The 115343-nt window shown below is 34.7% G+C and carries 96 protein-coding genes, 2 tRNA genes and 1 pseudogene (1 of these 99 only partly in view); 47 read left to right on the top strand and 52 right to left on the bottom strand.

Translation table 11 applies throughout. From position 1 onward, the window contains the following. The 3 genes in view from ACNC7R_RS20495 to ACNC7R_RS20485 are tightly spaced (at most 34 nt apart) and all read left to right on the top strand, a layout consistent with a single transcriptional unit that may run on beyond the window. A protein-coding gene (locus tag ACNC7R_RS20495; protein ID WP_417942870.1) for an FAD-dependent oxidoreductase crosses the window boundary here: on the top strand, positions 1–511 show its 3' end. The gene continues 1118 nt to the left of window position 1, outside the view; the window shows 511 of its 1629 coding nt (coding positions 1119–1629); its start codon lies off the left edge, out of view; the stop codon is at positions 509–511. Then, entirely contained in the window at positions 489–1514 is a 1026-nt protein-coding gene (locus ACNC7R_RS20490; RefSeq protein WP_417942869.1) for a hypothetical protein, read from the top strand. The genes ACNC7R_RS20495 and ACNC7R_RS20490 overlap by 23 nt, the downstream gene beginning before the upstream one ends. Before the next feature lie 34 nt (positions 1515–1548). Further along, complete coding sequence (locus ACNC7R_RS20485; protein WP_417942868.1) at positions 1549–1971, top strand: hypothetical protein; 423 nt, start codon at positions 1549–1551, stop codon at positions 1969–1971. A 187-nt stretch (positions 1972–2158) separates the two neighbouring features. Here the strand turns inward: ACNC7R_RS20485 and ACNC7R_RS20480 are convergent, their stop codons facing one another. The 7 genes from ACNC7R_RS20480 to ACNC7R_RS20450 all read right to left on the bottom strand — a co-directional run bounded on the left by ACNC7R_RS20480 (position 2159) and on the right by ACNC7R_RS20450 (position 7689). Further along, positions 2159–2935 carry an SGNH/GDSL hydrolase family protein gene (locus ACNC7R_RS20480; protein ID WP_417942867.1) on the bottom strand — a complete coding sequence of 259 codons (777 nt, stop codon included), beginning with the start codon at positions 2933–2935 and terminating at the stop codon, positions 2159–2161. A 67-nt stretch (positions 2936–3002) separates the two neighbouring features. Continuing rightward, positions 3003–3785: a DUF3050 domain-containing protein gene (locus tag ACNC7R_RS20475; RefSeq protein ID WP_417942866.1), complete on the bottom strand. Its 783-nt coding sequence runs from the start codon at positions 3783–3785 to the stop codon at positions 3003–3005. Positions 3786–3875: 90 nt separating this feature from the next. After that, a complete protein-coding gene (locus tag ACNC7R_RS20470) occupies positions 3876–5054 on the bottom strand; it encodes an acyl-CoA dehydrogenase family protein (RefSeq protein ID WP_417942865.1) in 1179 nt (392 codons plus the stop codon). Between the two features lie 156 nt (positions 5055–5210). Continuing rightward, positions 5211–5918, bottom strand: a complete 708-nt coding sequence (locus ACNC7R_RS20465) for a tRNA1(Val) (adenine(37)-N6)-methyltransferase (RefSeq protein WP_417942864.1) — start codon at positions 5916–5918, stop codon at positions 5211–5213. A gap of 282 nt (positions 5919–6200) precedes the next feature. After that, a complete protein-coding gene (locus tag ACNC7R_RS20460) occupies positions 6201–6398 on the bottom strand; it encodes a four helix bundle protein (protein ID WP_417942863.1) in 198 nt (65 codons plus the stop codon). A 183-nt stretch (positions 6399–6581) separates the two neighbouring features. Next, complete coding sequence (gene rimM / locus ACNC7R_RS20455) at positions 6582–7106, bottom strand: ribosome maturation factor RimM (RefSeq protein WP_417942862.1); 525 nt, start codon at positions 7104–7106, stop codon at positions 6582–6584. A gap of 16 nt (positions 7107–7122) precedes the next feature. Continuing rightward, positions 7123–7689, bottom strand: coding sequence for a 30S ribosomal protein S16 (locus ACNC7R_RS20450; protein ID WP_417942861.1), 567 nt, complete (start codon positions 7687–7689; stop codon positions 7123–7125). Between the two features lie 242 nt (positions 7690–7931). Between ACNC7R_RS20450 and ACNC7R_RS20445 the strand changes: the two genes are divergently transcribed. Then, a complete protein-coding gene (locus tag ACNC7R_RS20445; protein WP_417942860.1) occupies positions 7932–8282 on the top strand; it encodes an RNA recognition motif domain-containing protein in 351 nt (116 codons plus the stop codon). Between the two features lie 125 nt (positions 8283–8407). On the opposite strand, the gene leuB is transcribed toward ACNC7R_RS20445, so the two are convergent. The 5 genes from leuB to ACNC7R_RS20420 all read right to left on the bottom strand — a co-directional run bounded on the left by leuB (position 8408) and on the right by ACNC7R_RS20420 (position 14852). After that, positions 8408–9463 carry a 3-isopropylmalate dehydrogenase gene (leuB, locus tag ACNC7R_RS20440; protein ID WP_417942859.1) on the bottom strand — a complete coding sequence of 352 codons (1056 nt, stop codon included), beginning with the start codon at positions 9461–9463 and terminating at the stop codon, positions 8408–8410. 47 nt (positions 9464–9510) lie between these two features. Continuing rightward, positions 9511–11034, bottom strand: a complete 1524-nt coding sequence (locus tag ACNC7R_RS20435) for an alpha-isopropylmalate synthase regulatory domain-containing protein (RefSeq protein ID WP_417942858.1) — start codon at positions 11032–11034, stop codon at positions 9511–9513. Between the two features lie 124 nt (positions 11035–11158). Further along, complete coding sequence (gene leuD, locus ACNC7R_RS20430) at positions 11159–11755, bottom strand: 3-isopropylmalate dehydratase small subunit (protein ID WP_417942857.1); 597 nt, start codon at positions 11753–11755, stop codon at positions 11159–11161. 198 nt (positions 11756–11953) lie between these two features. Next, positions 11954–13348 carry a 3-isopropylmalate dehydratase large subunit gene (gene leuC / locus ACNC7R_RS20425; RefSeq protein ID WP_111376050.1) on the bottom strand — a complete coding sequence of 465 codons (1395 nt, stop codon included), beginning with the start codon at positions 13346–13348 and terminating at the stop codon, positions 11954–11956. Between the two features lie 583 nt (positions 13349–13931). After that, positions 13932–14852 (bottom strand): LysR family transcriptional regulator, encoded by a 921-nt coding sequence (locus tag ACNC7R_RS20420; protein WP_417942856.1) that lies wholly within the window; start codon positions 14850–14852, stop codon positions 13932–13934. A 102-nt stretch (positions 14853–14954) separates the two neighbouring features. Here ACNC7R_RS20420 and ACNC7R_RS20415 point away from each other — a divergent pair, with 102 nt between their 5' ends. The 5 genes from ACNC7R_RS20415 (at position 14955) to ACNC7R_RS20395 (ending at position 24973) form a co-directional block, all read left to right on the top strand. Then, positions 14955–15260 carry a hypothetical protein gene (locus tag ACNC7R_RS20415; RefSeq protein WP_417942855.1) on the top strand — a complete coding sequence of 102 codons (306 nt, stop codon included), beginning with the start codon at positions 14955–14957 and terminating at the stop codon, positions 15258–15260. A gap of 22 nt (positions 15261–15282) precedes the next feature. Further along, positions 15283–16722 carry a proton-conducting transporter membrane subunit gene (locus ACNC7R_RS20410; RefSeq protein ID WP_417942854.1) on the top strand — a complete coding sequence of 480 codons (1440 nt, stop codon included), beginning with the start codon at positions 15283–15285 and terminating at the stop codon, positions 16720–16722. After that, the gene (locus ACNC7R_RS20405) at positions 16722–19088 is read left to right on the top strand and encodes a DUF2309 domain-containing protein (protein WP_417942853.1); all 2367 of its coding nucleotides are present in this window, start codon (positions 16722–16724) and stop codon (positions 19086–19088) included. The genes ACNC7R_RS20410 and ACNC7R_RS20405 overlap by 1 nt, the downstream gene beginning before the upstream one ends. A 215-nt stretch (positions 19089–19303) precedes the next feature. Further along, positions 19304–23845: a DNA polymerase III subunit alpha gene (dnaE, locus tag ACNC7R_RS20400; protein WP_417942852.1), complete on the top strand. Its 4542-nt coding sequence runs from the start codon at positions 19304–19306 to the stop codon at positions 23843–23845. Between the two features lie 177 nt (positions 23846–24022). Continuing rightward, entirely contained in the window at positions 24023–24973 is a 951-nt protein-coding gene (locus tag ACNC7R_RS20395; RefSeq protein ID WP_417942851.1) for an outer membrane beta-barrel protein, read from the top strand. Between the two features lie 175 nt (positions 24974–25148). Here ACNC7R_RS20395 and ACNC7R_RS20390 read toward each other — a convergent pair whose 3' ends face one another. From ACNC7R_RS20390 to ACNC7R_RS20375, 4 genes are all read right to left on the bottom strand, one after another. Continuing rightward, positions 25149–26138 (bottom strand): Gfo/Idh/MocA family protein, encoded by a 990-nt coding sequence (locus ACNC7R_RS20390; protein ID WP_417942850.1) that lies wholly within the window; start codon positions 26136–26138, stop codon positions 25149–25151. A gap of 268 nt (positions 26139–26406) precedes the next feature. Next, a complete protein-coding gene (locus ACNC7R_RS20385) occupies positions 26407–28515 on the bottom strand; it encodes a prolyl oligopeptidase family serine peptidase (protein ID WP_417942849.1) in 2109 nt (702 codons plus the stop codon). A gap of 134 nt (positions 28516–28649) precedes the next feature. Then, positions 28650–30857: a TonB-dependent receptor gene (locus tag ACNC7R_RS20380; protein WP_417942848.1), complete on the bottom strand. Its 2208-nt coding sequence runs from the start codon at positions 30855–30857 to the stop codon at positions 28650–28652. 152 nt (positions 30858–31009) lie between these two features. Continuing rightward, positions 31010–31363: a hypothetical protein gene (locus ACNC7R_RS20375; RefSeq protein WP_417942847.1), complete on the bottom strand. Its 354-nt coding sequence runs from the start codon at positions 31361–31363 to the stop codon at positions 31010–31012. A gap of 205 nt (positions 31364–31568) precedes the next feature. On the opposite strand from ACNC7R_RS20375, the gene ACNC7R_RS20370 reads away from it, so the two are divergent. Further along, positions 31569–32264: a porin family protein gene (locus ACNC7R_RS20370; protein WP_417942846.1), complete on the top strand. Its 696-nt coding sequence runs from the start codon at positions 31569–31571 to the stop codon at positions 32262–32264. On the opposite strand, the gene ACNC7R_RS20365 is transcribed toward ACNC7R_RS20370, so the two are convergent. After that, complete coding sequence (locus tag ACNC7R_RS20365) at positions 32259–32864, bottom strand: hypothetical protein (RefSeq protein ID WP_417942845.1); 606 nt, start codon at positions 32862–32864, stop codon at positions 32259–32261. The two genes, ACNC7R_RS20370 and ACNC7R_RS20365, sit on opposite strands and share 6 nt — an antisense overlap. Positions 32865–32995: 131 nt before the next feature. On the opposite strand from ACNC7R_RS20365, the gene ACNC7R_RS20360 reads away from it, so the two are divergent. The 3 genes from ACNC7R_RS20360 to ACNC7R_RS20350 all read left to right on the top strand — a co-directional run bounded on the left by ACNC7R_RS20360 (position 32996) and on the right by ACNC7R_RS20350 (position 37077). Next, complete coding sequence (locus tag ACNC7R_RS20360; protein WP_417942844.1) at positions 32996–35464, top strand: bifunctional UDP-N-acetylmuramoyl-tripeptide:D-alanyl-D-alanine ligase/alanine racemase; 2469 nt, start codon at positions 32996–32998, stop codon at positions 35462–35464. 69 nt (positions 35465–35533) lie between these two features. Further along, positions 35534–35923, top strand: coding sequence for a large-conductance mechanosensitive channel protein MscL (gene mscL, locus ACNC7R_RS20355; RefSeq protein WP_417942843.1), 390 nt, complete (start codon positions 35534–35536; stop codon positions 35921–35923). Positions 35924–36087: 164 nt separating this feature from the next. Continuing rightward, a complete protein-coding gene (locus ACNC7R_RS20350) occupies positions 36088–37077 on the top strand; it encodes an aspartate-semialdehyde dehydrogenase (RefSeq protein WP_417942842.1) in 990 nt (329 codons plus the stop codon). Between the two features lie 119 nt (positions 37078–37196). Here the strand turns inward: ACNC7R_RS20350 and ACNC7R_RS20345 are convergent, their stop codons facing one another. The 7 genes from ACNC7R_RS20345 to ACNC7R_RS20315 all read right to left on the bottom strand — a co-directional run bounded on the left by ACNC7R_RS20345 (position 37197) and on the right by ACNC7R_RS20315 (position 44710). Next, complete coding sequence (locus ACNC7R_RS20345) at positions 37197–37514, bottom strand: 2Fe-2S iron-sulfur cluster-binding protein (RefSeq protein WP_223681411.1); 318 nt, start codon at positions 37512–37514, stop codon at positions 37197–37199. A gap of 68 nt (positions 37515–37582) precedes the next feature. After that, positions 37583–38065, bottom strand: a complete 483-nt coding sequence (locus tag ACNC7R_RS20340; RefSeq protein WP_417942841.1) for a hypothetical protein — start codon at positions 38063–38065, stop codon at positions 37583–37585. Between the two features lie 214 nt (positions 38066–38279). Then, entirely contained in the window at positions 38280–38519 is a 240-nt protein-coding gene (locus tag ACNC7R_RS20335) for a NifU family protein (protein ID WP_417942840.1), read from the bottom strand. A 143-nt stretch (positions 38520–38662) separates the two neighbouring features. Beyond that, a complete protein-coding gene (locus ACNC7R_RS20330; protein WP_417942839.1) occupies positions 38663–39793 on the bottom strand; it encodes a P-loop NTPase in 1131 nt (376 codons plus the stop codon). Between the two features lie 273 nt (positions 39794–40066). Continuing rightward, entirely contained in the window at positions 40067–42499 is a 2433-nt protein-coding gene (locus ACNC7R_RS20325; RefSeq protein ID WP_417942837.1) for an ABC transporter permease, read from the bottom strand. 122 nt (positions 42500–42621) lie between these two features. Next, complete coding sequence (locus ACNC7R_RS20320; protein WP_417942836.1) at positions 42622–43329, bottom strand: ABC transporter ATP-binding protein; 708 nt, start codon at positions 43327–43329, stop codon at positions 42622–42624. A gap of 136 nt (positions 43330–43465) precedes the next feature. Further along, a complete protein-coding gene (locus tag ACNC7R_RS20315) occupies positions 43466–44710 on the bottom strand; it encodes an efflux RND transporter periplasmic adaptor subunit (RefSeq protein WP_417942835.1) in 1245 nt (414 codons plus the stop codon). Between the two features lie 156 nt (positions 44711–44866). Here ACNC7R_RS20315 and ACNC7R_RS20310 point away from each other — a divergent pair, with 156 nt between their 5' ends. From ACNC7R_RS20310 to ACNC7R_RS20300, 3 genes are all read left to right on the top strand, one after another. Then, positions 44867–46216, top strand: coding sequence for a sigma-54-dependent transcriptional regulator (locus ACNC7R_RS20310; RefSeq protein ID WP_417942834.1), 1350 nt, complete (start codon positions 44867–44869; stop codon positions 46214–46216). 114 nt (positions 46217–46330) lie between these two features. After that, positions 46331–47656, top strand: a complete 1326-nt coding sequence (locus ACNC7R_RS20305) for a sensor histidine kinase (RefSeq protein WP_417942833.1) — start codon at positions 46331–46333, stop codon at positions 47654–47656. Positions 47657–47904: 248 nt separating this feature from the next. After that, on the top strand, positions 47905–49110 hold the full coding sequence (locus ACNC7R_RS20300) for a L,D-transpeptidase family protein (protein ID WP_417942832.1): 1206 nt from the start codon (positions 47905–47907) through the stop codon (positions 49108–49110). Here ACNC7R_RS20300 and ACNC7R_RS20295 read toward each other — a convergent pair whose 3' ends face one another. From ACNC7R_RS20295 to ACNC7R_RS20275, 5 genes are all read right to left on the bottom strand, one after another. Further along, positions 49111–49437 carry an MGMT family protein gene (locus tag ACNC7R_RS20295; protein ID WP_417942831.1) on the bottom strand — a complete coding sequence of 109 codons (327 nt, stop codon included), beginning with the start codon at positions 49435–49437 and terminating at the stop codon, positions 49111–49113. It lies immediately after the preceding gene. A 117-nt stretch (positions 49438–49554) separates the two neighbouring features. Further along, positions 49555–50193, bottom strand: coding sequence for a LysE family transporter (locus ACNC7R_RS20290; RefSeq protein WP_417942830.1), 639 nt, complete (start codon positions 50191–50193; stop codon positions 49555–49557). A 44-nt stretch (positions 50194–50237) separates the two neighbouring features. Continuing rightward, a complete protein-coding gene (gene trmB / locus ACNC7R_RS20285; protein ID WP_417942829.1) occupies positions 50238–50915 on the bottom strand; it encodes a tRNA (guanosine(46)-N7)-methyltransferase TrmB in 678 nt (225 codons plus the stop codon). A 181-nt stretch (positions 50916–51096) separates the two neighbouring features. Continuing rightward, positions 51097–52482, bottom strand: a complete 1386-nt coding sequence (locus tag ACNC7R_RS20280; protein ID WP_417942828.1) for an ammonium transporter — start codon at positions 52480–52482, stop codon at positions 51097–51099. Positions 52483–52744: 262 nt separating this feature from the next. Continuing rightward, on the bottom strand, positions 52745–53236 hold the full coding sequence (locus ACNC7R_RS20275) for a nuclear transport factor 2 family protein (protein WP_417942827.1): 492 nt from the start codon (positions 53234–53236) through the stop codon (positions 52745–52747). A 418-nt stretch (positions 53237–53654) separates the two neighbouring features. Here ACNC7R_RS20275 and ACNC7R_RS20270 point away from each other — a divergent pair, with 418 nt between their 5' ends. Next, positions 53655–54344 (top strand): hypothetical protein, encoded by a 690-nt coding sequence (locus tag ACNC7R_RS20270; RefSeq protein WP_417942826.1) that lies wholly within the window; start codon positions 53655–53657, stop codon positions 54342–54344. A 104-nt stretch (positions 54345–54448) separates the two neighbouring features. On the opposite strand, the gene ACNC7R_RS20265 is transcribed toward ACNC7R_RS20270, so the two are convergent. The 6 genes from ACNC7R_RS20265 to ACNC7R_RS20240 form a co-directional block, all read right to left on the bottom strand. Next, entirely contained in the window at positions 54449–54763 is a 315-nt protein-coding gene (locus ACNC7R_RS20265) for an HPF/RaiA family ribosome-associated protein (RefSeq protein WP_110346717.1), read from the bottom strand. Between the two features lie 150 nt (positions 54764–54913). After that, positions 54914–55333: a very short patch repair endonuclease gene (locus ACNC7R_RS20260; RefSeq protein WP_417942825.1), complete on the bottom strand. Its 420-nt coding sequence runs from the start codon at positions 55331–55333 to the stop codon at positions 54914–54916. A 29-nt stretch (positions 55334–55362) separates the two neighbouring features. Beyond that, positions 55363–56643, bottom strand: a complete 1281-nt coding sequence (locus ACNC7R_RS20255) for a hypothetical protein (protein WP_417942824.1) — start codon at positions 56641–56643, stop codon at positions 55363–55365. 6 nt (positions 56644–56649) lie between these two features. Further along, positions 56650–58863, bottom strand: a complete 2214-nt coding sequence (locus tag ACNC7R_RS20250) for a sensor histidine kinase (RefSeq protein WP_417942823.1) — start codon at positions 58861–58863, stop codon at positions 56650–56652. Beyond that, a complete protein-coding gene (locus ACNC7R_RS20245; RefSeq protein WP_417942822.1) occupies positions 58848–60080 on the bottom strand; it encodes a DNA cytosine methyltransferase in 1233 nt (410 codons plus the stop codon). Before ACNC7R_RS20245 ends, ACNC7R_RS20250 begins: the two co-directional genes overlap by 16 nt. Continuing rightward, positions 60070–60291: a helix-turn-helix domain-containing protein gene (locus ACNC7R_RS20240; protein ID WP_025572824.1), complete on the bottom strand. Its 222-nt coding sequence runs from the start codon at positions 60289–60291 to the stop codon at positions 60070–60072. Before ACNC7R_RS20240 ends, ACNC7R_RS20245 begins: the two co-directional genes overlap by 11 nt. 466 nt (positions 60292–60757) lie before the next feature. Here ACNC7R_RS20240 and trxA point away from each other — a divergent pair, with 466 nt between their 5' ends. Next, a complete protein-coding gene (gene trxA, locus ACNC7R_RS20235; protein ID WP_110305890.1) occupies positions 60758–61075 on the top strand; it encodes a thioredoxin in 318 nt (105 codons plus the stop codon). 303 nt (positions 61076–61378) lie between these two features. Here trxA and ACNC7R_RS20230 read toward each other — a convergent pair whose 3' ends face one another. Continuing rightward, on the bottom strand, positions 61379–63460 hold the full coding sequence (locus ACNC7R_RS20230) for an ATP-binding protein (RefSeq protein WP_417942821.1): 2082 nt from the start codon (positions 63458–63460) through the stop codon (positions 61379–61381). Then, a complete protein-coding gene (locus ACNC7R_RS20225) occupies positions 63461–64165 on the bottom strand; it encodes a LytR/AlgR family response regulator transcription factor (protein WP_417942820.1) in 705 nt (234 codons plus the stop codon). It lies immediately after the preceding gene. A gap of 202 nt (positions 64166–64367) precedes the next feature. On the opposite strand from ACNC7R_RS20225, the gene ACNC7R_RS20220 reads away from it, so the two are divergent. From ACNC7R_RS20220 to ACNC7R_RS20210, 3 genes and pseudogenes are all read left to right on the top strand, one after another. Next, positions 64368–64946 (top strand): hypothetical protein, encoded by a 579-nt coding sequence (locus tag ACNC7R_RS20220; protein WP_417942819.1) that lies wholly within the window; start codon positions 64368–64370, stop codon positions 64944–64946. A 169-nt stretch (positions 64947–65115) separates the two neighbouring features. After that, positions 65116–67689, top strand: a complete 2574-nt coding sequence (locus ACNC7R_RS20215; protein WP_417942818.1) for a M1 family aminopeptidase — start codon at positions 65116–65118, stop codon at positions 67687–67689. Beyond that, positions 67686–67832 (top strand): annotated as a pseudogene (locus ACNC7R_RS20210) (DUF58 domain-containing protein); the annotation flags it as partial. The gene ACNC7R_RS20215 and the pseudogene ACNC7R_RS20210, both read left to right, overlap by 4 nt. Before the next feature lie 72 nt (positions 67833–67904). Here ACNC7R_RS20210 and ACNC7R_RS20205 read toward each other — a convergent pair. The 8 genes from ACNC7R_RS20205 to ACNC7R_RS20170 form a co-directional block, all read right to left on the bottom strand. Beyond that, positions 67905–68381, bottom strand: coding sequence for a hypothetical protein (locus tag ACNC7R_RS20205; RefSeq protein WP_417942817.1), 477 nt, complete (start codon positions 68379–68381; stop codon positions 67905–67907). Positions 68382–68692: 311 nt separating this feature from the next. After that, entirely contained in the window at positions 68693–69292 is a 600-nt protein-coding gene (locus ACNC7R_RS20200) for a hypothetical protein (protein ID WP_417942816.1), read from the bottom strand. Positions 69293–69473: 181 nt separating this feature from the next. Continuing rightward, the gene (locus ACNC7R_RS20195) at positions 69474–70073 is read right to left on the bottom strand and encodes a hypothetical protein (RefSeq protein ID WP_417942815.1); all 600 of its coding nucleotides are present in this window, start codon (positions 70071–70073) and stop codon (positions 69474–69476) included. Between the two features lie 6 nt (positions 70074–70079). After that, on the bottom strand, positions 70080–70277 hold the full coding sequence (locus ACNC7R_RS20190) for a hypothetical protein (protein WP_417942814.1): 198 nt from the start codon (positions 70275–70277) through the stop codon (positions 70080–70082). 108 nt (positions 70278–70385) lie between these two features. Then, positions 70386–71000 carry a hypothetical protein gene (locus tag ACNC7R_RS20185; protein ID WP_417942813.1) on the bottom strand — a complete coding sequence of 205 codons (615 nt, stop codon included), beginning with the start codon at positions 70998–71000 and terminating at the stop codon, positions 70386–70388. Positions 71001–71156: 156 nt separating this feature from the next. After that, positions 71157–71801, bottom strand: coding sequence for a hypothetical protein (locus ACNC7R_RS20180; protein ID WP_417942812.1), 645 nt, complete (start codon positions 71799–71801; stop codon positions 71157–71159). A gap of 6 nt (positions 71802–71807) precedes the next feature. After that, positions 71808–72737, bottom strand: coding sequence for a hypothetical protein (locus ACNC7R_RS20175; RefSeq protein WP_417942811.1), 930 nt, complete (start codon positions 72735–72737; stop codon positions 71808–71810). After that, positions 72719–73270 carry a hypothetical protein gene (locus ACNC7R_RS20170; RefSeq protein ID WP_417942810.1) on the bottom strand — a complete coding sequence of 184 codons (552 nt, stop codon included), beginning with the start codon at positions 73268–73270 and terminating at the stop codon, positions 72719–72721. The genes ACNC7R_RS20175 and ACNC7R_RS20170 overlap by 19 nt, the downstream gene beginning before the upstream one ends. A gap of 210 nt (positions 73271–73480) precedes the next feature. Here ACNC7R_RS20170 and ACNC7R_RS20165 point away from each other — a divergent pair, with 210 nt between their 5' ends. The 9 genes from ACNC7R_RS20165 (at position 73481) to ACNC7R_RS20125 (ending at position 80822) form a co-directional block, all read left to right on the top strand. After that, a complete protein-coding gene (locus tag ACNC7R_RS20165) occupies positions 73481–74407 on the top strand; it encodes a DUF58 domain-containing protein (protein ID WP_417942809.1) in 927 nt (308 codons plus the stop codon). 86 nt (positions 74408–74493) lie between these two features. Further along, positions 74494–74567 (top strand) — tRNA-Asp (locus ACNC7R_RS20160). A 359-nt stretch (positions 74568–74926) separates the two neighbouring features. Beyond that, a tRNA-Asp gene (locus ACNC7R_RS20155) sits at positions 74927–75000 on the top strand. Between the two features lie 398 nt (positions 75001–75398). After that, positions 75399–76160, top strand: coding sequence for an HAD family hydrolase (locus ACNC7R_RS20150; protein ID WP_417942808.1), 762 nt, complete (start codon positions 75399–75401; stop codon positions 76158–76160). Between the two features lie 723 nt (positions 76161–76883). Next, a complete protein-coding gene (locus ACNC7R_RS20145) occupies positions 76884–77720 on the top strand; it encodes an alpha/beta fold hydrolase (RefSeq protein WP_417942807.1) in 837 nt (278 codons plus the stop codon). 1 nt (position 77721) lies between these two features. Beyond that, the gene (locus tag ACNC7R_RS20140) at positions 77722–78216 is read left to right on the top strand and encodes an RNA polymerase sigma factor (protein ID WP_417942806.1); all 495 of its coding nucleotides are present in this window, start codon (positions 77722–77724) and stop codon (positions 78214–78216) included. Next, positions 78203–78772: a hypothetical protein gene (locus ACNC7R_RS20135; protein ID WP_417942805.1), complete on the top strand. Its 570-nt coding sequence runs from the start codon at positions 78203–78205 to the stop codon at positions 78770–78772. Before ACNC7R_RS20140 ends, ACNC7R_RS20135 begins: the two co-directional genes overlap by 14 nt. A gap of 317 nt (positions 78773–79089) precedes the next feature. Next, positions 79090–80586 (top strand): MFS transporter, encoded by a 1497-nt coding sequence (locus ACNC7R_RS20130; RefSeq protein WP_417942804.1) that lies wholly within the window; start codon positions 79090–79092, stop codon positions 80584–80586. Positions 80587–80597: 11 nt separating this feature from the next. Then, positions 80598–80822: a DUF6814 family protein gene (locus ACNC7R_RS20125; protein WP_031454172.1), complete on the top strand. Its 225-nt coding sequence runs from the start codon at positions 80598–80600 to the stop codon at positions 80820–80822. Between the two features lie 76 nt (positions 80823–80898). Here ACNC7R_RS20125 and ACNC7R_RS20120 read toward each other — a convergent pair whose 3' ends face one another. The 4 genes from ACNC7R_RS20120 to ACNC7R_RS20105 form a co-directional block, all read right to left on the bottom strand. Continuing rightward, on the bottom strand, positions 80899–83772 hold the full coding sequence (locus tag ACNC7R_RS20120; RefSeq protein WP_417942803.1) for an alpha-amylase family glycosyl hydrolase: 2874 nt from the start codon (positions 83770–83772) through the stop codon (positions 80899–80901). 75 nt (positions 83773–83847) lie between these two features. Continuing rightward, positions 83848–84663, bottom strand: coding sequence for a SusE domain-containing protein (locus ACNC7R_RS20115; RefSeq protein WP_417942802.1), 816 nt, complete (start codon positions 84661–84663; stop codon positions 83848–83850). Positions 84664–84690: 27 nt separating this feature from the next. Then, a complete protein-coding gene (locus ACNC7R_RS20110) occupies positions 84691–86319 on the bottom strand; it encodes a RagB/SusD family nutrient uptake outer membrane protein (RefSeq protein ID WP_417942801.1) in 1629 nt (542 codons plus the stop codon). Between the two features lie 34 nt (positions 86320–86353). After that, the gene (locus ACNC7R_RS20105; protein WP_417942800.1) at positions 86354–89329 is read right to left on the bottom strand and encodes a SusC/RagA family TonB-linked outer membrane protein; all 2976 of its coding nucleotides are present in this window, start codon (positions 89327–89329) and stop codon (positions 86354–86356) included. Between the two features lie 237 nt (positions 89330–89566). Here ACNC7R_RS20105 and ACNC7R_RS20100 point away from each other — a divergent pair, with 237 nt between their 5' ends. From ACNC7R_RS20100 to ACNC7R_RS20055, 10 genes are all read left to right on the top strand, one after another. Then, positions 89567–90598: a LacI family DNA-binding transcriptional regulator gene (locus ACNC7R_RS20100; protein ID WP_417942799.1), complete on the top strand. Its 1032-nt coding sequence runs from the start codon at positions 89567–89569 to the stop codon at positions 90596–90598. 274 nt (positions 90599–90872) lie between these two features. Next, the gene (locus ACNC7R_RS20095) at positions 90873–92228 is read left to right on the top strand and encodes an MFS transporter (protein WP_417942798.1); all 1356 of its coding nucleotides are present in this window, start codon (positions 90873–90875) and stop codon (positions 92226–92228) included. An 18-nt stretch (positions 92229–92246) separates the two neighbouring features. After that, complete coding sequence (gene pgmB / locus ACNC7R_RS20090; RefSeq protein WP_417942797.1) at positions 92247–92897, top strand: beta-phosphoglucomutase; 651 nt, start codon at positions 92247–92249, stop codon at positions 92895–92897. 148 nt (positions 92898–93045) lie between these two features. Next, a complete protein-coding gene (locus ACNC7R_RS20085; protein ID WP_417942796.1) occupies positions 93046–95352 on the top strand; it encodes a glycoside hydrolase family 65 protein in 2307 nt (768 codons plus the stop codon). 228 nt (positions 95353–95580) lie between these two features. Beyond that, positions 95581–97689 carry a glycoside hydrolase family 97 protein gene (locus tag ACNC7R_RS20080; RefSeq protein ID WP_417942795.1) on the top strand — a complete coding sequence of 703 codons (2109 nt, stop codon included), beginning with the start codon at positions 95581–95583 and terminating at the stop codon, positions 97687–97689. A 218-nt stretch (positions 97690–97907) separates the two neighbouring features. Next, entirely contained in the window at positions 97908–99785 is a 1878-nt protein-coding gene (locus ACNC7R_RS20075) for a glycoside hydrolase family 13 protein (RefSeq protein ID WP_417942794.1), read from the top strand. 257 nt (positions 99786–100042) lie between these two features. After that, a complete protein-coding gene (locus ACNC7R_RS20070) occupies positions 100043–100720 on the top strand; it encodes a glycerophosphodiester phosphodiesterase (RefSeq protein WP_417942793.1) in 678 nt (225 codons plus the stop codon). 82 nt (positions 100721–100802) lie between these two features. Continuing rightward, positions 100803–102011 carry an NAD(P)/FAD-dependent oxidoreductase gene (locus ACNC7R_RS20065; RefSeq protein WP_417942792.1) on the top strand — a complete coding sequence of 403 codons (1209 nt, stop codon included), beginning with the start codon at positions 100803–100805 and terminating at the stop codon, positions 102009–102011. Between the two features lie 5 nt (positions 102012–102016). Next, positions 102017–102664, top strand: a complete 648-nt coding sequence (locus ACNC7R_RS20060; protein WP_417942791.1) for an HAD family hydrolase — start codon at positions 102017–102019, stop codon at positions 102662–102664. A gap of 100 nt (positions 102665–102764) precedes the next feature. Further along, a complete protein-coding gene (locus ACNC7R_RS20055) occupies positions 102765–103496 on the top strand; it encodes a hypothetical protein (protein WP_417942790.1) in 732 nt (243 codons plus the stop codon). Here ACNC7R_RS20055 and ACNC7R_RS20050 read toward each other — a convergent pair. Then, a complete protein-coding gene (locus ACNC7R_RS20050) occupies positions 103480–104415 on the bottom strand; it encodes a tetratricopeptide repeat protein (RefSeq protein WP_417942789.1) in 936 nt (311 codons plus the stop codon). The genes ACNC7R_RS20055 and ACNC7R_RS20050 overlap by 17 nt on opposite strands. A gap of 115 nt (positions 104416–104530) precedes the next feature. Further along, positions 104531–105007, bottom strand: a complete 477-nt coding sequence (locus ACNC7R_RS20045; protein ID WP_417942788.1) for a TspO/MBR family protein — start codon at positions 105005–105007, stop codon at positions 104531–104533. Positions 105008–105152: 145 nt separating this feature from the next. On the opposite strand from ACNC7R_RS20045, the gene ACNC7R_RS20040 reads away from it, so the two are divergent. The 5 genes from ACNC7R_RS20040 (at position 105153) to ACNC7R_RS20020 (ending at position 109710) form a co-directional block, all read left to right on the top strand. Then, positions 105153–106244 carry a diphosphomevalonate/mevalonate 3,5-bisphosphate decarboxylase family protein gene (locus tag ACNC7R_RS20040; RefSeq protein ID WP_417942787.1) on the top strand — a complete coding sequence of 364 codons (1092 nt, stop codon included), beginning with the start codon at positions 105153–105155 and terminating at the stop codon, positions 106242–106244. Between the two features lie 25 nt (positions 106245–106269). Continuing rightward, positions 106270–106620, top strand: a complete 351-nt coding sequence (locus ACNC7R_RS20035; protein WP_278011947.1) for a four helix bundle protein — start codon at positions 106270–106272, stop codon at positions 106618–106620. A 34-nt stretch (positions 106621–106654) separates the two neighbouring features. Further along, positions 106655–107593, top strand: a complete 939-nt coding sequence (locus ACNC7R_RS20030) for a mevalonate kinase (protein WP_417942786.1) — start codon at positions 106655–106657, stop codon at positions 107591–107593. Between the two features lie 32 nt (positions 107594–107625). Next, entirely contained in the window at positions 107626–108585 is a 960-nt protein-coding gene (locus tag ACNC7R_RS20025) for a geranylgeranylglycerol-phosphate geranylgeranyltransferase (RefSeq protein ID WP_417943203.1), read from the top strand. 216 nt (positions 108586–108801) lie between these two features. Next, positions 108802–109710, top strand: coding sequence for a pseudouridine synthase (locus ACNC7R_RS20020; protein ID WP_417942785.1), 909 nt, complete (start codon positions 108802–108804; stop codon positions 109708–109710). Between the two features lie 63 nt (positions 109711–109773). Here ACNC7R_RS20020 and ACNC7R_RS20015 read toward each other — a convergent pair whose 3' ends face one another. Beyond that, positions 109774–110874, bottom strand: a complete 1101-nt coding sequence (locus ACNC7R_RS20015; RefSeq protein ID WP_417942784.1) for a DUF4407 domain-containing protein — start codon at positions 110872–110874, stop codon at positions 109774–109776. A 416-nt stretch (positions 110875–111290) separates the two neighbouring features. On the opposite strand from ACNC7R_RS20015, the gene ACNC7R_RS20010 reads away from it, so the two are divergent. After that, entirely contained in the window at positions 111291–114101 is a 2811-nt protein-coding gene (locus tag ACNC7R_RS20010; protein WP_417942783.1) for a TonB-dependent receptor, read from the top strand. Between the two features lie 75 nt (positions 114102–114176). Then, positions 114177–115235: a phytase gene (locus ACNC7R_RS20005; protein WP_417942782.1), complete on the top strand. Its 1059-nt coding sequence runs from the start codon at positions 114177–114179 to the stop codon at positions 115233–115235. The last annotated feature ends 108 nt before the right edge of the window (positions 115236–115343 follow it).

The following is a 115343-nucleotide window of genomic DNA, read 5'->3' as shown; positions in this document are numbered from 1 at the left end:
TTATGCACCCTGGCTTCTGGCGACTTTAACAGTAAATGATTTGTCAGACAATTTCAGTTTTCCGCTTTCGTGGGATAATGTAATTTATGGAGCCAAAGGTTTGGGCTACGTGTATGCGCAACATCAGACGCTAAATCAGGTTCAGGAGAAAAAAGTTATTACCTATTATTATAGTTTTTCATCAGGTGATTTGAAGAAAACCCGAAAAGAAATCTATAAAAAAGACAAAGAATATTGGAAACAGGTTGTTTTTGATGATCTGAAAATTGCACATCAGGATATCGAAGAATATACCGAAGAAATGGAAGTTTTTATTTTAGGTCATGGAATGATTTCGCCCGTACCTGATTTTATTTTTGGCAAAGCCAAAGAGAATGCGGCAAAAAATATCGAAAACCGAATTTATTTTGCCCACACAGATTTATCCGGAATCTCCATTTTTGAAGAAGCTTTTCACCAGGGAATTAATGCTGTAAACCAAATTTTAAATGATGCAACCCTGGATTCATAGAGCCAAAACAGATTTACTGTTTATCATCGGTCCGTCATTTTTTGTGCTGGCAATAATTTTTGTTTTTCAGGATTACATAACTGAAATCGAAAATGATTATTCTTTTTATACCTGGCTTTTTCTAATTGTTTTTATCGATGTAGCTCATGTTTATGCGACTTTGTTTAAAACGTATTTTGTTGCAGATGAATTTCAGAAAAAGAAGAAACTGCTAATTCTCCTGCCGATTGTTTGTTTTGTGATAAGCATGATTTTGTTTTCTTTTGGAAGTCTGGTTTTTTGGTCTTTTCTGGCGTATGTTGCCGTCTTTCATTTTATAAGACAGCAATATGGTTTTATGCGTTTGTATGCCCGTAACGAAGAAAAAATAAGGGGTTCAGCTATAATTGATAATCTGACAATTTATGTAGCAACCGTTTACCCGATGTTGTTTTGGTTTCTATCTTCCAATAGAAAATTTAACTGGTTTGTTGAAGATGAGTTTTTTCATTTTGAGAATCAGGCTTTATTAGAAATACTGTTTTGGATTTACATTAGTATTTTATTGTTGTATATGGTGCGAACTGCGATTATTTCAGTTAAAAACAACTTTTTTAATGTTCCGAAAAACAGTATTATCTTGGGAACAGCATTGTCCTGGTATTTCGGAATTGTCTATTTTAATGATGATCTTGTTTTTACTTTGCTTAATGTAGTCTCACACGGAATTCCGTATATGGCGTTGGTTTATTTTAGAGAAGTTGAAAGCAAAGTTGATAACGGTTCAGTAGTTTTTGGCTTTTTGAAAAATTACAATGCCGTATTTATTTATGGACTGATTTTATTGATAATTGCTTTTTCAGAAGAATTTCTTTGGGAGTTTTTTGTGTGGAATGAAAATATTTCCGTCAGTAATTTTGACTTCTCGGGCTGGCACTTTATACTGGTTCCGCTTTTGAGTGTGCCACAGTTTACGCATTATTTGCTTGATGGTTTTATTTGGAAGTCTAAGAAATTGAGATGAACTATTTTGAATTAATAATATAATAAATATAAAGATGATTGGACACTGGAAGGGTTATTATAAGTTTGATAATGAAAGAACTCAAAAGGCTATAGGTTTCGAAAAAACAAATTTCACAATAGAAATTGATGCTTTCAATGGAGTAGATTTTCAGGGAAAAGTACAGGATGACGTTTCGACCGGTGGAATGGCAGAAATAGGTAATGTTGTTGGGAAAGTTTTCAAAAATAAGATTCATTTTAAAAAACGGATGCCAAAACGTGATCTGATCTATGAAAATGGCGACAGGAAGACGCTGGATGAAAAACATCCAACGCTTTATTGTGAAGGAATATTGTCGAATGACAAAACAGAAATAAGTGGAAAATGGTTTTTTAAAAGAAAAATTATTTTTTTGTATGGTATCTTTCCGATAGTTTTTCGTCCGGGAAAAGGAACATGGAGTATGAAGTTGTAATGAATTTTGTTTTTTCTATTTACGATATTAATTCTTCAAAGGATGTTTTAAAAACCAAAACCTCTAATCCAGCCCCGATAGAAATGATATCCTTTTGTGGCGGGGTTCGCCACAAAAGATAAAATGGATAGCGGGACTAAAGGTGTTTTGAAAACCAAATTTTTGCTGCCTGAAAATAATTAAATGTCTAATCCTGCAATATTGCTTTGGCTTTGGGTAAAAGGCGTTCAACAAATAAAGAATAGGCTAATTCTGAAGGATGCAGCCCATCTGAAGCGACCAGATTTGGATTGCTTAGGCCTTGTCTGGTAATATCAGTAATGTTTATAAAAATTATTGCATTTGTTTGGCAGTAATTCTCTGCAAAGGTGTTGTACTGATTGATTTCTGTTGAGATTTTTGCTTTTTGGCTATCGCTCAAATTTTTCGCATACGGAGTGTAAGCATAGTCGGGAATCGAAACTACCATTACGTTTTTTTTGTCGCCTTTTGCCAGTGAAATGGCTTTGGTTACCAACTCCGGAAATTCTTTTTCATAAACAGAAAAATCTTTGCTTTGATATTGGTTATTTACTCCAATTAATAATGTCACCAAATCATAATTGGATTCGGGTTTTTGCTGGATTATGGCTGAGATTAAATGGGTTGTTGTCCATCCGGTTGTGGCAATAACTTGTAGCGAAAAGTTGGTTTCTGTATAAAATGCTTTTAATTTCGTTTTGAGCTGTTCCGGAAATCGGCAGGTTTCGCAGACGCTTTGTCCAATGGTGTAACTATCGCCTAGCGCTAAATAATGTATTGATTTAGAAATGGGACCGTTTGGAATATCCGGATTAGGGACTGTTGTTGGCGGTGCAACAGGTTCTGGAATAACAGCCGTTTCTGAAGGATTTTCTTCAGTGCTGCAACTCAAAAGAAATATAGAAACTAAAACAATAACTATTTGTTTGAACTGTGGTTTCATAATTTGAATAAATTAGATTTGGCATCATTTCGAAACAAATAGTTACGTTAAAAAAGGAATTATGGTTTTATACCATTTCAGTTTTCATCGAAATTTCTTCTTCGATGGCGTTCCAGAGTCCGATTCTTTTTTCCAGGGCAAGAATAGAAATTTCTTCAACTTCTTTCCATTTTTGGGCATCCTCTCCACATAAATCTGTAATCATTTGCATGGCCATTGGTCCGTGTTCATCTGCATCGAGTTCGATGTGTCTTTCGAAATAATACAATAGTTTGCTTAAATCAGTATCCGGAAGGTTTTTTTGAAAGTTTTTCAGGATTTCGGTAAACATTCCCGGAATCAGATCTTCTCTTCCAAAAGTAAAAGCAGCAGCGATTTCATGTGGTTTTCCCTGTTCAATCACTCTAAACGTAAAATCTAAAAATGATTTAACATCCGGATGTAAAGAACTTTGCTTGATAGCCACAAAAATATTATGAAGCGAATTTACTTCGGATAAAAATTTATTGATTGCTGTTGTGTCGGCACCACATGCTTCCATAGCTTCAAAGTACATTTCATAATGACTTTGTCTTCTTCCGTCAATAGTGAGGTCAGTTTCTTCAGCAAGAACAATTTCGTTAATTAGATATCGGGTTTCAGGGTTTTTTGTTGGAAACCAAGGTGTAGTTGTACAGGTAAGTTTAGACTGTAAAGCCTTCAATAATGACATAAAATCCCAGACCGCAAAGACATGACTTTCCAAAAAATGATGCAAGTCATCAATGCTTTGAATTTTATTGTACAATGAATGCTGTAAAAGCATTTCCTTTTGAGGATTGATACTATTGTTGATGGTTTCAATATTCATATGTGGTGGTATTTTTGGTAAATATAAAAAAGCTTCCCGATTAGAAGAAGCTTTTCCTATTGATTTTCAATATATTTTAATAGAGTGTTATTATTTGAATGCTGAAATTCCGGTTACATCCATTCCGGTAATCAGTAAATGAATGTCGTGTGTGCCTTCGTATGTAATGACGCTTTCGAGATTCATCATGTGACGCATAATCGAATATTCACCTGTAATTCCCATTCCGCCCAGCATTTGTCTGGCCTCACGTGCAATGTTAATGGCCATATCGACATTGTTTCGCTTTGCCATTGAGATCTGGGCTGTTGTTGCTTTTCCTTCGTTTCTTAAAACACCTAATCTCCAGGTTAATAATTGTGCTTTTGTAATTTCAGTAATCATTTCGGCCAGTTTTTTCTGTTGTAATTGAGTACCTCCAATCGGTTTTCCAAACTGGATTCTTTCTTTTGCATAACGCAAAGCGGTGTCATAGCAGTCCATTGCTGCTCCTATTGCTCCCCAGGCAATTCCATATCGTGCAGAATCTAAACAGCCAAGCGGTGCACCTAATCCGGATTTATTTGGCAACAGATTTTCTTTAGGAACTTTCACGTTGTCAAAAATTAACTCACCTGTAGATGATGCGCGAAGCGACCATTTGTTATGGGTTTCTGGAGTTGAAAACCCTTCCATGCCACGTTCTACAATTAATCCGTGAATTCTTCCTTCTTCATTTTTCGCCCAAACGACAGCAATATCTGCAAATGGAGCATTTGAAATCCACATTTTGGCACCATTTAGAAGATAATGATCGCCCATGTCCTTAAAATTGGTAATCATGCTTCCGGGATCAGAGCCGTGGTCAGGTTCGGTTAAACCAAAACATCCCATAAGTTCTCCCGTTGCCAGTTTTGGCAAATATTTCAGGCGTTGTTCTTCGTTTCCGTATTTCCAGATAGGATACATAACTAAAGAAGACTGCACAGATGAGGTAGATCGTACGCCGGAATCACCTCGCTCAATTTCCTGCATAATTAAACCGTATGAAATTTGGTCCAGACCAGCACCACCATATTCAACAGGAATATAGGGACCAAAGCCGCCAATTTCTCCAAGACCCTTTATGATTTGTTTAGGGAACTCGGCTTTTTGGGCATATTCTTCGATGATAGGAGAAACTTCACGCTTTACCCATGCACGTGCAGACTCGCGAACCAATTTGTGTTCGTCTGTTAATAAATCATCAAGGTTGTAATAATCGGGTGCTTGAAATAAATCGGGTCTCATGGTACGATAGTTTTATTACTACAAATCTACATAAAGAAATATAACAAAACTAATAGTTATTGTTGTAAAAATAAATCCTTAACTTATTTTAACTGTTTAAAAAGCTAGGAATAGATTTTTAATAGCATTTGGATGACCTAAAGATAAAAATCAGGATTACATTTTAAGGTAAAAATCTTTTGTCAATTTAATATAATCCTCGGTATATACATGTCTATCAACTTCGATAATTAATTCATCGATTTCGGTTTCTTGATTTTCGTTACGGCTAAAAGCCAATAAACTGCGTTTGATTTCTGAAGTTGGATTTCCTTTTACACGGGTAATTTTAGTTGGGTATAATTCGGCTTCTTTGGCTAACCCTATAAATTTTTCTTCTTCTTTAAATGGGAGAATCACAGCAAATATTCCGTTTTCTGAAAGTAAAAGGTCGGCTGCTTCAACCAATTCTTCAAATGGCATTGCATCCTGAAAACGGGCTAAATCGCGTTGTTCGTTTTCGGTTTTATAATCTTCAGAGTAAAATGGAGGATTTGAAATAATCAAATCGTATTCATCTTCCGGTTCTTCAATAAATTCATCCAATCCGGCATGAAAGCAAAAAAGCCTATCTCCCCATGGTGAGTTTTCAAAATTTTCTACAGCTTGCTCATAGGCATCCTCATCAATTTCAAGTGCATCAATTTGTTGGGCATTAGTTCGCTGTGCGAGCATCAAAGCAATAATTCCGGTTCCGGCACCAATATCTAAAACACTAAACGGATTATGATGAATAGGAGTCCAGGCACCCAGTAAAACACCATCTGTTCCTACTTTCATAGCGGTTTTGTCTTGCTGAACAGAGAATTGTTTGAATGAAAACATAAAGATTAAATTCCAATTTTTTAAAATTCCAATTTCCAATCCTGAAAAGGAAAATTCTAAAAATGAAATTCCAAATTCTAATTGTAAAAGGATTAAAATTATATAGTTTTGAGTTGCAAAAGTATGATTAAAATATCAATTAACGACTTAGTTGTTTTTGTGATTATGGCTGATAGAATTTTCTTAATTCTTTTACTTCGAATAGTAAGGAATATGATAATATATTCTTTGATCCGAATTTAATTCATGTAATAGTCGTAACCAGAGTTTAGATTCTTTAGCTTATTTTCGGGCGATTTTCAATCTGAAAATTAAATCTTTATCTCCTAATTTTTCATTTGCCTCAATGTGATTTGCTCCAATAGAACCAGAAGACCTCACTAATTGTTTTTCGTCTTCAATATTTGATATAGTTTTTGATAAAGTTCTAATATATTCGACATTCTTTTGCAAACAAGAAAGTCCTTTCTTCCAAATCATAAGGTTTATTCAGTATCAAAATTCCAATTATTTAATTTCTTTAGAAAGTAAATATAGGGCAAAACATAAAAAAATAAGTTTTTTCTCCCATTTTTTTAAGTTGCAAATATTTTTACAATTTAAAATATTAGAATTTCTATCTTAAGATTGGAAATTGGAATTTAAAAAATTTGGAATTTAATTTTAAAGGTACATCTCTACCAATCCTTCAGGAAGGTTCATGATCACTTTTTTGTTTTCGCGATCAATTTTTACAAGAAAATGATCGATCATTGGAATTAAGATTTCTACTTCACCATTTAAAACTTCGAAAAGAGGTTGTGCAGAAGAATCATTAATAGAAGTTATTTTTCCGAAAACACCTAAACGCTGGTCTTCTATTTCAAAACCAATAACTTCGTGGAAGTAAAACTTGTTGCCTGAAAGTTTTGGCAGCATAGTTAAAGGAAGATAGATCGCATTTCCAACTAAGGCATCTGCATCTTCTTCGGTATTTACATCTTCAAAACGAACTCTTAGAAAATCGTTTTTGTGTAAAGAGCTTGTTTCAATAAAAAAAGGAACCAGATGTTTGTTGTGTTCAACAAACACTGATTCCAGATTTTCGTATAACTCAGGTTCGTCTGTGTCCAGATAGATCAGAACTTCACCTTTGAAACTAAATTTTTTAGCGATTTTACCTAAATAAAAACAATCTTCTTTACGCATTATCGCTACCTAAAAATTATGCTTCAGTTGTTTCGTTATTCTCTTCAGTAGCCGGAGCTTCTTCAGTTGCAGCTTCAACTTCAGCAACTTCTTCAGCAGACTCAGCAACTTGTGCAGCCTCAGCTTCAGCTTGTGCAGCAGCAGCATCAGCAACACGTTTAGCATTTACTGCCTGCTCAGCTTTTAAAGCTTTAGCTTTAACATCAGCTTTAGCTTTAGATAAACCTTCTTTTTTAGCGTCAACTTTTCCAGCTTTTGCTTCTAACCAAGCAGTTAATTTAGCATCTGCCTGCTCTTGAGTTAAAGCACCTTTACGAACTCCTCCATCAAGGTGGTGTTTCAATAAAGCACCTTTGTAAGAAAGGATAGCTCTTGCAGTATCCGTTGGCTGTGCACCATTGTGTAACCATTTAACTGCGCTGTCAAGGTTTAACTCAACAGTTGCCGGGTTTGTGTTTGGATTGTAAGTACCAATTTTCTCTAAGTATTTACCATCTCTTTTTGAGCGTGCATCTGCAGCTACAACCCAGTAAAAAGGTTTTCCTTTTTTACCGTGTCTTTGTAATCTAATTTTTACTGACATAATCTTATTGATTAAATTGTGAGGTACTCGACCTCTGTTAATTAAGGGCGCAAAGATATAATTTTTTTCTGAATTGTATGTCCAAAAATGCATTAAATATAAATGCAATAAAATTCATCCGTTTTTTGTTTTTTTTTTAAATTTTTGGTTTTAAAATCAAAATAAAAACATAAATAAACTAATCTGTAGTAGATTACAGAAAAATAAAGCTACATTTGTGACATTATTATAAATAAGTATATATGAACATTTTTGTGGGAAGCCTTCCATTCAGTATTGAGGAAGCAGATTTAAGAGAGTCTTTCGAGGCTTACGGAACAGTAGATTCAGTTAAAATCATTACTGATAAATTTACCGGAAGAAGCAAAGGATTTGGTTTTGTTGAAATGCCAAATGATGCGGAAGCTCAAAAAGCAATTGATGAATTGAACGGAGCTGTCGTTTCAGGTCGTACAATTGTGGTTAATAAATCTGAACCAAAACCTGAAGGTGAAAGAAGAAGCTTCAATAACAGCCGTGGGGGTGATTCTCGCGGAGGTTACGGAAACAACCGTGGCGGAAACGACCGTGGTGGAAACAGAGGAGGATATTAATATTTTTTTCTAAATATATAAAAGGGATAAACGAAAGTTTATCCCTTTTTTTATTTCAGGTTCCAAGTTTCAGGTTTTTCTAACTTGAAACTTGAAACTTGAAACAAATAAAACTTGAAACAAAATTATATATTCGCGGCTAACCAGTCACCAACTTCTTTAGTACCGTATGCTTTTCCTCCATCCGCAAGATCTTCAGTAACTACTCCAGCTTCTAAAGCTTTGTTTACAGCATCTCTCATTGCTTTTCCTTCTTCCATTAATCCGAAGTTTTCGAACATCATAGCAGCAGATAAAACAGTAGCCATTGGATTTGCAATATTTAATCCTGTAGCTTGTGGGTAAGAACCGTGAATAGGCTCAAACAAAGATACTTCAGCTCCCATAGAGGCAGAAGGCATTAATCCCATTGAACCAGAAATTACAGATGCTTCATCTGTTAAGATGTCTCCAAATAAGTTCTCTGTAATCAATACATCGTAAGAGTTTGGCCATTGAACCAAACGCATGGCAACTGCATCAACAAATTCATAACTTACTTCCACTTCTGGATAATCTTTTTCCATAGCCTGAACTGTTTCTCTCCATAAACGTGACGTTTCCAAAACGTTTGCTTTGTCCACACAACATAATTTTTTAGAACGGGTCATGGCTAATTCGAAACCTTTTTTGGCTAAACGCTGTACTTCTTCTCTTGTGTAAACACAGTTGTCAAAGGCGGTATCTCCGTTATCTTTTCTTCCTTTTTCACCAAAGTAAATACCTCCGGTTAATTCTCTTAAGAAAACCAAATCAGTTCCTTCAATTCTTTCTCTTTTCAATGGAGATTTGTCTAATAATGAAGGGAATGTAAAAGTTGGTCTTACGTTTGCGAACAAGCCTAATGCTTTACGCATTTTTAACAAACCTTGTTCCGGACGTACTGGAGCAGAAGGATCGTTATCATATTTAGGATGGCCAATTGCTCCAAAAAGAACAGCATCAGCATTTTTACAAATTTCGTGTGTAGCATCCGGATAAGGCTCTCCTACTGCATCAATCGCAGCAGCACCTGTTAAAGCTGGTTTCCAGGTGATTTCATGTCCAAATTTTTTTGCAACTGCATCTGATACTTTTACTGCCTGATCAATTACTTCTGGTCCGATTCCGTCTCCGGCTAAAAGGGCTATGTTAAATTTCATTTTATTGATATTATGGGTTTATTTACTATTTGATTATTATTTAAATTTTACTGAGTAATCACATTCAGCATTTTTTGAGTGGCAATAATGGCTGCAACGGTCTGATCCGAATCTAATCCGCGGGTTTTGAATTCCTTCCCGTTGTTTACCCAGGTGATAATGGTTTCGCATAAAGCGTCAGAACTACTTCCGGGTGGGATTCGAACTGCATAGTCAATCAATTTCGGAAGTGTTAGTTTTTTGCTTTTGTAAATTTTGGTTAGCGCATTCATAAAAGCATCAAACTGACCGTCTCCCTGCGCATTTTCTTCTATAATTTCATCTCCAAATTTTAAGCACAAAGTTGTTGAAGGTCGCATTCCTTTCGAGTGAACTAAAATATAAGATTCAATTTTAATTTTTTCCTCATATGTATGGCTGTCCAGAACATCTGAAATAATATATGGCAAATCTTCCTTAGTTACGGTTTCTTTTTTGTCGCCTAATTCTATAATTCTCTGGGTCACCAGTTTTAAATCTTCATTGTTTAATTTCAAACCTAATTCCTGAAGATTCTTTTCGATATTAGCTTTGCCTGAAGTTTTTCCTAAAGCATACTTTCTTTTTCTTCCAAAGCGCTCCGGAAGTAAGTCGTTAAAGTATAGATTATTTTTGTTGTCACCATCTGCATGGATTCCGGCAGTTTGTGTAAAAACATTGTCACCAACAATTGGTTTGTTGGCCGGGATTCTGTATCCTGTAAAAGTTTCAACCAGTTTGCTTACAGAATATAAAGACGTTTCTTTAATATTGATTTTTACTTCCGGGAGATAATCATTGATTACGGCAACAGTGCTTTCAAGTGGTGCATTTCCGGCACGTTCACCCATTCCGTTTACGGTTACGTGAAGTCCGTTAATACCGGCTTTTATAGCCTCCATTACATTGGCAACACTTAAATCGTAATCGTTATGTGCATGAAAATCAAAATGAATCTGTGGGTATTTTGCTTTTATTTTCGAAATAAATTCAAATGTTAAAGATGGAATTAATACTCCTAAAGTATCCGGTAGCAATACTCTTTTAATGGGCTGGGTCGCTAAGAAATCTAAGAATTGAAAAACATATTCAGGAGAATTTCGCATTCCGTTGCTCCAGTCTTCGAGATATACATTGGTTTCAATATTATTTTCTTTTGCTAAAGCAATAATTTGGGAGATTTCAGAAAAATGCTGTTCAGGCGTTTTTTTTAATTGATGCGTTAAATGATTCATTGAACCTTTGGTCAGTAAATTCTGTACTTTTGCACCCGCATTTTTCATCCAGTCAATTGAAACACCGCCATCAACAAATGTCAGGACTTCAATTCTGTCAATATATCCTTTTTCTTCAGCCCATGAAGTAATGCCTTTTACGGCCTGAAATTCACCTTCGCTCACACGCGCTGAGGCAATTTCGATTCTGTCAATATTTAATTCCTCCAACAACAATTGTGCAATGGTTAGTTTTTCTGCAGCAGAAAAAGATACTCCTGAGGTTTGTTCACCGTCACGGAGCGTTGTATCCATTATTTCAATTTTTCTTTTTTCCATTAAATATGAGATGACTTTTTTATGATTTGATAGTTATCGAATCGATTTTGAAAATTGTAAAAAGCAGTTACGAAGTCCAACTTTAGGGTTGCAACTTGCGTAACTGCCTTTGAGTTGGTTGTGTTTAGTAAGGAAGCTTGTCAGCAAAAGCCTTAATTTCTTCCTTTATATTTTGTAAATAATCAATATCGTCAAAACCATTCATCAGATTATTTTTTTTGTAACCGTTGATATCGAATGATTCCTGCTCCCCAGTTGACAATAAAGTAATAGTCTGAGCCGGAAGATTGATTTCTAATTCTGCTTTTGGATCAGCTTCGATAGCTTTGAAAATGTTTTCCAAAAATTCAGGACTGATTTGTACTGGTAAAACACCAATATTTAAACAGTTTCCTTTGAAGATGTCAGCAAAGAAACTAGAAACAACAGCGCGGAATCCGTAATCGTAAACTGCCCATGCAGCATGCTCTCTAGAAGATCCAGAACCGAAGTTTTTTCCTCCTACAAGGATTTTTCCACTGTAAGTTGGATTGTTTAAAACGAAATCTGCTTTTGGAGTATCGCCTCCATTGTATCTCCAGTCTCTGAAAAGGTTGTCTCCAAAACCTTCACGTTTTGTAGCTTTCAGGAAACGAGCCGGGATGATTTGATCTGTATCAACGTTTTCAATTGGCAGTGGCACTGCACTGCTGCTAAGTATAGTAAATTTATCGTATGCCATTTTGATTTTTGATTTTTGATTAACGATTTCTGATTTTAGATTTGTTGTTGTATCTTAAAATTATAATCGTTAATGTTTTTTTGTAAAATGTAAATTGAAATTTTAGAAGATTTTTTAATGAAGTTTATCGAAATCTGAAATGCTTCGCCAGTTCGCTTTCGCTCGGGTCAAAAATCGTTAATCTTCATTCTTAAATCTTTAAAAAAGCTCTCTCGGATCTGTTAGTTTTCCTGTAACAGCAGCGGCAGCAGCCATAATTGGACTTGCTAAAAGCGTTCTGGAACCAGGACCCTGACGACCTTCAAAGTTTCTGTTTGAAGTACTTACTGCATATTTTCCAGCAGGAACTTTATCGTCGTTCATTGCTAAACAGGCAGAACACCCAGGCTGACGTAATACGAAACCAGCTTCTGTCAAAATATCTAAAATTCCTTCTTCTTTAATCTGCGCTTCCACAACGTGAGAACCTGGAACTAACCAAGCTGTAACATTATCTGCTTTTTTTCTTCCTTTTACAATTTCAGCGAAAGCTCTAAAATCTTCAATACGTCCGTTAGTACAGCTTCCTAAGAAAACGTAATCGATTTGTTTACCTATCATTACATCATCTTCGTTGAAGCCCATGTAAGCTAAAGATTTTTTGTACGTTTCCTCACCGCCTTCGACTTCTTTAGCGTTCGGAATATGTTTTGTAATACCAATTCCCATTCCAGGGTTAGTACCGTAAGTAATCATTGGTTCGATATCTTCCGCTTTAATGTTTAATTCAGCATCAAAAACAGCATCAGCATCGGTTTTAAGTGTTTTCCAGTATTCAACAGCTTTAGTCCAGGCTTCTCCTTTTGGAGCGTAAAGTCTTCCTTCTAAGAAATCGAAAGTAGTCTGGTCAGGAGCAATCATTCCTCCGCGTGCACCCATTTCGATACTTAAGTTGCAAACTGTCATACGGCCTTCCATAGTCATGTTTTCAAAAACATCACCAGCGTATTCAACGAAGTAACCAGTTCCTCCTGAAGTAGTTAACTGCGCAATAATATAAAGCGCCACGTCTTTTGGTCCAACTCCTTTACTAAGTTGTCCGTTTACGTTAATACGCATTTTCTTTGGTTTAGGCTGCATAATACACTGAGTAGAAAGCACCATTTCAACCTCAGATGTTCCGATACCAAAAGCGATAGCTCCAAAAGCACCATGAGTAGATGTATGTGAATCCCCGCATACAATAGTAGCACCTGGCAAAGTAATTCCGTTTTCAGGTCCCACTACGTGTACGATTCCATTTTTTTGGTGACCTAATCCCCAGTGTGAAATGCCGTATTCGTTTGCATTGTCTTCAAGTGCTTTTAGCTGGTTTGCAGAAAGCGGATCCTGAACTGGTAAATGTTGGTTTATGGTTGGTGTGTTGTGGTCAGCAGTAGCAAAAGTACGTTCTGGGTATAAAACGTTAACGCCTCTTGATTTTAATCCTAAAAAAGCAACAGGACTCGTAACTTCATGGATAAAATGACGGTCAATAAAAAACACATCCGGTCCATCTTCAATTTTACGCACAACGTGTGAATCCCATACTTTGTCAAATAATGTCTTACTCATTTTTTATTTTTTTTAATTGTAATTGATATAATCACAGCATTCCTGTTCATATAATAGCAAAACAAAAGTAAAAAAAGATACAAAGTCGTCAATTTCAATATTTCATTATATACGATACCCAAAAAGAATTCTGCTTATAACTAAAAAAGATTTTTTTATTTTTAGTTTGAGTATCTCCTTGTTATTACCACTTTTATTTTCTTTTTTAGAGGCTATTATTTTTATATGTGTTTGTTTTTATAATTTGCAAATTTATTACTATTGTGTTGTAAAAAAAGCAGTTTATGTTTAAAAAATTTAACAATTAGAGTAAAAATAGTAATAATTAATAAAATTTTGTTTTTGATTTTGACTTGTTCAAAAGTGATTATTTTTCAATTCTAAGCAGAATAGATTCCTTAAAAGGTGTTTTTATTTGTCATAAATATTACGAAGTTCAAAGAATGTTTTTTTGCATTTTTTGGAATATTACATTTTCATTAACTTAAAAGACATCTCATATTTAATTGCATATTCGATTTTTATTCAAGATAGTTTTTTGTTAAGTTGCTGTCAATTTAAATCGATTTTCATGGATGAAAAATCAATAATTCTTTATCCATGAAAAATTTGAACGAATAATTTCTTCCTTTTTAGAACTAATAAAGTCAAGATAGGCAAGTGCGATCGGAGAAGATTTTTTGGATGAAAGCGATATTAAATTCCATGTTGTAACAATAGGAAGCCCTTTAACATTTATGATTTTTAGGTCATTGTTTTTTAATTCGTTTTTTATGCCAATCAAAGGCATGATTGAACATCCCAGTCCAGATATTACGGCCTGTTTTACTGCTTCGTTAGAGGTAAGTTCTATTTTTTTCTGCACAGAAAATTTATTAGCGGTAATAAAATTTTCCATAGCATTTCGAGTAGCAGAACCTTGTTCCCGGTAAATTATTGGGGTGTTTTCGAATAAGCTTTTTTGGTCATTGTTTTTTATTTTTAACTCACTACTTCCAACAAAGTACAGGCTATTTTGCATTAATTCTACTTTTGTGATTTTTAATTTTTTTGGCAGAACCGAAACTAGTGCAAAATCTACTTCGTTTAACTCTAAACTTTTTAGCACTCCTGATTTGTTTGTTACATCAATGATAAGTTCTACTCCGGGGTTTTGTTTTATAAATTCTGATAAAAAATAAGGCATTACATATTTGCCGGTAGAAACAATAGATATTTTTAGTCTCCCTGAAAGCTGCCCCTGATAGTTTAAGGTTTTATAGTTTATAGCGTTTGCTTCATTTAATATTCTTTCTGCAGCCTGTGCAATTTCTTTTCCAAATTCTGTGATATATAATTTTCTGCCTACGACTTCTGTGAGAGGAATAGGAAACTGATCTTGTAAGTTTTTTAGTTGTATCGATACAGCCGGTTGAGTAAGATGCAACTCTTCGGAAGCCTTTGTGATACTTTGAGTTTGTGAAATTTTTAAGAATATCTGAAGTTGATGTAAAGTATAATTCATAAATTTTATTTATGTATTTCATTACAAATATAAATAAAAATTTATGAATATAATAAATAACCTTTGCAGCAAATAATAAGTTTAATTATAAAAAGGCTATTTATGGAAACAAATGGATTTATTAAAAATGACAAAATCACTCAGGAAATTCAATTAGTAAAAGGAGAATTTACTCCTTCGGAAGCTTTGGTTGTTTTAATGTCTTTGATAGATGAAAAAATAAATTTTCATCATAAACAAAGATTTCAAAATTGGGAGCAAAATCATAAAAATGATTCAGGAGAGCTAGAAGTCCGGGTTAAGGAACTCGAAAATCAAAAGCAAATAGCCAAAGCATTTATAACTGATGCAGGTTACCTGAATAAAAACATAGTTATAAATGGGGTTCTTGAAATTGCTGTAGTATAAAAATTGTATAAAAAATAAAAAAATGAGAATAATAAATCAGTCAGCTCAAGTGCTTAACAAGGCGATAAATTATTTGTTGTGGGGAATGTTTTTTGGGGGTTTGGCTTATTTAGTATGTTATTACCCAAATATTTCTGAATGGAACTATAGAAATATTTTAAGAGTCAATGGCTTTACCCTGCTTATCTGGACGGTAGTGCTTTTTTTTAGCGCCCTTATCAGCAGTTATGCTAAAAAATACCTAAGAGGATTTAAGTATCACACAAAATTTTCTTTACTTTCTTTAGGATTTACGGGTTCTATTGTAGTTTTTGTAATGGCAAACCACGCAGTGCTTTTTGTACTGATGTGGTGTTTAATGGGGTGGGGCATGTCTCAATTGATAGGTATCGATTCCCGATGGGCTGAAGCACGGGCAGCTTCAAAATTTGCATTAGGATATTTTACAACAGGAAGTTTTTTTTTATGCATAGGGGTGTTCTTACTAGCTTTTCAAACAGGTGATTTTACGTTAAGCGGTATGTTGTCAAAATTGGATAATTTACCACCATATATCACTTTACTAACAGGCTTGTGTATCATTAGTGCTGCAATTATTCAGTCAGCAATATATCCTTTTCATCGTTGGCTTCTTTCAGCCATGACTGCACCTACACCAGCATCGGCTTTAATGCATGCGGGATTTGTTAATGGTTCCGGAATTTTATTAACGATATTTTCAACGGTTTTATTAGCATCAAATACACTGATTGTTTTATTTATTATTGGAGGGCTAACTGCTATTATTGCGCAGTTTACAAAACTTCTCCAGGTAAATGTGAAGCAAAAATTAGCCTGTTCTACAATTGCCCAAATGGGCTTTATGATTATGCAGTGTGGTTTGGGTTTTTTTAATGCGGCTGTTGTTCATTTAATTCTTCACGGATTTTACAAAGCATATCTGTTTTTGTCAGCAGGTGAAGAGATTGGAAATTCTAAATCGCAAAGAACAATACATATTAAAATCAAACCTTTTCAGGCTGTAATTGTCCTTGTATTTGGTGTTCTGGGAGCTTTTATGTTTGCTTACTTAACCGGAAAGGGGTTCGGATTGAATAGCGGTATCTTTTTAACGCTTATCGTCGCAATAACAGTGGGGCAGGCCACCTATAACATTGTTAAAGAGAAAAGTTTGAGTAGTAGTCAAAAAGCATTTTTACCCCCTGTTTTGTTTGTTTTTGGCATACTGTCCTATACACTGGTTTATAATATTGTTACAACATTGATGGAAGGCATGCCTCTGATCGAGGTTTCATTGCCTCTATCTTGGGTCGAAGTGCTGTTTGGGATGGTGTTTTTAACAGGCTTTTTTATAATGAAATTAGGGGTGTATCGAAAATATCCAGCCTTGTATGTAAAATTGTTGAACATTTCTCAACCTTACAAAAAAACGGTTTTAATGTATAAATCTAAATCACTGTAATGAATTCAATTATTCAAAAAAGCATAGCAGAAGCAGCAAAAACGATAGGGAAAACTTGGCCTTTGTATTCGTTTGTAACTTCAAACCCATTAGTGGGTTATGAACAACTTCATTTTCAGGAGGCGGTTAAAAAGGCTGGTCAATTATTTAATGCGAAAGTTTATCCGGAGGCAGCCGTATTTAGGCAAGCACTGGAAAGAGGTGAAATTAACAAAAAAATGCTTTGTGATCTTCTAAAGGAAAATGAATTTTTAGCATCTCCTGAGGAATATTTGAAGCAAATGGAATTTACTAAAACAGTAGCAGAGATCAATAACAACCATGATTTAGATCGCATTATGGCAAAGTGGCTCTCCTTTTTTATGGATGAGGGCTTGGCAGAATGGGAGATGCCTAATAAAACAGAAGGATTTTACAAAGCATGGCGCAAATTAGCAATATACGATACAGATATTCCTAAAATAACGATTACAGCAATACCTGAAACAAGTCTTGAAGTGCTGGTAAAGGTTTTAAATGACTATACGGAGGCAGAATTTCAGGAAATATGCGTTTATCATTTGGCGGCATTGCCTGGTTGGACTGGTTATATAAATTACAGAAGTTCATCTAACTCTTTATGGGAGGAGGTTTTTCCGATCAACTTGCAAGACTATTTAGGGGTTCGACTTTGGCTGGCACAAAAGATAAAAGTGGCTATTAAACCTGAAAAGATAGACTCCTCGGAGTCCTACTATATCCAAAAACTGCAGTATATTTGGTTAAAAGCATGGGAGAAAAGTTGGCAAAGTGAACTTGAAAAACAACTGAAAATTCAGAATATAAACAAATCACGAACATCAGATAAAAATCAAATTCCTGATGCACAAATGGTTTTCTGTATTGATACAAGGTCAGAGTTAATACGCAGGAATATTGAAAACAAGGGGAATTATGAGACATACGGCTATGCAGGTTTTTTTGGTATCGCAATGGATTATGAAAATCTAAATGATGGGATAACCCGTAAATCATGTCCTCCTATTTTAAATTCGGCTTATCATGTTTCTGAGTCCGAAAAACCAGATAAAATAGCAGAACTAAAGACATATCAGCAAAAAAATGATGTCGCAAATTTTGCAGAATATTTTCTAAAAAGAATGAAAAATATGCTTCCGTCTGCCTTTGGGTATGTTGAGGGATCTGGTTTTATTTATGGAATATCCCTGATAATGAGAACCTTGTTCCCTGAATATTTTTATCGATTAAAAAAGAGCCAGACAGCACATCATGAAGCCATTTACGAACCTCATATTACAAAAATATGCAGTCATGAAAATGCAGCATCAACTATTTCTTTGCAAGAGAAAGCCGCTGTTGTAAAATCCGCTTTTGATTTATTGGGTTTACAGGAGTTTGCACCGATTATTGTTTTTGTTGGGCACGGAAGTCACTCTGCAAACAATGCTTTTGGTTCGAGTTTAGATTGCGGTGCTTGTGCGGCTAGCCCTGGCAGACATAATGCAAGAATGCTGGCTAAAATCGCAAATTTACCAGAAGTGCAGCAATTTTTGAAAGACAATCACAGTATCGAAATTCCGGCAACGACCATTTTTATCGGGGCAGAACACAACACCACTACAGATGAAATTGTATTGTTTGACTCCGAAGTTTCAAGTTTGCAACAAAAAGCAGTACAACAGTTAAAAATAAGTCTGGCCAAAGCACAGCAAACTGCTACTCAGGAACGATTAGGGGTGGTAGCGAATAGTGTTGCCCTCGCACAGAAAAAAGCGAGTGATTGGGGTGAAACAAGACCAGAATGGGGCTTGGCAAAAAATGCTGGTTTTATTGTAGGTCCACGAGATTTAACTAAAAATAATAATTTAGGCGGAAGATGTTTTCTTCATTCTTATAATTGGGAGACAGATTCCTCTGGGAAAGCCCTCGAAGCTATCATGCAAGGGCCGATGGTGGTTACACAATGGATCAATAATCACTACTATTTTTCTACTGTTGATAACGCTGTTTTTGGTGGAGGATCAAAAATAACTCATAATATTACAGGGAAATTTGGTGTCGTACAAGGCAATGGAGGTGATGTAAAAATCGGGCTTCCGTTGCAGTCTGTAATGGAATCTGACGATGAAATGTATCACCAGCCTTTACGATTGTCGGTTATCATTCAAGCGCCGCCAGCGAGGGTAAACGATATTCTTTCCAGAAATGAACACCTTAAAAACTTGTTAGATAATGAATGGATTTATCTCATGGTTATGGATCCTTTAAATAAAAATAAAATACATCATTATCAAAAAGAATCAAATTGGATTTGTGCTGAAAAAAACAGAACCAAAAAGATAAATAAGAAACCAATTATTGCTTAGATCTTAAATTGTTGTAAAAAAAGCTGCTTCATAACCTTGAAGCAGTTTTTTTTGATCTATTGGAAATATGTGTTAATCCTATTCAATGTGTGGCTTTGTTTCAATTTTTTATAAGTTTTTGTTCATAACTTCCCTTTATTATCCTCTAAAAAAAGACTAATTTTGAAGTTCAGATTTTTTCTTTTTTAAAATTTGCAACTACCTCAATAACAACTATGTACTTAATATTCGATACCGAAACAACCGGATTACCAAAACGTTGGGATGCACCCATTACCGATTCTGATAACTGGCCCCGCTGTATTCAGATTGCGTGGCAGCTACACGACGAAATGGGACAGCTGATCGAACATCAGGATTATCTGGTAAGACCGGACGGATTTAATATTCCGTATGATGCTGAACGTATTCACGGAATTTCTACCGAATTGGCAGAAGCTGACGGAATCACGCTGGCCGAAGTTTTAGAGAAATTCAATATTGCTTTAACCAAAACCAAATTTATCGTTGGACAGAATTTAGGTTTTGATGTTAATATTATGGGAGCCGAATTTCATAGAATGGGAGTTGAGTCTCCAATGAGTTCGATGCCGGTTCTGGATACCTGTACTGAGGTTACCGCTTCGTTGTTAAAGCTTCCCGGAGGTCGTGGAGGAAAATTTAAGCTTCCTACGTTAACAGAATTACACGAATATTTATTCAACGTTCCTTTCGCGGAAGCCCATAACGCAACTGCCGACGTTGAGGCAACTACCCGTTGTTTCTTAGAATTGGTAAGAAGAGAAGTTTTTACCAAAGAAGAATTAGACGTTCCGAAAGAATATTTCAAAGATTTTCAGCAAAGAAATCCGCAGCCATTTCAGCTTATTGGTTTAAAGCACATCAATTTAAAAGCAGCTTCTGATAAAATCCGGGAACAGCTTAAAACTCTGGTTGGAGAAGGAAGGGAAACAGTTGTTTCAGAAGAAGATCAAGCCGATTTTAAGGCGGCAAAATTTGCGCATTTGCATAATCATACGCAGTTTTCGGTTTTGCAGTCAACTATCGGAATTGGGAATATTGTTTCGGCTACAGCCAAAAGCAGAATGCCGGCTGTTGCCATGACAGATACCGGAAATATGATGGGAGCTTTCCATTTTGTGAGCGCTGTGATGAACCACAACAAAGGGGCTTCTGCAAAAAACAAAGCTTTGGCTGAAGCCGGAGAGGAACCAACCGAAACTGAAATTAAACCAATCGTAGGTTGTGAGTTCAATATTTGCGAAAACCATTTAGACAAAAGCAAAAAAGACAACGGGTATCAGGTTGTTTTATTAGCCAAAAATAAAGCCGGATATCACAACCTGGCCAAAATGGCTTCGATTGCCTATACAGATGGATTTTATTATGTCCCGAGGATTGACCGCACAATAGTAGAACAATACAAAGGCGATATCATGGTCTTGTCCGGGAATTTATACGGGGAAATTCCAAGTAAAATTCTGAACATTGGTGAAAACCAGGCCGAAGAAGCTTTGATTTGGTGGAAAGAACAGTTTGGTGAAGATTTCTATCTGGAAGTTATGCGACACCATCAGGAAGACGAAAACCGTGTCAATAAAACCCTGATTGCGTTTTCTCAGAAACACAATGTAAAACTAATTGCGACCAATAATACCTATTATTTAAATAAAGAGGATGCTAACGCACACGACATTTTATTGTGTGTAAAAGACGGTGAAAAACAAGCAACACCAATTGGTCGTGGTCGTGGTTACCGTTATGGACTTCCAAATCAGGAATATTATTTTAAGTCGCAGGAGGAGATGAAAAACCTTTTTGCCGATTTGCCGGAAGCGATTATCAACATTCAGGAAATTGTCGATAAAGTAGAAATCTATTCTCTTTACCGGGATGTATTGCTTCCGAAATTCGAAATTCCGGAAGAATTTGTTGATCCCGAAGATGAAAAAGACAATGGGGTTCGGGGTGAGAATGCGTATTTGCGTCATCTTACCATGGAAGGTGCCAAAAGAAGATACGGCGAAATCACCGAATCGATTCAGGAACGTCTGGATTTTGAGTTGATGACAATTTCAAATTCAGGATATCCGGGGTACTTTCTGATTGTGCAGGATTTCATTGCCGAAGCCAGAAAAATGGACGTTTCGGTAGGGCCTGGGCGTGGTTCTGCAGCTGGATCTGCAGTTGCCTATTGTCTCGGAATTACCAATATTGACCCGATTAAATATGACTTACTTTTTGAGCGTTTCTTAAATCCTGACCGTGTATCGATGCCCGATATTGATATCGACTTTGATGATGAGGGTCGAGGACGTGTAATGGAATACGTGATCAATAAATACGGTCAAAAACAGGTGGCACAGATTATCACGTATGGTAAAATGGCAACCAAATCAGCGATTCGTGACACGGCGCGTGTACTGGATCTGCCTTTATTTGAAGCCGACAGAATTGCGAAACTGATTCCGGCGATGATGCCAGGGAAGTGGAATTTGGCACGTTTTATTTCTGAGAGTGAAGATGAAGTTAAAAAAGCGCTGAAATCATCAGAAGAATTTGACCGGGTTAAGGAATTAATTGGCATTGCCAATGAAGACGATTTGGCAGGAGAAACCATTCAGCAGGCAAAAATTCTGGAGGGTTCGATGCGTAACACCGGAATTCACGCCTGTGGGGTAATCATTACACCATCGGATATTACCAATTATGTTCCGGTAACCACAGCAAAAGATTCCGATTTATATGTAACGCAGTTTGATAACTCAGTTGCAGAAAGTGCCGGATTGCTGAAAATGGACTTCCTGGGTTTGAAGACCCTTACCCTGATAAAAGATACTGTAAAGCTGGTAAAGTACAGAACAGGAATCGAACTGGATCCAGATACTTTTCCGATTGATGATCCTGAAACGTATGCGCTTTTCCAAAGGGGTGAAACTGTTGGAATCTTCCAGTACGAGTCACCCGGGATGCAGAAATACATGAAAGATCTGAAACCTACGGTATTTGGAGATTTAATTGCGATGAACGCCTTATATCGACCAGGACCTTTAGAGTATATTCCGTCTTTCGTTAGAAGAAAAAATGGTGATGAGGAAATCAAATACGATTTAGATGCCTGCGCCGAATATTTATCAGAAACTTACGGAATTACCGTTTACCAGGAGCAGGTAATGCTTTTGTCTCAGTCTTTGGCAGGATTTACAAAGGGTGAGGCCGATGTTTTGCGTAAAGCGATGGGTAAGAAACAAAAGGACGTACTGGATAAAATGAAGCCAAAGTTTGTTGAACAGGCTTCTGCAAAAGGTCACGATGCCAAAATTCTGGAGAAAATCTGGAAAGACTGGGAGGCTTTTGCGAGTTATGCCTTCAACAAATCGCACTCGACTTGTTATGCGTGGATTGCGTATCAAACTGCGTATTTAAAAGCACATTATCCTGCAGAATATATGGCAGCGGTACTTTCCAACAACATGAACGATATCAAACAGGTTTCGTTTTTTATGGAAGAATGTAAACGTATGGGACTACGGGTTTTAGGGCCTTGTGTAAATGAATCGTACTATAAATTTACCGTTAATGATGATTATGCGGTACGTTTCGGAATGGGAGCTATTAAAGGAGTAGGTCAGGGTGCTGTAGAAACAATTGTAGAAAGCAGGAAAGACGGAAGATATAAATCGATTTTTGATCTGGCGAAGCGAATTGATTTGCGTGCCGCCAATAAAAAAGCCATAGAGAATTTAGCATTAGCGGGAGGATTTGATTGTTTTGAAGGAACAACAAGAGCTCAATATTTTCATGATGATGGCGACGGGATTACATTCTACGAAAAAGCAATGCGATACGGATCGAAGTTTCAGGAAAACGAAAATTCATCTCAGGTAAGTTTGTTCGGAGAAACCAGCGAAGTACAAATTGCAGAACCTGTTGTGCCTCCTTGCGAAGACTGGAGCACGATGGAAAAACTGGCTAAAGAAAAAGAAGTTGTCGGAATCTATATTTCCGGACATCCGCTTGATGATTTTAAATTTGAAATGAAATACTTCTGCAATGCGAGACTGGAAGCATTGAAAAGTATGGAACAATATGTAGGTAAAAACTTGACTTTTGCCGGAATTATTAATAATGTACAGCACCGAGTTTCTAAAAACGGAAAAGGGTGGGCGATGTTCACTCTGGAAGGCTATGATGAAAGTTATGAGTTCCGGATATTTAATGAAGAGTACCTTAAATTTCGCCATTTTCTGATTCAGAATAATTTTGCCCATATTAAGGTATTGATTAAAGACGGCTGGGTCAATCATGATACCGGTAAAAAATCGGAGCCGAGATTGCAGTTTGTTGAAATAAGACAGTTACAGGATGTGTTAGAAGCATTTGCTAAAAAGTTGATTTTACTACTGAATATCAAAGATTTGCAAACCGAATTTATCCATAAACTAAGTCATTTATTCAGTCAAAATAAGGGAGATAATTCCGTTTCTTTTGAAATCATGGAACTTGAAAAAATTAAGCGCCTGGTTGAGGTTGAAACAGCAAATGAGTTTGAAGAAGCAGACGACACCGTTTTTACAGATGAAAATGATGATGGAGATGTAGCTCTTGAAGATACCAAAATAAAAGAAGTAACAGAAGTTGAAGAAATAAAAGTAGTAACCAAACTGACAATGCCAAGCAGAAGGCTTAAAGTTAAAATTTCGACAGAATTGCTGCAGGAATTAGAAAAAATGCAGGTTAATTTTAAACTCAACTAAAAATTTAACAGTTAAAATTTAATTGATAAAGTGCTTTTTTGGTTAAAATTATGCATGCATAATAGATTCTTTGTGTATTAATTTGTAAATTAACAATTATGATAAAACAGTGTGTGAACGCTGTAAAAAAACGAATGTAATTTATTTTATGTTTGTGTCAAATTAATAAAGAAAATTATGAAAAAGCATTTATTTTTAATCGGATTAATGATTTGCTCGATGACCACAATAGCGCAAACGGAAACACCAGAAAAACAAGAAAGCTGGTATTTTAAATTGGGAGGTTCTTACTTCATTCAGACAGCCGCGACGGAGTTTCCAATTGTAAATGGTCAATTGCCTAATACGGATGTTTATGCTTCAGATGGAACAACATTAGTTTCAAGAGAAACGAATCATGGCTCATTTGGAGAAGGTTTTCGTTCAGGATTAACTGCGGGTTATCGTTTTTCAAGTCGTTTAGGAGTTGAAATGGGAATTAATTATTACTCCAGTGCTGATAAATTGATGGTTGAAACTACAAATCGTTTAGTGGCTACTTCACCAACAAATATTTTCGTAACAGGAGATGCTGTCGGGAAAATAAGAGCTTGGGATTTATCTCCTTCATTAGTATTATTTTTAGGAGAAACGAGAGGTTTTGAGCCTTATACAAAAGTAGGAGTTATAGTTCCAATTCACGGAGATTTAACTATTGAAACGAATCGTGAGTATTATACTGTAGCACCAACCAGAACAACAGTAGCAAAAACATATGCTGAGGATGTTGTAAAACCTAATCCAACTCTTGGTTTTATGGCTGCGATTGGAAGTTCATATAAATTGGGTAAAAAACTGGCATTATTTGCTGAAATCGAATACCGTAACTTTACAGTTCATGGAAAAACAAAAGAAACTACTGTTTTTACTGAAAATGGAGTAGATAAATTACATACGGCATCTACTTTTAGACCAGACGCTTCGTACTCTGCAATTCATACAAATTATGTAGATAAATTAACTACAAGTTCTAATAGTAAAGTAACTAATTCAGCTGGTTTTGACAATACTAAAGCGACTGATGATATTAGTTCTTACGTTGGAATTTCTGGTGTAGGTTTGACTTTTGGACTTAGATACAGTCTGTAATTTTACACTTCTAATAATTTACAAAAAAAGAGGATATTTTTTCGAATATCCTCTTTTTTGCATTTTTTTGTCATTTCGACGAAAGGAGAAATCACACTAGTAATTCGACAAAGATTGACAATTCACTTTGCGAAATTTCGCGTGTGATTTCTCCTTTCGTCGAAATGACAGAGTTTTATTTTGAATTTCTAAATTCCTTTAAAACCTCATCAATAACCCAGGAAGTTCTGGCTCCCGAAATTCCTTTTGATGGTGAAGTACCGTTTCCTAAAAGGTCGGAGATAACAGTTTCAATAAAAGGCTGCTGGATATGAAGCGGATTTTCGATTGTAATGGTTTCTTTGTCTCCATTTGCATATTCAACAAGGATTGGATCTTCTCCAAAAGTTGAAAAGGCTATTTTGCCTTTGTCGCCTACAATTTCGGTAACATCATAACGTTCAAAACTGGCGAAATTCCAAATTCCCGTTCCGTGAATGCCGTTTTCGAATAGAAAAGACATTGAAACCGAATCTTCGGCAGGATAGGCTTGTAATTGAGAAGTCGCATGTCCACGTACAGACTTTATCGGACCTAAAACAAAATCCAGAAAATCCAAAGTATGGCAAGCCAGATCAACAAAGATTCCACCTCCTGAAATGTGTGGTAAAACTGTCCACGGGAGATTGATTTCATCGTCATAACGTTCTTCAAAAGGATGGTACAAAACACAGTTTACATGCCGTATGTTTCCTAATTTTCCTTCGTCTATTATTTGTTTGATTTTTAAAAAACGAGGTAAAGCCCTTCTGTAATAGGCCACAAACAATGGAATATTGTGTTCCTTGCAGGCATTAATCATTTCGTTGCATTCTTCAAATGTCAGCGCCATAGGTTTTTCAACATAAACCGGTTTTCCGGCTTTGGCACACATAATCGTATATTCTTTATGTGAAGATGGTGGAGTCGCAATATAAACGGCATCAACTTCAGGATCGTTAATTAAATCTTCTGCATTTGAATACCATTTTGGGACGTCATGGCGTTTGGCATAATCTTCGGCAAGTACTGCATCTCTTCGCATGACGGCAACCAAAGCTGAGTTGGGGGCTTTCTGAAATGCCGGACCGCTTTTGACTTCAGTTACATTTCCACAGCCTATGATTCCCCATTTTATAATTTTCATTGTTTGTTTTTTAAGTTTTTCAAATTTAAGGGAAAAAAGTTAGCTACAGCCGAGCGATAGCGAATAGGTGTAGCAATTCACGAATTATTTTTTCACGCAGATTTAAAAAGATTTGAGCAGATTTTTTATTAATTAAATCGACTTATATCTTCCTAAATCTGCGGAATCTGCGTGAAATAAAAAATAAAGCCACAAATTCACAAAATAATCTGTGTATTGCTTCGTCTATTCGCTATCGCTCGGGTCGTGGCTAATAAAATCAACCTATTTACTTTTTAGGCAAAGTTGTAAAACCCATATTATAAAGCGTGAATGCCTGAATATCTACGTTTTCCTGAATTGTAGCTGCAACAGATTTTCCTGCGCCATGACCTGCTTTTACATCAATACGAATCAAAACCGGATTATCTCCAGTTTGTTTGTCCTGAAGTTCAGCAGCGAATTTAAAACTGTGCGCCGGAACCACACGATCATCATGATCTCCGGTAGTGACCATTGTAGCAGGATAATGCGTTCCTTTTTTAACGTTGTGAACCGGAGAATATCCTTTTAAGTATTCGAACATTTCTTTGTCATCCTGAGCAGTTCCGTAGTCGTAAGCCCAGCCTGCTCCTGCAGTAAAAGTATGGTAACGCAGCATATCCATAACGCCAACTGCAGGCAATGCTACTTTGAACAAATCAGGGCGCTGTGTCATAGTTGCACCGACTAGTAAGCCTCCGTTTGAGCCTCCACGAATTGCTAAGTAATCTGAGGTGGTATATTTTTGAGCAATCAGATATTCCGCAGCAGCGATAAAATCGTCAAATACATTTTGCTTTTGCAATTTGGTTCCGGCATCGTGCCATTTTTTTCCGTATTCACCGCCTCCTCTTAAATTGGCAACAGCGTAAATACCTCCATTTTCTAACCAGACTGCATTTGAAATACTGAAAGCCGGAGTCAAGCTAATATTGAAACCGCCATAACCGTAAAGAATCGTTGGGTTTTTACCGTCTAATTTTGTTCCTTTTTTATACGTAATAATCATCGGAACTTTTGTGCCATCTTTTGAAGTATAGAAAACTTGTTTCGATTCGTAGTCTTCACTTTTGAAATCTACTTTTGGCTTTTGATAAATTTCAGATTTTCCAGATTTTGGTTCAAAAGAATAAATACTTCCCGGAGTGGTATAATTGGTAAAGCTGTAGTATAAAATCTTTTCCTCTTTTTTACCGCCAAATCCGCCTGCAGATCCCACAGCAGGAAGTTTGATTTCACGAATTAATTTTCCGTTATAATCATATTGCTGTACAAACGAAACAGCATCTTTTGTATAATTGGCAAAAAAGTATCCGCCACCCGTTGAAGGAGATAAAATATCATTGGTTTCTTTAATGAAATCTTTCCAGTTTTCTGGTTTTGGATTGCTGAAATCAACCGTTATAACACGTTTATTAGGGGCATCAAGGTCTGTTTCGATGAACAATTTACTTCCTTCGTTTTCTATAATAGAATTGTCACTGTTAAAATTATCAACAATGGTAATAACCGGTCTGTTTGGTTTGGTAAGGTCTTTAATGTACAATTCATTTCCGTAAGTCGAATTGGCTGCTGTAATTACCAGATAATTATTGTCTTCAGTGACGTAGCCTCCAACATATCTTCTCTTATGATCGGCTCCAAAAATCACTTTATCTTCTTTTTGGGAAGTTCCCAACTTGTGGAAATACAATTTGTGATGATCCGTTTTGGCAGATAATTCGCTTCCTTTTGGTTTATCATAACTTGAGTAATAAAAACCCTCATTTTTATACCACGCAATACCGCTGAATTTTACATCAACCAAAGTGTCTTCCAATACTTTTTTCGAAAGCGCATCAATTATAATTACTTTTCTCCAGTCGCTTCCTCCTTCAGAAATGGAATAAGCCGCTTTTGATCCGTCTTTTGAAAAATCTAATCCACCAAGTGAAGTGGTTCCGTCTTTCGAAAAGGTATTCGGATCTAAGAACACTTCTTCTTTCCCACTTTGGTCTTTTCTATAAACAACAGACTGATTCTGAAGGCCATTGTTTTTAAAATAATAGGTAAATTTTCCTTCTTTAAAAGGAGCACCTATTTTTTCATAGTTCCAAAGTTTTTCCATTCGTTTTTTAAGCTCTTCACGAAATGGAATTTTATCTAAATATCCATAAGTTACTTCGTTTTCTGCTTTTACCCATGCGGCAGTTTCGTCTGATTTATCATCTTCAAGCCAACGGTAAGGATCAGCTACTTTGGTGTCAAAATAAACATCAACAGTTTCTCCTTTTTTAGTTTCCGGGTATTGTATCTTATTTTGCGCAAATGAAATTCCTGCAGTTGTAATAGCCATTATTAAAAAAGTTTTTTTCATAGTTTTTGATTAACAGTTGTAGCAAAAATAGCACTTTTTGTTATGAAAGTAATTTAAACCATATAAGTTATATAAGTAAATGTAAGCAGGCTTAAATTAAATGAACTTATATAACTTATATGGTTTAAAAAATGTTACAGATTGAAATTCACACCCAAAACAATATTTCGCCCAATATTTGGGATTCCGTCTGTTTTCAATCTAGAAAGGTGCGCAATATATTTTTTATCGAATAAATTATTTCCGTTAAGATTTACATCAAAAGCAGTTTTACCTAATTTTACTGTCCCTCCAAAACCTAAATTGACCAAAGTATATCCTTTTGAAGCAGTTTCAAAGCCACTCACATTATCCTGATCAAAAGTCGAAGAAACATTTAATGAAGCAAAACCTTCGCTTAACCAGTTTTTAATATTAAATTCGGTTCTTAACGTGTTATTCCAATTGTTTGCCGGAATTAAAGGCAGGTAATCATCATTGTCTTTTTTACCGGTTACGGTTTCAAAACTGGTTTCAAAATGAAGCCAGTCTAATGGATGCGGATGAAAATGCAGTCCGGCTTCGCCACCAAATAATTTAGCATTATCCTGAACATAAGCAAAAACATCATTGTCATCACGAATTTCTCCAGTTGGCGAAGTGTAGATGTAATGGTTTACGTGGTTGTAAAATCCGTTTACGAAAAACTCAAAATGAGAATTTTTATATTCTAAGTTTAAATCTGTCTGAACATTTTGTTCTGTTTTCAAATTTGCATTTCCAATTTCGTAACGATTTGTTCCTTCATGAACACCGTTTGACGTTAATTCTGCTAAGTTTGGCGCTCTGAATCCGGTAGCTACGTTTAAACGAAGTGTCAGTGGTTCTGCTAATTTTGTTTTATATCCTAATGAAGCATTAAAGCTGTCAAATGAGCGGTCTAAAGCTTCAAAAGAACCTTCTTCACCTTGTATTCCGTGTGCTTCAGAAGTCACGTTTCGGTTGTCAAAACGTAATCCGGCTTGCAGCACACTGTTATTCCATTCATAATTCGCCGTTCCAAATATTCCAAAATCGTTTGTTGTCGCATCAGGAATCAGGTATTCTTCGCCAGAATTTTTGTTTGTCTGATGCATTCCCTGAACCCCTAAAATAGTTTCGATTTTTCCGAATTTTGGGAAATGGTATTTTGCATTATAATTGAAAGTATTCAGTTTCATTCTAAGAGCAGCGTCATTGCTGTCTTCAAATTCGCTTCTGTCATTAGAGATGTAGCCCAAATCAACATCCAGTTTAGAATTTTCAAAAAAGATGACATTGTTTAAACTCAATAAATGATTGAAAATTCCCTGTCTTGGAAACTGGGTGTCTTTGCTTGAAGATTGCTCAGCGATTCCATCCTCGGGAATTCCGATATCCAGTTTATTGTAATTGTAACGTAAAACACTTGAAAAAGTCGAGTTGCTGTACCCTATTCCGGTTTTAAAGTCAGTTTCATTATAGCGTGAATTGGTCACACGGTCGCCATCGGCAATTTTATAATCAGAATGTGTGTTGAAGCTTCCACGGGCAAGAAATTTCCAGCTGTCTGTAGAAGTTTTTAATCCGATAGATGAATTACTTCCCTGTGTATTGGTAAAGTATTTTTGGCTGAAATTAGCTTTGAAATCACCTGCATCAGCAAATTTCTCAGGATTGAAATATAGAACGCCTCCCAAAGCATCAGAGCCGTACAATAAAGAAGCTGGTCCTTTGATTACCTCGACACTTTCGATTCCGGCATCATTTAACCCTAATCCATGTTCGTCTCCAAACTGCTGGTTTTCGATGCGGACACCCTGAGAATAAACCAAAACACGATTTCCGCTCAATCCGCGAATTACAGGCTTTCCAATAGAAGTTCCTGTAGAAATCTGAGAAACTCCAGGAATTGTCGCCAGTCCTTCGATTAAGGTTGAAGTCCCTTTTTGCTGTAATGTTTTAATGCTTTCGTGATCAATTTTCATCACGTTTTGCGATTGGAGTTTGTTAAAAGGAGTAGAAACCACGACTTCATCCATTTCTAAAATGGATTCTAAAAGTATAATGTCTAATGTGTTTTCTTTTGCCAGTTTAACAATGGTTTTATTTTGATTGGCATAGCCTACATAAGAAAAAGTAAGTCGTAAATTTCCGTTTGGAAGATTCTTTAATTCATATTTTCCGTTTTCGTCTGTTGTGGTTCCTTTATGTAATTCGGGAGTGTAAACCGAAACGCCAGGTAATGGCTGATTTTGATTATCGGTAACAGTTCCTGAAACCGAGTTTTGAGCTGAAAGAATGCCCGTGAACCCTAAAATAAGGGCAATTATTATTTTTTTCATTGAAAATGATTGCTATAGTTAAATGATTTTTTTCTTTTAAACCGAATCAAAAAGATCTGTTAAGTCTGCTGAATTTCCATATTAATGAAAACCAGAAAACTTAACTGAGTTAGAATTCAGTAAAAACGGTGTTTTTTCGGATAATCGAAAACTTAAGAGACTATAGCTAAAGGTGGCCCGCGAAGAGTGTAAAGGCTTCCGGAAAAGGAAATGATACTTTCTGAAAATCCAAAGAAATAAGGAATTTCGTGCTGATGGCTGAAAAACTGAAATGCAATTTTTTCAGGGTTTATGTAGCTTCCAAAAGCAAAATGACAGATATAACATGAATCATCGTTATGATGCTGATGCGTAATTTCGCCATTTGCATCCTTATAATTATGATGACATTTTTTTTCAGAAAACTGTTGCGAGATATGTTCATAACTATGTATAGACTGAAACAGTATTGAGAACAATACCATCAATCCTAAAGAAAAACCGGTTATGAGCTGTCTTCTTTTCATTATGATACAAAGGTATAAAAGCAAATATAAAAATGTTTGACTTTAACGGTTTTTATTGAAAATAGTGCAACAGAATATTTTAATGTAAGGCAAAAACGGAATAATTAGCATTGCAGCCCTTCATAAACAATCATTATAGTATATTTGTGTGTCAAATAAATAATCCCAAAAACGTTTATTTGAAATCTCTTAACACAAGCACACTATGCGATTATTTTTTAGTTGTTTATTTCTGATATCGTTTTTTACTGTTTTTTCTCAGGTAGAAAAACCTGAAATCAAACCTGTTAAAATTGATTCTTTGTACAGAGAAGACCAGTTCTATATTTCGGTTACGTATAATCTTTTGTCAGACACGCCTGAAGGCCTCAAGCGTGATAAATTCTCTGCGGGAATTTCTGCGGGAATTTTGCGCGATATGCCGATTAATAAAAGTAGAACAGTCGCTATTGCCGCAGGTTTGGGGTTGTCGTATCAGAATTATTTTCAAAACCTGAATATTTCTAAAAATGCTGATGGGCTTGTATATGCCGTAAACGATTATAATGAATTTGTTTCAAACAAGTTCAGGCAATATTTAGTCGATGTGCCAATTGAATTCAGATGGAGAAATTCTACTTATGAAAGTCATAAGTTTTGGAGGATTTATACCGGTTTAAAATTCAGTTATGTTTTATCCAGCAGATCTGTTTTGGATGATGGTGAAAACACGTATAGAATTAACAATAATCCGGATCTCAACAGGTTTCAGTATGGAGCTTACATTTCAGCAGGCTACAATACCTGGAATGTTTATTTTTACTATGGGCTGAATCCTTTATTCAAAGATGTTAAAACAGTTTCAGGAGAAGAAGTCAAGATGAAAACCATAAACCTTGGTCTTATTTTTTATATTTTATAGCCACAAATACAAAAATAAAATCTGAGGAATAATTCCAACGAAAAAACCTATTATCAGTTCTCTATACGTGTGCGCATTCATTTCCAAGCGTGACGATGCCACAATTCCGTTGAATAAAATTAAAAGAGCGGGCCAGTACGGATTATGCAGCTGTAGATGCATGTTCAGTCCAATTACAAAAACAGCAAAACCACTTATAGCCATCATGTGTAAACTGACTTTTACTTTGAAAATCGCGTAAATTAGGGCAAAAATAGTACTGAATAATCCGCCCAGAAAGAAAAAATGTAGTTCGGGATAACGGCTTATTACAATACTCCTTTTTACGAGTAATATCAATAAAAAACAGAGCAGAGTCAACGGAATAATGCGTTGAGAAGTATCAGGAATCATTACTGATTTTATATTTCCGGTTGATTTTAGCAATAAAAAAAACAATACCGGAACGATAAAAGTAATAATCAGGATTTGAAATAAAACGAAATATTTTTCTTCAACACTAAAGACATTTCCTTTATAAAAAAGATAAAATAATGCAGCGTACATCGGGATGAAAACCGGATGTAATATATAAGAGAATATGGGAAGGAATTTTTTCAAAACGCTGTAATTTGAGGTCTTCGACAAATATAAATTAAATATAAATAGCTTTATGTTAACCCTTTATTTTTTAAGAAAACTAGAACTCTTTTCGGGCGTAATGTTTAAATTTGAAAAAAAGATTTTTTCTAATGAGCGTAAATTTAAAAAGCCTTGTATCAGTTCTTCAAGCTGATTGGACTGGCTCAGATGCCGACGTTTTTATTGATCATATTTCTATAGACAGCCGTTCACTTCAAAATGGTTCGCAAACCTTGTTTTTTGCTTTGCCAGGAGTTAATAATGATGCGCATTATTATATTTTGGAGCTGATAGAAAAGGGAGTGCAAAATTTTGTAGTTCAGTATATTCCAGAAAATAGTGTTGGAAAAGCTAATTTTTTAGTTGTAAAATCAACTTTAGGAGCGCTACAGAAATATGCTGCTTATCATCGAAATCATTTTGCTATACCTGTCATCGGATTAACGGGTAGTAATGGAAAAACAATAGTAAAAGAGTGGCTCAATTTTTTGCTCAGTCCTGATTACAATATCATCAGAAGCCCTAAAAGTTACAACTCACAAGTTGGGGTGCCTCTTTCGGTAATTGCAATTAACGAAAAACACAATTTAGGGATTTTTGAAGCCGGAATTTCGACCGTTAATGAAATGGATAAACTGGAAGAAATCATTAAACCTACTATTGGAGTGCTTACCAATATAGGAACAGCCCACGATGAAGGCTTTGTAAATTTAGTGCAGAAAATTGATGAAAAACTGCTTTTGTTCAAAGATTCACCCGTTATTATTTATCAGAAAAATGAAATTGTCGATTCCTGTTTATCCCAATTTGCGGCAGAATACATGCTGCATCCCAGAAAGCTTTTTTCATGGAGTTACACAGATAAATCAGCGGATGTGTTTGTTCTTAAAAAAGAAAATAAGAACGAAACCACTAGCATTCAATACCGATTTGAAAAAGAAAATTATGATCTGCAGATCCCTTTTAGCGATTCGGCTTCTGTAGAAAATGCCATTTCATGTTTATTGGTTCTGCTTTATTTTCAATATGATGCTGCAACGATCCAAGATCGTATCCAGGGATTGTATCCGGTAGAAATGCGTCTGGAAGTCAAAAACGGAATCCATAACTGCAGCATTATTGATGATAGTTACAGTTCTGATTTTCAGTCTCTAAAAATAGCGCTGGATTTTCTGGAAAGCCAAAAAAAGAATGCGTCTAAAACGGTTATTTTATCCGATATTTTTCAAAGCGGATTTTCAAACGAAGAATTATATTCTAAAGTAGCACAGTTAATCGCTGATAACAAGGTCAATCGTGTTATTGGAATCGGCACAACCATTTCGTTATTTAAAAACAAATTTTCGAATTGTAGCACATATCAAAATACTGCAGAGTTTATTGCCGATTTTGAAAATCTGAATTTTGCCAATGAAACCATTTTGATAAAAGGGGCGAGGTCATTTCAGTTTGAAGAAATTGTGTCTTTGCTGGAAGAGAAAACCCATGAAACCATTCTGGAAATCAATCTGAATTCCATTAGTCATAATTTGAATTTCTTTAAATCGAAATTAGCTCATGATGTCAAAATAATGGTCATGGTTAAAGCATTTGGCTATGGAAACGGAGGGCTGGAAATAGCCAAATTGCTCGAACATCATAAAGTGGATTATTTGGGTGTGGCTTTCGCCGATGAAGGGATTTCGTTGAAAAACGGCGGGATAAAATTACCGATTATGGTGTTAAATCCTGAATCTACGAGTTTTGCATCAATCATTCAGTATCAGTTAGAGCCTGAAATTTATAGTTTGAAAGGATTAAATGCTTTTTTGAAAATTGCCCGCGAAAAGAATTTAAAAGATTTTCCAATTCATATTAAATTAGACACCGGAATGCATCGTCTGGGTTTTGAAGAAAATACTATAGACGAACTGATTGCTGCTTTAAAAGGAAATTCAACCGTTCGTATTCAGAGTATTTTATCTCATATGGCAACGAGCGATGACATGCAGCATTATGAATTTGCAATGTCACAGATCAGATTATTCGAAAAACTGTCTTCAAAATTAATGAATGAATTAGATGTAAAACCAATCCGTCATATCCTGAATACTTCCGGAATCAGTAATTTTCCGGATGCGCAATATGATATGGTGCGTTTAGGAATTGGCCTTTACGGTGTTTCAAATGATTCTTCAGAACAAAAATATCTGGAAAATGTTGGGACTTTAAAATCGATCATTTCACAGGTTCGTACTATTCCTGCAGGCGACAGTGTCGGCTATGGCAGAAGATTTATGGCCGGAAAAGAAACCAAAATTGCTACGATTCCAATTGGTTATGCAGACGGAATTTCAAGATTATGGGGCAATCAGGTTGGATATGTTACCATAAAAAATCAAAAAGCATCTATAGTAGGAAGCGTCTGTATGGATATGCTGATGGTGGATGTTAGCGAAATTAATTGTAAAGAAGGTGATTCGGTTACCATTTTTGGAGAATCTCCAACAGTAATAGAAATTGCAGAAGCTTTAAAAACGATACCTTATGAAATCCTGACCAGTATTTCGCAAAGGGTAAAAAGGGTATTTTTCAGGTAGATGAAAGAACTTTAAGTAAAATTATGTACTTTAGATATCTAATTAATTACATAAAAAAAGAAAATAATTATGGGATTCATTTCAGAATTTAAGGAATTTGCCATGAAAGGCAACGTAGTCGATCTGGCTGTCGGTGTGATTATTGGAGCTGCTTTTGGTAAAATTGTAAGCTCATTAATTGAAAATGTAATTACACCATTGATTTTGAAACCGGCTTTGGATGCAGCACATTTGTCCACTATCGAAGAGCTGACGGCTTTTGGTGGTGTTAAGTATGGTTTGTTTATTTCGGCAGTAATTAACTTTGTAATTGTCGCTTTTGTTTTATTTCTAATCATAAAAGGAATAAATAAATTAAAAAAGAAAGAAGCACCTGCTCCTGCCTCACCAGCCGGTCCAACGCAGGAAGAATTGCTTACCCAAATTAGAGATTTGCTTAAAAACAATAATAAGGTCTAATACCGCTACACTAAGTCTAACTTAACCGTTCCATAATTTGGGGCGGTTTTTTCTTTTGTTTAATTTGTAACAATTTGTTATTTTTTGTGAATCAGATTGTAATCGTTTTTATTATCCTTACTTTTGCCATCTAAAATAGAACATTCATAATAAAAAATATAAAAATGAGAATAGCGGTTGTAGGCGCCACCGGTATGGTTGGCGAGATAATGTTAAAAGTTTTAGCAGAAAGAAATTTTCCGGTTACAGAATTAATTCCTGTTGCTTCAGAGAAATCTGTTGGTAAAGAAATCGAATATAAAGGTCAGAAATATAAAGTTGTTGGATTGCAGACTGCAGTTGATTTAAAAGCGGATATTGCTGTTTTCTCTGCGGGAGGTGATACGTCATTAGAGTGGGCGCCAAAATTTGCTGCTGCCGGAACAACGGTAATTGACAATTCATCTGCGTGGAGAATGGATTCAACTAAAAAATTGGTAGTTCCTGAAATCAACGCTTCGATTTTGACTAAAGAAGATAAAATTATTGCCAATCCAAACTGCTCTACGATTCAGATGGTATTGGCTTTGGCACCTTTGCACAGAAAATACAATATCAAAAGAATTATTGTTTCGACTTACCAGTCTATTACCGGTACTGGTGTAAAAGCGGTGAGACAATTAGAAAATGAGTATGCTGGAGTTGAAGGGGATATGGCTTACAAATACCCAATTCACAGAAATGCAATTCCGCAATGCGATAGTTTCGAAGCTAACGGATACACGAAAGAAGAAATGAAATTAGTTCGTGAAACTCAAAAAATCCTTTCAGACAATACTATCAGAGTTACGGCTACTGCAGTTCGTGTACCTGTTGTTGGAGGCCATAGTGAGGCTGTGAATGTTGAGTTTACGAATGATTTTGATGTAAAAGAAGTTCGCGAAATTTTACAAAATACTGATGGAGTAGTGGTTCAGGATGATCTGGATGCGTTTTCTTATCCAATGCCTTTATTTGCAGAAGGTAAAAATGAAGTTTTTGTTGGAAGAATTCGTCGTGACGAAAGCCAGCCAAATACTTTAAACTTGTGGATTGTTGCAGATAACTTAAGAAAAGGTGCTGCTACAAACACAATTCAAATCGCAGAATATTTAATTCAGGCAGGTTTGGTGTAAACTTGAGGTTACAAAAATTGTTATAGAAAAAAAACCGTAATTGCGAATAGTGATTACGGTTTTTTTTATGATGATAGTGCAAAAAAAGCAAGAATCATAAATTCTCGCTTTTTTATATTTTAATATTCAGGAGCCAGCTCAAGTTCCAGGCCGTCTAATTCAGTAGTAATTGGAATCTGACATCCTAAACGGCTATTCGATTTCACATAAAAGGCTTCTGAAAGCATGGCTTCTTCATCATCTCCCATTTCTGGTAAGGCAACATCATTTAGAACATAACACTGGCAGGAAGCGCACATAGCCATTCCGCCACAGGTTCCTTCCACAGGAAGTTCGTATGCTTTGCATAACTCCATTATATTCATTGCCATATCAGTTGGAGCCTGTAATTCGTGTATAACTCCTTCGCGGTCTTTAATCTTTATTAATACATCCATTTTAAACTATTGGAATTTTACTTGATTTGGAATTTGATAACGTGAACAAATTCCGGAATTATTTTTAATTAACTTGATTTTAAACTAAAAGCATATTCTTTTCTGCTACTGTCTTTGAGATGCATTTTTGCGCCCAGATAATTCCCACCTTTTTCCAGCAATGTTACAATAGCTATTACAGAATAATAATCGTTGTCGGACTGAAAAATCAATGTACCTTCGTACGTTGTATTCACGATACCTTGTTTATCTGTCTGAGCAGTTATTTTACGAGGGTGTGAAAATTCTGCGGTACTATAAGTCGTTTTATCTGAGAACTTTGCCTTTCCTTCGCAAAAATCATATAAAAAATCGTAATTACCAACTCTAAAACTACCTTCTTCACTTTGACTGTTCATAGAAAATACAATTTTTCCTGAATAAGTGTAATCAGACCACTCTTCTGAATCGTTAACCCATGCCTTATCTACAATCAATGTTTCTGAATTTAGTTGAGCATAATTTACGGAGACTAAAAACAATAATATAAAAAGTGCGTAATATTTTTTCATATTTAAAGATTTAAGGGTTTGCTACAAATTTAAGTTAAATCTGTAGCAATTTCTTAACAGAATGTCTCAAATCTTTTTATTATTTTTTATTAAAATCGTAAAAAAATATGTATTTTAACATATTTGGATATAGAATTTCAGTAAAAATGCTCAAATAGCTATTATTCTTATTAAAAAAAAATAATCTGCAAATAAGAGTAAAGCGTTTATTTTATTACATAATATTCACCACGGTTTCTATTTGCGGAGCATATTTTTTGATAGTGGTTTCCACGCCTGCTTTTAAAGTCATCTGATTTACACTGCAGCTGATGCAGGCTCCTTCAAGACGAACTGTTACATGTTTGTCGTCTTCAATAGAAATCAGCGTAATGTCGCCCCCATCAGAATTTAAAAAAGGTCTGATTTCATCAAGAGCCAATAATACGTTGCTTGTTAATTCTTCTGTTGTCATAATATTAATGTGTCAATTAGAGAATGTGCCAATTAGAGAATGTGTTAATTTAGAGAATGTGTCAATTAGGTAATTTTTAAACGGTCCCAATTATTTCATTATCTTATTTTCAAATTATCTAATTATCTCATTATCTCAATTATCTAATTTTTCTTTACTGCTGAACAACCTGCCATTGTGGTGATTTTTATGGCTTCTGTTGCAGGCAGGCTTTCGTTTCTGTTTACTGTTTCCTGAACCACATTTCGCGTAATCTCTTCAAATACAGTTTCAATTGGTGAAGCTGTTTGCAAAGCTGCCGGGCGGCCATAATCTCCTGCTTCACGAATAGATTGTACAATTGGTACTTCTCCTAAAAAGGGAACATTTAAATCTTCTGCCAGATTTTTAGCGCCTTCTTTTCCAAAGATATAATATTTATTTTCTGGTAATTCTTCAGGTGTAAAGTATGCCATATTTTCAATAATCCCTAGAACGGGCACATTTATATTGTCCTGCATAAACATTGACACTCCTTTTTTAGCATCTGCTAAAGCAACTGCTTGTGGAGTGCTTACTACTACAGCACCTGTTATAGGCAATGACTGCATGATCGAAAGGTGAATATCACCTGTTCCCGGAGGCAAATCCAAAAGCATAAAATCCAATTCTCCCCAATCAGCATCAAAAATCATTTGGTTCAAAGCTTTTGCGGCCATTGGACCTCTCCATATAACAGCCTGGCTTGGTGCAGTAAAAAATCCTATAGAAAGCATTTTGATTTCGTAACTTTCTACAGGTTTCATTTTTGATTTTCCATCAACGGTAACCGAAATTGGTTTCTCGTTTTCAACGTCAAACATAATAGGCATTGAAGGACCGTAAATATCAGCATCCAGAACCCCAACTTTAAATCCCATTTTTGCAAGAGTTACGGCTAAATTTGCGGTAACAGTAGATTTTCCGACACCTCCTTTTCCGGAAGCAACAGCGATAATATTTTTGATTCCCGGAATAGCACGACCTTTAATTTCGACTTTTTCAGGAACTTCAACTTTAACATTAACTTTGACTTTAGCCTCTGCCGATATCAACTCATGAATGGTTTTTTTAACATCGTCTTCTGCTCTTTTTTTAATGTGCATTGCAGGTGTATGAAGCACTAAATCTACCACTACTTCATCACCAAATGTAATAACGTTGGCAACAGCACCGCTTTCCACCATATTTTTGCCTTCTCCAGCTATGGTTATAGTTTCCAGAGCTTTAAGAATTTCTTTTCTATCTAATTTCATTTTTGATATAATGTTTTCTAATGAGTGAAATTAATTTACAGTAATATTAATTTAACTAAATTCAGTTTGCAAAGATAACGCATTAAGTTCGGATTTTTGCTGTTTTGAATTGTATTTGTTGATATTACAATTATTCAAAATGATAACTTTATAAAAGACATTCTGAAATTAGAATGGGATTTTAACGGAGAAAAAATAAATGGAGACTCAGGAAAAAAAGAAGCCCGCTAAATATACTGATTCAGCGGGTTTCTAAAAAAAATGGTCTACAAGTTATTCGTATTTTAGGTATTTCAAAATATCAATTTTTGTTACCTGATATGCTTTTGCTAAAACAATTATCAAAGTTAATGCCAATAATGAAATTAGTGATATCGAAAACGGAACAACCGAAATATTAATTCTAAAAGCAAAATCTTCAAGCCATTTTTCTAATAAAATATAGGCTGGTACAATTCCGACTGCAAATCCCATTAAGCAGAAAATGATGTATTGTTTTGATAGTTCTTTAAGCAGTATATCTGTTTCGGCACCAAGAGTTTTTCTTATGGCGATTTCTTTCAGTCTTCTTTCCATAGAAAATGATGCTAAAGCAAATAATCCAAAAACTGCAATTACTATTACAACCATATTTAGAATGAAAAACAGGTTTTTTTGCTTAATTTGTTCCTCATAAGTTTTAGCAAATCCTTTATTAACAAATTCATAATCAAAAGGATAGTCTGGGTTGACATTTTTCTCCCAATATTTTTTCAAATTTTCTAACGTTTCTGTTAAATTATTTGGAGAAACCTTTACAAAAACGTTGTTGAAGTTGTTCCATCCCAAAGTTTTGATGTTTACAAAGACCATTGGAGGAACTTTTTTTTGTAAACCTGTAATGTGAAAATCTTTTACAACGCCCACAATTTTGAATTTCAAATTCTCACTATTGTCTTTAGACCATCCCGAAGTAATTATTGTATTTATTGGTTTTTTTAAATTCAAAGTTTTAACAAGTGTTTCGTTAATTAGCATACTGCTCACGGTGTCTGAGGCAAATTTTGGCGACAAATCACGTCCTTCAACGATTTTGATTTTCATCATCTCAAGAAAGCCAAAATCCATTTCAACATTTCTTGGCTGAACAAAAATACCATTATGCGTAAATCCAGAACTAGAATTCGTGCTGCCGCCAAAACTTCCCGCGAAAGTAGAAACATCAACAACTCCTGGAATTTTTTTAATTTCGGGTTTATCAACACCATATTGTTGCGTTCTTTTTTGTCTGTCTGGTTTGTTATACGGAATCGAAATTACCTGATCACCGTTAAATCCTAGATCTTTGTTCATCATATAATTAACCTGCGAATTGACAATCAAAGCACCAATGATAAAAAATGCTGCGATTCCGAACTGAAAAATAAGCATAGAATTCCGAATCCAGATACCGCTTTTACTTCTGGAAAAATTACCTTTAAGAACCTTTAAAGTTTCAAAATTTGAGATGTAAATGGCAGGGAAGATACCCGCAAGTATGATTACTAATCCAAAAATCATAATGAGCTGCAGGTAAAATTCACTCCCATTCAAGGTTAAAGTTTTTTTCAAAAATGTATTGTAATAGGGCAATGAAAGCTCTACAATTGCGAGTGCAAACACAATAGCAATTACAACAATTATTGCAGTTTCAAAGATGAATTGTCTGATAATTTGGTTTTTTGTTGCGCCCACAATTTTGCGGACACCTACTTCTTTAGCGCGTTTTATTGCAGATGCAGTGGCTAAATTGATGTAGTTTACTAAGGATAAAACTAAAATCAAAATTGATAAACCGGCCATAATGTAAAGCAGTTTTAAATTCCCTGTGCCTTCCGGAAAATTTTGTCCTGCTGAGCTTTTTGTTCCGTGTAAACGAGACATTTGTAATTGGTCTAATATCACAGTGATTTCACCATTTTCTTTTACATATTGTTCTGGTGTCTGACCGTTTTCTTTGGCATCTTTCAAAGTTCGGTTTACATAATTTACGTTTTGCATTTTCTTTAAAACGGCAACAGGATCAGCATCCTTTTTGATTTTTACAAGAAGGCCGTAATTGAAATTTCCCCAACTGTTGATGTCATTTTCACGTTTTACACCGCTAAAAATATAGTTTGGCTCCATTGATGAGGGTTTGGTAATTCGATAGATAGCTTTTACAGTATATGCTCTAGTATTATAGGTGATCGCTTTTCCAATTGGATCTTCGTCTCTGAAAATCAATTTTGCTTGTTCTTCAGAAATTGCAACGCTGTTTTTTTCTTTTAAGACATTGGTTTTAGCGCCTTTTAAAATTTCGAAAGGGAAAAAATCAAAGAAATTTTCATCGCTTACGCTAATCTTTTTAGCCATTAATTTTTGGCCTTGATATTTGATGAGATCTTCATCGTACCAGGTGTTAAAGAAGCAGATTTTTTCAATTTCAGGAATTGTAGCTTTGCAGGTTTCTCCAAAAGGTATTGAATTTGATCCCCAAGTATCCCCCGTTGCGCCAATTTTGTTCAGCACCATATAAGCGTTTTCTTTGTTTGGATTCCATTGATCGTATGCATTTTCATTATTCCAATATAAGATAGCAAAAATCACGCTCGCAATCCCGATGCTTAATCCTAAAACATTTAAAAACGAAAACAGTTTGTTTTGTTTTAAATGATAAATAAATATTTTAAACCAGTTATAAATCATGGTGTCTGTTTTTTATAATTATTTCAGTTTTAAAAAAACGTTTTTTAAACAATTGCGAATATTTTGCAAACAAACTCTACCAGAATTATGATTGCGGTTACAATGAATTTTAGCATCTTTTCTTATTTAGCGTCCATAAAAACATCAACATTTCGTTGATTTAATTTTTCAGAAAAGATTACACCATCTTTCATATGAATGGTTCTTTGCGAAAACGAAGCATCATAATCAGAATGTGTAACCATCAAAATGGTGGAGCCTTTAGCATGCAGATTGGTTAAGAGTTCCATAACTTCATTTCCGTTTTTACTATCCAGATTTCCGGTTGGCTCATCGGCAAGAATAATTTTGGGATCATTTACCAAAGCTCTGGCAACGGCTACTCTTTGCTGCTGTCCTCCCGAAAGCTGCTGTGGAAAATGTTTCAGGCGATGTGAAATGTTTAGTTTTTCTGCAATAGCCTCAATTTTTTGTTTTCTGTCTGCAGCTTTTATATTATTGTAAAGTAAAGGCAATTCGATATTGTCATAAACAGAAAGTTCATCGATAAGGTTGAAGTTCTGAAAAATGAACCCGATATTTTCTTTTCGAATCTGAGCTCTTCCTTTTTCTTTCAAACCAATCATTTCCTGGTCTAGTAATTTGTAACTTCCTTCAGTTGCGCTGTCTAAAAGTCCAATGATATTTAATAAAGTAGATTTTCCACACCCTGAAGGCCCCATGATAGTTAAAAAATCTCCTTTTTTAATTTCTAAAGAAATACCGCTCAATGCTGATGTTTCTACTTCTTCCGTTCTAAAAACTTTAGTTAAATTCTGAATTTTTATCATTTTGTAAAGGTGTTAAATGTTATTGACTCGTTTTTTGATTGATGATTGAAATGATGATTTTGTTCTAATTGTTTCAGGTTTCAAGTTTCAGGTTTCAGTCCGTTAACTTGAAACCTGAAACTTGAAACAAAATAAACTATTCTTTATTTAGTGAAAGCTCCTCAATATCCTTATAATCTGAATAAGATGATGTAATTACTGATTCGCCCTCTTTTAATCCCTCGAGAACTTCATAATACGAAGGGTTTTCCCGTCCTAATTTTATGTTTCTTCTTTCGGCTTTATTTCCTTTTACTACAAAGATCCATTTTCCTGCTGTTTCCTGATTGAAGCTTCCCTTTGAAATAACCAATGTTTTGCTTTTTTCTGACAAAATCAGTTTGACGCCAAAACTTAATCCGTCCTGTAACGCGATATTTTCTTTAGATGTAAAAACCAGTTCTACCGTAAAATGACCGTTTTTTACTTCCGGAATTACTTTGGTTACGATTACTTCAACAGTTTTTCCTTTAAACTCAATCTGGCCTTTTAAACCTTCACGAACTTTCTCTAAATAAAATTCATCTACATTGGCAGCCAGTTTGTAGCCGCGTTTTGAATCGATTTTTCCGATGCTCTCTCCCGCCTGAAATGTTTTTCCTAAAACCGGTTCAAAAGAAGTCAGTCTTCCGGATTCGGGAGCGGTGATCAGGAAATTCTTTTTGTTGTTTCTCAAAATTTCCAGACTTTTCTCCATGGTCTGAATGGAACGGTTAATCTGTGAAATCTGTAACTGATTGGATTGTTTTTCTTTTTGGATACTTTGCTGAATCGTTTTTTTGCGTTCTTCCTGAAAGCGTAAACTTTCTTTAAAAGTATTCCAGTCGTTTTTCGAAATCACATCTTTGGCGAATAATTTCGAATTCATATCATACAATCTTTTGGCGTCATTATAATCATGTTCAATCAAAACCAAATCTTTATTTAAGCTTAATTCCTGATTTCTAATGTTCAGTTTTCCTGAATTGAGATTATTAATCTGTTCAATAATAGCGGTTTCCTGAGTCAGATAATTCAATTCAGTATTCGGATTGTATAATCTTGCCAGCGATTGTCCTTTCGTTACCATGGCGCCGTTTTCAACAAAAATCTCTTTCACGGATCCGCCTTCTGTTACATTTACAAGCATTACGTTTAAAGGTTCAACTTTGGCCTGAAAAACCACAAAATCTTCAAAAAAAGCTTTTTCGACTTTTTGAACTGAAATTTCTTCTGCTTTTACATTTAAACTTCTTTTCGTATTGAACGAAAAAAAGAGAATCACAGCCATAGCTAAAAAAACGCCAATTGCTATTGTGAGATACCTAAATTTTCTATTTTTACGAGGAATTACCTTGTCCATGTTTTAAATAATTTACTGATTATCAATTGATAAATACTGTGCCATTAAATTTATTATTTGTAAAGTATTGATTTTAAAAGAGCTTTAAAAACCATTCAAAAAAGGAGTGTCCGATAATGAACAGTTGACCGTTCAAAACCGGACAAAAAAAGACAGATGCGAAAAAAATTAGCCCAAATATTAATTGTCGATGATCAGGAAGAAATTCTTTTTTCGGCAAAAATGATTCTCAAGAAGCATTTTGAAACCATTTTTACGACAAATAATCCCAAAAAAATCATTTCCCTTTTAAGTGAAAATGAAATAAATGTGGTTTTGCTCGATATGAATTACCGAATTGGTTTTGAAGACGGACGCGAAGGGATTCACTGGCTTAAGGAAATTCAAACGCTTTCTCCCCACACAATTGTAATTTTAATGACCGCCTTCGGGAAAATTGAAACAGCAGTTGAAGGCATCAAAATTGGTGCTTTTGATTATGTTTTAAAACCGTGGCACAATGAAAAATTATTGGACACAATTGATAAAGCCGTAGCCGAAAGCAGAAAAAACACCAAAAAACCAATTATACAAAACGCCAAAAAACGATATTTTACCGGAACTTCACCCAAAATAAAACAAGCCTATGCTATTGCTGAAAAAGTAGCCAGAACAGATGCCAATGTCTTGATTTTAGGTGAAAACGGAACCGGGAAATATGTCTTTGCTGAATTTATTCATCAGAATTCAGAACGGAAAAATTTGCCTTTTATTCATGTTGATTTGGGTTCCCTAAGCGATAATTTATTCGAAAGTGAACTTTTTGGATATGCAAAAGGCGCATTTACGGATGCAAAAACCGATACGCCGGGAAGGTTTGAATTGGCGCAAAACGGCACTATTTTTCTGGATGAAATTGGCAATATTCCGCTTCATTTGCAGGCAAAATTATTGCATGTTTTACAAACCAAAACGGTTACACGCTTAGGCGAAAGCAGGCCCAGGGCTTTGAATGTCCGTATTATTTCTGCTACAAACAGCGATATTAAAAAAGAGGTTAAAAACAAAAACTTTCGTGAAGATTTGCTGTACCGCATCAATACTATGGAAATTCATTTGCCGTCTTTGCGGGAAAGAAAAGAGGATATTGTTCCGATGGCAAATTTCATTCTCGATCAGATTGCTGAAAAGTACAATCAGGAAAATTGGCAGTTTGAAGAAAATGCGGCACGTTATCTGGAAAGATATCCATGGAAAGGAAATGTTCGCGAGATGGAAAATAAAATTGAACGTGCTTTGATTTTATCTGATGATAATATCATTTCTGTAAGTAATCTTGATATTTTAGATTTTGAAGAGCTTCCTGAAAATGATGAAAATCCGTTATCTGAAATGGAGAAAACGGCCATCGAAAAAGCGCTTTTTAAACATCACGGAAATATCAGCAAAACGGCTGAGGAATTAGGATTGTCCAGAGCTGCTTTGTACAGAAGGATTGAGAAATATGATTTAAAGAGTAAAGAGTAAAGAGTAAAGAGTAAAGGTTTCTTTTATCTGCTAAATCTTCAGAATCTGCGAGAAACTAAAATTTTAAGACAAATCAAAAAATCCATTAAATCTGTGGCAAACAAAAAAAGAACAATGAAAAACTGGAAATTTTATAATGCATTGTTTATAAGGGTGTTGTTTGTAATAATTCTCTTTTTTTTCTGCGTTTTTCTGATTTATAAAATGTTTTATTACAACGCTATTTTGGTGGGTTCGTTAGGTTTTGTAATGCTGGCTGAAATGTATTTTTACGTAAAAAGACAACTACAGTTTTACGACAGGACTATACTCTCGATCTTACAAAGTGATTTTACCACCAATTTCCCGGATGAATATAAAAAAGACAATTTTAAAAATTTGTATCTTTTATATGATAGGCTTAAAATAAAGCAGCAGGAGCAAACCTCAAAAGAATTGGTGTACAAATCAATTTTAAACAGTATTGATACCGGTGCTTTAATTTTGGAAAAAGAGAACGAAGAATGGAACATTTTTTTAATGAATGATTGTTTTTCGGATTTATTTAAAGTGCCAAAAGTGAGTCACTGGAAATACCTTAAAAACTATTTGCCTTCTCTTTGCCATGAAATTGAAAACTCTGATTTTGCCGAAGTAAAATCAGCAATTTCTATCAAAATTGAAGAACAGGATTTGCAGACTTTCATCCTGCAGACTTCGTTGACGAAAACATATAACAAGGAATATTTTATCATTTTGCTGGACAGTATTCAGCGTGTTATTGAGAAAAAAGAAAAAGAAGCGTGGATCAACCTGATGAAAATTATTTCGCATGAATTAATGAATTCTTTGACGCCAATCCGTGCGCTTTCGCAGAATTTACTTCAGATTGTCGATCAGGAAAAACTCGAAGAAGACGATTTTGACGACATAAAGAGCAGTATTTCTACCATTATAAACAGAAGCGATCATCTGCAGGTTTTTGTTGAGAATTATCGAAAACTCGCCATGCTGCCAACGCCGGCTAAAGAAATGACGCCAGTCAATACACTTTTTGAAGACTGTCTTCGGATTATGAGTCCAGTTTTGAAGGCTGAAAATATCGAATTGATAAACGATATCCATAGTTCACGCTGTGTCTTAATCGATAAAAATCAAATGGAGCAGGTTATCATCAATTTGGTTACCAACAGTATTTACGCCCTAAAAGACAGGGGCGAAAAGAAAATTTTTATATCGAGTTTTACCGAAAACAATCGCTTTTTTATTTCCATTTCAGACAATGGAAAAGGGATCGATGATGAAATTCAGGACAAAGTATTTCTTCCGTTTTTCACAACACGAAAAGACGGTGCAGGAATTGGTTTAACTCTTTCTAGAAACATTGTTGAAGCGCATGGTGGTTACCTAAGTTATCAAACTGACGAAGACAAAACCACTTTCATAATTTGCCTTATTTAAGGTGTAATAAAATTCTGTATTATTTTAATTTAATGAATTTCAGGTACTTAATGTGAATTTTAAAAAATGTATATTTTATTCTGTAAAATGATTTTTTTGGTATAGCCGTAAATTTGAAGAACCCTAAATCCTGAATTTCCAATATTTTAAAAAATATGGTGAAGACTCATTTTGAAGGTTCCGGATTATGTTTTTTTCGCTGTGTTTTTTAAATAAAGTTTAATAAATAATATTTAAAAAATTACATCATGCGACAATTATATAAATTCATCCTAATTATAGCTGCAGGTTTTCTATTTGCTTCATTTAGCTTTAAGAAAGATATAAAACCAACTGATAATTCACATCCAAAAGAAAATCCTAAAGTTCAAAATAACGCTGATTCAATCAGTAGTATATCTAAATCAAAAGAAGTCTATCTTTTATCCAGACAGTATGACCGGCTGGAGGGAGCTTTAGAAAAATACCAAAAAATTGAACGAAAAAAACTGTGGAAAAAAATTGATGTTGACAGTGCTACCTATAAAGAATTAAAACCTTTTGACAGTGGTGCCGTAGTAAAACAAATTCGTGAACGTTTGTTTGTCGAAGGTGATTTAAAAAAGGATTCCAAAAGCGGTTTATACGATGAAGAGCTTATGGCGGGGGTTTTAAATTATAAAAAAAGATACGGTCTGAAACTAAATTATAAATGGGCATTCGAACATATCAAACAAATGAATGAGCCTGTATCAGAAAGAATCAGAATTATTAAGCTAAATATGGAACGTTGCCGCCTGATTCCTGAAAATTTAATAGAGGCAAGGGATTATATTATGGTAAATATTCCGGCTTACCGATTATTGTATGTAAAAAATGGTGCAAACGAGTTTACATCTGATGTTTTTGTGGGAACTACCTGGTCAGAAACCGAAATTTTCAGCAGTGCGATGGATAAAATTGTATTTAGTCCGTATTGGAATGTTCCCCAGAGTATCATCGATAATGAATTAAAACTCAATATGGCTTCTAATAAAAATTATCTGGAAGAACATAATATGGAATGGAACGGGGGAAGAGTAAGACAAAGACCCGGACCTAAAAACTCTTTGGGATTAGTAAAATTTTTATTTCCCAATCCGTTTGATATTTACATGCACGATACGCCTGCTAAAAGTTTGTTTATGTTTGAACAGCGTACTTTCAGCCACGGGTGTATCAATATAAAAGAAGCCAAAAAACTAGCTCATGTAATTTTGAAAGACGACCCGGACTGGACGGACGAAATGATTGATAATGCGATGAATGGTGAAAAAGAAACCACGTGTATCCTCAAAAACAAAATTCCGATATACATAGGCTATTTTACTTCCTGGGTAAGTGAAGAAACCGGTGACGTTTATTTCTATCCTGATGTATATAAAAAAGATATAGAAACTTCGTCAGAAAAGACAAAAGACCTGGTCATGGATTAATTATAATCCGATTTCAGGATTCCAGAAATGTTTGTCAAAATCAACGATTTGATTGTTGACGACTTTAATGCCTTCGTTTTCTAAAAGCTGCTGCATTAAATTGGTTCCGTCAAAATGATGTTTTCCGGTCAAAAGCCCTTTTCGGTTTACGACTCTGTGCGCCGGTACATCATCCATATGGTGACAGGCATTCATCGCCCAGCCAACCATTCGTGCAGAACGTGCGGTACCTAAGGCTTTTGCGATTGCGCCATAAGAAGTTACTTTTCCGTACGGAATCTGACGAGCGATTGCATATACTTTTTCGAAAAAATTTTCCTCAGCCATAGTTTGGTTGTTTGCCACAGATTAAAGGATAAAATATGGTCTTATTAACGATAGAAACACCTTTTTTGCCCTGATTGCCAAAGAGAACGGTTTTATTTTTTAATCTGTGGTCTATTATTATCCGAAGTAATAATTCAAAATATTAAAAAGCGTTATAAGGGCTACTAAACCCGTAATGCATCCAATGATTTTATTCATATTCCGCATCAGATAATCGGTTTTATGCTCTATTTTTTCAAAAAAAGCAATGTAACAATATAAAGCAGCAAAAGAACCTAAAACAGATCCCAAAACAAAGATGGAGATGAGGTTGTTTTCAAATGCAAAAAGATGATAAGACGCTAATGTCACACTTACGACAACATAATAAGGAATAGGGAAAAAGTTCAGACCTGAAAGCAGCATTCCTAAAAAGAAACGACTTTTTTTACTGCTTTTTTTAATTTTTGATTTTTTCTTGGCTGTTGGTTTTTTGGCAATAAATAAAAAGTAAATCGTCAAAAAAGAAAAGGCTACAAAGCCAATTTCGCGCAGCAGCGTCACAATATCCGGTCTGTTGTCAATTACACGTGCAAATAAAACGGCTACATAAACCTGAAAAAAAATAACCAAAACGGCACCAACAACAAACCATAAGGCATTCTTTTTTCCTTCTTTCAGATTTATTTTGGCCGCTGTCATATTCAGCAATCCGGGAGGAATGATTCCGATAACAGCTGCAATAAAACCTGAAACTAAAGGGGTGAGTAAGGCCATTCGGTTGTTGGTTGATGGGTTAGAATTTCGTTTTAAAAAATAAATTAGTCTTTAATTTTAAAACGAATATACGTAATTGCCTTGTTTATTTCTAAATATTGTTTTTCGTAAAAGGTCTGAATGGAAGTTACCACTTCAGGGCTTCCTTCGTTTTTATATACGTTATGATTAGCATATAAAACTTCGTGTCCTTCTCCATGCAATAATCCTAAGGTATAACCGTGCATGAATTCGCTGTCGGTTTTCAGGTTTACCACGCCGTCTTTTTTGAGGATTTTTTTATACAATTTCAAAAACTCAGAGTTGGTCATTCTGTGTTTGGTTCTTTTGTATTTGATTTGCGGATCCGGAAAAGTAATCCAGATTTCGTCAACCTCTCCTTCATCAAAAATATGATTGATTAATTCGATCTGGGTTCGTACAAACGCCACATTATGAAGTCCGTTTTCAACAGCCGTTTTGGCGCCTCTCCAGAAACGGGCACCTTTAATGTCGATCCCGATAAAATTTTTGTCTGGGTATTTTTCTGCCAGTCCAACAGAATATTCGCCTTTTCCGCACCCTAGTTCTAAAATTAACGGATTATCATTCTTAAAGAAATCAGTATTCCATTTTCCTTTCAAAGGCATTAAATCCCCCACAACTTCTTCTCTGGTTGGCTGAAAAACGTTTTCAAATGTTTCGTTTTCTCTGAATCTTTTTAGTTTATTTTTACTTCCCACTTTTTACAAAAATTTTCGGCAAAATTAAGGAATATAAACGAATGAATCGGGTGAAAGCACCTAAAAACAAGAATATTATTGCTCAAAAAGAAAACTAAACTTGTCTCTAAACAAAAATGGCACAAATTCTAAGATATATTTCAATCTTTAGAATCTGTACCATTTCTGATATAGTTTTTATTTAGTTACCGTAATGTGGTTCAGTTATAGCGCTTGAATTTGGATCTAAAGTTTCATCGTGCTGAGATAAATCCAGTCCGATTTGCTCTGACTCTTCTGAAACTCGCAACGGAATAATGAAATTGGTTACTTTGAATAAGAAATAAGCTCCGAAGAAAGTAAATATGGAAACTAGTACTAATGCCATCATGTGGTGTCCGAAAACGCTCCATCCGCCGTGCAGTAAACTTGCATCTTCACCATGAGCGAATATGGCAGTAAGGATCATTCCCATAATTCCGCCTACACCATGACAGGCAAAAACATCCAGTGTATCGTCGAATCTTTTTGAAAAACTGCAGTTTACCGCTGTGTTTGAAACCAATGCCGTTATGAATCCGAAAAACATACTTTCAGGTACTGATACAAAACCTGCTGCTGGAGTGATTGCTACTAAACCAACTACGGCACCGATACATGCCCCAAGAGCAGAAACTTTTCTTCCGTTCATTCTGTCAAAGAAAATCCACGTTAACATAGCTGCAGCCGATGAAGTTGTGGTGGTGGCAAAAGCCATGGCAGCTGTACCGTTAGCAGCCAGTGCAGAACCAGCATTGAATCCGAACCATCCAAACCATAACATTCCGGTTCCTAATAATACAAACGGGATATTGGTTGGAATATGCTGACTGTTTTTTCTTTTTCCTAAAACGATAACCCCGGCCAAAGCGGCAAATCCGGAGCTCATGTGTACTACAGTTCCTCCGGCGAAATCTTTCACGCCAAAATAGCTTCCTAAAATACCTGTTGGATACCAAACCGCATGACATAAAGGAGCATATATAAAAATGGTAAATAAGCTGATGAAAATTAAATAAGATATAAAACGAACACGCTCCGCAAAGGATCCTGTAATGATGGCAGGACAGATAATTGCAAATTTCATCTGGAACAAAGCAAATAACATAAACGGAATCGTAGTTGCTAATTGTTTATGAGGCAAAACGCCTACATAGTCCATAAAAGCAAAAGTCGTCGGGTTTCCGAAGAAACTGTAAAAATGATCTCCTGAACCAAAACCAACAGGCTCTCCAAACGCAAGGCTAAAAGCGACTACAGCCCATAAAAGCGTAACAACTCCTAAACAAATAAAACTTTGTAACATCGTTGAAATCACGTTTTTCCTGCCCACCATTCCGCCGTAAAAGAAAGATAATCCCGGGGTCATGATTAAAACCAGACAAGAGGATGTCAGCATCCAGGCAACGTCTGCGGGTACAATGTGGTCAATGTTGCCAAATGCAGATAATACATAATCATTTTCTGTAACAGTAGGCCAAAAAGCGCCCGTGATACAAACAATACTTATCATAATAAAGGAAATGATCCAGCGTTTTTCTATTTTCATTTTTCAAATACTTTATTTAACCCTATTTTTTTTGGGGGCAAAGTTAAAAAAAAATAAATATTTTAATTTTTAGGGCTGACAAAATAGAGGTTTGATTTTTATTTTAGTAAATTTTGTAAAATTCAGCTCGTTTTTTTGAGAGTATCTTATTTTGTGCTTCTAAATATACGCTATTATTGCCAAATATATTATAATAGAATTGATATTCTGACTTATAAAGTGCCGGAAAGCCAATGGTTAGAATAAGAATGACAGATATTGCTTATTTTTTTTGAAGTCTGGCGATCAGGATATCTTCGATAGGTGACTTCACTTTTACTACCTCATCTACTTCTTCATTCGGAATCGTCATGGATAAAACGTAGTGCTGAATTTTCCATTCTTTTCCTACTTTGACCAAAACTCCTGAACCACGGCAAATTTTCATCTGTGTATTGAGTAATTCGTCGAACCAGGCAATTTTTCCGGTTTTGTCAAAAAAGATATGACGTTCCAAAGCCTTAAAATTCCAGGTTGCTCCTTTGTCGAAATAAGGTTTCGCCCAAGCTTTAAAATCAGGTTTAATCCAGTTTTCGGTAGCGTCTGTTCCAATGTAAATCGCGTCTTCGGTCATGGCATTAAAATAAGCGTCGAATTTCACATCGGCCGCTGCTTTGTGCCAGGCTTCAAGGGTTTGATTGATTTTGTCTTTTTCGGTATTTTGGGCATTGGCAAAAACAGTTGCGAATAAAAGTAAAAGGATGGTCTTTTTCATGTATAAAGTATTTGAGTTTTAAAGGTAAAAAATATCTAAAATTTTCTACCATATAAGTGATATAAGTTCATTTTAGTATTGTGAAATTTAAAGTTTATTGCTTGTTATTGAGTTCATAAAAGTTTAATTCTAACATATAGAAAAACATAGTTTTATGTGTAAAAAAAGTGATCAATAAAGAAATACATTTCTTTACACATAGCTATGTGTTTTGAAATTAGTGAAACGCCTTTTTTCAGCGCTCCGAGACTATGTTTCTATGTGTTAAATAATTACAAAGCGATGAGATTTGTTCATTTTTATTTTCTTATATGTCTTTCAAAGGCTATTAACAAAGTAACTCAAAACTTAAATTATCTTATATTCACTTATATGGTGGAAAAAATTTATATTTGAGTGCTCTTAAAATACCTCAATCATGAATTCAAAAATCTATATAAGTTCGATCATTATTGCCTCTTTAGCTTTTATTTCCTGCAAAAAAGAATTAGAAGTTCAGGAAAATACTTCAACATCTGAACTGATCCGGTTAGGACTTGCAAAAGACACTTCTAAAACTGCTGCTCCGGTGGCACAGGCTCTGGCTACGAACCCGAATACGGTTTTAGGAGAAACAAAAGGACTAAATCCTGCTCACGGACAGCCGGGACATCGTTGTGATATTGCCGTTGGAGCGCCTTTAAATTCGGCACCAACACAACAAGGGCAGGTTACCGCTCAGGCACCGCAAACCGTTCAGGTAAATGCAAATCAGCCGAATATGGTTACCACAAAAACGGTAACTGCCGCTCCGGTAAAAGTAGGTAAAGGCATGAATCCGTCGCATGGTCAGCCGGGTCATAGATGTGATATTCCCGTTGGAGCGCCTTTAAATTCTCCGGTTACAAAACCAGCCACTACAACCACTACCGCTGCTGCTCCACAAGGCGGAACAGTCGAAAAATCTTTTACGGTAACACCTCCGGCAAACAATGCGGTTCCTGCTTTGTTAAGTACCGAAACGGCGAATGCAAAACCCGTTGCTGCCAAAGAAGGAACAAACCCGGTACACGGTCAGCCGGGTCACCGCTGTGATATTGCCGTGGGAGCGCCATTGCCGAAATCATAAAAAAAAAATAAACCATATAAGTTCATTTAATTTAGCACCGCATAAAACGCATGCTTCGATGAACTTATATGACTTATATGGTTTTAAAAAAATGGGAATTCTTGTTAATGTGCTTTCATTTTTTCGAAAGTGGTAGTCAATGATTTTTTGGCTTTTGCCAAAGCACCGCTAAACGCTTTTTCAAGAGTATCCGCATGTTCTGTAACAGTAAGCGGCTGTAAATTGGCGATACGGACTTCAAGAACGCATTTTTTATCGTTTAAGCCGAATTTCTCTCCATTTTCATCTCCAAAATGTACTTCTATGCGGGTAATTTTATCTTCAAAACGCGCCAAACTTTTTTCCAGTTCTCCTGAAAAATAATTTTCTAATCTTGCGTGTCCTTCAATGTTTTTGTCGGTATTGATTTGAATTTTCATAACGGTTTGTATTTAATGATTGTTACTCAAAGCTATTTTTTTTTAAATGAAATGGCAAGTGAGTTAAGGAAAGATTATGAAAAATTTTGCTCATTTTTGTCATTTCGACGAAGGAGAAATCACACTGGAAGTTCCACAACAATAAGCAAACTATATATGTTGCCTTTCATTAATTGCATTTTGAATTTCGAGAATACACGAATCCATATTCTTTTTGATATCGTTGCTCCAGAAACGAAGAATTTTCCAGTTTTGAGATTCTAAGTACGTATTGACTTCGATATCTCTTTGCATATTTCGTTCGATTTTTTTGATCCAGAATTCAGGATTGGTTTGCGGTTTTTTTCTGGTCGCCCAGTCTTTACCGTGGAAGAATTCTGAATCTACAAAAATGGCGATTTTGAGTTTTTTAAAAGTAAAATCCGGTTTGCCGAAAACTGTTTTGTTATTTTTCCTGTAACGATAACCCAGATGCCATAGTGCTTTTGCTAAAGCTATTTCGGCTTTAGTTTCTGTGCTTTTGATTGCACGCATGTTTTTGGAACGTTGTTCTGGGTTGTGGACGTCCATGATTTTTAATATACTCTAAAAATGAAATTTTAAATGATTTGAGTAATACCCAATCTACTCGAATAACTACTATATTCAACTTGCATTTCAGATAGTAATTCTTTATTGAAAATTTTTATCTTGTCAAATTGTTCTATGAAAATTTTTTCTGGAACAGAAAAATTGTATCTGAAATCAAATAACAATGTAACATCATTCTCTTTTTCACTAAAGTATAAGTGGTCATATAATTTTACTGAATCAATATCTGAAGATCCTTTTTGGAATTCCATTTTTACATTATTTTTTCTAATCGGATTACTTATTTTTAAACCGCTTATCAGCTTTAAGTTTTTTCCGTATTTGTTTTGAGCTATATCGCAAGGACGTGTCAAAAGTAGAGCAATGCTTGAAATTTGAACATTGTCTCCAACTTGTTTACTTACATATTCCATAACATTTTTGTCGTTATGAATCGAATACATTTCTTTCCAGTCATTATCTTTAAATTCTGCAATTAAACCAGGAATAATAAATTCATTATTTATATGCTTTTCTAATTTAAAATGAAACCAGCTATTTAATTCTTTGTCAATGAATGGATGTTGTATCTCTTTTAGGTTATATATTTTTTCAATTGTAGCTACATTAATTTGTTGATTAATGTTTTTGCGAGTATTTGAAATTAGAATTGTATCTAAAGCCTCAAATAAAATTACTCTTTTTCGAAGGGCATTTTCACTTTCTATTATTGATTTCCCACCATGACTCATTATGATTTTTTTTAATTTGTCATTAATTTGTGATGGATCTTTCGTTATGTTGCTAATTACATTATTAGAAGAAATTTTTAAATTGTTTTTCCAGTTGAAAATTTCCTCTAATGCATTGTTAGTTTCAATAATTTGATTTATTTCTTGAATTAATTGTTCAAATTCATATTTTTTCCCTTCAGTTTGAGATGGATATTCAGTTTTGTTTTTTTCGATGCATAAAAAAGGTTTTCGATTATGATGTGTCAATAACTCTATTACTTCGGCAGCTTTACTTATGTCTTTTGTCCATAAAACAAGAACGTAAAATGTTTTTTCATCAACAATGGAACGCACCCAATTTGAACATTGTTCAGCGTCGAATTTGCCAGAATAATATAAATCCAAATATATTATATTTACATCTGAAAAATGATTTTCAGGCATATCATCTCCATCAACGTAATCAGGATTTAAAAGCTTGCAACCTATTCCGTTATTTTTATAATAATCTAAAATATCCTGTATTTCTTCCTGATGATCATCGACTATTATTATATTAGGCTCAAAATATTTCATCTTATATTATTGATTTTTGTTGAAAATTAATTTTATAGCAGCCCCGTCAAAATAATCGGGAATATTATAATTTTTAAGTTCAGAATTATCCGTTAATATGTCAAATTTTCCATACTTTAACATTATTGTATCTATCAAATATAATCCAATTCCAATTCCATCAGATTTTCTTGAAAAGAATGGACGGATAAGTTCTGTTATATCATCTTTAAAGCCAGGACCATTATCAACAACTAATACAACAAAGTTATCGTTTTCCTTATATGACTTTACATATATGCTTTTTGGGAATTTGTAAACGGTATCTAGCCAATAAATACTATTGTCAATCAAATTCATCAACATAGTAATGAAAAATCTTTTATCACAATTGATAATATTGGCGTTCGCATCAATATCTGTATGAAAATCAATTTGTCTATCTAAGAATTTAGTCTTATAATTTTTATACACCTTGTTCAGTGCTTCTTTAATATCTAATGGTTTATCACCTCCTTTTCTCAAAACAGATATAATGCCATCGGTATATTGTTTTAATTCTTCTACTTGATCTGTAATCGTTTTTTTATCGATTGGATTAGTTTTGACAGTTTCCTCCATTCTTGGCACTAGTTTTTCTATTTCATGAAGTGCTATTGAAGCTGTCATTCCAACTCCTGCTGGAATTAAGAGTATTTTTTTGTCTTCCTCGTATTTTTTTTCAAGATTTTCTGCTTCTTCGAGTAGTTTTTGCTTTTTTTCCTCGCTATCTAAATCAGTATTTTCAAGAAGGGTTTTAAAGTTGCTTATTTTTTGATCAAATAGATTTATAGATTCTTTTCTGTTAAAATTAAGCCATCTCTCTCTGTCTTTTGTTCTTTCAACTTTGAATTGGGTTAATATAAAATCTAAAATGTACTTGAAAATTACAAATGCTTGATTTTCAACAAAACCTTCTCGATTTGTTTTTTCAATTAGTTTACCTGAATTTTCGGGATCAAGACTAACAAAACCTAATACCAAATTATTAGAAAACCAGCTTGTATCTTGTACTCTTTTTAAATCTATTCCTAACCAATCGTTACCTTTTTCGCCATAGTCAAATACTCTTAAATCTCCTTTGTATACTCTGATTCCTGAGTTCTCGCGTAAAATTTTCTTTGTTGTAGCTGGGTCAAAAGAATAATCTCTTAGTGAATTAGAATCTAGATCGAAAGTACTTAACTCAAATAAAAGGTTTCCAAAAGGAAGTTTTTTAGTATCATCATAATTTTCTAAAATCTCTTCAATAGAGTTTTTTGAATATTCTTTTATTTCTAATTCTTTCCTTATGTATGGTTTAATGTCACCTTTAATATTTCGATCATAAGTGCTATTATTAATTGTCCTATAACCAATTTCAGAGTTGTTTTTTAGCGAGAAATTATACTCAAACGTTAAATTGTAGTTTTCATCAACTAAAGCAACAAGTTTAAATGGTGCTTCTTCAATGATTGTGTCTATTTTTGGAAAGTCTACAAGCCATTGATTATTAAAGTTTAAATTTATTTTAAATTTATTTTCGTCTACTTTTGGTGAAAGCATTGCTAAGGTTTGTCCTTTCAAATCTCTTGCCATACCCTTCGTCCATGTTTCTTTTAATCCGCTTAAATGAATATAAGTTCCACTTGTTTCTTTAAATCTAAAACGATCGGGATCTTTTCTTAATTTCCATTTAATAGGAACATCAGATAAATGTTTTGATTGGCTAAAATCGCTCCAATTTATATATAATTCAATTTCATAATCAGCTAAAGATTTATTGATTATTTGTGTTTTGTCACTATTGTATGATAAAATTAACGGTCTAGAAATTAGTAATATTCTTGTGCTTAATTTATGAACAGCAAATCTTCCAACTCCTTTTTCGCCCATTGGAATTCGTTCATATATTGGTGATTTTATTATTTCTCTAACGCCATCTTTATTTATAGGTTTTCTGAAATCCGATCCGGGTTCTAACCATACATCTTCGACTATCTCTGATGTCATTCCTATACCATCATCTTCTATAATAATTGCAGAATTAGAAGTATCATCAACATCTCTAAAATAAACCTCAACCTTTTTAGCATCAGCGTCATAACTGTTCTTGACTAGTTCGTAAATAGCCATAACAGGACTTTTTATTAACTCTTCTCCTAGCAGAGTCAATATATGTGCTTTGGGTTTGAAATGTTTCTCTTTTAGTTCTTCTGACATAATAATTCTTTAATTTTTTTAGCAATAGCATTTGCCATTAGTGGTGGCACAGCATTACCAATTTGTTTAAATGCGGCAGAACGTGAACCTTCAAAATAAAAATCATCAGGAAATGATTGTAATCTTGCAGCTTCCCTAACAGATATAGAACGACATTGTTTTATGTCTGGATGAATATAATAATGCCCGTCTTTTGCAATATGTGCGACAACAGTATGAGAAATTCCAAGTCCGTCAATTACTTTATATCGATCTGTAAATGACGTTTCGTTTTTGTGCGTTTTTAATTCTTCTGGTAAATCAGGATAACGTAATCTTTCCTGTCCAGTATTCCACTTTTGAATTGCTGTTTTATAAATGGCTAAATCTCTTGAATTATGAGGTCTTGAAATGTGTTGTGTAACAAAATCAACGCCATTTCGCAATTCAAATTTTTCAAGATATTCGTTTTTACTTTGGGTGTAGTTTACTGTTTTAAAGCCTTCACCAGGTTTTAGTTTTGGTAAATCCTGAAAAGCATCATTTACTTTGTATTCCTGAAGTATTTTTTCAAATTCAGGAAAGCCAAAATCATTTTCCTTTTTCCAGCCCACAATAATAATTCGTTTACGGGCTTGTAAAACACCAAAATCTGAAGCAATTAAAGTATCATGATGTACTTCGTAACCAAGTCTTCTAAAATATGCTTTTAAATTTTTAAAATGTTCCCCTTTATTAGCAGTTAATAATCCCGGAACATTTTCAAAAACGAATGCTTTTGGTTGAAATTCTTTTAAGAATCTTCCGTATTGAATGTATAACTTATTTCTTGGGTCTTTTTCAATATCCTCCTGATGTCTTCTTAATAGAGAATACGCCTGACAAGGAGGGCCGCCAATAATTAAATCAATTTGTTTTCCGGATTGTTTTATTTTGTCAAAAAGCCCGGAAATTGTCTCGTCGTTAATTTCAACATTTACAACAGAATTGAGAATTTCATCTGGAATTTCTTTATAAAAAGCTTCCTGAGTAATTTCGTTTTTTATGTATTTGTAATATAAATCGAGATTGTTTTTTGATTTTAAATAATGATAAGCTGCTCTGGTTTTTATAGTTAAGCAGGCCTCAGGATTCATCTCAATGTGGGATACCGGATTAAATCCTGCTTTGATAAATCCTTCCGACATACCGGACGCCCCGGCAAATAAATCAATAAAATTTAATTTTTTATTTTTCATCTTCAAAGAAGTATCCAATAGATTTTTTATAATAATTTGCTAAAACAAATAGTTTTGCGGCACTGATTTTTTTTACACCATTTTCAATTTTAGATAAGTTGCTTTGATTCATGATCTTATCTTGTTGCACCTGCATTTGTGTATAACCCATTTCTTCTCTTGCTTTTACCAGTTGATGAGAAATAAATTGGTTGATTTTTTTTTCATTCATCAGAATTTTTTTTCAATATTCCATATAGCAATATTCCTGCTTTATTTCGGGTATTCCATATTGGAATATTTAGGTTTTTTCTCTCAAAAAAAGACATAAAAAACGCCAGCCATTTTTCTGACTGACGTTTAAAATATTTCTAAAATTTCTTATGAAACCAAAACCCCTAGCCCTGATCGAAGCGGCATCCTTTTGTGCCGGGGTTCGGCATAAAAGATAAAGCGGAGAGCAGGAACAGCTTCTAAACTCAATTTTAAAATTCAAAACTTAAAAAGATTCTGCCAGATGGAGGATTTGTGTTAAGAGTACGTTAATATAATTATTGGCAATACATTTATAATCAAAACTAATTTGCGAATGCCGTTTGATTGATTTAAAATTTCTAAATTTGTACTCAAGTTTAAAACTTATTTAAAAAATTGTTTCCCTGAGCAAAATTGAAGGGATAATCTTAAAAATAATTATTATGGCATTAGCAATCACAGATGCTACTTTTGATGAAGTAGTTTTGAAATCAGATAAACCGGTAATGGTAGATTTTTGGGCAGCATGGTGCGGTCCTTGTAGAATGGTGGGTCCAATCATTGACGAATTGAGCAACGAATACGAAGGTAAAGTAGTTGTTGGAAAAGTGGATGTTGATGCCAATCAGGAATTCGCTGCAAAATACGGGGTGCGTAACATACCAACTGTTTTGGTTTTTCATAACGGTGAAGTAGTAGGTAAACAAGTAGGAGTGGCTCCGAAACAAACCTACGCAGATAGCTTAGACGCTTTGTTGTAATCGTAAGATTATGATTTATATAAAAAACGCCTGACGGAAGTCGGGCGTTTTTTATTTGGTTTTTGTCACAGAGAACGGGGATTTTATTTCACGCAGATTTTGAAAGATTTAAGCATATTTACGCAGATTATTTGTAACCATTTGATTGTGATTATTAAAAACGTCAGTTCGAGTATTTTTTGTGGAGAGAAACGAAACGAAAAATGTATCGAGAACCGTTTTTAATGCTAATTTTTCTGTTCTCAATACAATCCTGATGAAAAATCGGAATCACTCGAACTGACGAAAAATGAGTATCAAAAACTATGTGTTAAATATAATGGTAAAAGTAGTCCCTAAACCCGGTTTTGAACTGACCTCAATTTTACAATTAATAGCCGTTGCCAAATCCCGAATCAGGTGCAAACCCAATCCTGATTTGATTCCGATGACTTCTGAATCATCATAAAGGGCTTTGAATTTTTCCAGACTTTCTCCCGGCCCATTATCTGTTATCGATAGATACGTTTGATTGTTTTCCTGCCAGGCTTTCCAGATTATTTTTCCGTTTTTGTTTTTATCCAGTGCTTTTACAGCATTTCCGGTCAGGTTTCTGATAATGGTTTTCAGATAATTTTCGTCGGTATTTAAAATGATGTTTTCTGAATTTTCAAATGAAATTTTGATGTTTTCAATGGCTGAAAAATGCTTTTCAGTATCTCCAAATATAACTTCTGCCGGAATATTTTTAAAATCAGGTTTAAAATTTTCCATCTGGCCTTTGCTCCAAAGTAAAATATCTTCCATGGAGGATAATAAATTTTCGGCTCCGGAAATTATTTTGGTCTGCATTCGTAAAGCGGTTTCTTCATCGATGAGTTCCGGATTTTCTTTTTGAAGGTGTAAAAAATGAATCAGATTGGAAATTGGGCTTCTTAAATCGTGATTCAGGATTCCGAAGAATCGTGCTTTGATTTTGTTGGCTTCATCAAGTTCCTGATTCAGGAGCTGTAATTTTTGATTGGTTTTTTTACGGTTTTGATTTTGTCTGAACAATAATAACCCGATTATGAAAACTAATATAAGTCCTGAAATCAAATAGAAGCGTTGTTTTCTGGCGTCCTGAATCTGAATGTTTTTAATGGTGTTCTCTGCTGAAAGGTTTTTAATTTTCTGCTGTTTGGTTTTATTCTGATACCGGGCTTCAGCATTTGCAATACTTTGTTTAGCCGACTCTTGCAGCATTTCGTCATTGTATTTGGAATAGATTTCATTGTAATGAAAAGCTTCTTTCCAAAGCCCGAGAGCTGCATAGCTTTGAGACAGTTTCTGATTGATGATCACAAAGAATTCCTTGTCGTAGTTTAATGCATTTTTTGATGCTTCCTTAAGTGTTTTTATGGCACTTTTATAATCTCCCTTCTCATATAAAACCCTGCCCATTATGGTGTTGGCTTCCATGAGAATTTCTTCGTCTGTTGACTTTTGCCCAAACAAAACAGCTTTTTGGGCATAGTAATAAGCCTTGTTAATCTGTCCTTCATCAGTAAAGAAATCAGACATGCTTTGATTGGCAAAACTTAAGTTAAGAAACAGGGAATCTTTTATTGTCGGGAAGGTGTAGATTAAGTTATAATATTTTTTAATGCTGTCCGGCTGTTTTTTGGCAGCGTAACACTGTAATAAATAATTGCACGAAAAAGCACTTACATAGGGAGATGTTTTAATGTAAGGTTTTGATTCGTTTAAATACTCAATGGCTTTGTCAAATTGTTTCATTTTAATGTAAGCACTTGCAATTTGGCAATAGGAGACCCCTATGTTTTCTGTATTTGGCTCACTTTTATCAAGCCTTTTTTTGTGGTTTATGGCTTTTAACTGATACCTGATAAAATTTTCATATTCAGAAGTATTCAGATAATACTCACCAAGACTCCCGTAAAGCACCGCTTGTACATAATTACTTTTGGTTGTATCAAGTACTTTTTTGATGGTTGCAATTAATTCTTTGCCTTTTTGGGTTTCATTTAGAGAATAATAGATATAATTGAGCCGCATCAAAGAAGAAGTTTGGGTTTCTATATGACGGACTTGGTGAGCGTATTTCCATGAATTTTCATAGTTAATCAATGCTTTTTTGTATTGATTATTGCTAAATTCATAAGCAATTCCCTGTCGTAGATAAAATGTGCTTAAATACTTGTAATGGTTTTTTGAAAGTGCGATTCCTTTTTGTGAGGCAATGATAAGTTTGGAATATTCTTCTTTGTCTAAAAGTGTTTTGGTATAGGTAAGTAAGGCATCCAGTTTTTGAATAGTTGTTTTATATTTTGCCAAATCCGGTTCCTGTTGTCCAAAAACTGAAACAGTAATAAAAAACAAAATCAAAAAACCGGCTTTCTTCATCTAGATCAGGTTTAAGTTGTCTTTGTAGCTTCTGCCAACCGGAATGGAGATGTTATTGTTTAAAATAATTTCGTTCGAATTCATTTTCTGAATAAATTGTTTTTGCACAGCAAAACTTCTGTGAATTCTGATAAAAGATTGAAAATGACTTTCTTTTAAAAGATTTCCGATACTCGATAAAACACAATGCCTTTTTCGTTCGGTAACAACTAAGGTATAATCTTTTAAAGCTTCGAGATACAGAATTTCATGCAGTTTTACTTTGGTCTGCTCGTGTCCTTCTTTGATATAAATAGTATCTCCGCCGATGCTGGCCTCAAAGAGAGAAGCTTTGAGTTTGATTTCCATAAATTCCTCAATGCGCTTCATGCTTTGCGTAAAACGATCGAGTTTTAATGGCTTTACAATAAAATCGAGGGTTTCAATCTGAAAACTTTCAACAGCATGTTCCGGATGTGCGGTTATAAAAATACAAACCGGAATTTCCAGAGCATTTTTTCTGAATTCGATTCCGTTTAAACCAGGCATATCAATGTCCAGAAATAAGATATCTACTTTTTGTTTTTGGATAAACGGAAGTGCGTCTTCAGCAGACTCGAAAACACCCAAAATATCCAGAACCGGAAATTTTTTGGCAAAAGAGAGTACCGTCAGTCTGTCAATTTCATCATCATCAACGATAATACAAGAGTATTTCTTCATCATTCCAGCCTGTTTGGTGTTGTCTGTCTATTTAAAATGTTGTTTGTCTATTGGGTGTTTTTAACGAGATTTTATTGGTTCAAATTTGTCCCGTAATTCAGTTGAAAGCAAAAACAAATGATTTTTTCTGGCTTTGAACTTTACAAAAATAAATGTTATTGAATTAAAAAAGAACCATTTGAACCATTTTAAAATTAAAATTATTATGAAAACGCTTAAAACTATTTTTGCCATTTTATCAATTGCCGTATTTACTGTTTCTTGCAGTAAGGATGATGATAATTCACCAAAATTTAAGACAGAAAATCCGTTAGCGGCTTATTATACTCAAACCGGATTTACAACTTCAACCAATTTTATCAATTCGGGGGATTATGAGTTTGGATTGGTTTTTACACCAACTGTTAAAGGAAAAATAAAAGCGATTACGTTAAAACTTCCGGCTACAAATCCTTCTTTACGGGTTACTATTTGGGATTATGCAACAAAAACAGTATTGCGTTCTGAAACCTTAAATGTTGCAACTGCGGATGTTGAAGTTAAAAAAGAAATTAGTGAGCTCGCTTTGGAGAAAGACAAAAAATACCTGATCTCTATGAATTCTAATGACTGGTATAAAAAGAATAAAGCCGATAACACTGCTACTACATATCCTGTTGTTGCCGGAAATATTACTTTTAATGAGTACAGATGGATTTCAGGTACAGCACAGACTTTTCCAACGAGTGTTGTAACAAATTATAATGCCGGAGATTTAAGTTTTGATTTTCAGCAGACAGAATAATTTTGGATAGTTTGAATTAGTATGTTTAAAAGGCCTGGCGAAAGTTGGGTCTTTTTTATGTTTTTTTGTCACGAATTCATGCATTGTTTAATAAGCAAAAATAGCAAAGCAAAAATTCGTGAATTTGTGGAGGAATTTTTATTTTTACTAATCTTATATTCCTCCAAAAATGAAAATTTTCTACTGCTTTTTGTGTTTTTTTACAATCCTTACATCTGGTTTTTCCCAATCAAAACAAAAAGAAAGTGTTCTTTTAGAAAATGGTGTTTCTGAGCAGCTGGCTATTTTTCGAAAACATCAAATTTCAGATGTCTCTTACGGATTGACTTTTGAAATTCCAAAGCAGAAAGGTGAGAACATCAATTCTGAGTTGTCGTTAAGTCTGAATTTGTCTGATGTAAGTCTGCCCTTATATTTGGATTTTAAGGAGAAATCCCAAAACATAAAATCAGTTGCGGCAAACGGAAAAAATATAGCGATTGTTCATGAAAAAGGACATATTGTAATTCCGGCTGAAAATTTGATTTCAGGAAAAAATATCATTAACATTTCATTCATCGCCGGAAATCTATCTTTAAACCGAAATGATGATTTTCTTTATACCTTATTAGTTCCGGATCGGGCGAGTACTTTATTTCCGTGTTTTGATCAGCCGGACATCAAAGCGACTTACCAATTGAGTTTGACAGTTCCAAAAGACTGGATGGTTTTGGCTGGAGCCGATGTAAAAGAGACTGTTGAAAAAGGCGATTTTACCTCGTACATTTTTGCGGAATCAGACAAAATGAGCACCTATTTATTTTCGTTCGTAGCGGGAAAATTCAATAGTGTAACGCAGAAGCCAGGATTAGAGATGACTTTTTTATTCCGTGAAAATGACAGAGGCAAAATTGAAAGCAGTAGGGATACAATTTTCAGTTTACACCAGCAGTCTTTGGATTTTTTAGAAAAATATACAAACTATAAATTCCCTTTTCAAAAACTGGATTTTGCATCAATTCCGGGTTTTCAGTATGGCGGAATGGAGCATGTGGGCGCAATTCAATACAGAGAATCGACTTTGTTTCTGGATAACAGTGCCACCGATAGCGAAAAGTTAAACCGTGCCAAACTAATTGCGCATGAAACCTCGCACATGTGGTTTGGCGATCTGGTAACGATGAAATGGTTTGACGATGTCTGGATGAAAGAGGTTTTTGCCAACTTTATGGCAGACAAAATCATGAATCCGATTTTCCCGAAAGTCAATCATAATCTGCAGTTTTTGACGGCGCATTATGGCAGCGCTTATGCAGAAGACCGATCATTGGGAACACATCCGATAAAACAGTATTTAGCCAATTTAAAAGACGCTGGTTCGCTTTACGGAAGTATTATTTACAACAAAGCACCCATAATGATGCGCCAGCTGGAAGCCTCGATGGGAAAAGAAGCTTTTCAGAAAGGAATCCAAAAATATATTCAGAAATACGCCAACGACAATGCCGACTGGAATAATCTGATAGCAATCCTGGATGCCGAAACGCCTCTGGATATGAAGCAATGGAGCGAAGTCTGGGTCAACAAATCCGGAAGAGCCATTTTTACAGATAAAATTGAATACGATAATCAAAACCGAATTACAGCCTTTGAAATTGAGCAAAATGCAGAGGATCAATCAAAGAATATCTGGCCTCAGATTTTTGAGATTGGACTGGTTTATGCGAATGATATAAAAATCGTTACAGCAAATTTTACAGATAAAAAATTAGTTCTTAAAGAAGCCATCGGACTTGAAAAACCTTTGGCAATTGTTTATAACTATAATGGTTTTGGATACGGTGTTTTTCCGCTTGACGGGACTCATTTAAATTATATTTCAGGCTTAAAAGATGAGGTGGCGAGGGCTTCTTCCTACAGTAATCTTTACGAAAATATGCTGGTTGGCAATGTTTCGCCGCAAAACGCTTTTGATTGTTTTTTCAGAGGAATTCAAACGGAAGAAAATGAATTGGTTTTACGAATTGCATCAGGAAATTTAAACACGATTTATTGGCGATTTTTAACCAAAAAACAGCAGGATAAACTGGGGAAATTACTCAGTAATACCTTGCTTACCCGTTTACAGGCCAATTTATCTCCAAATATTAAAAAGACTTTATTTAATCTATTCAGTTCAATTGCGCATTCCAATTCGGCGAGAGCCAAATTATATCAGATCTGGAATAAAGAAACTGTGATTCCGAATCTGAAATTAAACGAAGATGATTACACGAATATGGCAATGAACCTGGCTATTTTTAAACATAAAAGAGCAGATGAAATTCTTGTGAGAGCCCAAAGCGCGATTACCAATCCGGACAAACTGAAACGATTTGAGTTTTTGCTGCCTTCATTGTCTAAAAACGAATCGGTTCGAAATAAGTTCATAGAATCATTAAAAGACGATGCCAATAGGGAAAAGGAATCGTGGGTTTCTGTTGGTTTGGCAAACATAAATCATCCACTTCGTCAGGAAAGTGCTCAAAAGTATATTAGATTTTCATTAGATTTGACAGAAGAAATCCAGCGCACGGGAGATATTTTCTTTCCGAAAGACTGGTTGGACAATACCGTTGGAAGATATTCATCGAAATATGCTTTTGATGAAGTACAGCGTTTTTTAAAAGAAAACCCTAATTTTAGTCCGATTCTGAAACGTAAATTGTTAATGGCGACAGATTTGCTTTATAAAGCACAAAATAGTAAAAAAGAAACCGAATGAAAATTGAATCGGAAATAGAGAAAGTCTCCAGTTTTCAGCACCTTGAAATGCTGGCAAATCAGGTTGTGGAAGGTTTTATATCCGGAATGCACAAGAGTCCGTTTCATGGATTTTCGGCTGAATTCGCCGAGCACAAAGTGTATAAACATTTTTTTCATAATTAATTACAATTAGAAGAACCATTATAAAAATCATTATAATAACCCCTGATCGTTTTAGTTATATATTCCGTCACTTACTTCCTCAACTATTTTCCACTTACGGTTTCTTTTCTCCATAATTAGTATTGATGCTTTACCTATAAAAAGAACGTCTGTATTGGTCTTCTGTAAAGTAAAAACAGCATATTTTTTATTATTATAATAGATTACCTCTGAAAAAGAGAAGACATCTAAAATTTCTTTAAAATCAAATTTTTCATATTTCCCTGGGTTAGGAAATTTTTCTAATTTTATAAACGTGATGTCATTATGTTTAAAGTCATTTTTTGTCCAATATTTTCCTTTTATCCAATAATCAGGATGTTTAAGATCTTCATATTGTTTTTTCATATTCTCCCATAGAACTTCGTTATATATAGGTCCTTTTACACCTTCTCCTTTTATAAATGTATTAGGTTTAGCAAAATATAAAGTTTCGCCTTTGAAAACACCAATTGTAATATTGTTATTAATTTTTTCTTGAATTATCATTATTTTTTTATTCTTCAAGTTTAACGAAGATAAATAATCGTTGATAGGAGTATTGGTTGTTTTAATTGTCGTGCAATTACTAACAAACAAACTAATCATCAAGATAATAAATAGAGAAATGTATTTATTCATAGTATCTTAATTACAAGGTTTTCCAATTGTTGTTTGACCGTTTACAGTCGTGTTAACTCTACTCTCGGCCTCATACCTTCCTTTTATTCGAAGATAATCTGCACTCCCTACAGTGAATTTCTCTGCAAATATCGTTGCCTCCTGCAAACCACCCCATGCCAAATCGATCTGGTTAAAACCTAATAATAAGCCCCGTCTGTTATTTCTTTAACGAATATCCATTTGCCTTTTTCCTTTTTCATAATTACAATGTATATAATGTTTATAAATTGTCGTGATGTAGTGGTTTTAGATGCAGCAAAAACAGCGTATTTTTTTTTGTAAATCATCGGATCTGAAAATGAAAAAGTAGGCCTTGAGGGTATTTTATCTATATATTCACTGTAGATGTAGGGTTTTGGAAAAACCTTTTCGGTCATCCATTTCACTTTAAAATTTTTAAATTCTTTTTGTTTCCATAATGAGTTTCTCAACCACAAAGAATCGGTGTCTTTATTGCGGTATTTTTCGTTTATTTCATTCCAATATTTCTCTTCATAAATTCTTGGGTTTTCATCAATACTTTCTCTCATATCCGGATTAGCATCTTTGATATTAACTCTCTCCTTCCACAAATCCAATGTATAATTATTATTAATTTTGTTTGTGATAATTACTATAGAATCATTGGTTTTAACGGTTTCTTTTAAATACGCATTTATAGGTGCAATGCTCATATTTGTAGAAGAGCAGCCATAAATAATAAATAATAAACTAACTATATAAATATATTTTTTCATGGTATCTCTTAGTTACAAGGTTTTCCAATTGTTGTTTGACCGTTTACATTAGTGTTAACTCTACTCTCGGCCTCATACCTTCCTTTTATTCGAAGATAATCTGCACTCCCTACAGGGAATTTCTCTGCAAATACCGTTGCCTCCTGCAAACCTCCCCATGCCAAATCGATCTGGTTAAAACCTAATAATAAGCCCCGTCTGTTATTTCTTTAATGAATATCCATTTGCCTTTTTCCTTTTTCATAATTACAATGTATATAATGTTTATAAATTGTCTTGACGTAGTGGTTTTAGATGCAGCAAAAACAGCGTATTTTTTTTTGTAAATCATCGGATCTGAAAATGAAAAAGTAGGCCTTGAGGGTATTTTATCTATATATTCACTGTAGATGTAGGGTTTTGGAAAAACCTTTTCGGTCATCCATTTCACTTTAAAATTTTTAAATTCTTTTTGTTTCCATAATGAGTTTCTCAACCACAAAGAATCGGTGTCTTTATTGCGGTATTTTTCGTTTATTTCATTCCAATATTTATCTTCGTAAATTCTTGGATTCTCATCAACTACTTCCATCATATATATACTAGCATCTTTAAACTCAACTCTCTCTTTCCATAAGTCTAAAATGTAATTATTATTAATTTTGTTTGTGATAATTACTATAGAATCATTGGTTTTAATGTTTTCTCTTAAGTAGGTATTTATAGGCGCAATGCGTTTATTTGTAGAAGAACAGCTATAAATAAGCAATAATAAACCAATTATATAAACATTTTTTTTCATATTATCTTAATTACAAGGTTTTCCGATTACTGTTTGGCCATTTTTTATACTATTAGTCCCTTCTGCATCGTATCTTCCTTTTATTCGAAGATAATCTGCACTCCCTACAGGGAATTTCTCTGCAAATACAGGAGCCTCCTGCAAACCTCCCCAAGCCAAATCAGTATATATTTGTAGTGGTTCCTGATTAGCCGGAACAGACACTCCTGTTTGAAATTCTTGTAAAGCTGCTCCAATTGTTTTTACATATTTTATTAGCTATTTGATGACGCATTTAGTTTTTTATATAAAAGCAAATAATAACCCCCGTCCTTAATTATATGTGCCATCTTCAAAATTAGCAGATTTATACCATTTTCCTTTTTCTTTTTTCATAAGAATAGTTATATGTATTATAGGACTAAATCCTAATTTGCCATTGCCAATATCATAACTTAAAAGAGCGTTGTTCTTATTTAAAATTAATGGTTTTGATAAATAAATTATAAGTTGACTCGGCAAGTCTATGTATTTGTTGGTTCTTATTATTTGACGTAATGAATCATATTTTAAAAGATGAATGCTTTTATTATCAAAATTTTCTTTTTTCCAATAAAATTGTTTTTCATCTTTGAATTTGGATTTTATTTTTTCGACTTGATTACGATTTAATATCCAATAATCTTCTTCTTCACTTTTATATGGATAATTATGTGCATATTCATAAGGATTAATTGATTCTTGGCTTTTTAACGCCTCTTCAATTATTGTAATTCCAAAATTACTATATGACTTATATCTTTCAGAATTTAATTCAGAATTTAAAAAATGATTGATTATTTCTTTTTCTTTTTTACTTAAGTGTTCTGATTGTTTTTGTCTTATAGTGTTTGTTGAAAAACAACAAATAAAAACAAAAAGCATTCCCATAAATATTGAATTTTTCATAAAAATAAAATTAATTACATTTTTTACCTATTGGTGTTTGTGCATTTATTGTTCGATTAAAAAAAAACTTCGGCTTCATATCTGCTTTTTATTCTAATGTAATCTATGCTTCTTACGGGGATTCACTATAAAAAAGAACACAAAAAAATAACTAATTTAGTTGATTACTCCGTCAGAGTATTCAATTGTTTTAAGCCAGTGATTTTTTATTTTTTTCAAAAGTGCTGTAAAGTGAGTTATTTCAGTAAAACCTAATTTACTAGATCCACATGAAAAACTTATTAATGCATTATTTTCATCAAGTATTAACGGTCTAGAAACATATATGATTAAACTCTCATTCATTTGCAGATATGTTCCTTCATTTAGCATCTTTTTAAACGATTTTACCTGCATAATTTTAATGTTTTCATTTATAAAATTAGATTTTTCCCAGAGATATTTTTTTTCTTTTTTCGTTTCATTTTTTCGTTTCATAATTTGTATGGAATCTATAACCCATCCAAGTCTATTATTATCTTCTAATGTCGGCTTATTATGCAGATGATAGCCAATATATGCAGATTGATATGCTTCAATGTTTTTTATTGTAGGTATTGCTTCCTCAATTACAATAACTTCATTACTAAAAGAATACTTATCTTTTTTTATTTCATTAGTTAAGAATTGATTTAGGATTGTTTTTTCTAAAGAAGAAATATTAGAAGCTAATGTAAATTTTTGCATTGATGATAATTCTGCTTTTTTAGTTGAACATGAAAAAAGAGATATGCAAATTAATGTAGTTAATATTTTTCTCATAATTAGTTATTTACACGGATTACCTATGACGCTTTGGCCGTTATAATTAGCACCTATTTGCTCAGCAATTTTTCTGTTTAATATTCGTTCTCTATCTGTTCCACTTGGATAAGTTGCGTCAAATATTGGAGTATTGTAAAGTCCTCCCCATGCTAAATCTAAATATATTTGATCTGCTTTCTCATTTATTCCCACAGCTATTCCTGTCTGGAATTCTTGTAATGATTTGGATATAGCATCAACATATTTATCAGCCATATCCTTGTGATGAGCATTTGCTGATTGGTTGTTCGTAGGTGGATAATTTTTATCACAATAAGCCTGAAATAAAGAGGGAAAACTATTTATATTGTAATCTGTTTCAGGGTAACCTTTAGATTTAAAATCATCAATAATACTCATAAAATAAACATGAACAGTTTCGTGTAAAATTAAGCTTGCTTTAAAAAGTTTTGTGCCATCGGTATAATCTTTACTTATAATTGTTGTATATTTAAATGGAGTGCTTTGATTGTGAATCGATTGAGCCGGTGTGCCTCCTTGTGGATAACCTGAGGTAATATTGAATTCGTAGGTATTCCCAGCTCCTAATTTTTCCAACATAGCTGAGATATCGTTAGTGGTACAATTTTTCAATTCTTCAAGGACAGCCTTTGGACAAGGGTCAAGACTATCCTTTATCCTGTCTTCAATAAGGCTGGCTACAGAAACACATTTCCCTAATTTTTTAATATATCCTTTACCACAATTCTCAGTATTACTACTATTATTTCCGTTATTACTTCCCCCGCCGCCGCCATAGGTTACAAAAGAATTAGTAGAATTACCGTTATATGCACTTCCGCCTCCGCTAAAAGATAAATTCTCATACCCGCTATTTCCGCTTCCATTACTATTACTGTTATTGTTGGTAATAATTACCTCTCTAAGAGGCACTGGATCACTATCTCCCCGCCACCACAATTACCTTCTAAATCAAAACAAGGAGGGGTAAGATTTTGCATTTTACCTGTTGTTTTAGACTTTATTGTTATACCTCCACTCTGAACAACCTGATTGTTTTTAAATTCAGCAGCTCTTAATAAGCCCGTTTTTAAATCCCAGGTACTTATAAAACCGCTAAAGTCTTTACCTTCAATTGATTGTTGTGCAAGAGATGTATTCTTATCAGGGTATATTTCAAATATTAAAGCTTTGTAATTATTTGTTCCCTGATTGTATATATATAATTTTTGCTCCCAAATTTCTGACTGGCTCTTTTTTAATCCAATAACAGGTACAATAATGGTCTGATTTCCATCTTCTAAAGATATTAATTTTGCGGAGTTCCAATCGTATTCTAAATTTTGGAACAGATAAAAATTTGGGCTTTCAGCTTCGTATTTTTTAAACCAAGTTTGAGCCTCTAAAGTTTGATTCGATACAGTTTCTTCAGTGCTGCAGGAACAAATAAAAAGAAGAAATAGCATAAATATGTAATTTAATAATTTAAATGTGTTTTTTTTCATGTTAATATCATTAGTTTTGAATTCGCAATATAAGAATTTGTCCACTAATTAAATGTTAATTTTGTATGATAGCACATCACTAAACCCTAATTTTAGTCCGATTCTGAAACGTAAATTGTTAATGGCGACAGATTTGCTTTATAAAGCACAAAATAGTAAAAAAGAAACCGAATGAAAATTGAATCGGAAATAGAGAAAGTCTCCAGTTTTCAGCACCTTGAAATGCTGGCAAATCAGGTTGTGGAAGGTTTTATATCCGGAATGCACAAGAGTCCGTTTCATGGATTTTCTGCTGAATTCGCCGAGCATAAAGTGTATAATGCAGGCGAAAGCACCAAACACATCGATTGGAAATTGTTTGCCAAAACAGATCGTTTGTACACCAAACGTTTTGAAGAAGAAACCAATTTGCGCTGTCATTTGATTGTCGATAATTCGTCGTCCATGCATTATCCTGAACTGAAATCGAATCAGCCTTTTTATGAAAAGAAGATTGGTTTTGCGGTTTTGGCTTCGGCGGTTTTGATGAATATTTTAAAGAAACAGCGCGATGCCGTTGGCTTGAGCGTTTTTTCAAACAGTTACGAATATTATGCTCCCGAAAAAGGAAGCGACCGTCACCACAGAATGCTTTTGAATAAACTGGAACAATTGATGGTACAGCCAAAAGTCAAAAAAAGCACGGATACGATTACGTATCTCCATCAAATTGCTGAGAAAATGCACCGCCGTTCGATGATTATTCTGTTTACAGATATGTTTCAGTCTGAGGATGACGAAAAGCTCTTTAATGCGCTACAGCATTTAAAACACAACAAGCATAAAGTTGTTTTATTTCATGTAGTCGATCATGAAACCGAGCTAAAATTTGATTTTGACAATACACCAAGAAAATTTATCGACTTAGAGTCAGGTGAAGAAGTGTCGATTTTTGCTGATAATGTAAAGCAGGAATATGAAAAACGAGCAGAAGCCTACTTTAAGAATCTGGCTTTAACGTGTGCCAAGAACCAGATTAAGTACGTTCCGGTCAATGTAGGTGATAATTTCGAAAAAATTCTGACTACATATTTGGTTGAAAAACAAAACTTTGGCTAGTATTTTTAAATTATATTCAAATTTTTTTATCAAAACGCTTGCAGAAACGAAATTCTGTACTATCTTTGCAACCGCAATAACGCAGAGGTTTGGTAGTTCAGTTGGTTAGAATACATGCCTGTCACGCATGGGGTCGCGGGTTCGAGTCCCGTCCAGACCGCAATATTGGGAGAAGCCTTTCTTAACAGAAAGGCTTTTTTGCCCAAATACGGTATCTAAGATTAGTTGTGTTGTTTGCTACGACTTTGTAACTCGTAGCTGGTTTAGTAGTTAGACCAATGAAAAGCTTTCCACTTTTGTGGATGGCTTTTTTGATTTAAGATAATCTGGTGGCTCTATTATTTTGGCTTACATATTCCATTTGTACTGTCTTTTCGTATTAGGTCTTACTTTTTCATCTTTCTACTGCAATAGAAATCAGCCTTTTAAAACTTTAACGGTTTTTATTTGTTTAAAAAACACAAAAAACCTTGTGAAATCAAAGTTCTATTGTATTTTTGCAGCACAATAACGCAAGTAGGTTTGGTAGTTCAGTTGGTTAGAATACATGCCTGTCACGCATGGGGTCGCGGGTTCGAGTCCCGTCCAGACCGCAATATTGGAAGAAGCCTTTCTTAATAGAAAGGCTTTTTTGTTTTTAGTTTGATTCCGGAATGTCACTAACCCCAATTGGGGATCAAAATTTAATCTCGAAAAGTCAATTTAAAAACATTTTCAGCCATATTCTATAGATTTTAGCAGATTTCATTTTTAAGATTTTAGAAATAAGTAACCTGCTTTGATCTGCTTAAATCTTTTTTAAATCTGCGTGAAAAAAACTCTGTTTCTCAGCGCCTTTGCGAGATTTAAAAAAGCCTTTTCTAAACTCTTGTAAGTAGATAAAAAAATTTCACGCAGATTCTGCAGATTTTATTAGAAATAAGTAATCTCTTTGATCTGCCTAAATCTTTTTAAATCTGCGTGAAAAAACTTTGTAATTCTGTTACTTAGCATGATTCAAAAAAACTTGCGAATCTCTGCGAAAAACCTCCGTGAATCTCCGTGGAAAAACCACTATATTGCAACCGTTAAAAAACATAATAAAGATATGAGCCAGCAATGTGTAATTTTTGATATGGATGGGGTAATTTGTCACACCAATCCGCATCATGTCGTCGCTTTTGAAACCTTTTTTGATAAATATAAAATTCCGTATACCCATGAAGAATTTGAAGAACATATGTACGGGAAACATAACGGATATATCATGACACATTTCTTCAAACGTCCGATTACGGGAGAAGAATTAGCCAAACTGGAATATGAAAAAGAAGCGATGTTTCGTGAGATTTATAAAGACAAAGTAGAAACGATTCCGCATTATTTAGAATTTTTAAGCGAACTAAAATCCCGCGGATTTAAAACAGCTGTTGCAACATCTGCGCCTCGGGCCAATTTAGATTTGATTGCCAATTTTCTGGAACTTGATAAAAAAATGGATTCGATGATGTCAAGCGAAGACGTTGTGTTTCATAAACCAAATCCCCAAGTCTATCTGAAATCAGCAGAGCGTGTGGGTGTTTCTGCGTCTGACTGTGTGGTTTTCGAAGATTCTTTTTCGGGCGTTACAGCAGGGTTAAATGCCGGAATGAAAGTTGTGGGCGTTTTGAGTACGCATACAAAAGAACAGCTTCCTGTATGTGATTTTTATATCAATGATTATAGTGAAATTAATGTAGATAAGATAATAGAGTTATTAAATCCCAATTCTTAAAATTCCAAAACTATTTAGGAAAACCTTTGGTAAAGTTTAAAACTATGCCAAAGGTTTTTTTGCAATTCTTTAACCACAAACTGGATTAATTTCTTCATTTTAAAGAATACTATAACTCAATCAATAGCTGGAGAATTTTTTTATGTTTTAAAAAAAAGACTTTTACCAAAATTTTATCTGTTTTTGATCTTCAAAAACACTTCATTTCTAAACCAATTTTCATCTTCTGGAGTTTCAAAAATTCGTTTTAGAAAAAATAATGTCTGACCTTTTAATTCAAAAACTTTTATAAAGTTGTTTATATCAATTGTACTCTCAGATATTTTTCCTAATATGAGAAACAATTTTATCAGGAAAGATTTCATGTTGCCTTTCGTTAAAAATAATCTTGTTTTCCTTTGAATTTGCCAATCTCCAAAATTGAAATAATGTAATTAGCGGATAGGCACAACCAAATAGCAATCATCCAAACAGTTTTTATTGCATGAATAAATTAGCCGAAGCTTTAGATCCCTATTTGGATTTAAAATCAGAGAAGCCAATTAATAAGTCGTAAAGTTTGTTAAGAAATGAGGCAAAAATTATAATCTGAATATTTTCTTATTACTCCTACAGCCAGTAAAATTACGTGTTGAAAGTTTTACATAAAAAAAGTAGATTTTTTGATGTAACAAATAATATAGTGTTGCATCAAAAGGGAAATTTTAAAAACAAACAAACATTATGAAAACAAAATCAATCTTGATTATCGTATTTATGCTTATCGTTTCAAGACCTGTTTTTTCTCAAACGGCCTTTAAGGTAGAGGTGAAGGGAAAAGGTAATCCTGTTTTATTATTCCCTGGCTTTGGCTGTACAGGAGAAGTATGGAATGAAACGGTAGCCGAGTTGTCTAAAAACTACGAATGCCACGTTTTTACTTTTGCAGGATTTGGGAATGTTCCTCCAATTGAAGGCCCTTGGTTGTCTACTATAAAGGATCAGGTTATTACTTATGTAAAAACTAAAAAATTAAAAAAAGCCACATTAATTGGTCATAGTTTGGGAGGAACTTTGAGTTTGTGGTTAGCGTCTCAGGAAACAAATCTGTTCAAAAAAGCAATTATTGTTGATGCGTTACCTGCAAGTGCAGTTTTAATGATTCCTAATTATAAAGGAGATATTATTTCTTATGAAAACCCGCAGAGCAATATGATGCTTGCTATGGATGCAAATACGTTCAATGCTATGAATACCCAGTCGGTTTCTTACATGTGTTTTAATAAAGAAAAGCAAAAAACAATTGCAGAATGGATGAAAACTGCGGATAGAAAAACCTATGTTTATGGTTATATTGACATGCTTAATTTAGATTTACGAAAAGAAATTGCTAAAATTAAAATTCCGGTAGTGATTCTCGCAGCGACAAATCCAGATATTAATACCGTACAAAATACCTATAAAAGTCAATACGAAAATTTACCGTCTGCTAAAATTTATTACGCAGAAAAAGCGGCTCATTTTGTAATGTATGATCAGCCGGAGTGGTTTATGGAAAAAGTAAAATCAGAAATAAAATAAGGTGAGTGCCAAAGAGCAATTTAACAACATATACAACAGCCATTATCCTAAGGTATTTCGTTTGTGCAAAGGTTATTTTTGTGGAGATACAGCATTGGCTTCGGATGCGACTCAGGAAATCTTTATTAAGATATGGGAGAAATTAGATACTTTCCGTAATGAATCAAGTATTAGTACTTGGATTTACAGAATCACTGTAAATACCTGTCTCCTTTACTTGCGAAAATCATCTTCGAAAAAAGAAATCAGGACGCATATTCAGCCTCAGGTTGTTTCAGAATCGTATTCGAATGAAAAAGAAGTACAACTTCAACAAATGTATCAGTGCATACAAAAACTTGAAGAAACAAATAAAATGATAATTCTAATGACTTTAGACAGCGTGGAATATCCTCAAATAGCAGAAGTAATTGGTATAACCGAGGAAGCACTTCGCGTTAGAATTCATCGAATTAAAAAAAGTTTAACTCAATGTGTACAAAATGAAAACATTTGAAGACTTACAAACTATTTGGAACCAGCAAACGGATCCGGATTCAAAACCAGCGGTCGCTGATATTGTTAAAAAAGCAGCGGAATATACTAAAAAGATTAAACGCAATCATTTTTGGACCAGAGTAATTTTAAGTGTAACCGCTTTGATATTAATATTTTATTATGTTTGGGCGGGTGCTTATAAACAAACGTTATTTAGTTTAGGATTAGGTATTATGATTACGATGCTTATATTTCGGATCGTTTTAGAGTGGATTAGTATGGAAAAATTAAAGAACCTAAAATCAGATGTTTCTTTGATTGAATACAGTAAGCAGGCACAACATTTTTATCAATGGAGAAAAAAAATTCATTGTGTTTTTACACCGGTAGTTTATCTGATATATATTGCAGGTTTTACGCTCCTCTTACCTGTTTTTAAAAAAAGTTTTTCTGATGGGTTTTATCTTTATATATTAGTGAGTGGCTTTGGTTTTTTACTGCTTTTCGGATTGCTCTTGATTAAAATGATTAAAAAAGAGATAGGGCTTTTAAGGTTTTTAAAAAACATCTCCTAAAATAAGGTAATTAACTAAACATACAGAGTAATAAAAGATTCCATGTTTCTATCCCTCTGATTAATTCTAAAATCGCACAGCGCATTAAAGGTTTATAATGCTTATTACAACTTTTGTGAACCTTTAATACTCTTTGCGTCATTTATGGTCAACATTTTCTTTTCATTTATCACCGCTTTCTCATTGCTTAAAAATGTAAAATACACAATTAATCTGCTTTTGTTAAAAAAGTATCAGTGAGATAAATAAATATCTTTTATATTCGTAAAAAAATATTTTAATTAATTATTTATTATCAATTACATTATTAGCAGTTTATGAGTAATACATCTACCAAAGGCATCTGGAAAGTAATTTCTGCTTCTTCAATGGGAACCATGATTGAATGGTATGATTTCTATATTTTTGGAAGTTTAGCCGTTGTAATTTCAACCAAATTTTTCCCCAGCGACAATCCTACTGCAGCATTTTTATCAACATTAGCAACTTTTGCCGCAGGATTTGTGGTTCGCCCTTTTGGTGCTTTATTTTTTGGAAGACTGGGAGATATTATTGGTCGTAAATATACTTTTATGGCTACCTTGTTATTAATGGGTGGTTCTACTTTTTTGATAGGCTGTATTCCAAGCTATGAAACTATTGGATTTTTAGCGCCTTTATTGGTTTTGATTTTACGTTTATTACAAGGACTTGCATTAGGTGGGGAATATGGTGGAGCAGCGACTTATGTTGCTGAACATGCCCCTAAAGGACAGCGAGGTTATTGGACTTCGTGGATTCAGACCACAGCAACAGTTGGGTTATTTATTTCCCTGATGGTCATTCTGGCAACAAAAACAGTTCTTTCTGCTGAGGATTTTGATACCTGGGGATGGCGCGTTCCGTTTTGGGTTTCGATAGTAATGGTGGGTGTTTCTTACCTCATCCGAAAAAATATGGACGAGTCTCCTGAATTTGCAAAAGCAAAAAAAGAAGGAACTACAAGTGCCAGTCCGTTAAAGGAAAGTTTTGGAAACCGTTATAATTTAAAATTTGTATTGCTGGCTTTATTTGGAGCTACAATGGGCCAGGGGGTTGTCTGGTACACAGGACAATTTTACGCCATGAGTTTCATGAAAACAGTAATGAATGTAGATTCTTCGCAAGTTGATACTTTATTAGGAATTGCACTTTTACTTGGAACGCCATTTTTTATTGTATTTGGATGGCTTAGTGATAAAGTAGGAAGAAAATATATTATGATGGGCGGAATGCTGCTTGCGATTTTGCTCTACAGACCAATTTATAAGGCCATGTACACCACAACAGATACAGCTCTTAAAACCGAAATTACAGAAAAAACAAAAACAACGGTTGAACTAACGGCTGCAAAAGATTCTGTTTACACGACTCATAAAGAGTTTACTGATGGAACTGTTTCAATTGAAAAAAAGACACATTTTGCTGCTAAAAAAGAGGCTCAGGTTACTACTTCTGTCACTATTAATTCGGGTGATGAATGGACTCTGATTTTCCTGGTATTCATTCAGGTATTATTTGTAACGATGGTTTACGGACCAATCGCGGCCTTTTTGGTTGAAATGTTTCCGGTTAAAATTCGATATACATCCATGTCGTTGCCTTATCATGTTGGAAACGGAATTTTCGGAGGTTTGCTTCCTGCAATTTCGACTTATTTTGTTACTCATTCAAAAGCAGCCGGAAAACAGGACTTTTATCTGGACGGACTTTGGTATCCTATTGTGATTGCCTCTGTTTGTTTTGTAATTGGAATGATTTACATCGATAATAAAAATAAAAATTCTCACCTTTAATCTGCTGAAAAATGAATTTTATAAAAAGAGCCTTAGGAATTCTATGGATCGTATTAGCAATTGCTGCTGCCTATTTTTGTGTTTTTGAATTTGGTCTGCCAAAATTTTTGTCGGATCAGCAAGAGGATTTAGTATTTGGGATTATCATTCTGTTTATCCTGACTCCTTTAATTGTTTTGGGACTGGGAGTTTTTGGATACTTTTCTTTGACAGGAGAATATGATAAAGAAAACTAATATCTAAGAGTAATAAAAAACAAAAGGCTGTCCATACGCGGACAGCCTTTTTGCATTACCAAATGAACCAAAAAATTTATTTTTTAATAAACTTCATTACTTGTAGTTCATTATTTTCATTAACTGCTTTTACAATATATAAGCCCGGTTTTAAATCGTTGACACTATATTGATAATCCAAACTTGCATTAGTTGCAAAACTTTTCACCAACTGACCTGTAATGGTATAAATTTCAACTTTTACAGCAGTAAAATTCAATGTAAAATAACTCGAAACCGGATTTGGATACAAACTCACTGTATTTCCTTTTTCGAAATCTTCAATAGCCAGACTCGCTTGTTTGTTCCCATAAATTCTGAATTCTCCTGCTGGAATACTCATTACAGCATTCACGTCGGTAACATTTATTGTAGTATTGTCCATCAGATTGTACCATGTTCCCGGATATGAAAAACCGGTAGCAACGTTTTGAGTGGTAACATTAAAGTTTGCCAAAATTAACACATCTTTAAGTTGTCCTGAAGATAGAGCTGAGTTTGTAATTTTAATGTTCGGATATAAAGAACTGGTATTTGACATGGTTGCTGTTCCTGAAAACACAGGCTCCGCAATTTTCATGGTGATCATTTTCGACCAGTCGTTATAAATTTTGCTTCGCCCCGCATTACCAAGCCAGTTTCCTGTCCATTGTGGCTGAGGTTTGGTATCTAATTTACAGTCTCCTGAAATCGTCGCCGAGGCATCATTTACGGTTCCGTTATTACAAGTGAAGATTGAAGAATCCCAGCCTAAATCGCCGAAGTGCCAGATCATTTTTGGTCCCGGAACCAGTAATGAAACTGCTCCAATTGCTGACATTCTTGACAAAGCTGTGCTTAATGTTTTTACATTGTGTGCTGGATTTGATGAATTTCCGTATTGTATATTTTTATACATCAATCGCTCTTCGTCATGGCTTTCTGCGTAACCTATTAATCGATTGGCAGTAAAACCGCGGCTTGAACTTGTCATTCTGGAAATATTACCTGTGTATCCCATAGATAATTCATTATAAGCACCATTCAGATTACCCCACATCATGATTCCTTTGCTTGGCGATTCTGCAATTTTATAATTTGACCATTGCTGTTCTTCCAGATCAGTTCCTAAGTGTTCGAAAATAGTATAATGCGTGGGATCCAGACTCCATGAATAATCTGCGTATGATTTTAGAACATCAACTCTGTCCTGCTGATAGGTATTTGTACAAGTTTCATCTGAAGCCGTACAATTTTGAGTAAACCCTTTGGTTAAATCCCAACGCAAACCGTCAATTTTGTATTCCTCAACCCATTGTTTGATTACACGTTTTACATAATGCTGAGTTCTGATGGACTGGTGATTAAAATCTTCTCCAACACTGTAACTGTGTTTGGCAGCAGTATTAAAATAAGGGTTTTCTGCGGTTGGTGATCCGAAACCGTCTCCATCAGGATCATTCATCCACATTCTGACCATCGGATTTCTTCCGAAAGCGTGATTTAAAGCCACATCCAGAATAACTGCGATTCCGTTTTGATGGCATAGATCGATTAATTCTTTTAATTTATCCGAAGTTCCGTAGAATTTATCTAAAGCCATGTGGAAAGAAGTATTATAACCCCAGCTTTCGTTGCCCTCAAATTCCATTACTGGCATTAGTTCGATAGCGTTTATTTTAAGATTCTTAAAATAGTCGATTCTGTCAATTAAACTTTGGTAGTTTCTGTTGGCATCAAAATCACGAACCAAAACTTCATACACTACCAGTTTATCTTTTTCAGGTTTTGTAAAATTGGTTACCTGCCAGTTGTATGGTGTTTGTCCGGTTTTTAAAACGGTTACTTCAAATTGCTGTCCTGATGGGTAAGGAGGAATATTTGGATAATTGGCGGCAGGAATGGAAGCATCATCATAAGGAGACAGAACCAAAGTAGAATACGGATCTGCCACTTTAACCAATGAAGGCGAATTGGCTAATGGCGTTGCATCTCCAACCCAATATTGAAACGTATTATTGACACCCGAAACCAGTCCTGATAATTCAAGCCAAAATTTTCCTGAAGTCGGGTCTTTTTTCATGGCATACATCGATGAAGGCTGCCAGTTATTAAAACTTCCTGCAACGTAAACAAAATCTTTTAAAGGGGCGTCCAGAACTAAAGTTGCTTTTGTGGCATCAGCTGTGTTGTAATTGATTCCGTCAACTAAACCGGCAGGCATAGCTTCTGAAACGGTATTAGGATTTACAATAACCGAAAACTTTTTTGAAATGGTTATTGCGCCTTGCGTTACCAATAATTCATAACTCTGATTCGCTGTAATGTTAGTGTGGCTAAAGGAATAACTTGTCGTACTTGCATTTGTATTAATTGTATTTCCGTTTGATTTTAATACATAGCTAGCAAAACCATTGGTATTTGTCGCAGCAATGTTAAAATTAGCCCCTGATACTAAAATAGCTGAGCTGTTTTCTGCAGGAGAAGTAAGTGTAACCTGAAAAGTACCTACTTCGACTAAAATATCCTGTGATTTTTTATCTCCGGTTCCGTCTTTGGCTTTGACCAAAAAACCGATTCTGCCAATTCCGGTTGCATTGTAATAGTTAACAGGAGTAATAGTTTTGGTGTAAGTGTCTGTTCCTGCATTATACGTAAACATACTCGCTGTGCTTGAAGCGGTCCATGAACCGTTATTTGGTGTTCCTTTTGCGGTAGTGTCATTGATGTCAAAAGCCCATGCCCACATATACAATTCGTGAGTTGAGGCAATGCCCCAGGTCGTTTCATTGATACTGCTTCCGTTTATGGTAATGGTAATAGAATTGGTCTCTTCAAAAGTAGCAGGACTTATGGAATACGTTACGTTTTGCTGCTGAGCAAAAACAGCAGCCGTGAACATCAGGTATATTGCTAGTAAAGTTTTTTTCATGAGGATTCTGATTAAAATAGTCTGATTAAAAAAAGGCTACCCGCAGATAGCCTTTAATTTATTTATACTAAAAATTTAGTCTAATGTTATCGTTTTTGCACCATTATCAATAGTCAAAACTCTTTCTCCTGTTGGTCCGGTATATTTAAAATTACTGTCTCCATCTCCAGCATTTACTAATTCAGGATCTATAGCATATCCTAAACCTGAATAATATGTATAGTTATGACTTGCATCCCAGTTACCATCGCTTGTAAAATTATTTCCTAAAAATTCTCTAAATGCTTCTCCGCTTTTAAGAACGATAGTTACTTTATAAACATCAGTTTTACCAACTACTAGCGGGAATTCAGTTTCTGCATCACCAGCCCATGTCCATCCTCCAGGAGTGGCAGCTCCAACTAACCAGTGAGAACTAGCTAATGGCACATGATATGGCGTAGCTGTAATAGTATAAATGTTAGAATATTGTGGAAGTCCGGAAGCCCCAACAGCAGATTTGATACGGATATCAACTTTGTTTTCTTGTTTTTCAACAAAACCACCGTTAACTAATGCCGAGTTCAATTCTGCTACAGTTAGGGCTTTGAACCTTTCAGTCGTGTTTGATACAACAATTGGTGTAGCAAAATTAGTTCCTGCTTTTGCAACTTCAATTGTGTAGTTTACAACTGTTTGAGATCCATCATATTTTGCATCATTCCATACTACTGTTGTAGCGATTTTATTTTCTGTTTCTTTTGAAAGAACAATAGTAAAATCAGATTTTGGTGTTAATAATACCGGAGCACTTGCAGCTTCGATTACGGGTCTGTTTTCTACATCATCTGCATTACAAGACACAGCTAATATGCCAATGAATGCAATTAATACTTTATATATATTTTTCATTTCGTTTTATTTTTAGTTAGAGATTAGTTAGTAACCTGGATTTTGTTTTAATGTTGGGTTTGCCTGAATATTTCTTGCAGGAATAGGCATTAAATCCCTGTATGATTCTGTTGCGCTTCCATTTACAGAACCACCTTTCCATTGCCAGATTTTAGATCCACCTGTAAATTTGCCAAAACGGATTAAATCAGTTCTTCTGTGACATTCCCAAAACAACTCTCTTCCTCTTTCATCCAAAATAAAATCAAGAGTTAGTTGTGGTGCTGTTATAGTCTGAGCTCCAGCTCTGGTTCTAATTTGATTAATATATCCTAAAGCTGTACCAATATTTCCTGTTGTTGCTCCTCTAAGCGTTGCTTCAGCGTACATTAAATAGGCATCTGTTAATCTGAACATTGGGAAATCAATATCTGGAATATCATTTCTTTGCGCTGCAGATCCATCAGAATTTATATTGATGTATTTTGTTACAGCATAGCCATCTGTAAAAGTTCCAACATTTTTGATGTCTTTTGATTGTCCATTTGTATAGAATGTACCTCTCTTATCACCAGTTGCAGTTTCGTCAGGAAAAAGATTGACAAACTCTCTACGAGTTCTAATTCCCTGCCAACCGCCGTCCATACCTCGGGATGCAGCATTCATACTTCCTCCGATTGAAGCGTGCATAATAAAACTCATTCCTCCACCAGTAGCTCTAATTGCATTACCGTCACCAATTATAGGAAAGATAACTTCATTTTGAGCACCGTTTCTGTTATTGTCTGCAGAAAACAAGTAACTGTAAGGAACATTTGCAAAGGTATATCCTGAACCCGTGATGATTTCACTACACAATGTTGCTGCTTCATCGTTTCTTGCAGTTCCCGTATATACTTTAGCATTTAAATAAAGCTGAGCTAATAAAAATTTAGCAGCTGTTTTATCTACTCTGCCATATTCGTTTTGTTTTGAAGCTACAAGACTGTTATCTAAATCTTTTAATTCTGATTCCACAAAAGCGAAAACTTCTGCTCTAGATTTTTGTACCGGATAAAAGAACCCAACAGGATCATTCTCTGTTGTAATTGGCACATTACCAAATAAATCCATTAAGTTATAGTATGAAAAAGCTCTTAAGAAACGGGCTTCAGCTCTAAATTTAGCAATATCGGCTTTCAAACTCGCATCAACACCTCTGGCGTCTAATTTTTCATCAGTAGTTTGTCTTAAAAATTCATTCGCAACACTAATGTGGTAAAAAGCTCTCGAGAAAGTTCCTGCCAAAAACTCATTAGCAGGAGACCATGTTTGACTATTTAATGTTGGTAAAGTACCATCTGCCCAGGCAATAATTGCTTCGTCTGTTGTAAATTCCTGAGTAACAAAAAGCAATCTTAAGTAACTACTAAAATCTCCGCCAAGTCCTGCAATATCAGGGCTTTTTGTTGGAACCGCCGCATCTCCGTCACCATCATTACCTCCTACATATAGTCCAGCATATAATTTTGCCAATACTTGTTTGTAAGATGCCGGGTCTTGAAAGAAGCTCTCAGATAAAAACTCATCATCATCCTTTGGCGTCACGTTTAAGTCGTCTGTACACGAAGTAAGCGTCATACTTAATCCTAAAACGAATAGGAAAAAATAAGTTATATATTTAAATGATATTTTCATTTTGTTTATTTTTAAATTTTGATTTCAGTCCTTATTAAAAATTCGCATTAACACCAAACAAGTATGTTCTTGCTCTTGGGTAAACATTATTATCAATTCCATTGAATTTTTCCGGATCTAAACCATCGTATTTGGTTAGGATAAATACATTTTGTACACCAGCAGTAAATCTTAGAGAAGCTCCCTTAATTATTGTTTTATCAAAAGTATAACCAAGAGTTACGTTGTCTAGTTTTATAAAAGAAGCATCTTTAATAAAATAATCTGATAAATAACGTTCTGTACCATTATCTTCAAATGTAAAACCCGTATTGTAATAATCGGTACTTACATTGGATAAGTCTGTTTGTCTTCTTAAACCTGCATCAGAATATCCTAAATTAGAACTTACGTTATCAAAAATACGATTTCCTAAACTCGCTCTCCAGTTCATTGTAAAATCGAATTTTTTATAGTTTAAAGTAGAAAACAATCCGAAAGTATAATCTGGAGCTGTTTTATGAAATCTGTAACGATCTCCAGCATCTATTTTCCCATCTCCATTTCTATCTACATACGCACCAGCAATTGGTCGTTTGTTTGCATCATATAACTGTTCGTAAACAAAGAATGAGTTTGGGGCATATCCAACAGAATTTATTTGAATTTTATTTCCGCTTCCTCCGGCAATATTATCGCCAGCTAAATACCCTTGGAAACCCGGAACAGTAATTCCTAGATCAGCAATTTTCTGATCAATGTAAGTCGTATTAAAAGCTACATTCCAGATCAAATCATCTTTTTTTATAATATCTGACTGAATGTTGAACTCAACCCCTTTTGTATCTACACTACCAATATTAAAGAATCCTTGATTTCTAAGATTGGCTCCATCAGGAACTGCTATGTCTGCAAGTAAATCTGTTGATTTTTTATTAAAATAATTGATTGATCCAGTTATTCTGTCATTAAAAAAACCGTAGTCAATACCAACGTTTGTCTCTGCCAGTTCTTCCCATTTAATATCTTCATTATAACCTTCTGGTCTTGCTGTTGAATAAACAGTATTTCCAAAAATATATTGCGTATTAATTGTTCCAAGAGTTACTCTGCGTAAGTAATCGTATTGCGCAGAAATATCCTGCTGCCCGGTTGTTCCGTAGCCTACTCTTAATTTTAAAGTTGATATTGTTGCATTATCTTTTAAGAAAGCTTCTTCAGAAATATTCCATGCAAAAGCAGCTCCTCCAAAATTACCCCATCTGTTGTCTTCAGAAAAACGAGAAGTTCCGTCTCTTCTATAGTTAAGCGTCAATAAATATCTGCTGTCATAACCTAAGTTTAAACGACCGAAATAAGATTGTAAATTTACATCTGGATCTGTAGCAACGTCCGCATTAGGATTTGGCTGTCTCACTTCTCCTGATGAATATTTCTCTTTTTGAAACAACTGATAGTTATAACCGGCTGTTGCATCAATTTTAAACTTTCCTAAATCTTTAGTATAATTAAAATACGCATTTAAGTTTTTGTTTTGAAGTGCATCTGTATAGCTATTATAGTTACCTAAATTCACATAACCCGGATCAGTAAAAGGTTTTGGCTGATATCCTAAAGCACTTTGTGTACTTACTTGTGTATATCCACTGCTATCAAATCTATCGATACCAGCTTCTACAACAGCTCTCAAATCTTCAAAGAAATGAAATTTGTAATCTAATCTAACATTTCCCCATTTTCTTGTAGAAGTTGCTCTTCTTTCATCCTGATTTAATCTTGCTACAGGGTTTCTTGCTGGTAATAATGGTAAGTTTCCAGTAGGCTCCAACCATTCGAAATACCCTCCATAACGAGATCCTGCCTGATATACTGGTTGCGTTGGGTCAAATCCAATTGCGCTTCCAATCACTGCTCCTTCATCCTGAAATTGATTTTTTCCAAAAGATAAATTTCCGCTAATATCAATTTTTAAATGACTATCAAATAAAACCGGATTTAACGATAACGATGTTGTAGTTCTTTCAAAAGAAGTATTTCTTAGGATTCCAGAATTATCAACATTTCCTACAGATAAACGAACTGGTAGTTTATTAAATAAAGCACCACTTACAGAGATATTATTGTTTGTTGTTAAAGCTGTATGAAAGATTTCATCCTGCCAGTTTGTGTTTGCCTTACCTAATAAAGCTTGTTGAGCAGGAGTTCCTTTAGTATTAACCAATTCACGGAATTGATCTGCACTCATCACATCAACAGTATTAGCAACAGTATTGATACCAACCTGAGAGCTAAAGTTTACTTTAACACCACCTTTTGTTCCTTTTTTAGTTGTAATAACGATTACACCATTTGCAGCGCGAGATCCGTAGATTGCAGCAGCAGAGGCATCTTTTAAAACTGTAAAAGACTCAATATCATTAGGATCAATTGTAGATAAAATACTAGTAGCCCCACTTGGTACTGCATTACTTAAAGGCAATCCGTCCAAAACGATCAAAGGCTCATTTGATGCATTTAAAGAAGATCCTCCACGAATTCTAATATCAGCTTTTGCACCTGGAGCTCCTCCTCCTGTAACATTAACACCCGAAATACGACCGCTGATTAAGCTTTCAGGAGTTACATTAATTCCTTTATTGAATTCTTTTGCTGAAATTTGAGAAACAGATCCAGTTGCATCTTTTTTCTTAACGGTTCCGTAACCTACCTGTACAACTACCTCTTTAAGCTGATTGGTATCTTCTTCTAGTGAAATGTTTAGTGTTTTTTGTCCGTTATAGTCAACAGTTTCTGTTTTGTATCCAATAAAAGAAATCGTGATTTTGTTTCCGTTCTTTACATTAGATAATTCAAAATTACCGTCAAATCCGGTCGATGTTCCTCCCGGAGCACCTTGTACATTTATATTTACTCCCGGGATTGGCTGTCCTGTCGCTTTGTCGACAACTGAACCGTTTATAGTGCTCTGAGCAAGCATCAAAAACGGAAACAGCAGGAATAAAAATAACAACTTTTGAGAAATTGTTTTCATACTTTTTGTTTAATTTAGTTTGAGTTTTAGATTGTTAGTTAAGCTTTTAGTTTTACTTCGAATTTCAAAATTAGGAATTAATTAACATGCTCAACACCAAGTCATTTTTATAGGCCTACGCAAACGTGGTAGTGTTGAAAACTTTATATATTACGACGTTTTTTTAAGATTAAAATTATGATTTATGAAAATTAAACATACCTTTATTAGCAATAACATTTTTTTCAAATTAGCATCATGAAACGAAAAGTGACCCTAAAACAGATTGCAAAAGAGCTCGATGTATCTATTTCAACGGTCTCAAAATCATTGCGAAACAGCTCTGAAATTGGAGAAGAAACACGATTAAAAGTGCAGGCTTTTGCAAAGTTTTACAACTATAAACCCAACAACATTGCCCTTAGTTTAAAAAACCGAAAAACCAAAAGTATTGGTATTATCATTCCGGAAATTGTACATTATTTTTTCTCTACCGTAATAAACGGAATTGAACAGGTTGCGAACGAAAATGGTTATAGCGTAGTAATCTGTTTATCGGATGATTCTTTTGATAAGGAAGTATTAAACATGGAAATGCTGGCGAACGGAAGCATCGACGGTTTTATCATGTCGCTTTCGAAAGAAACACAATTCAAGGGTGATTTTCACCATATAACCGAAGTGATCAATCAGGGAATGCCAGTTGTAATGTTTGATCGTGTAACCAATGACATATTATGTGATAAAGTAATTATTGATGATAAAGCTGCAGCTTACGAAGCGGTTCAGAGTCTGATAGATAGCGGAAGAAAAAAAATAGCGCTTGTTACTACTGTTGATTATGTAAGCGTTGGTAAACTAAGAACAGATGGTTACGAAAAAGCATTATTAGACAACGGACTACCGTTTAACGAAGATTTAATCATAAAAATTGAAGACGTAGATACCTGCGAAATTACGATTAGCCAGCTTTTACATGACAGGGCTTTTGATGCTGTTTTTGCCGTAAATGAGCTTTTTGCCGTAACCATTATTAAAACAGCAAACAAAATGGGGCTTAAAGTTCCGGAAGATCTGGCTGTAATTGCTTTTACTGACGGTATTATTTCTAAATATTCAACGCCAAGTATTACAACGGTGAGTCAAAGCGGAAAAAAAATGGGCAATAAAGCCGCTAAAATGCTTATTGAAAGACTCGAAGCAGAACATGAAAATGATGATGAAGAAAATGAAAATTACAAAACAGAGGTTATCGAAACGCATCTTATAAAAAGAGAGTCAACGGATTAATTTATTAGTTATAAAATAAAAGTAATACCACTGTTTAAACCTGAAATTTTTTAACGCTTTATCAGTTTCATTTTACTGGCACTTTTTTCTTATTTAATTCATTACTACAACCTTGTAGTAAAAAATGTTTGCTCTTATTTGCCTATATAAAACAAAAAACTGAAATATATTTATATATTTACAGCCCAGTTCAAAGCTTTTACTTTTACTTCGAAATAATAGTAAGTTTTGATAAGCAAAGCGCTTATCGTATAATTTTTTACAAATTACGATAATGGAAAAGCGTAAATTAAGTTTCTGGGAAATTTGGAATATGAGTTTCGGTTTCCTGGGGATACAAATGGGGTTTGCACTTCAGAATGCAAATGCCAGCAGAATTCTACAAATCTTTGGTGCCGACGTCCATGAGCTTTCATGGTTCTGGATTATTGCTCCCCTTATGGGATTAATAGTGCAGCCTGTTATTGGTCATTACAGTGACAGAACCTGGGGAAGATTTGGCAGACGGAAACCTTTCTTTTTAATAGGGGCAATTTTGGCTTCGGTAGGATTAATCCTGATGCCTCAGGCTAATATTTTCACTTCAGTATTACCTGCTTTGTGGGTTGGCGCCGGAATGTTAATGATTATGGATGCCTCTTTTAACATCGCCATGGAGCCTTTTCGTGCACTTGTTGGAGATAATTTGCGAACAGATCAGCGTACTGCAGGATTTAGTATTCAGACATCCTTAATTGGCTTTGGAGCTGTAATTGGTTCAGCACTTCCTTATGTTTTAACAAAATGGTTTGATGTATCAAATAGCAGTACACCGGGAAGTGTTCCGTTAAACCTGACGCTGTCCTTTATTATTGGTGCTGCTGTTTTAGTGGGGTCAATTCTCGTAACCATGTTTACAACAAAAGAATATTCACCTGAAGAACTGGTAAAATTCGAGGATCCGCAAAATCAGGTGATTTCCAATGTTGAGGAAAAATCAAAAATCACCGACATTTTCACAGATTTTGCAAAAATGCCTGTAACAATGCGTCAGCTCAGCTGGGTCCAGTTTTTCTCATGGTTTGGATTATTCGGTATGTGGGTTTTTACAACTCCTGCCATTGCACACCACATTTACAAATTACCACTTAGCGACACTTCGAGCCAGCAATATCAAAACGCCGGTGACTGGGTCGGAATTTTATTTGGTGTTTACAACTTTGTTTCTGCCATTGTAGCTTTGTTTTTCCTGCCGTATATCGCAAAAAAAATTGGACGAAAAGCTACACATTCATTTTCTTTAATTATAGGAGGAATTGGTTTAATATCCATTTACTTTATGCCTGATGAAGATTGGGTAGTTTTACCTATGGTTTTAATTGGAATCGCCTGGGCAAGTATTCTGGCTATGCCTTATGCCATTCTTGCCGGTTCCATTACGCCTAAAAAAATGGGTGTTTACATGGGAATCTTTAATTTCTTTATTGTTATTCCGCAAATTGTAAATGCATTGATCGGAGGGCCTATAGTAAAATATCTTTATCATGGTGATGCTATTTATGCCCTAATCACAAGTGGCATAAGTTTCTTAATTGCTGCACTTTTAGTCTACAAAGTAAAAGATGTAGACGATACTATCCTGAAATCATAAATAAGAATTCTCCCTTTAATGAAAAAAGCATTCATCTTCGACCTTGACGGAGTCATTGTCGATACCGCCAAATATCACTTTTTGGCCTGGAAAAAAATCGCAGAAGCGTTAAATATAAATTTCACACACGAACATAACGAATTACTTAAAGGCGTAAGCCGAGTTCGTTCTTTAGATATCATTTTAGAATTAGGTAATGTCCAGGTTTCGCAGGCCGATAAGGACAAAATGCTAATTCAGAAAAATGAGGATTACTTATCTTATTTAGTTGATATGGACGAAAACGAAATCCTTCCGGGAGTTTTTAAAATTCTGCAATCATTAAAAGATAAAAATCAGGGAATTGCATTGGGTTCTGCCAGTAAAAACGCAAGACCCATTCTGGAAAAAACAGGGATTCTGTCTTACTTCGATGCTATTGTTGACGGAAATGACGTCAGTAACGCAAAACCAGATCCGGAAGTTTTCTTAAAAGCGGCTCAATTGCTAAATATTGACCCAAAAAATGCCATCGTGTTTGAAGATTCTGTTGCCGGAATTCAGGCAGCAAATATCGCAGAAATGGTAAGTGTGGGAATCGGTGAGAAAACCATTTTACATGAGGCAGATTACATTTTCAAGGACTTCACTCTTATTGAGGAAAGTTTTATCCAAACGTTAATCAATTAGAAAATGTGTCAATTTGATAATTAGAAAATGAAAATTATCAAATAATAAAATAGTATAAATCATCAATTAACAGATCAATCAAATTAGAAGAAACAGTCAAATAATTATCAAATTGACACATTTTCTAATTATCTAATTAATAAAACAAATGAATCAGGATTATATAAAACCAGACAACTGGTCCATCATAGAAGAAGGGTTTGATGCCGAAAGCGTCAAATCTTCCGAAAGTCTTTTCAGCCTTGGGAACGGGGCTATGGGACAACGGGCCAATTTTGAAGAAACATACTCCGGCGAGACTTTTCAGGGAAGCTACATTGCCGGAATTTATTACCCGGATAAGACTAAAGTAGGCTGGTGGAAAAACGGTTACCCGAAATATTTTGCCAAAGTACTAAACGCGCCTAACTGGATTGGAATTAATATCGAAATCAATGAAGAAAACCTGGATTTAAATGCCTGTGATGAGGTTCGGAATTTCCGCAGGGAACTGAATATGAAAGAAGGTTGGTACAACCGTTCTTTTGAAGCGGTTTTAAAAAACGGGACTGAAATCGCCGTTAATGTCCGTCGTTTTCTTTCTTTGGACTTCGATGAAGCGGGTATCATCAAATACGATATTACGCCTTTAAATAAAGATGCCAAAATTGTTTACAAACCGTATATTGATGCAGGTGTAACCAATGAAGATGCCAATTGGGATGAAAAATTCTGGGAGCCTCTCGCAGTAAAAAAATCAAGCTGTGAAGCTTTCGTAACGGCACAAACATTTAAGACGCATTTTAAAGTCACTACTTTTATGCACAATACGATTTTGGCTAATGGGGAAAATATTCATATTTCTCCTTCTGCAATTGATTCTACAATTGATAGAGTACAGTTTACGTACGGAACCATTATCGCAAAAGGGCAAACTTCATCCATTCAGAAAATAGGGGGTTATACGGTTTCTTTAAATCACGAAAACACTTTGGCTGCAGCCGAAAAAGTAATCAAATCGGCCGTTTCCTTAGGATATGATACTTTACTTCAAAACCAAATTGATGCCTGGGCAAAAATCTGGGAAATGTCAGATATTACGATTGAAGGTGATGTTAAGGCTCAACAGGGAATCCGTTTTAATATTTTCCAGTTAAACCAAACGTATTCAGGAAAAGACAGCCGGTTAAATATTGGTCCAAAAGGTTTTACAGGAGAAAAATACGGCGGATCTACTTATTGGGATACTGAAGCCTATTGTATTCCGTTTTATATGGCGACAAAAGACCAACAGGTTGCGAGAAACTTATTGGCATATCGCTACAATCAATTGGATAAAGCAATTGAAAATGCTAAAGATAATTTAGGTTTCAAAAACGGCGCGGCATTGTATCCGATGGTGACCATGAATGGTGAAGAATGCCACAACGAATGGGAAATCACACACGAAGAAATCCACAGAAATGGTGCGATTGCTTTTGCGATTTACAACTATTACCGTTACACAGGCGATTACTCCTATATTCCGGAAAAAGGTTTAGAAGTGTTAATCGGAATTGCGCGTTTCTGGCACCAAAGAGCTTCTTTCTCAAAAGAGAAAAATCAATATGTGATTTTGGGAGTTACAGGTCCAAATGAGTACGAAAATAACATCAACAATAATTTCTACACGAACTATATTGCAAAATGGTGTATCGATTTTGCTGCCGAACAAATTGAAAAAGTAGCTTCAGAATATCCTGACGATCACAAAAGAATAATCGAAAAAGTAAAGCTTCCAGGAGAAGAAATCAAAGGATGGAAGAAAGTAGCTGATAACATTTATTTCCCGAAATCGGAGGAATTAGGGATTTATTTACAGCAAGATGGTTTCTTAGACAAAGAATTAGTTCCTGTAAAAGATTTAGATAAATCCCAGCGTCCGATCAATCAAAAATGGTCTTGGGATCGTGTGTTGCGTTCGCCATATATCAAACAAGCAGACGTTTTACAAGGTTTCTATTTCTTCGAAGATCATTTTTCTAGAGAAGAATTGAAACGAAATTTCGAGTTTTATGAGTCGTTTACTGTGCATGAAAGTTCGCTTTCGCCTTGCGTACACTCCATTCAGGCTGCAGCATTAGATAAAATGGATATGGCATACACATTTTATTTAAGAACTTCTCGTTTGGATTTGGACGATTATAACAAAGAAGTTAAAGAAGGCTGTCATATCACGTCAATGGCGGGAACATGGATGAGCATCGTAGAAGGTTTTGGCGGAATGCGTGTTAAAAATGACCAGCTTCACTTCTCACCAAAAATTCCGAAAGAATGGAAAGGTTATTCGTTTAAAATCAATTTCAGGCATCAGATTTTAAAAGTTGCAGTAACTCATACAGAAACTACTTTTGCTATAGATGGCGATGAGGATTTAACGATTATCGTAAACGGAAAACCTGTAATTGCAGACAAACAGCTTGCCAAAATTGATTAAATTACAATACTTTAAAAACTAAAAAAAACAAAAATTACTGATTTGACAATCTTGTCATTTCGACAAAGGAGAAATCCCACGAGGAATTCCATCCAGAGCATCGTCAATCTTTGTCGAGTTTCTAGTGTGATTTCTCCCTAGGGTCGAAATGACAAAAAAGGATGTTATTTTCGAAATAAATCTGTGCTAATTAGTGAAATCTGTGTTTCACTTTAAAACTTATTAATTATGAAAAACTTATTTTTCGCAAGTTTAATCTTGTTCGCATTTAATACAAATGCACAGCAATTAAAATCACCGGAAGGGAAGTTCGTAATGGAATTTTCGCTTCAAAATGACGGAACTCCAGCTTACAACCTGAAATACAAAAACAAAGAAGTTATAAAAACGAGTAAATTAGGTCTTGAACTTAAAGATGACAAAAAATCTTTATTAAACGACTTTACAATTGCTGATACTAAAACTTCAACTTTTGACGAAACCTGGAAACCAGTTTGGGGAGAAGTAGATCACATCAGAAATCATTATAATGAACTTGCGGTAACTTTAAACCAAAAAAGCACCGACAGAAAGATTATAATTCGTTTCCGTTTGTTTGATGACGGACTTGGATTTAGATATGAATTCCCGGCTCAAAAGAACCTTACTTATTTTGTTATTAAAGAAGAGAGAACTCAATTTGCAATGGCGGGAGACCATACAGCTTTCTGGATTCCCGGAGATTATGACACTCAGGAATATGATTATACAAAATCGAAATTATCTGAAATTAGAGGTTTATCTGAAAAAGCCTATACAGCAAACGTTTCACAAAAATCTTTTTCACCAACAGGAGTTCAGACTTCTTTGATGTTAAAAACAAATGACGGAATTTATATCAACCTTCATGAAGCAGCTTTGATCAACTATTCTTGTATGCACTTGAATCTTGATGACAAAAGCATGATTTTCGAATCTTGGTTAACGCCAGATGCAAAAGGAGATAAAGGATACATGCAAGCGCCAAGTCACTCGCCTTGGAGAACGATTATCGTGAGCGATGATGCTAGAGAAATCTTAGCTTCAAAAATGACGTATAACTTAAATGATCCTTCAAAAATCGAGAATACTTATTGGATTAAACCGGTTAAATATGTGGGTGTTTGGTGGGAAATGATTACAGGAAAAAGCTCTTGGTCATACACAAACGATTTCCCAACGGTTCAGCTAGGCGTTTCTGATTTCTCAAAAGCAAAACCAAACGGAACGCACGGAGCAAATAATGATAACGTAAAAAAATACATTGACTTTGCTGCACAGCACGGTTTTGACGCTGTTTTGGTTGAAGGCTGGAACGAAGGCTGGGAAGACTGGTTCGGACATTCTAAAGATTATGTCTTTGATTTCTTAACTCCGTATCCTGATTTTGATGTAAAAGGTTTACACGAATACGCAAAATCAAAAGGAGTAAAAATCATCATGCACCATGAAACTTCTGGATCTGTTCGTAACTACGAGCGCCACATGGATGCTGCTTATAAATTCATGAACGATAACGGATACGATGCTGTAAAAAGTGGTTATGTAGGTGATATTTTACCAAGAGGTGAAAACCACTACAGCCAATGGATTGTAAACCACTATCAATATGCTATTGAAAAAGCAGCTGATTACAAAATTATGGTAAATGCTCATGAAGCAGTTCGCCCAACCGGAATTGCGAGAACGTATCCTAACTTAATTGGAAACGAAGCAGCAAGAGGAACAGAATACCAGGCTTTTGGAGGTTCTAAACCAAATCACGTTACTGTTTTACCATTTACACGTTTAATAGGAGGACCAATGGATTATACGCCTGGAATCTTCGAAATGGATATCAGCAAAATGAATCCTGATAACAAATCGCATGTAAACAGTACATTGGCAAACCAATTGGCTTTATATGTTACTATGTACAGCCCGTTGCAAATGGCGGCTGATACTCCGGAGAATTACAACCGTTTTCCGGATGCTTTTCAATTCATAAAAGATGTAGCGGTAGACTGGTCAGAAAGCAAATATATCGAAGCTGAGCCGGGCGATTTTGTTACGGTTGCCCGTAAAGCAAAAGGAACAAACAACTGGTTCGTTGGAAACGTAAACGGTGAAACGCCGCGTACCTCAAACATCGATTTCAGTTTCCTTGAAAAAGGTAAAAAATATACCGCAACAATTTATGCTGATGCAAAAGATGCACATTACAAAACTAATCCGCAGGCGTATACAATTAAGAAAATTGCTGTAACCAATAAATCAAAATTATCACAGTTATCAGCTCCGGGCGGAGGTTATGCAATCAGCATAATTGAAACCAAATAATTTTTTTAAAGACAAGTGATTTTCCCCCTAGATTGCTTGTCTTTTTTTTTAGTTATTAAAACATATCCTAACAGGTTTCAAAAACCTGTTAGGTATTACATCAGCATACTTGTCCTGCAAGATTTTCAAAACCTTGTAGGTATAATATTGAGTAAAGCTGTAGAAAACCTACAAGGTTTTGGAAACCTTGCAGGAAATCGAATCAAAAAAGACAAACTATGAAAAATCCAAAAACAACATTCAAAATAAACCCACATATCTATAAATTAGTTTTATTGGGTTTGTTGTTTTCCGCTTCCGCGAAAGCGCAAATCCAGAAAGTAGAACCACCATTTTGGTATGCCGGAATGAAAAATCCGGAACTACAGATTATGTTCTACGGAAAAAACATTTCGCAGTATGAAACTTCGGTATCAAATAATATTGCGATTAAAAATGTAGAAAAAACCGAAAACCCAAATTACCTTTTTGTAACTATTGATACGAAAGACGTAAAAGCTTCTGAATTGGTTTTCTCTTTCAAAACCAAAAATAAAGTCGCTTTTACACAAAAATATTCCCTTAAAGAAAGAAGAGCCAATTCGGCTGACCGAAAAAGCTATGATGCATCAGATCTGATTTACCTAATTATGCCGGATCGTTTTGCTAACGGAAATCCTAAAAATGATAGCAATGCTTCACTAACTGAAAAAGGAAATCGTGCTTTGCCGGGCGGACGTCACGGTGGAGATATCGAGGGAATTATCAAGAACCTGGATTATATTTCTTCTCTTGGAGCAACCACAATTTGGAGTACGCCTTTATGCGAAGACAACGACAAACAACATTCGTATCATACATACGGACAATCAGACGTTTACAAAATTGATTCGCGTTACGGAACAAACGACGATTACGCTCGTTTATCAGCAGAAATGCACAAAAAGAACATGAAACTTGTTATGGATTATGTGACCAATCATTGGGGAATTACACACTGGATGATGAAAGATATTCCAACCAAAACCTGGTTCAATCAATTCGAAACTTTCACGCAGACACATCACAGACGTGAAGTAATAACAGATATTCACGCTTCTAAAATCGATCAGGAAATTTGTATTGATGGCTGGTTTGTACCTTCAATGCCGGATTTGAATCTTAGAAATCCTTTAGTAGCAAAATATCTGACTCAAAACGCCATCTGGTGGATTGAATTTGCTGATCTTGACGGATTCAGAGTAGATACTTATAATTATTCTGACCCCGCGGCAATGGCAAACTGGGCAAAATCGGTTACGAATGAATATCCAAATTTTAATATTGTGGGTGAAATCTGGATGCACAATCAGGCGAGTCTGGCGTATTGGCAGAAAGACAGCAAAATTGGAGCGATAAAGAACTACAACTCGAATTTGCCAAGTGTAATGGACTTTACGCTTCAAAGTCAGATTGGTTCAGTTTTCAACGACGATACGCCTGCATGGGACGCAGGTCTGATTAAATTCTACAATAATTTTGCGATGGATTATTTATATCCAAACACAAACAATCTGCTGGTTTTTGCCGAAAATCATGACACAGATCGTATGAATCATATTTTTAAATATGATCTGGCGAAATACAAACTCGCCATGACTTTACTGGCTACTGTTCGCGGGATTCCACAGATTTATTACGGTTCCGAAATTGGAATGGGCGGAGATAAAGGAAAAGGCGGAGATGCCGATATTCGTCAGGATTTCCCGGGTGGCTGGGCTGGTGACAAAAACAACGCTTTTACGGCAGCAGGAAGAACGGCTGAACAGGCTGCTTATTTTGATTTCAGTTCGAAATTATTTAACTGGAGAAAAACAAATGAAGCAGTTCATTCCGGAAAAATGACACATTATATTCCGGAAAACAATACGTATGTTTATTTCAGATATACCGATGCTAAAACCGTAATGGTAGTTTTCAATAACAATGCAAAAGAGCAGGTTGTAAAAACAAACCGTTTCAAAGAAAACATTAAAAACTATACATCAGGAAAAGATGTTATCACGGGAAAAACGTTTGATTTAGTTTCTGAAATTACGCTGGAACCAAAATCAGCCGTAGTTTTAGAATTGGAATAATATTTTTTCTATTGCAGATTTTGGGGATTCGTCATATTCATTTTAATTATCTGCTCAATCTGCCAAATCTGTGAGAAACTTAATCTTTTTTTACGATCCTTTATCATTTTTTTTTTTTTGACAATCATTGAGAATAGAAAATTCTTGAATTGCTTCACTTGTTCGATATCGCTCGGGTTGTGGCTTTTAATTTTTTAATAAATTCCTTGCAACCTTTGCGTAAAACTTTGCGACCTTTGCGATTAAATTTTACAGATATGCTAAAAATAGCTCACAGAGGTGCCAAAGCATACGAACCCGAAAACACGCTTCAGGCTTTTCAAAAAGCTTTAGACTTACATTCAGACGGAATCGAACTTGACGTTCATCTCAGCGCTGACGGACATCTCATCGTCATGCACGATGAAACCATCGATAAAATGACCAACGGAAAAGGCGATATCAACTCGTATACTTTAGCCGAATTAAAGTCATTTAGAATCGCTGGAAAATTTCAAATTCCTACTCTAAACGAAGTTTTTGATTTAGTAGATAAAAAATGCTTCATCAACGTGGAGTTAAAAAATGCCGATACTTCAAAAAATGTGGTTTCATTGATTGAAGAATACATCAATAAAAAAAGCTGGAACTACGAACATTTTATCATTTCTAGTTTTGACTGGAATGCTTTAAAAGAAGTTCAGAACCTAAATCCAAATATTCCGATTGGTGTTTTAACGGAGGAAGATCTTGATATGGCTTTGGCTTTCGCTGAAACCATAAAAGCAAAAGCCATTCATCCTGATTTTCAGTTATTGAATAAAGAAAAAGTTCAGGAAATTCAGAAAAAAGGATTCTTAGTTTTCCCCTGGACAGTAAACTCCGAAGAAGACATCCAAAAAGTAAAAAGTTATCACGTAAACGGAATTATCTCTGATAATCCAGATAAAATATAATAATAGCCACGAATTCACGATTTTATTTTTTTTTACAATCTATGAGAAAAAAAATTCGTGAATTTGCGGTGAACAAAAAAATATGATTAAAAATTTCGACATCATCATCGTTGGCGGAGGCGCTGCAGGTTTTTTTACCGCAATTAATATTGCTGAGAAAAATCCAAAACTAAAAATTGCCATTTTAGAAAGAGGAAAAGAAGTGCTTTCTAAAGTCCGCGTTTCCGGAGGCGGAAGATGCAATGTGACACATGCGTGTTTTGAGCCTAATGAACTGGTCAAATTTTATCCTCGGGGCGAAAAAGAACTTCGCGGTCCATTTCATCAATTTTGCTCAGGCGATACAATCGAATGGTTCGAAAAACACGGTGTTGAATTAAAAATCGAAGAAGACGGGCGACTATTTCCCGTTTCAAATTCCTCGCAAACTATTATTGATTGTTTTTTAAAAGCAACCGAAAGATTAGGTATCAAAGTATTGACAGGACAAAGCGTACAATCGATTTTTAAAAAAGAAAATCACTGGAAAATTGACACACAAACCGAAAATTACGCTACTGAAAAATTAGTTATGGCAACCGGAAGCAATCCGAAAATCTGGGAAATGCTTCAGGGACACGGGCATGCTGTTGTAAGTCCGGTTCCTTCGTTGTTTACTTTCAATATCAAAGATTCCCGAATCAAAGAATTGCCAGGAGTTGCCGCACATGTTACTGTAAATGTAAAAGATACTAAACTTGAATCGACAGGACCTTTATTGATTACGCATTGGGGAATGAGCGGACCCGCAATTTTGAAACTTTCGGCCTGGGGCGCACGTATTTTACATGATAAAAATTATCAGTTTACGATTTCCATAAATTGGTTAAATGATATTGATTACGAAGATGCCGAAAAAATCCTGAAAGACTTAAAACAGGAGCATGCTAAAAAAGCGGTTTCTAAAAAATCGCCTTTTGACTTTCCAAATCGTTTGTGGGAAAGTCTGGTTTTGGTTTCTGGAATTGATGCAGAAACCAAATGGGCCGATTTATCTAAAAATCAATTGCAGAATCTAATTTCACAATTGACAAAAGCCGAATTTAAAGTGAACGGGAAAAGTACTTTTAAAGAAGAATTTGTAACCGCAGGCGGAATCGATTTAAAGGAAATCAATTTTAAAACGATGGAAAGCAAAATTCACGAAAACCTTTATTTTGCAGGAGAAATTGTCAATATCGATGCTATAACAGGAGGATTTAATTTTCAGAATGCCTGGACAAGCGGGTTTATTCTGGCTCAAAACATGTAATACAAATGAAATTCAAAGGAATTATTTTTGATTTAGACGGCACATTAGTCAATTCATTAGAAGACATTTCAGATGCGATGAATAAAGTACTTGAAGGGCTAAATTTTCCAACTCATACTTACGATACCTATCAATATTTTATCGGCAGCGGTTTACGAAATCTAGTCAGCAAAGCATTGCCCGCATCAAACAATTCAGACGAACAAATCGAAATTTGTTTTGCAAGTATGGTTAATGAATATCGTGAAATCTGTACGTTGAAAACAAAACCATATAAAGGTATTGTCGAATTATTGGATAATTTGGCTTCACAAAATATCAAAATGGCGGTTTTCTCCAACAAGGCAGATGAGTTGACCAAGAAAATAGCTTCTGAAATATTTCCAAATCACTTTGATGCTGCAGTTGGTCTGAGTACAGAAGCGCTTAAAAAACCAAATCCGTTTGAAGCGGTCGAAATCAGCAAAAAATGGAATTTAAAACCGGAAGAAATCCTTTTTGTCGGCGATTCTGATATCGATATGCAGACAGCAGTAAACGCAAATATGTTTCCTGTTGGCGTTACCTGGGGTTACAGAACTCAGGAAGAGTTGAAAAACAGCGGAGCAAAAGTGGTTGTGACCAAGGCTTCAGAATTAATGGAGTTATTGTAAAACCGTAATTTGAATTTAAAGTATTAACAAGAATTTACACAATTCATAAGTTTTCATTAAGACGATTCTAATAATTTTACTCTCAGCTAATTAATTCTGTATGAGAGTAAAATTACTTACCACAATTTCTTTTTTCACCTATCAGTTATCTATTTCACAAACTGAAAAATTGCTTCATGGCAAAGTAGTTGCTCAGGATCTTCCGCTTAAAAATGTAGAAGTAATCAACAAAACTGCTAAAATCAGCACCAGAACAAATGAATCGGGCGAATTTTCAATTGCTGTAAATATAAAAGACAGTCTGCTTTTCTTCTCAAAAGATTTTTTATTTACAAGATTAAAAGTTACAGCAGAAAACATTCAGTCCAATCGTTTTAAAGTCAATATGATTGCCAAACCGGAAGAGCTGAAAGAAGTTGTCGTTTTGAATAACGAATCAAAAACAGTCTGGCTGACTAAAGAAGAAATAGAACAGATTAAGCTAAACGCTCACAAATCAAAAGAGGGATTAAAAATTGCTGGTTATAAAGAAGCAGTTATGCCCCTCGGAACAGATTTTATTTACCTTGGAAAACAAATTCGGAATTTATTCAAAAAAGAAGAAACGCCTAAAAAGGAAAGTCCAAAAATCAATTTCAGTTTACTTGTAAAAAGCACATTGCCTCCTGATTTTTTGACAAAAGATCTGAAATTAAAGCCCGAAGAAACAACGCTTTTTATTGAATTCTGCAATGCCGATCCAAAATCTAAAACCTTTTTAGAAAATCCAAATATTCTGGCTACGATGGATTTTTTGTATGCTAAAAATGAAGAGTTTAAGAAGTTGAAATAGACTTTTTAAGTTTTTTCCATTTTAAGAAAAATACACCCAAACAAACAATTAATAGAATAGAAAAAATAATGACACAGATTAAGACTAAAGTTAAGTTCTCATTCTTTTTCGATAATCGCCAATTTAAAATATTGTTCTTACGTGTTAGTTCAACTACAACTTCATCAATTTGCTTTCCCTGTTGAGAACAATAGTTAGAAATCTGTTTTAAACACAAAATAAGTCTTTCGTTAAGTAATTCATTTTCAAATCCATATTGTTTTGAAAGTAAATATATTTCGGAAGCGTCTTTATAATTATACTCGCTCATTACATTTGTAATATTTCCCAATTCAAACAATAAAACTGAAATAATTTGATCTTTCGGTTTTATAAACGAAATCCTTTCGTTTAACTGAAAGTACAATGAATGTTTCAATTTATCCAATTCTTTGTAGGAAAGCTTGGTTTTTGGAGTAACTTCCGAACCAAAATTTGTATTGATAAAAAATTGTCCTGACGGATTTTGCAGTTTTTGAATCTTGGCTTCTAAAATTTTAAGGTGAAGCCATTCAGATCTTTCGTGAGATTCAGGATTTAATAGAATTGATTTTTTAATCCACTCATAAGACTTTTGATTTTCTCCCATTAACTCATAAAGAGTTCCAAGATTAGAAGCTGTTGAATATCTGTTTGGTTTTATTTTTTCAATTTCTAAATATAATTTTAAGGCTTCCTGATATTTTCCCTGAATAATTAAAACATAGCCCTTATCAGACAAATAATCTATGTCTTTTGTTTTTTCATATCCTTTTTCAAGATCCCAAATTAAAGCCGGAAAATCTTTAATTTTGAATTGATGGCCGAAAGGGACATATTGATGCGTACGGTCACGGTAAATTTCAACTTTATTTTTTAATATTTTTAGTTCCCAATTCAAACAGGCAAAGGTTTTAAAAGACATTAAAACCAAGACAATAACAAAAAAATTAAATCTATTCATAAAGTATAAACGCGTTGATTAAACCTGTAACAAAACAAACCTGAAACAAAAACTACTTATTCAACCACCAGATACTCGCATTCAAAATCGCTGCAAATCCAACCCAGGCCAAATACGGAATCAATAAATAACCGGCCGTTTTATTGATTTTGGTAAATTTTAAATACGTTTCGTAAATCATCAGCCATAAAAGGGCGATTTCGATTAAGGCGAGCATCGGGTTTTTTAATCCGAAGAATAAATAAGACCATACTGCATTAAGTGTTAACTGAATTATGAAAAAACCTAAAGCTTTTTTTACTTCTTCATTCTGCTCTTTTATTTTATCCCAGACCAATCCGGCGGCAACGGCCATAAAGACATAAAGCAAAGTCCAGACCGGCATGAAAATCCAGTTGGGCGGATTAAAAAAGGGCTTTTTAATTGTTGGATACCACTCTGCCACACTGGGTCTTGTTACCATACTGGCAGAATATCCTACTGCTAAACAAACTACTAACGCTATTGCTATTTTTACGAACTTATTCATGATAATCAAATTTTGAATCAAAAATAGTCAAAAAGAAAAATTTCAAACCATATAAGTTATATAACTTCATTTTAGTAAAAGCTGCTTATATTTCTTATATAACTTATATGGTGAAAAAGTTATCTTTGTCAAAATTTTATAATTCATGTTTACAGCAGCTGATTTTATTCCTAAAACATATTCTTCAACAATTGAAAACGGAAACTTTGAATGGAGTGCTCCAAGCAATATTGCATTGGTAAAATACTGGGGAAAAAAAGACAACCAGATTCCGGCAAATCCTTCTGTGAGTTTTACATTGAATAATTGCAAAACGATTACGAAACTTGCTTTTGAAAAGAAAGAAAATAAGAATGTTTTTTCTTTCGATTTACTATTTGAAGGAAAACCAAAAGAAGATTTCAAACCGAAAATTCAGAAGTTTTTAGAAAGAGTTGAGGTTTACCTGCCGTTTTTGAAAGACTATCATTTTACCATTGATACTCATAATACTTTTCCGCACAGTTCAGGTATTGCTTCTTCAGCATCCGGGATGGCAGCTCTGGCAATGAATTTTATGAGTTTAGAAAGAAAGCTAAACCCAGGAATGACAGATGATTATTTTTATCAGAAAGCATCATTTTTAGCCCGTTTAGGTTCAGGAAGTGCATGCCGAAGCGTAAAAGGAAATGTAGTCGTTTGGGGAAATCAGGCAAATATCGAAGGAAGCTCTGATTTATTTGGGGTTGAATTTCCGCATGCAATTCATGAAAATTTCCATCATTATCAGGATACTATTTTATTAGTGGATAAAGGCGAAAAACAGGTTTCAAGCACCGTTGGACACGATTTGATGCACCATCATCCGTATGCCTACAGCCGTTTTGCGCAGGCACACGAGAATCTGGATCAATTAATCGCTATTTTCGAAAGTGGAAATGTAGAAGAGTTTATCAAAGTTGTAGAAAGTGAAGCTCTGACTTTGCATGCCATGATGATGACTTCAATGCCTTATTACATCCTGATGAAGCCAAACACATTACAAATTATCAACGCCATCTGGAAATTTAGGGACGAAACAAAAACTCCGGTTTGTTTTACCCTTGATGCCGGTGCAAACGTGCATGTGCTTTATCCTGAAAATGTAAAAGAAAAAGTATTGCAATTTATTAAGAACGAATTAGTTGGCTTTTGTCAAAATGGTCAGTATATTTGCGACGAAATTGGAGCGGGAAGTCAATTAATAATTGATAATTGATAATTGTCAATTAATCACTAACTTTATGGAGAAGAAAAACATTATTAAAGAAAAATCTTTTGCTTTTGCAATTGACATTGTTAATCTTTATAAAGTTTTAAGTGAGAAAAAAGAGTTCGTATTATCCAGACAAGTTTTGCGATCCGGAACCTCGATTGGTGCCAATGTAAGAGAATCTGAACATGCTCAAAGTAAAGCAGATTTTATCCATAAATTATCTATTTCATTAAAAGAAGCAAACGAAACAGAATATTGGTTAGATTTGTTGTATGAAACAAAATATCTTTCGGATGTAGAGTTTCAAAATATAAAACCAAAAATAATAGAATTATTACGATTGCTTACAAGCATTATTAAAACTTCTAAAAACATATAATTAATTATCAACTGGTAATTATTAATTTTCAATTATGAAAGGACCATTATTTTACTCAAAAATATTACTCTTTGGAGAATACGGAATCATCCGCGATTCTAAAGGACTTTCTATTCCTTATAATTTTTATAATGGCGCCCTGAAGAGAGATGAAAATCCTTCTGTAGAGGCCATTGCTTCAAATGCAAGTTTAAAACGTTATACCGTTTACCTGGAAAACTTACAAACAGAACAGCCTGATTTGGTTGTTTTTGACATTCCTTCTCTTAAAAGCGATGTTGAAACGGGTATGTACTTCGATTCCAGTATTCCGCAAGGGTACGGTGTGGGAAGCAGCGGTGCTTTGGTGGCGGCTATTTATGATAAATATGCTACTGATAAAATTACCGTTCTTGAGAATCTGACACGTGAAAAATTATTGCAGCTAAAAAACATATTTGCAAATATGGAGAGTTTTTTCCACGGAAAAAGTTCTGGTCTGGATCCATTAAACAGTTATTTGAGCATTCCGATTTTAATTAATTCTAAAGATAATATCGAAGCAACCGGAATTCCAACCCAGAGTTTTGACGGAAAAGGAGCTGTATTCTTATTAGATTCAGGAATTGTGGGTGAAACCGCTCCGATGGTCAATATTTTTATGGAAAACCTAAAAGACAAAGGTTTCCGTGCGATGCTAAAAAACCAATTTGTAAAATATACCGATGCCTGTGTAGACAACTTTTTGCACGGCGACATGAAATCATTGTTTACTAATACTAAAAAGCTTTCAAAAGTCGTTTTAAACAATTTCAAGCCTATGATTCCGGAGCAGTTTCACGGAATCTGGCAGCATGGAATTGATACCAACGATTATTATTTAAAACTTTGCGGTTCTGGCGGCGGCGGTTATATTCTGGGTTTTACTGAAGATCTGGAGCGCGCTAAGGTTTCCTTAAAAGATTATAAATTAGAAGTGGTGTATCAGTTCTAATTTAACCTTTTTTCAAACTATAAACCGGTATGATGTTAAGCAGGCAGCACAAACTTTTAGTAATGAAAATTGTCAGTCTGTTCTCTGTAGTAAGAGGTTACAACATTCCGATTATTGTGTTGGCACAATATTTATCAGCTATTTTTATATTAGCTCCGGAGAAAAGAGCGCTCGATATTTTACTTGATTCCTACTTGTTTCTGATTGTATTTGCGTCTGCCGTTACGATTGCTTCTGGCTATATTATCAATAATTTTTATGACAGCCAGAAAGACCTGATCAACAGACCGAACAAATCGATGCTGGATCGTCTGGTCAGTCAGAAAACAAAACTTTCAGTTTACTTTTCCCTGAACTTTATGGCCGTTCTGACAGCTTTAATCGTTTCCTGGCGTGCTTCCTTATTTTTTTCAGCTTATATTTTCCTAATCTGGTTTTATTCGCATAAAATTAAAAAGTATGCCATCGTTGGAAATCTGACAGCGGCTTTTCTGGCTGTTCTGCCTTTTTTTGCCATTCTGCTTTACTTTTTTTACCACCAGATTTCATTTAACGAAATTGAGAACCACAGAAGTCATTTTGCAGTAATTTCAGCACATGCAATGTTTTTATTTTTACTGCTGCTAATTCGGGAGATGATAAAAGATCTTGAGAATTTAAAAGGTGATTTAGCTAATAATTACCAGACTATTCCAATTCTTTACAGCGAAAGGGTCTCAAAGCAGATCATTACAGTTTTAACCTTTATGACCATACTTCCCGTGTACATATTGATCAATGTTTATGATGTAGGCTATATGGATATCTATTTCTATGTGTGTTTTATGGCATTACTTTTTTTTCTGTTGTATTTATGGAAATCAAATTCTAAAGAGCAATATTTACTGCTTCATAATATGCTTAAATTTTTGATTGTTTCGGGTGTTTTTTGCATTGTCTTGATTAATCCAAGTGTATTGTGGCACGGAAAGCAATTGATTTCTAATTTTTAGGTTTATTTCGTAGAAATTTTCAGAAATTTATTCCAGAAACTTTGCAAAACTTAATGTTAACCTTTGTGAATCTTCTGTGAGACATCCTTTATAATGATTAAAAAATGCCAATTGTAAGCTCCTGACTCACCAAAACCGTATTGCTATCAATCTAAGAACATTCAACTTAAGATTATTTAGGAGGAATAAACTATCTTTGCACAAATTACAGAATTTATGAACAACAAGGAAGGCAATAATAAAAGAGGCGGATCGAGACCAAACAGCTCAAGGTCAAACTCAGGCAAGCCGAAACCTCCTATGGCAAAGCGTGCGCAAGGGCCAAAAAAAGTGAACCCTGCTGTTAAGGCTGCGGAAGAAGAAAAAGCAGCAAAATTTAAAAAACAGAATCAGGCTCCAAAAAGACAAAAAGCTTCAGACGAAATTCGATTGAACAAATATATTTCGAATTCGGGTGTCTGTTCACGTCGTGATGCAGATATATACATTCAGTCCGGAAACGTAAAAGTAAATGGGGTTCCGGTAACTGAAATGGGGTATTTAGTAAAATTAAATGATGTTGTGAATTTTGACGGTGTTATCCTGACTCCTGAAAAGAAAGAATATATATTACTAAACAAACCAAAGAACTTTACGACGGCATTAGACGAAGGACAGGAATATCGTAATGTTTTGGAATTGGTGCGTGGAGCTACAAACGCTAAGATATCTGCGGTTGGAAGAATGGATAAAAACACCACCGGATTATTATTGTTTACAAATGATAATGATATGATCCGTAAGTTTACATTACCGAATCAGAAATCATCTAAAATCTATCAGGTTTCATTAGATAAAAACCTGAAATATGAGGATCTGGAAAAAATCAGCAAGGGATTGGTTTTGGATGGACACCGTGTTTTTGTAGAGGAAATAAGCTACATTGACAATGAGCCAAAAAGTGAAGTAGGTCTAAAATTGCGTACTGCTAATGTAAAAGTAGTTCGTTCCATTTTTGAAAGTTTTGAATATAATGTCCTGCGTATTGACCGTGTATCTTTTGCAGGTCTGACCAAAAAGAACCTGCCAAGAGGAAACTGGCGCTTTTTGACAGATCAGGAAATTATCAATTTAAAAAACGTTTAAAAGATATTCTGAATAACTAAAAAACCTGTTTCAAACAAAGTGAAACAGGTTTTGTTTTTAAGGCTATAAAGTAGCCTTTTGTTTCTCTACAAAATTATGTGATTGCAGTTCTAACAATTCAGTAGCATTTTTTCGCTGCAGATTGTACAAGTTTTTATCTTCGGCAATATCAGCATACACTTTGTCATGCATTTCAGCACTTGTTTTTATCAGTAACTCCCGCTGGTATTTATTTTGCTGCAAAGTGGCTTTCATGGCCGTTTCGGCTTCTTCCTGTTTTATATCGAACTCGCCTTTTGGAGCCAGTAATTTGGCAATTATCGGAGAGGTTTCGATTGCTAAAAACAACAGCATGATAAAAAATGAAGGAAGCCACGGCAATTTGTTCAATGCGTTAATTCTGGCCATCAACCCGTCAAAACCTTCGATGACTGGTTGTGTCTGTAAAATCTTTTTATCCAGATCGGCCTGAAGTTGTTTGCCTGTTTTTTCTTTTTCAGCAATTTTTGCTTCGTTAGCGGTTTTTAAAGTTTCATATTCTTTTAAAGCAGCATCGTGTTTCTCTCTCTTTTCCTTATAAACTGGGCCTTTTCCTAATTTTTTAGTTCCGGAAGTTCCTTCGGCTTCTGTAATATAAGTAGAGTATAAAGCATTTACTTCTTTCTCTTTTTTCAGAATATCAGCTTTTAAAGCCGTAATTTCAGCCTTGTTTTTATCTAAATCCGATTTGAAATAAGTTCCAATTTGTTTTTTGTTGGCCAGTTCCATTTCGTTTTTTTCCTTTAGTAAAACGGTATTGATTTCTTTTTCGAAAATTTTAATTTCTAATGGTTTTGAAATTACGATAGCAATAATAATCGCCAGCACGATTCTGGGAGTCGCCTGAAGGAATTCATCCATCAAACGATCTCTCTTTTTAATGGTGGAGACAATAAAACGGTCGAGATTAAAAATAAGCAAACTCCATACAAACCCAAAAATTAAGGCAGGATAAATAGAATCAAATACAGTAAAAAGGGCATAAGCACTGGCCAGAAAGGCCATAACTGCGGTAAAAAAAACAGTGGCGCCAATACCAACATATTTGGTTTGTTCGCCTTCTGAACAGTCTTCGAGAAGATTTCGGTCGGCTCCTGAACACAGGATAAAAAATTGTTTTAACATGATTGATGATTTTTGATTAATGATGATAAGGCAAATTTAACGCCAAAAATTTAATTGGAAGCTAAATAGTTGATTTGTTTTTACTTGTGAATCAATTATTTGGTGTTTTGTAATTAGTTAGTCCATAGTAATTAGTGCCTAGTCCTTAGTAATTAGTTGTAAAGTGTAAATTATTCCTATTTGTTTTAACAGTAAGTTCTTCCTATTTGTTTCAACAGTAAGCGCTTCTTTTAGTATACACAACACGACTAAGGACTAATTACTGAGAACTAAAAATCTAAAATCGTGATCAATGTTACATAAACATTACTATTTTCTAGTTATAAACGTCTAATCATAACAGTATGTTAATTTTTTTTACAGGTTTTAATAATACTAAGGTTATAGTTTCGCACCAAAATCAAACCAAAATCACAATGAAAAATTTATATGTGGCTGCAATGCTATTTTTATTAACGCTGACGGGCTATGCCCAAAAAGCAATCATATCAGGAAAGGTCTTAGACGCTGATGATAAACTGCCTCTGCCAGGAGCTATGATTCAAATTGTAGGTGAAAACAAGTACACTGTATCCGACTATAACGGAAGGTTTGAATTGCTTAACATAAATGTTGGAACATATCAGGTAACGGTTAAATATATTGGATATACTTCTACCACTCAGGAAATCACAGTAGAACAAGGGAAAAACAACGTAATCGATTTTTCGCTTAAAACTACAGGAACAGAATTGAATGAGGTGGTAGTGGGAGACATCTTAAAAGGTCAGGCAAAAGCACTGAACCAGCAAAAAAACAGCAAAAATATAGGAAACATAATTTCATCAGATCAGGTAGGCCGTTTTCCGGATGCCAATGTCGGAGATGCATTAAAACGTGTTCCGGGTATCACCATGCAAAATGATCAGGGGGAAGCGCGTAATATCATCATTAGAGGTTTGGCTCCTTCCTTAAACTCTGTAACCTTGAATGGTGACCGAATTCCGTCTGCAGAAGGGGACAACCGAAATGTACAGATGGATTTGATTCCTTCAGATATGATTTCGACTATTGAAGTAAATAAAACATTGACATCTGACATGGATGCTGATGCGATTGGAGGTTCTGTAAATTTAGTAACAAGAGCAACTCCAAATGGCGAAAGAATTTCAGCAACGCTTGCAGGGGGGTATCTTCCTATTCGTGAAAAAGCTTCTTATACAGCGGGATTGGTTTATGGTAACCGATTTGCTAACAATAAATTAGGCATGGTTGTCAGCGGATCTTATAATAATGTAGATTATGGATCAGACAACATCGAAAACGAATGGGTAAAAGATGATTTTGGGAATGAGTTCTTACAGGCATCTCAGGTTAGAAAATACGATGTACAGCGTATTCGCCGAAGCGGATCGATTGCTTTAGATTATAAATTTGATGAAAACAACAGCATTTTTGCCAATGCAATCTACAACTGGAGAGATGACAGAGAAAACCGTTTCAGAACTACTTATGATAATATTGAACCCATTTATAATGGAGAAGAAATCATTGGCTTTGAAGGACGTGTAAGACGCCAGACAAAAGGTGGAGCTGATAACGACCGAAACAAAAACAGAAGGCTAGAAGATCAGCGTGTTCAAAATTATTCCATACGAGGAGAACACTTAATCAATTCGAAATTAGATTTAGACTGGTCTGCCAACTATGCAAAAGCCAGAGAATATCGCCCGGAGGAACGCTATATTGAGTACCGTCAGAAAGGTCTGGATATGTTTCAGGATTTATCTGACCCAAGATTTCCGTTGCTGACAACAGAGGGAGAATCTACAGATAAATTTAAATTTGATTCGGTTACAGAAAATACAGATGAAACAAGCGAAAGTGAATTTGGTGCAAAAGTCAACATTCGTTTCCCGTTCTCTGTTATTGCGGGTGAAAAAGGAAGATTAAGAACAGGTCTTAGACTTCGTTTGAAAGAAAAAGAAAGAAACAATAATTTTTACGCTTACGAACCAATAAATGACGGAATGGAATTGTTATCAGAGGTTTCAACAAGCTATTTTGATGGAAAAAACTTTAATCCGGGAAGTAAATATGTGCCTGGAACTTTTGCTTCGGCTAATTTCTTAGGAAGTTTAGACCTTAATAATGCAAGTTTATTTGATAAAGAAGCAGATCCGGCTGAGTATTTAGCTGTTAATTATAACGCTAAAGAAAGAATTACGGCTGCTTACGTAAGATGGGATCAGGATTTTAACGATAAACTTTCAATGGTTTTAGGTTTCCGTGTTGAAAACACACACATCGATTATACAGGAAATCGTGTTTTAGATGAAGAAGAATTAGAAAGCCAGATCAACACAACAAACTCTTACACTAATTTATTGCCAAGTATTTCATTTCAATACAATGCTACAAAAGATTTAGTTTTAAGAGCAGCTGCCACTACTGCACTGGCAAGACCTAACTATTATGCACTGGCACCTTATGTAAACAATATTGCTGCTGATAAAGAAATTACGGCTGGTAATCCGGATCTTGATGTTACCTACTCATACAATTATGATTTTATGGTTGAGAATTATTTCAAGTCGGTTGGATTGATTTCAGGAGGTGTTTTCTACAAAAAATTACGTGATTTCATCTATAACTACAGCGATAGTCAATATACTAATGCCAAATTTGCTGCAGATTTTCCAAATCAGGTAAACCCAATTCCTGCTGGCGAAAACTGGTCATTTTTACAATCAAGAAATGGCGATACTGTTGATGTTTATGGTTTTGAAGTAGCTTTTCAGCGTAAATTAGACTTTTTACCTGGTGCTTTCTTAAAAGGATTCGGTATTTACGTGAACTATACATACACTAAATCTGAAGCAAAAGGAATAGCTGACGAAGACGGAAATGAAAGAAACAACATCAGCCTTCCTGGAACTGCGCCTCATATGTTCAACGGATCATTGTCATGGGAGAACAAACGTTTCTCTGCCAGGATTTCAACAAATTTTACATCTGATTATTTAGATGAACTCGGATCTGAATCGTATAATGACAGTTTTTATGACAAACAGTTTTTTCTGGATGCGAATGCTTCTTATAAAATTACGCCAAAACTTCGCTTTTTTGCTGAAGCTAACAACTTAACAAACCAGCCATTGCGTTACTATCAGGGTATAGAAGCACATACCAAACAAGCTGAATACTATCAGGCTCGTTACAATTTCGGATTGAAATTAGACTTGTAAAACCTGTTTTTAAAAATTCTTAAATTAGACAGAGTTTAACGGCTCTGTCTAATTGCATACAAATACATTATAAAAATGAAGAATAAATCTATAATTGCGTTTTTACTTTTAGCACTTTCATTAACAGCTTGTAAAGATGATAAATTAGCGCCGGTATCTCCAAATGCCGTAAAACCAACAGTTGTTACAGAAGCTTTGCCTCACGATACTGATGACCCTTCGATCTGGATTCACCCAACTGATGCTACAAAAAGTATTATTGTAGGAACTGATAAAGATACAGACGGTGGTTTGTATGCTTTTGATTTAAACGGAAAAATCCTGAAGAAATCAATTCCGTTAAAACGCCCAAACAATGTTGATATCGCTTACGGATTGATTATTGACGGAAAAAAAGTGGATATTGCTGTTACAACTGAGCGTGAAAGCAACAAAATCAGAGTTTTCAGCCTGCCGGATTTAGAACCAATTGACAACGGAGGCATTTCAGTTTTTGAAGGAGAAGAACAACGCGATCCAATGGGAATTTCTTTATACACACGCCCGACAGATGGCAAAATATTCGCTATTGTGGGAAGAAAATCAGGCCCTTCAGGAAGCTATTTATGGCAATATGAACTTTCGGGTTTCGGTAAAAATGCTGTTGGAAAAGTAGTTCGCAAATTTGGAGCTTACAGCGGAAAGAAAGAAATTGAAGCCATTGCTGTTGATAATGAATTAGGAACTGTTTTATATTGTGACGAGCAATTCGGAATCAGAAAATACAAGGCAGATCCTGCTTTGAATGACAATAAAGAATTAGCACTTTTTGGGCAAAAAGATTTTAAAGCCGATCATGAAGGAATTGCTATTTACAAAAAAACAGCTACTACAGGATATATTTTAGTTTCCAACCAACAGGCAAACACTTTCATGGTGTATCCGAGAGAAGGAGTTAACGGAAATCCAAACAGTTATAAATTACTGGCAGAAGTTCCAACTTCAACAATCGAATGTGATGGTGCCGATGTAACCAGTGTTAATTTAGGCGGATCCTATAAAAATGGTCTTTTCGTAGCGATGAGTAACGGAATGACATTCCATTATTACGCCTGGGACTTAATCCAGAAACGTATTGACGAATCTAAAAAATAAATTTTCAGTGTTTACAATGTTTTCAGTCGCAGTGTCAGTGTTAAGTGTTTATTTTTAGCTGCGATTGAGGACCAAACAAAAAAGCTGTTCAGAAATGAACAGCTTTTT

It is taken from the genome of Flavobacterium adiutor (assembly GCF_048282555.1).
GTDB lineage: Bacteria > Bacteroidota > Bacteroidia > Flavobacteriales > Flavobacteriaceae > Flavobacterium.
This window is presented reverse-complemented; position numbering and strand designations above follow the sequence as displayed.

Bases quoted from the DNA above. Each gene is read 5' to 3' on its own strand.
- ACNC7R_RS20215 (WP_417942818.1), top strand. From the start codon at position 65,116: ATGAAAATTTTCTACTGCTTTTTGTGTTTTTTTACAATCCTTACATCT.
- ACNC7R_RS20120 (WP_417942803.1), bottom strand. From the start codon at position 83,772: ATGAAAAAAACTTTACTAGCAATATACCTGATGTTCACGGCTGCTGTT.
- ACNC7R_RS20300 (WP_417942832.1), top strand. From the start codon at position 47,905: ATGCGACAATTATATAAATTCATCCTAATTATAGCTGCAGGTTTTCTA.
- ACNC7R_RS20035 (WP_278011947.1), top strand. From the start codon at position 106,270: ATGGAGAAGAAAAACATTATTAAAGAAAAATCTTTTGCTTTTGCAATT.
- ACNC7R_RS20170 (WP_417942810.1), bottom strand. From the start codon at position 73,270: ATGCTATTTCTTCTTTTTATTTGTTCCTGCAGCACTGAAGAAACTGTA.
- ACNC7R_RS20315 (WP_417942835.1), bottom strand. From the start codon at position 44,710: ATGGACAAGGTAATTCCTCGTAAAAATAGAAAATTTAGGTATCTCACA.
- ACNC7R_RS20015 (WP_417942784.1), bottom strand. From the start codon at position 110,874: ATGTTAAAACAATTTTTTATCCTGTGTTCAGGAGCCGACCGAAATCTT.
- ACNC7R_RS20195 (WP_417942815.1), bottom strand. From the start codon at position 70,073: ATGAAAAAAAATGTTTATATAATTGGTTTATTATTGCTTATTTATAGC.
- ACNC7R_RS20115 (WP_417942802.1), bottom strand. From the start codon at position 84,663: ATGAAAAATATATATAAAGTATTAATTGCATTCATTGGCATATTAGCT.
- ACNC7R_RS20295 (WP_417942831.1), bottom strand. From the start codon at position 49,437: ATGGCTGAGGAAAATTTTTTCGAAAAAGTATATGCAATCGCTCGTCAG.
- leuC (WP_111376050.1), bottom strand. From the start codon at position 13,348: ATGAGTAAGACATTATTTGACAAAGTATGGGATTCACACGTTGTGCGT.
- ACNC7R_RS20165 (WP_417942809.1), top strand. From the start codon at position 73,481: ATGAAAATTGAATCGGAAATAGAGAAAGTCTCCAGTTTTCAGCACCTT.
- ACNC7R_RS20130 (WP_417942804.1), top strand. From the start codon at position 79,090: ATGAGTAATACATCTACCAAAGGCATCTGGAAAGTAATTTCTGCTTCT.
- mscL (WP_417942843.1), top strand. From the start codon at position 35,534: ATGGGATTCATTTCAGAATTTAAGGAATTTGCCATGAAAGGCAACGTA.
- ACNC7R_RS20125 (WP_031454172.1), top strand. From the start codon at position 80,598: ATGAATTTTATAAAAAGAGCCTTAGGAATTCTATGGATCGTATTAGCA.
- ACNC7R_RS20135 (WP_417942805.1), top strand. From the start codon at position 78,203: ATGAAAACATTTGAAGACTTACAAACTATTTGGAACCAGCAAACGGAT.
- ACNC7R_RS20445 (WP_417942860.1), top strand. From the start codon at position 7,932: ATGAACATTTTTGTGGGAAGCCTTCCATTCAGTATTGAGGAAGCAGAT.
- ACNC7R_RS20040 (WP_417942787.1), top strand. From the start codon at position 105,153: ATGTTTACAGCAGCTGATTTTATTCCTAAAACATATTCTTCAACAATT.
- leuB (WP_417942859.1), bottom strand. From the start codon at position 9,463: ATGAAATTTAACATAGCCCTTTTAGCCGGAGACGGAATCGGACCAGAA.
- ACNC7R_RS20345 (WP_223681411.1), bottom strand. From the start codon at position 37,514: ATGGATGTATTAATAAAGATTAAAGACCGCGAAGGAGTTATACACGAA.
- ACNC7R_RS20065 (WP_417942792.1), top strand. From the start codon at position 100,803: ATGATTAAAAATTTCGACATCATCATCGTTGGCGGAGGCGCTGCAGGT.
- ACNC7R_RS20145 (WP_417942807.1), top strand. From the start codon at position 76,884: ATGAAAACAAAATCAATCTTGATTATCGTATTTATGCTTATCGTTTCA.
- ACNC7R_RS20385 (WP_417942849.1), bottom strand. From the start codon at position 28,515: ATGAAAAAAACTTTTTTAATAATGGCTATTACAACTGCAGGAATTTCA.
- ACNC7R_RS20070 (WP_417942793.1), top strand. From the start codon at position 100,043: ATGCTAAAAATAGCTCACAGAGGTGCCAAAGCATACGAACCCGAAAAC.
- ACNC7R_RS20230 (WP_417942821.1), bottom strand. From the start codon at position 63,460: ATGAAGAAAGCCGGTTTTTTGATTTTGTTTTTTATTACTGTTTCAGTT.
- ACNC7R_RS20410 (WP_417942854.1), top strand. From the start codon at position 15,283: ATGAGAATAATAAATCAGTCAGCTCAAGTGCTTAACAAGGCGATAAAT.
- rimM (WP_417942862.1), bottom strand. From the start codon at position 7,106: ATGCGTAAAGAAGATTGTTTTTATTTAGGTAAAATCGCTAAAAAATTT.
- ACNC7R_RS20390 (WP_417942850.1), bottom strand. From the start codon at position 26,138: ATGAAAATTATAAAATGGGGAATCATAGGCTGTGGAAATGTAACTGAA.
- ACNC7R_RS20310 (WP_417942834.1), top strand. From the start codon at position 44,867: ATGCGAAAAAAATTAGCCCAAATATTAATTGTCGATGATCAGGAAGAA.
- ACNC7R_RS20395 (WP_417942851.1), top strand. From the start codon at position 24,023: ATGAAAAAGCATTTATTTTTAATCGGATTAATGATTTGCTCGATGACC.
- ACNC7R_RS20080 (WP_417942795.1), top strand. From the start codon at position 95,581: ATGAAAAACTTATTTTTCGCAAGTTTAATCTTGTTCGCATTTAATACA.
- ACNC7R_RS20205 (WP_417942817.1), bottom strand. From the start codon at position 68,381: ATGATAATTCAAGAAAAAATTAATAACAATATTACAATTGGTGTTTTC.
- ACNC7R_RS20255 (WP_417942824.1), bottom strand. From the start codon at position 56,643: ATGAAATATTTTGAGCCTAATATAATAATAGTCGATGATCATCAGGAA.
- ACNC7R_RS20100 (WP_417942799.1), top strand. From the start codon at position 89,567: ATGAAACGAAAAGTGACCCTAAAACAGATTGCAAAAGAGCTCGATGTA.
- ACNC7R_RS20305 (WP_417942833.1), top strand. From the start codon at position 46,331: ATGAAAAACTGGAAATTTTATAATGCATTGTTTATAAGGGTGTTGTTT.
- ACNC7R_RS20335 (WP_417942840.1), bottom strand. From the start codon at position 38,519: ATGACAACAGAAGAATTAACAAGCAACGTATTATTGGCTCTTGATGAA.
- ACNC7R_RS20375 (WP_417942847.1), bottom strand. From the start codon at position 31,363: ATGAAAAGAAGACAGCTCATAACCGGTTTTTCTTTAGGATTGATGGTA.
- ACNC7R_RS20475 (WP_417942866.1), bottom strand. From the start codon at position 3,785: ATGAATATTGAAACCATCAACAATAGTATCAATCCTCAAAAGGAAATG.
- ACNC7R_RS20020 (WP_417942785.1), top strand. From the start codon at position 108,802: ATGAACAACAAGGAAGGCAATAATAAAAGAGGCGGATCGAGACCAAAC.
- ACNC7R_RS20250 (WP_417942823.1), bottom strand. From the start codon at position 58,863: ATGTCAGAAGAACTAAAAGAGAAACATTTCAAACCCAAAGCACATATA.
- ACNC7R_RS20150 (WP_417942808.1), top strand. From the start codon at position 75,399: ATGATTCAAAAAAACTTGCGAATCTCTGCGAAAAACCTCCGTGAATCT.
- ACNC7R_RS20030 (WP_417942786.1), top strand. From the start codon at position 106,655: ATGAAAGGACCATTATTTTACTCAAAAATATTACTCTTTGGAGAATAC.
- ACNC7R_RS20025 (WP_417943203.1), top strand. From the start codon at position 107,626: ATGTTAAGCAGGCAGCACAAACTTTTAGTAATGAAAATTGTCAGTCTG.
- ACNC7R_RS20270 (WP_417942826.1), top strand. From the start codon at position 53,655: ATGAATTCAAAAATCTATATAAGTTCGATCATTATTGCCTCTTTAGCT.
- ACNC7R_RS20360 (WP_417942844.1), top strand. From the start codon at position 32,996: ATGAGCGTAAATTTAAAAAGCCTTGTATCAGTTCTTCAAGCTGATTGG.
- ACNC7R_RS20470 (WP_417942865.1), bottom strand. From the start codon at position 5,054: ATGAGACCCGATTTATTTCAAGCACCCGATTATTACAACCTTGATGAT.
- ACNC7R_RS20260 (WP_417942825.1), bottom strand. From the start codon at position 55,333: ATGGACGTCCACAACCCAGAACAACGTTCCAAAAACATGCGTGCAATC.
- ACNC7R_RS20490 (WP_417942869.1), top strand. From the start codon at position 489: ATGATGCAACCCTGGATTCATAGAGCCAAAACAGATTTACTGTTTATC.
- ACNC7R_RS20045 (WP_417942788.1), bottom strand. From the start codon at position 105,007: ATGAATAAGTTCGTAAAAATAGCAATAGCGTTAGTAGTTTGTTTAGCA.
- ACNC7R_RS20225 (WP_417942820.1), bottom strand. From the start codon at position 64,165: ATGATGAAGAAATACTCTTGTATTATCGTTGATGATGATGAAATTGAC.
- ACNC7R_RS20075 (WP_417942794.1), top strand. From the start codon at position 97,908: ATGAAAAATCCAAAAACAACATTCAAAATAAACCCACATATCTATAAA.
- ACNC7R_RS20060 (WP_417942791.1), top strand. From the start codon at position 102,017: ATGAAATTCAAAGGAATTATTTTTGATTTAGACGGCACATTAGTCAAT.
- ACNC7R_RS20265 (WP_110346717.1), bottom strand. From the start codon at position 54,763: ATGAAAATTCAAATCAATACCGACAAAAACATTGAAGGACACGCAAGA.
- ACNC7R_RS20330 (WP_417942839.1), bottom strand. From the start codon at position 39,793: ATGAAATTAGATAGAAAAGAAATTCTTAAAGCTCTGGAAACTATAACC.
- ACNC7R_RS20105 (WP_417942800.1), bottom strand. From the start codon at position 89,329: ATGAAAACAATTTCTCAAAAGTTGTTATTTTTATTCCTGCTGTTTCCG.
- ACNC7R_RS20280 (WP_417942828.1), bottom strand. From the start codon at position 52,482: ATGAAAATAGAAAAACGCTGGATCATTTCCTTTATTATGATAAGTATT.
- ACNC7R_RS20420 (WP_417942856.1), bottom strand. From the start codon at position 14,852: ATGAATTATACTTTACATCAACTTCAGATATTCTTAAAAATTTCACAA.
- ACNC7R_RS20200 (WP_417942816.1), bottom strand. From the start codon at position 69,292: ATGAAAAAATATATTTATATAGTTAGTTTATTATTTATTATTTATGGC.
- ACNC7R_RS20240 (WP_025572824.1), bottom strand. From the start codon at position 60,291: ATGAATGAAAAAAAAATCAACCAATTTATTTCTCATCAACTGGTAAAA.
- ACNC7R_RS20010 (WP_417942783.1), top strand. From the start codon at position 111,291: ATGAAAAATTTATATGTGGCTGCAATGCTATTTTTATTAACGCTGACG.
- ACNC7R_RS20110 (WP_417942801.1), bottom strand. From the start codon at position 86,319: ATGAAAATATCATTTAAATATATAACTTATTTTTTCCTATTCGTTTTA.
- ACNC7R_RS20435 (WP_417942858.1), bottom strand. From the start codon at position 11,034: ATGGAAAAAAGAAAAATTGAAATAATGGATACAACGCTCCGTGACGGT.
- ACNC7R_RS20460 (WP_417942863.1), bottom strand. From the start codon at position 6,398: ATGATTTGGAAGAAAGGACTTTCTTGTTTGCAAAAGAATGTCGAATAT.
- ACNC7R_RS20450 (WP_417942861.1), bottom strand. From the start codon at position 7,689: ATGTCAGTAAAAATTAGATTACAAAGACACGGTAAAAAAGGAAAACCT.
- ACNC7R_RS20415 (WP_417942855.1), top strand. From the start codon at position 14,955: ATGGAAACAAATGGATTTATTAAAAATGACAAAATCACTCAGGAAATT.
- pgmB (WP_417942797.1), top strand. From the start codon at position 92,247: ATGAAAAAAGCATTCATCTTCGACCTTGACGGAGTCATTGTCGATACC.
- ACNC7R_RS20245 (WP_417942822.1), bottom strand. From the start codon at position 60,080: ATGAAAAATAAAAAATTAAATTTTATTGATTTATTTGCCGGGGCGTCC.
- dnaE (WP_417942852.1), top strand. From the start codon at position 19,304: ATGTACTTAATATTCGATACCGAAACAACCGGATTACCAAAACGTTGG.
- trxA (WP_110305890.1), top strand. From the start codon at position 60,758: ATGGCATTAGCAATCACAGATGCTACTTTTGATGAAGTAGTTTTGAAA.
- ACNC7R_RS20180 (WP_417942812.1), bottom strand. From the start codon at position 71,801: ATGAGAAAAATATTAACTACATTAATTTGCATATCTCTTTTTTCATGT.
- ACNC7R_RS20005 (WP_417942782.1), top strand. From the start codon at position 114,177: ATGAAGAATAAATCTATAATTGCGTTTTTACTTTTAGCACTTTCATTA.
- ACNC7R_RS20275 (WP_417942827.1), bottom strand. From the start codon at position 53,236: ATGAAAAAGACCATCCTTTTACTTTTATTCGCAACTGTTTTTGCCAAT.
- ACNC7R_RS20085 (WP_417942796.1), top strand. From the start codon at position 93,046: ATGAATCAGGATTATATAAAACCAGACAACTGGTCCATCATAGAAGAA.
- ACNC7R_RS20405 (WP_417942853.1), top strand. From the start codon at position 16,722: ATGAATTCAATTATTCAAAAAAGCATAGCAGAAGCAGCAAAAACGATA.
- leuD (WP_417942857.1), bottom strand. From the start codon at position 11,755: ATGGCATACGATAAATTTACTATACTTAGCAGCAGTGCAGTGCCACTG.
- ACNC7R_RS20320 (WP_417942836.1), bottom strand. From the start codon at position 43,329: ATGATAAAAATTCAGAATTTAACTAAAGTTTTTAGAACGGAAGAAGTA.
- ACNC7R_RS20485 (WP_417942868.1), top strand. From the start codon at position 1,549: ATGATTGGACACTGGAAGGGTTATTATAAGTTTGATAATGAAAGAACT.
- ACNC7R_RS20325 (WP_417942837.1), bottom strand. From the start codon at position 42,499: ATGATTTATAACTGGTTTAAAATATTTATTTATCATTTAAAACAAAAC.
- ACNC7R_RS20290 (WP_417942830.1), bottom strand. From the start codon at position 50,193: ATGGCCTTACTCACCCCTTTAGTTTCAGGTTTTATTGCAGCTGTTATC.
- ACNC7R_RS20340 (WP_417942841.1), bottom strand. From the start codon at position 38,065: ATGAAAAAATATTACGCACTTTTTATATTATTGTTTTTAGTCTCCGTA.
- ACNC7R_RS20465 (WP_417942864.1), bottom strand. From the start codon at position 5,918: ATGTTTTCATTCAAACAATTCTCTGTTCAGCAAGACAAAACCGCTATG.
- ACNC7R_RS20095 (WP_417942798.1), top strand. From the start codon at position 90,873: ATGGAAAAGCGTAAATTAAGTTTCTGGGAAATTTGGAATATGAGTTTC.
- ACNC7R_RS20480 (WP_417942867.1), bottom strand. From the start codon at position 2,935: ATGAAACCACAGTTCAAACAAATAGTTATTGTTTTAGTTTCTATATTT.
- ACNC7R_RS20350 (WP_417942842.1), top strand. From the start codon at position 36,088: ATGAGAATAGCGGTTGTAGGCGCCACCGGTATGGTTGGCGAGATAATG.
- ACNC7R_RS20220 (WP_417942819.1), top strand. From the start codon at position 64,368: ATGAAAACGCTTAAAACTATTTTTGCCATTTTATCAATTGCCGTATTT.
- ACNC7R_RS20055 (WP_417942790.1), top strand. From the start codon at position 102,765: ATGAGAGTAAAATTACTTACCACAATTTCTTTTTTCACCTATCAGTTA.
- ACNC7R_RS20185 (WP_417942813.1), bottom strand. From the start codon at position 71,000: ATGAAAAATTCAATATTTATGGGAATGCTTTTTGTTTTTATTTGTTGT.
- ACNC7R_RS20380 (WP_417942848.1), bottom strand. From the start codon at position 30,857: ATGAAAAAAATAATAATTGCCCTTATTTTAGGGTTCACGGGCATTCTT.
- ACNC7R_RS20370 (WP_417942846.1), top strand. From the start codon at position 31,569: ATGCGATTATTTTTTAGTTGTTTATTTCTGATATCGTTTTTTACTGTT.